This window comes from Opitutaceae bacterium TAV5 (assembly GCA_000242935.3).
Classification (GTDB): Bacteria; Verrucomicrobiota; Verrucomicrobiia; order Opitutales; family Opitutaceae; genus Geminisphaera.
The window spans coordinates 5,957,637-6,072,979 of the sequence record CP007053.1 but is presented as its reverse complement, the minus strand read 5'-3'; the positions used below and the strand labels follow the sequence as shown (position 1 = coordinate 6,072,979).

Genomic DNA, 115,343 nt, shown 5'->3' with positions numbered 1-115,343 from the left:
CTCAAGTGGGCGATGGACCTGAAGAACAACCGCCGCGGCCGCATCGAGGCGTTCGCGCAGCACTTCAAGCTTCCGTACCACGCCGACAAGCGCCCGTGGCACATCGCCTGCGACATCGCGCTGCCCTGCGCCACGCAGAACGAGGTCGACGGCGAGGATGCGAAGGTGCTCGTCAGGAACGGCTGCAAGTGCGTCGCCGAAGGCGCCAACATGCCCTCGACGCTCGAGGCCGTGGACGTGTTCGTCGGGAACCGGATTCTCTATGGACCGGGCAAGGCGGCCAACGCCGGCGGCGTGGCCACCAGCGGTCTCGAGATGAGCCAGAATGCGATGCGCCTCTCGTGGTCGCGCGGCGAGGTCGACGACCGCCTGCACGCGATCATGCAGAACATCCACCACGTCTGCGTGGAGCACGGTACGGAGCAGGACGGTTTTGTGAATTACGTCAACGGCGCCAACATCGGCGGCTTCGTCAAGGTGGCCGACGCGATGCTCGCGCAGGGCATCGTCTGATCGACGTCCCCCCGGTTCACTCGCCGGTTTTCTCCTGTATTTGTGGCAAGGCGCCGTCCGCGAGGACGGCGCTTTTTTGCGTAGCCGCGAACGTGAGTCCGGTATCCGTTGAGCGACGGAGCGGCGGCATTCCTGCCGCTGCGACGAGGCGCGTCAGCGCCTCGCCCGGTGCCTCGCCGTCCGAACCGGCGACGCGTTGCGTCGTCAGCAGCGGCAGGAATGCCGCCGCTCCGTCAAACGCCGTAGTCGCTATACAGTTACCAGGTTCGCAGGCAGTTCGCCACGGCTTCCGTTTCGGGATCGGCCTACTGCTGCACGCGCGGCGGCTCCATTTCGAAAACGAGCACCGGCGTGTCGCCCGCGGAGAGAACAAGTTGCCGGTCCCGGATCGCCCAGGCGGTGACGGAGGTCAGCGCGGCGGTGTAGCGGTTTTCCAGTTGCATCAGTTCGGCGGGACCGCCGCGCCGCGTCATGGCAAGCGGACCGAATTTCAGCTTGTTGCCGTCGAAGTTCGTGCGGCCGAGAAATCCGTTGAGCCCCGAGTAGCCGGTGGCGCTCAGGCCGTCGGCGCCGAATTGCAGCCGGAGCGGCCGGGCGTTGTCGGCGGGCAGCGTCACGGGATCGCCGCCGATGGAGGCGAGCGTCCAGCCATAACCGACGGGAGAGTCCGGGGCGGGCAGCCCGGTGGTCTTGCTGGCGCAACCGGCCAGCAACACAGCCAGAAACAGAGGGAGCAAGGATTTCATAAACGAAAACGATGCACTTTCCCGGCTTCATTTCCAGCACGCAGATATACGGATAACCGGAACCTGTTCCTGTCATCCGATGTTACGCAGTTGTGCCGTAGCGGCAGGAAGGGACGCCTCGCGTCGTCCCACCCGCAAGGACGCGTGTGGCCACGTCGGAGTGCGTAACATCCGTCGGCATTTCTTTTTTTGCAGATGATTCCCCGCGGCGACGGACGTTGCGTGATTTTTACCGAAGGGGGTTGCAGCGCCATGCGCCACCCTCAAGCGTGCAGGATTCACCATATTCGCGCGCGTCGTCACCAGCTTCCCGTCTCCTTCCCATGCTAGAAACCCTTCTGGATCATTTCCAAGGCACCTCCCTTTCGCTTTGGGGACCCTTTATCGTTCTGTTGCTGTGCGGGCTCGGGTTGCCGCTGCCGGAGGATATCGTGCTGGTGACGGCGGGCATCCTCGGCGAGATGGACGGGCGGCCATGGTGGGCGACCACGCTCTTCATGTACATCGGCGTGGTCGGCGGGGATTCGATGATTTTCCTCGGCGGGAAGTACCTCGGCATGCGGTTGCTGGCGACGAAGTGGTCGCAGCGCATTCTCTCTCCCGCCAAGCTGGCGAAGGTGGAACAGCTCTTCGAGCGCTACGGTTCGTGGGTGCTGTTCGTCGGGCGCTTTTTGCCGGGATTGCGGATGCCGATCTTTTTCACGGCGGGCTCGGTGAAGGTGCGGTACCTGAAATTCCTCGCGCTCGACGGACTCGCGGCGCTCATCAGCGTGCCGGTTTTCGTCTGGCTCGGCCACTGGCTGTGGGCGCATTTTCACAATGACATCGAGGAGCTGCACCGCGCCCTGAAGCGCACCCATTCGTTCACCCTGTGGGGCACGATCATCCTCGCCGTGGTCGTGCTGGCGGCGTTCCTGCTGTGGCTGCGGTCGCGGCGGAAAGCACGCGCACGGGCGAAACAGGATCCGGCGGCCGACTGAGCGGGGCGCGGATACCGTTGCGGTTTGCCCCGTTCTCTCCAGGTTTCAGCCGATTCCATCATGCCGATCTACGAGTATTACTGTCCCGATAATCACACGGTCTACCAGTTCTACGCGAAGACGCTCGCGCAGGGGCAGACCGTGCCGAAGTGCCCGGCCAATCCGGCCTGGCGTATGGAAAAGATCGTCTCGCGTTTCGCCGTCGCATCCGGCTCCGCCGCCGGGGAGCGCGGGCCGGAAAACGCCGATGGCAACACCGCGGGCGGGACGGGAGGCGAGGGGAACGGACCGGTGTCGTCCAACGACGCCCGCATGGATGCAGCCATGCAGGCAATGGAACGCGAGTTTTCGCATGTCGACGAAAACGATCCGCGCGCCATGGGCCGCATGATGCGCCGGATGGCGGAGCTGACGGGCGAAAAAATCGACGGCGAGATGGAGGAAGTCGTCCGCAAGCTCGAAGAGGGCCAGGACCCCGAATCGCTGGAGGAGCAGTTCGGGGATGCCGGCGGCGAGGACGCCGCGGGTGGCGGATATGGCGACGATGACGAAGGCGGCTTGGCGCCGGAAAACGCAGCCGCCGGGTCCGCGCCGGTGGACAGGGATGGAAAACCGAAGGCCCCGCGACCGGCCCGCCGGCCGCGGACCCTTGCTCCGCGGCGCGATCCGGGGCTTTACGATTACGAGTGAGCGCTCCGTTCCGTCCTTGATCCTGTTCGCAGGGCCTGCGAAGTTTCGCGGCTTATGTTAAAAGCTGGCATCGTCGGTCTGCCCAACGTCGGCAAGTCCACCCTCTTCAACGCGCTCACCCGCTCCCGCAAGGCGGAGGCGGCCAATTATCCGTTTTGTACGATCGACCCCAATGTCGGCGTCGTCACCGTACCCGACGACCGCGCTTATGTTCTCCAGAAAATCGCCAAAACCCAGGTCGTAATTCCTGCGGCCATCGAGATGGTGGACATCGCCGGCCTCGTCAAAGGCGCGAGCAAGGGCGAAGGTCTCGGCAACCAGTTCCTCGCCAACATCCGCGAGGTCGACGCCATCGTGCAGGTCGTCCGCTGCTTCGAGGACAGCGACATCATCCACACCATGGGCTCGATCGATCCGGTGCGCGACATCGAGGTCATCACCACCGAGCTCGTGCTCGCCGATCTGGATTCCGTCCAGAAGCGCCTCGAAAAAACGCAGAAAAAGGCGAAGAGCGGTGACAAGGAAGCCCAGGCCGAAGCCGCCCTCTGCGAACGCCTCATCCCGCACCTCGACCAGAACAAACCGGCCAATATCCTCGAAACGAACGAGGAGGAGGCGAAGCTGCTGAAACTTTTCCAGCTCCTCAGCGCCAAGCCGGTGCTCTATGCGTGCAACGTCGCCGAGGGCGACCTCGCCACGGCGGAGCAAAACCCGTTTGTGCAAAAGGTGGCTGCGTTCGTGAAGGAGCACCACGACGCCGCCTATGTGCCGATCAGCGCGCGCATCGAGGCCGAGCTGATCGAGCTGAGCCCGGAAGAGGCGAAGGATTTTCTGAAAGATCTCGGTGTGGACGACTCCGGCGTGTCGTCGCTGATCCGCGCCACCTACGCGTTGCTCGGCCTGCAAACCTATTTCACGGCGGGCGAAAAGGAGGTGCGCGCCTGGACGATCAGGAAGGGCTGGAAGGCCCCGCAGGCGGCGGGCGTCATCCACTCGGATTTCGAGAAGGGATTCATCAAGGCCGAGGTGGTTTCATACGATGACCTCGTGCGCCTCGGCAGCACCGCCGCCGCCCGCGAAGCCGGCAAGTACCGCCTCGAGGGCAAGGAGTACGTGTTCCAGGACGGCGACGTGGCCCTGTTCCGGTTCAACAACTGAGCGCGGCTGTTTGCGGACGGGCCGCTCGCCATTCCCCGGGCTTGCGCCCGGCGCGGGAAGCACCAGCCTGATCCTCATGAGCTCCCCTCCCGCCGCAGCCTCTCGCGCCCGCTCGTTCTGGGAAAGAGCTGCCCTGCGACTGGCGGTGCGGATCAACCTTGTGGCCTGGTTCGACCGGTTTGCCCCGCTCGCCTTCGGCGTCGCCACTGCCGCCGCGCTCGCCGCCTTCGCCCTTCGCCGGCTCGGGCAACCGTTGTCGTGGCTGTGGCTCGGCCTCGCCGCCGGGTTGCTGGCCGCGGCGGGGTTTGCCGGATGGCGTGCGCGGCAGGCGGGCAACTTTTTCCGGCGCGGCGACGCCCGCGCCCTGCTCGAGTACCGGCTTCAGCTTGATTCCACGCTCAGCGCCGCCGCCGCCGGCATGGCCGCCTGGCCCGCGCCGCGCGCCGTGCCGGCCTGTGTCCGCTGGCGCTCGCCGGCCCGCTTCGGCTGGGGCGCGGCGGCGTTCGCCCTGCTTGCCGCCGGACTCTGGCTGCCCGTGCCCGCTCCGGATTCCGGTGTGCGTTTCACGCCTGAAAAACCGCCCGCGCTCGCCCGGACCGAGGCATGGCTGGAGGAACTCGCCAAACTCGACGTGGCCGAGCCGAAAGCCGTCGAGGAGCTCGCCGAACGCGCGCGCGAACTCGCCCGGCGTTCGCCCGACCGGCAGTATTCGCACTCCGCGCTCGAAGCCGCCGACACGCTCCGCGAGCAGACCGCCGAGGCGATCGGCTCCTTCGGACGCGATCTGGAAAATTTTGCCGCCGCGCTGGCGCCCTTCGAACAAAACGCGCTGGCCCCGCTCGACTCCGCGCAACTGGCCGCCGCCGAATCCCGGCTCGACACCGCGCTCCGCGGTCTCCGGGAAGGCGCGCTCACCCCCAACGCCGAACTGCTCGGCCAGCTCGCCTCGCTCGATCTCTCAAAAATCCGCCAGCTCACGCCCGAGGAACTCGCCAGGCTCCGCAAACGTCTCGCCGAGGCGGGCGACAAGGTGTGCGGTGTGTGCATGAACCCCGGCGGCGGGGAAGGCGACAAGGAGGGCGACGCGCTGCTGCTGCTCGTCTCCGCGCAAGGTTCGGGAACGGGCGATGTTTCCCGCGGCCCGGGCGAGGTGCCGCTGTCCTTCAGCTACGACGAAAGCGCCGCCGGTCCCGGCCGGATGGAAACGGTAAAAAACACCGACATGGAACGCGCCGCGCTCGGCGACCGGCTCGGCGTGGAAACCGGCGAGCACGCCGTCGATCCCGCCAGGGCGGCCGGCCCTACGTCGGCCGGCGCCGTCGCCGGTCCCGCCGCCGGCGGCGACGTGGTCTGGATCGACACGCTCACGCCCGCCGAACGCGCCGCGCTCGCAGAGTTTTTCAAATAAGCGAAGTCTTCTATAAGTCTCATAACTCCCATCTCTCCCATAACTCCCATCCCCCCCCCCGCCCCCGCCCGCTGTCACCACTTTCTCATGACACTCACGCCTGCCGAACTCTCCTCCGCCACCGCCGCTCTCGAAAAACTGCTGACCACGCTCGACGGCGTGCTCTTCGGCCAGCGGCCGCTGATCGAGCTGGTGGTCACGGGCGTGCTCGCTCGCGGCCACATTCTCCTCGAAGGCCTGCCCGGCCTCGGCAAGACGGAGCTTGTCAAGGGCCTCGCCCGCGCGCTCGGCCTCGAAGCCCGCCGCGTGCAGTTCACGCCCGACCTGCTCCCCGGCGACATCACCGGCAACCCGATTCTCCAGGAGGTGGACGGCCAGCGGCGCTTCGTTTTCCAGCGCGGCCCCATTTTCGCCAACATCCTGCTGGCCGACGAGATCAACCGCGCCTCCCCCAAAACCCAGTCCGCCCTGCTCGAAGCCATGCAGGAGCGCCGTGTCACCGCCGGCTGCGAGACGCACGGGCTGCCCGATCCGTTTTTCGTCCTCGCCACGCAAAACCCCATCGAACTCGAAGGCACCTACCCGTTGCCCGAGGCGCAGCTCGACCGCTTTCTCTTCAAGATCGACGTGAAGCGCAATCCGCCGGCCGTGCTTCAACGCATCGTGCTCAACCGCGAAATGGGCATCGAGCCCGACGTCGCCCCGGCGCTCGACGCCGCGGAGTTCGCCGGCCTCGTCGCACTCGCCCGCCGCGTGCACGTGCCCGAAGTCGTGGCCGACTACATCGCCCGGCTCGTCAACGCCTCGCATCCCGGCGAGTCCGCCGCTTCGGCCGGCGTCCGCTACGGCGCCAGCCCGCGCGCGGCCCTCGGGCTCGCCGCCGCCGCCAAGGCCCGCGGACTCCGCCAGGGCCGCGGCCACGCCAGTTTCGAGGATGTGCAGGCCGTGGCGCTCCCGGTGCTCGGACACCGCATCCTGCTCGACCACTCGGCACGGCTCGACGGCGCGACCAGCGCCGGCGTGGTCGAAAAACTCCTCACCGAAATCCCGGTGCAGCCGAAGCCGCTGCCCGATTCCCTCGCCGCCGCCAAGATCCGCTGACACCGCCGCGCCATGCCTCAACCGAAAAATCCCTCCCGCTGCCTGTCCGGCAATGTGGCGCGGGTGTCCCGCCCGCCGTGGGAGCGGCGGCATGGCAAGCTGTCGGCCTTCGGCCTCGGTACCTGCCGCTGCGACGAGGCGCAACGCGCCTCGCCTCCGAACCGTGCGAACCGTGCGACGCTACGCGTCATCCAGCGGTCTGGAGACCGCCGCGCCCGCGCCACATCCTGTCTCCGGCACTTCACGCAGCTCGCTTTTTTCGTCCTCGCGCTTGTCGCCTTCGCCACGCCTTTCGCCGCCCGCGCCGATGTCACCCGCAATGTATCCATGCAGGACAACGCCCTCGCCGCCGTCTCGCTGCGCGCGCCGATCAGCGAGTGGGACGGACGCGGTTTTGTGCCGGTCGAAATCAACATCGAAAACCGCTCCGGCAAACCCCGCCGCTTCGAATTCGATCTCGCCGCGCAATACGATTACCGCCACGCCACCCTCTCGCAGGTCGCTCTCGAGGTGCCCGCGCACGGCGTGCGCGCGCAGGTCGTGTACGTTGGCAGCGGCCTGGTTTCGCTCCACAACCGGTACAGCCGCGTGCAGGCAACGGTGACCGTGCGCGGCATCGGCATCCAGTCCGGCCGGCAGGAGGAATCGCTGGCCACCCACAACAGCAACTCCGCGCCGAAGGTCGCCGTATCGCCCGCGCTCGAGCGCGAGGTCGGCGCGGCACGGGCGACGGCAGGCGACGATTTTTACCTCGAACCCGTCAACGCCGCCACCTGGCCGGCGGACTGGCGCGTGTTCTCGGCCTTCGACTGCGTCCTCTTGACGAAACGCGAACACGACGCGCTCGATGCCGCCCGCCGCGCCGCCCTGCGCGAATGGGCCGCCCTCGGCGGACAGCTCCTCGTGTATCCTGAAAAAAACGACGCCTCCGCTCGCCCCGTCGCTCCGGACGATGAACCGGTCGGGCTCGGCCACATCCGGCATCCCGGCGCGCCTTTCGCCACCGACACCGCGAAAGGGCTCGAACTCGTCAAGCGCTCCACCGTCGCGCCGCCGCCCGATCTCTGGAGCGCGAACGGTCTGGAAGACACGAGCGCCGCGTATCGCCTGGAGCGGCCTCTCCAAGGCGGCTGGCTTTCGCTCGTGCTCCTCGCTTTCGGCGTCGTCGTCGGGCCGGTCAACCTCTGGGTGTTCGCGCCGGCGGGGAAACGCCAGCGGCTGTTTCTCACCGTGCCGCTCATCTCGCTGGCGGCGGCGTTGCTGCTTTCGGTTTTCATCGTGGTGCGCGACGGTTTCGGCGGCCACGGCGCGCGCCGCGCGCTGGTGCGACTCCTGCCCGGCGTCCACCGGGCGACGGTCTACCAGGAACAGTTCGCGCGCACCGGCGTGCTGGCGGGCGGCGATTTTCCGCTGGCCGATGACGTGGCGATGATCCGCGAATCCGCCGGCTCGGGTGATGTGGTCGACTCCATCACCGCGCTCTCGTTTCGGCGGACGGGCGGGCGCGGCGGCGGCGACTGGTTTGCGAGCCGTTCCGACCTGCGCCACACGCTGACGACCGTCGTGCCGACCCGTGCGCGTATCGAGCAGGTCGATACCGCCGGTTCCGGCGGGGCGCCGGTGGTGCAATCGACCGTGCCCGTCACCTTGCGCGATTTTCGCTACCGTGATGACAGGGAGCAGCTCTGGCTCGCGGCCGAGTTGCCGCCGGGCCAGCGGATCAGCCTGCAGCGCGCACCGGCGCGCGGTGACAGCAACCTGAAGCGAGGCGAATTCACGGCCATCGGCGGCGCGAGCGATTTCGCCCCGGTGCCGACGCTCGACTCGATCCGCTGGCAGAGCGACGACGTGATCTATACCGGAAAAATTGAAAAACCCGAACCGCTGAAAAACTGAAGGGGACTTCCGGAAATTGAACAGAAGGCAACGAAGAGAACGAAGAACAACGGAGGATGCTTGCCCTTCGTTCCTGTTTAACTTTTTTAAAATAAATGACTTATACTAGCGTCCCGAATGTTTTTGATTTTACACCAAGGCCGCAAAGGACGCGAAGAAGGCAACTGGCAATCCTTTGCGCTCTTTGCGGCCTTGGTGTAAAAATCCGAAGGCTTTGGTATTATTATTCGGAGCCTTCTTTGTTTTTACCTTCGTTTCCTTTGTTTCCTTCTGTTCAAAAATGAATTTTCAGAACCTCCCTGAAAAATGACGGCGTCCACTCCTCTTGTTGAAGTCCGCAACCTGTACCGCCACTTCGGGGCGGTGCGCGCGGTCAATGGCGTGTCCTTCACGCTCGGGCGCGGTGAAGTCGTGGGCCTGATCGGCGCCAACGGCGCGGGCAAGACGACCACCATGCGCATCCTCGCCTCGCTGGATCTGCCCGATCACGGCGGGGTGCGGATCGCCGGCATCGATGTCATCAACCAGCCCGCCCGGGTGCGCTCGCGCCTCGGCTGGATGCCGGATCATTTCACGCCGTATCCGGACACCACCGTGTGGGGTTACCTCGACTTTTTCGCGCGCGCCCAGGGCCTGCGCGGACACGATCTCGTGAAACGGGTGACGGAGATCATGGATTTCACGGACCTCACGCCGCTCGCCGACCGGCTCTCGAACAAACTCTCCAAGGGCCAGATGCAGCGGCTCTGCCTCGGGCGCACGCTGTTGAGCGATCCGGAGTTTCTCATCCTCGACGAACCGGCGGCCGGACTCGATCCGAAGGCGCGGCTGGAGTTCAAGAACCTCGTGCGCATCCTGCGCGACCGCGGCAAGACGCTGCTCATCAGTTCGCACATTCTCTCCGAACTGGGCGAGATGTGCGACACGCTGATCTTCATGGACGGCGGCCGCGTGGTGCACCACGGCGACAAGGACAGCCTGCTCAACCGGGGCGCGCCGCCGCCGCTCCCCGGCGGAGGAAATGCCGGTGGCGGAGCCGCCCCGGTGAATACCGCCTGGGACATCTCCGTGCATGGCGGCGCGGACGGGGTGGAGGCGCTGACGCAATGGTTGCAGGTGCGCCCCGGCTGGCGACTCGCCGAAACGCGGCGCGACGGGGTGCGCGCGGAGTTCGCCGCTCCGGTGGCCGAAAACGGCACGACCGGCGGCGCGATCGCGGCGGAGCTGCGGCAACTGTGCGCCGACCTGCCCGTGGTGGAGTTTCGCCGGCACGAGCGGCGGCTGGAGGAAGCCTTCGTGGATATGCTGCGGGAAGGAGGCGGGCGATGAAGATGGCAGCGATATCAGGACGTGGCACGGGCATCCTTGCCCGTGTGCGTTGCCTCTCCGCAGCAACCGGAAACAAACCGGCGGCGCTTCGCGCCGTCCACGGCCAGGATGGCCGTGCCACTTCGATGGGCACAGTCGCTCCCTCAATCGTTTCGAGCGAAGCGACAGTCTGCCAAATCGGGAATCGAGAATCGAAAATTCATGAGTGACTCTTCCTCCACACTCGCCGCATCGCTGCCCCCGCCTCCTCCGGAGCGCACCGATTTCCCCGGCTGGCTGCCGCCGATGCTCGTCAAGGAGCTGCGGCAGGGGCTGCGCACGCGCGGGTTTGTCACCACGCTGGTGGTGTTCCAGGTCGCGCTGGTGCTGCTCTTCATCTGGTCGCTCAACGCCGGGGCGATGGGCGACCGGCTTGCGATGCGCAGCGGCAGCGGGATTTTCTGGACGGTGCTCTGCTGCCTGCTTCTCGGCATCACGCCGCTGCGCGGCATGGCAAGCCTGCGCGAGGAACTGGACGCGCGCACCATCGACCTGCTGATCCTCACGCGGCTGACGCCGTGGCGCATCGTTTCGGGCAAATGGGTGTCGCTGATGGCGCAGGCGGCGTTGCTCACGGTGTCGATGCTGCCGTATGCGGTGGTGCGATACTTTTTCGGCGCGGTCGACATCGTCTCCGATCTCGTGCTGATCGCGATCCTCTACGGGAGTTGCGGCGTGCTGACGGCGGCAAGCCTGTGCCTGGCGGGGCTGCCGAAATTGCTGCGCGGGCTGGTGATCCCGGGCGCGATCATCCTCGTGATCACCTTCATGAACGTGATGTCGTTTGCCGGGAGATCGTCCCTGGCGGACTCGGCATGGTGGACGACCGCGCAAGTGGTGTTCAATGGCGGCCTGCTCGTGTGGTTGCTGCTGTTGCTGGCGATGCGCTGGTTTGCCCCGCCCTCGCTGAGCACATCGGGGCGCGTGCGCGGCATCGGCCTGTTGACGGTCGCGGGGACGCCGCTGTTTGCCTTCGCCAATGAACACCAGGCGGTGCTGCAGCTCGGCGTCGGCGTATGGACGTTTGCCGTCGTGTGTCTGGTGGAGTTGAGCGACATGCGCCTGCCGATGCCGGCGCACGTGCGGCCCTGGTGGCGACGGGGATTTTTCGGCAAGGCGGCCGGTGTGTTCGCGCTGCCGGGCTGGCCCAGCGGCGTGTGTTTTGCCGCCATCGGGCTGGCGCTGATCGCGGGGATGATGCTCGTCGTGAGCGCGGTGACGCGAGAGACCACCCCTTTTGTCTGGTTCTATCCGTTCTGGCTGGCGGTGCTCGGATGGTGCGGCCTGGTGTTTCCGGTGCTGCTGATGTCGTTTGTGCCGCTGCCGCGCGCGGCGGCGATGGTGGTTTATCTGCTGGTGCAGGGCGTCATCGGATTCTTCGCCGCGATCTCCGGGGCAAACTGGATATTGCAAGGCAACCGTTCGCTGGAGGCGGTGCTGGAATCGGTTGCGCTGGCCCTCCCGGGAGCGAGCTTCTGGCTGACGCTGGCCGACGGCAAATCCTGGAGCAGCTGGGAGGGTCCCCGGGTGGCGCAGATCATCGTGCTCTGCCTGCTGGTCGCGGCGGTGGTGTGGCGTTCGCGCCGTTACTGGCGCGCGGTGCGGGCGGCCGGTGTGGCGGAGAATGAAACATGAGCCCCACGGCCCGCACTCTTCCCGGCGATGCCGGACGCGGACGCGATGGACACCGCGAGGGCTTGCAGGCGGCGCGGCGCTACCGGTTGCCCTTCGGACGACGGGCATGGCGCGGGTTGCAGGGCAACTGGCTCGGCGCGGGGATTGGCAGCTCGATCGACTTTCAGGATCACCGCGCCTACCAGCCGGGGGACGATCCGCGCTACATTCACTGGGCGGCGTATGCGCGCACGGGGCAACTTTCGATGAAACTCTACCGCGCCGAGGTGTCGCCGCTGGTGGATCTGGTGGTGGACGAATCGGAATCGATGCGCCTGACGCCGGCCAAGGCCGCGCGGGTGGATGCGCTGGTGGCGTTTTGCGTGGAGAGCGCGGCGCTGGCGGGAGCGCCGGTGCGGATGCACACGGTAAACGGCCGCAGAGTCCGCACCGTGCCGGTGGAACTGGCCCGCGCCGGCCGCTGGCGCGACAGCGGAGGGCCGGAGAGCCGGAAGACCGGAAAGCAGGAAGAAACGAAGCCCGGCAGTCCGGCTTTCCGCTCGGGCTCCGTGGATATCCGGCCCTCCGGCCCCGGTGCGCTGCCGTGGCGTCCGTCGGCGTTGAAGGTGCTGGTTTCGGATTTGCTGTATCCGTCCGATCCCTTGCCGCTGGTCTCGGCGATGGCGGCGGGCGGCGGGGTGCCGTTGATTCTCGCGCCGGCGCTGGCGGAGGAAGCGGAGCCGCCGGGCCGGGGCAATATGGAGCTGGTCGATTGCGAGACCGGCGAGCGGCGTCGTCAGCGAATCGACGACGCGCTGGCAACCCGTTACCGCGCCGCGTATGCGCGGCACTTCGGCCTGTGGGAAGACGCCTGCCGCCGGCGCGGGGTGGCGTTCGCCCGCGTGGGCTGCGAAGCGGCGCTGGCGGACGTGCTCGCGCGCGAGCCGCTGACGCAGGGTGTGGTGGAGCTGCTGGTGGCGGGGTGAGGGGGCGACCATGGACAGGGAAACCCGGAGTGATGTCGCCGCCAATGCGATCCGCCGGGATTTTCCCGACTGGCTGCCGCCGATGGTGGTCAAAGAGCTGCGGGCGGGTCTGCGCGGACGGGCGTTTACTGCGGCGATGGTGCTGTTTCACGCCGGGATGTGCGTCGGGTTCATGTACGCGCTGGCCACAGGGTCAGCGGAAGCGGCCACGACCGTTTTCTGGCTGGGCATGGGAGGCGGGCTGATGCTGGTGTTGTCGGGAAGCGGCTTTCAGCAGGAGTTGAAGACAAAAAATTCCGAGTTGCTGCTCACCGGAGGGATGACGCCGTGGGAGATCGTGTGCGGCAAGTGGCAGGCATCGATGGCCATGGCGATCCTCATCATCGTATCGCTGCTCCCGTATCTGGTAATCCGGTACTTCTTCGGAGGTGTGGATGTTGTCCGGGATCTGATGCTACTCGTCTGTCTCGTCTTCGGGGCAGGTTTGCTGGCGGCGGTGACGATGTGGATGTCCGGATTGTCGCGGGTGGCCCGGATTGTCCTTGTGATCGCTTTTTTCATGTTCGGGCAGCCGCTCCTTGTCGGTGTTGCGATTGCTTTTTTTTCGATCGGAATGGCCGGAACCGGCAATATCGGCGGCTGGTTCTGGATGGTGCTGGCGTGTCTGGACGCCACGCTGGTGACGTTGATTTTCCTGCGTCTCGCCATGATGTGGATCGGCCGCCAGGAGCCGCAACGGCGCCCGGTTGTCCTGGCAGGCCTCGGAATAGCGTTCGCGATGGTTTTGGTGACGGGGTTTTGCGGGGCCTATGGAGTTTCGGCGGCGCAGCTTGTTGTCTTCCTGATTTCCCTGGTCGCGCTGGGCGAGTTCTCCTGATTTCCTTGGTCATACCGGGCGAGTTCGCGTTTCGGACATCCCGCACCGTCCGCCGCGCCCCCGATGACGATAATGCGTTCGCAACTACGGGAGGCAACGGTCCTTCACTCGGGCACGGCGGCCGGGTTGATGCCAGAATCGACGATTTTTTTCAGGTCGGCGGCCTTGATGTTTTTTACGTGCGCATCGGCATGGAGATAATTTGCCGAACCGTTGAGGCGCTCCATCGCATTGCCGCCACGCGGGCCCAAACGATGACGGTTGGGTTCGATGTCCGAACAAACCGAATACCAGTTGGTCCAGCCATCGGCATGCGTATGATCGCTGCCTTTGCCGATCGAATAGTCGTCGGATGCCGAAAACAGGATCATGGTACGCGACGGGATGGGGATTCGCTCGATGTTGTTGTACGGTTTGCCCTCATCCCCGGGGTCGAAGACCAGATTGTTGAGCAGATAGCTGGTGTAGCCTTTGGTGGAACGGATTATTTCCTGACGTTTTTCATTGTCAGCGGGGCACACACGAACCTCGTCCACGTCGCTCAGGTAGGGTGCGAGTGTGAATATCCAGGCATTCTGGATGTTGATCCCGTCGCTGTGAGTGGACTGGGGCAACATCCCCCTGTGATCGCCGGCATACATGATCAGCGCAGTGCCGATCTGGCGCATGTTGGAAGCGCATTTGATCCGCTTCGCCACCATTCGCACGCCAGCGACAGCAGGTATGAGAATCCCCGCAAGCACGCCAAGGATGGCAATGACCACCAATAGCTCCACCAGCGTGAATCCACGCTGATGGAGCCGGTGAGTTGTGTTCACGTGCGTGCGCAAGGCACTCATGAACGATGGCGACGCCGCCAGGCGACGAGGCCGAGAACGGCGATACCCGACATCGCCGCCCAGGTCGCAGACTCGGGGATCGCGGGAGGGAGGTCGCCGGCGATAAACGTGAACGTTCCGGTGCCGGTGACCTCCTGTGGCGTATCGCCGCCAAGGTACGTCCCGGCCCAGTTGAAGGTCAGTTCGTAGGTGCCGGCGACGGAGAAATACCAGACGAGGTGGATGTGACCGACGCTCATATCGAACGCCCAGGTATTGTTGTCCAGCGTGCTCGCCGGATCATAGGTGGAGAAGAGCGTCGAGGCAGTCGAACTGGCTCCGGATCGAAGAGCGACTTCGCCACCTTCCGGAGTATTCCAGCCGGTCAACGTAATGGCGAGCGTGGTATCGAACCAGAGTTCCGGGTCGCCTGCTCCGGAGGCGTTGAAGCCGAGGTCAGGTGGGTAAGCGCCACTCCCCAGGCGCCAGACCGGACCGGAGGCGACACCGAGCCAGGTTTCCGAAGACGAGGGAAGCGGGGTCGTGGCTGTGGTCCACGCGATGACCTCGTTTTCTGCATATTCGGTATGCGTGGTGAGCGTGGCGCCATCGACGGTCGCTCCCGCATCAAGCCCCCAGTGGATTCCGAAGGTCGTGTCTCCCGGATGATACGAAACCCCGAGATCGCCGTGACCGGCGGTGTAATAGATGGCTTGCGCCGAAAGTTGTACTGCGGCGAACGCGCAGGCCAACGCTGCCGCGATGGCAGCCGGTAGTTTTGTTTTCATTACGGATGCTCCGAAAAAATGAACAGACCGGATTGACGACGGGTTCATGCCTGCCGCAAGGCGCGGCGGCGGTGGACGATCGCAAACAGGCCGAGGCCGGCTCCGGCGATCAGCGCCCAGGTGCCGGGTTCGGGCACAACAGAGAAGCCGAATGTGCCGGTGCCGGTGACGGGAATGGACGCGGTGCCATCTTCACCGATGTAGGTCCCGGACCAGGTGAAGATAAGCTGGTAATCGCCGGGATTGGTAAAATACCACGCGAGATGGGCGTGCCCGGCTGCGAGATCGAAGGCCCAGTCATTGGTGACGGACGAGCCGGCGACCGTCGAGAACCGGAGTGTGTTACCGGCATCGACGAGAATGACATCTCCCGGATTGCCCAACGCCCATCCGCTCAGGCTGATCGTGATGGTCGAATCGAGCCACTCGCTGTCCGTGAGTTCTTCCGTGCCGAAACCGAGTTCCGGCTGATGAATCTCCGTGCCGAGTGTCCAGAGAGTGGCACCAGTCGATATTCCGAGCCAGGACGCAATGGTCGAAGTGGCGGTGCTCGTGGACGAGGTTTGCGCGACGAGATCGCTAGGTGCATACTCGCCCTCTTCGGTCAGGGCGGAGCCATCCACGATGGCCCCTTCGTGCAGATGCCAGTGCGGCTCGAACTCCGTTTCGCCGGGTGTGTATTCGATTCCGAGATCGCCGTGTTCTCCGGTGTAGACGGATTGGGCGCGGAGTTGCGGAGTTCCGAAAGCGAGCAGCGAAAGGACAAACGAGAGTGTGGTGAGTTTTGAGACGAAGTCTGTTTTCATAAAAATGCAGTTATTCTGATGGATGACTGATGGATGATTTTTTCCCGGGTGACCGGCCGGATAAGGGCAGGCAAATGGGCATGCATCCGGCATCTCGTTCCCGGGGGAGAGGCCATGATGGCACGTTGCTTCCTGACGGTGTCAGGCGCGGACGCGGCATGCCAATGGTCACGCCAGCCGGAACGGGTCCGGAATGGAGACCATGCAAAAAGCCCGTGAAGGCGCGTTTGGGGAAAGCCCGCTCAGACTGCGGGCGGAGCGTGTGTCCGCAACCAGGTATAGCGCGGTGCGATGGGGGCAATCCGGTCGCCGGCGATCCGGTGCGCAGGCTTGATGACATCGATCTCGGCGAGCAGGGCGAGGGCCGTGCTCAGGCTCACGATGCCGTGAGAGAAAATGGTGATCACGCAGCCGTCGTCATCGTCGGGAACGGAAGGCGTGCCACCGGGCAGGGCAGGGGAATTGACGGGGATCGCCGTACGGTGGTGCGCGTGGCCATGTGTCTGTGGGTGCCCCGGATCTGCCTGGACGGTATGTTTCGCGGCATGGAACCAGGCGTGGAACTGCGGGTTCGCCGCGCCCAACACCAGCATGAGCATCAGGGCAACGCCCAGCCATGCGCCCACGCGCTGAAGGCGCGCAGACTGGTGACGGAGCGTGTGGTAGCGACGGCTCATGGATAGAGGAGCTTTACTTGGGTACCAAGCTGGCAGACTCGTCAAGGGGGAGGAGTGACAAAAGGGTGACTTTTTTGCGATGGACCAGAATGATTTCAAAAAAAATGTAGCCGGTTGCAGCAACGGCCGTATCGGCCGTTCCCTTCTGTTATTGGCGGGTCGCACGCTTATGCGGTGACACGATCGCGGATACAGCGTTCATGAAGACGCGTCAGGAGATGCTCCTGATTGTTTCCCGGATACGCATCCAGAGTGAAGCCTGGAGTCGACCGATCATGGTTCCGGACAGCAGAAGCGCGCCGGCAATGGCCGCCCAGGAGGCGGGCTCGGGGACGACATTCCCGACATGGAACGTAACCGTGAAGATGTCGCTCTGCGTGAGCACGCCGTCAATCGTGGCGCCGAGTTGAAGGAGCACGGTGTAGATGCCTTCCTCGCTGAATCCCCAGTTGTAGTGCGTGTGCTGCCCGCGGGTGATTACCAGCGAGTCGGGAGCGCCGGTACCCGCCACGCTGCTGAAAACGGGAGCGCCGCCCACCAGCCCTCCCGTCGCGTTGGTTTGCCAGAGGGCAAAATCGGCGCCTTCCGGGCCTTCGATTCCGACGAAGCTGACAAGAACCGCCGGCAGGGTGGGATGGATCGAGGGAATCGGATCGAAAAGGCTGAAGTCATCCGTGAGGCCCCCCTCGACGCCGCCGTAGCCATAGCCGCCGAAGCCGACCCAGGGCACGCCGCTGATCTGGTTTTGCGGGATGACCCAGATGTCCGAGCCCGGCGATCCCAGCCAGGAGTAAAATCCCCCCACGCCATCGAAGCGACCGGCCTCCGAAATCTTGTAGGTGACCTCTCCGACCGGCGTGTCGGTTGCGTAGGAATCATCAGGTGCCCGGTATTGCGAATACAGGCCCCATTCGCCCGTGGAGATGTCATAACCGATGTTGAGATCGATATGGCCCTCCGTGATGATCATGGTCTGCGCGGTTGCCGGCGTGACAGCCGGGAGAAACAGGGAGAGAAGGAAAGCCGACAGCAGGGAAAGGCGCCGGAATGACTTTGGATTTTGCATTGATTGAAAAGGAGAAGGGGGAGGCAGGCCGCACGGCGCGCGGCCTGCGACAGGATGGCCGAATCGGTTGGACAAAGAGGGCGCAGGTTACGCGCCGTGCCGGAATCGCCGACGTGTGGAAAATGCGAGCAGGAGAGACACACCGCCAACCAAGGTGGCGACCGTGGCGGGCTCGGGAACGACGGCAGGCCGCTCGCTGATTGCCAGCTTGAGGGTGAATACCTCGCTGGTTTGCTGAACGCCCCCGATGAGAGCGCTCAGGGTGACATCGACCTCGTAAAGACCCGGCCGGGTAAATCCCCAGTTGTAGTGGGTGTGGGTGGTGGTCGCCACGGTGAGGCTGTTGGGAGCGGGCTGGATGCCGGTGTCGCTGCTGACCAGCCATGTCGGGGCTCCGAAGGAGCCGGTGGTCCAAAGAGCCAGCATACCGTCCTCCGGGCCGCGGAAATCGACGAAGTTGATCGTGAAGTCGAAGCCCGAGGCATCGTAGCCACCGGTGCCAAGCCATGGCACTCCGAAATCCTGGACCTGGGGAATGATCCAGAGGGGATCACCGGCTTGGGTGCCGAGGAATCCGCCGGGCGAGGTGATTTTCCCGCCACCCTGCGTACTCTCCGAATTGTCGGAGACGAAGTAGATGACGTCGGCGACGTTGTGGTGCAGATAGCCACCGCCGGGAGTCTGGGAACCTCCGCTATATTCGGAAGTGAAGCTCCAGGTGCCGGATGCGGCGTCGTAACCGGGGACGAGGTCGATGTGCCCGTCCTCGATGATCGTTTGGGCGTGGGCGGCAGTGAAGAGCGCCGCCGGAAGCAGGGCGGCAAGGGCCGCGCGTTGCAGGTTGCTGAACATGATATTTTTGTATCTAACTATTAAATACGTTTTTATTGATGGACTGATTGCCGGCTCCGGGGGGGGGCCGGTTGCGTCAGGGCGGATCGGCGGGGTTTTCCCCGGAATCGATCCGTTTTTTGAAATCCGCGGCCGGGATCACGGTCACGTGGCCGTCCGCGAAGAGATAGGGAGAACGACCGTTGGTGCGGTCGGTGTTTCTTGATCCGCTGCGAAAACGGTCGGGCGCGATGTCGTCCAGAACCTTGCTCCAGTTGCCTCCCCATTCCGCGGCGTGCGTGTGGTCGTTGCTCGCGCTGAAATCCAGTTCGTCCCGGGCAACGAACACCGTGTGGGTTCGCGTTGGAGCGGACAACCGGTGAAGGCTAGGCGGAGGCGCTGTCAGACGCCCGAAAGGGTCGTAATAGACACCGCTGTCCAGCCGGTCATTGAGCAGGTAGCTGGAAAGTTTCTGGCCGTATTCATTGTGCAACCGCTTCTCCCTGTTGGGATCGAGCGGACAGATGCAGACCTCGTCGGAAACCGTACCGTTTTCCGACGATCCAAACCAGGGAGACAGTTTATGTATCCACGAATTGGCCGTTTCTCCGCTGTGAGCCGTGTTCGGAAACGAGCCGTTGTGATCATGGCAATAGCCGGTAATCGCCACTCCGATTTGTCTCAGATTGGAGATGCACCTGGCCTGCCTGGCCGTGGTGCGGACCGAACTGACGACAGGAATGGTGATTCCCGCGAGAACGCCAATGATCGCAATGACTGCGAGGAGCTCGACGAGAGTAAACCCGTTCGGCGAAACGCGGAAAGACGATTGCCGACGGACAACGGATTCCGGATGCGGATACGCTCCGGCAAGGATGATCATGATGAAATTTGCCTGAAAGTTTTCTGTAGCTGCGTGCGATCGTTGCAGCCGCAAACACCCCTTCACGTGTCTTGAATCGGGATCGAGAGGGATATTATGCGGGCATGACCGGGTGAACCCTGTCCGCATGCCGGCCGGGATTGTCATCCGGTTACGGATACCGGGAGACAGGGAGTGTCCTGACGTTCAGGCAGCCGGAGGGGCGTGTGTTCGCAGCCAGGCGTAGCGTGGCGCGGCGGGAGTGATCCAGTCGCGGGCGATCCGGTGGGCGGGCTTGAGGACATCGACCCCGGCGAGCAGGACGAGGGCCGCGCTCAGGCTCACAATGCCATGAGCGAAAACGGTAATCACGCAGCCGTCGTCATCGTCGGGGACGGCAGGCGCGTCGTCGGCAGTGCCGACGGGCAGGGCAGGGAAATTGAAGGGGATCGCCGTACGGTGGTGCGCATGGCCATGCGTGTGCGGGTGTGCCGGATCTGCCTGGACGGCATGCTCCGCGGCATGGAACCACGCATGGAATTGCGGGTTCGCCGCTCCCACCACCAGCATGACCATCAGGGCGACACCCGCCCACGCGGCCACGCGCAACAGGCGCGGAGTCTGGCGGCAAAGCGGGTGACGGTGAAAATTCATGGGCGCGTGATGGCGTTAATCGGGTGCGATGCTAGCAAAGTCGTCAAGTGGGGCCGGGTGACAAATGGGTGATATTTTTGCTCACCGGCTGACGGAGGTGGCATCCATGGAATAAAACTGGGTCCAGTAACCGTTGTCGTAAACGTCGCCGACCTTGAGCGTGCCTTCGAAGACAAGTGGCACGTCCATCAGGCTCGGGACGGGTTTGTCGGCCATCCTCACGGAAACGAACTCCCAGAAATTGGGCGAGGCGCCGTAGCAGCATGTCATCTGTCCCGCCATGAGCAGGCATTCGCGCACTTTGCCTTCCTCCATCTTCACGGGGAGCATGTAGCCGCGCAGCCGCACGGTGCGGCCGTTGTACGACTTGATCCGCTCGGGCGTGTAGCTGTCGTGGTTCGGCTGGCCCTCCTTCGGGCGGGCCGCTTCGGGCGGGACCTCGAACTCGAGTTTCGAAAAACTCAGGTCGACGACGTCGCCGTCGTGGCCGCCCCAGAGGCTGCGCTTCGATTCGGGCACCTGTTCGAGGACGGCCTGGCGCGCGGCGAGTTCCTGTTGGGCGGCAGCGTCGCGCGCGGCGCGGTCCTCGCGCTGCGGATCGAGCAAGGCGGCGAGCGCGATGAACGGCACGGCCACCGCCGTCCACATCAGCAGGCGCTTGATCAGTTTGTTGCGGTGGGCGGCCTTGCGGGCGATTTTCTGGTCGGCGGCTTTCATGGAATATCGGGACTCATGGAAATGTAGCTGTCGACAAACTTCAGTCAAAAGGAAGGCGGGAATTGGTCTCGAATGAGCGTTGTCGATTCAGGGCGGCACCCCCGCCGCAGGGTTCAGTGTTTGTGGTCGTGATCGCCGTCTTCGTCGTGGTCGTTGCCTTTCGGGAAGTTGAACTTCACGTCATTGAAGGCTGCGCCCTTGACGGTGATCGTCTCCAGGGTGGCGTCGAAGTCGGCGGTGGTCTTGATCCAGTCGGCCTCCGCCTCGAAAAGCGATGTGTCGCCGACTGTCTCGCCGGTGGCCTCGTTCGCCACGGGCCGGAAGACAAGCGTCTGCGGCTCGCCGTTGACGGTTGCCGTCAGGTTGATCGAGGCGGCGGGGATGCGGATGAAGTTTTCCAGTTCCCCGTCCATGACGTAGAGCTGGAGCCTGCCGGCCTCGACGTCGCGGACGAGTTCGAGGTGAAACGCTTCGTCGCCGAGGACGACGGGCGTGCCGCCGTGGGGGGGCTTGTGCTCGTGGTGATGGCCGCCGGATTCGGCGGCGTGATTGTGACCGGCATGGTCATCGTGCCGGTGGCAACCGGCGGCGAAGGCGAGCACGCCGGCGGCCGCGAGCGCATGGAAGGAAGTGCGGATGGATGTTTTCATATGTTTTTGTTTGGTTGGTTGACGGGAGATTTTTACGATGTCGGCGCGAGATTGGTGGCGACGTCGTTGCGGTAAGCCTTGATCGCCGGGACGACTCCGCCGAGGGCGCAAAGCGAGATCATGGCGAGGGGGGCCCAGAGCATGACGGGCGACCAGGTCCAGATGTCGAGGACGACACCGGCCTGGGCGCGGATGATGGAGGAGACACCGCCGCCGATGATGGCGAGGACGGCAAAGGCGGCGATCATGCCGAAGAAACCGATGGCGGCGGCCTCGAGCACGATGGCGCCGAAAAGGGTGCGGCGGCGGGCGCCGAGCGCGCGCAGGATGGCGAGATCGCGGCGCCGGGCGGCCATGGAGTTGTAGATCGCCACCAGCACGCCGGCGGCGGATACGAGGCCGACGAGCCAGGCGATGAGCGCAAGCACGCGATCGAACCAGCCGATCTTCTGGAACAGCCCCGCCATGATCGCACCGATCGGGTAGGCGAACGTCAGCCGGTCGCCCTGCTTGTTGTACATCATGTCGAGCTGGAAACCGGCGGCGGGCGAGCGGAGTTGCACGAGCACGGCGCTGACCTGGTCGGCCGCGGCGGCCGCGTGGCCGGACATGGTTTGCAGGCCGTGAAGAGGAATCCACACGACCTTGTCGGCCGGCGTGCCGGAGGAGGCGAGGATGCCGGTCACCACGTAGGTTTCGGCATGCTGGTGGTTCTCGTCGAACGTGAGGCCGTGGTACGGGTGGAACGTGTCGCCTGTTTTCAGTCCGAGCCTGGCGGCGGCGAAACTGCCGACGACGGCCTCCTTGGCGGCGGGATCGAACATCCGCCCGGAGGCGAGCAGGAATGCCTTTCCGGACGTGTACTCGGTCTCGAAATACGCCGGCTCGGTGCCGACGATCCGGTAGCCGCGGAGGTTGTCGCCGACGGCGATGGGGATGGCGCGTTTGACGGCCGGATGTTTTTTGATGAATTCGAAATCGGCGCGCGAGACATTGCCGGGCGAAGCCTCGAGATGGAAAATGGCGTTGAGCACGAGCTGGAGCGGAGACCCGCGCGCGCCGAGCACGGCATCGAAGCCGGTGTCCACGCGGGTGAAGGCCAGTTGCGACTGCTCCTTGACGATCCAGACCGTGAGCAGCAGGCCGCCGGAGAGGGCGACGGAGAGCGTTGTCACCCAGGTGGCGAGCGCGTGCTGGCGAAGGCTGCGGAGAGCGAGAAAGAGGATGGTTTTCATGGGAAAAGCTGAAACGCTGAAAACTGAAAAGCTGAAAGTCGGACTGCGGCGGATGGAGATGGAGTGGTGTCTGGTGGCCTGATTTCAGTTTTTCAATTTTTCAGGTTTCAGCGTTTCCGACTTCGTGGCGGCGTTGAGGGTGGCGAAGTCGCTGACATCCTCGAAGGCGGAGAGGACTTCGGGGTCGTGGCTGACGAGCAGGAGCGCGGCCTCGGCCTCGCGGCAGGTTTCACGGATGAGGACGAGCGCCTCGCGGGCGTTGGCGCGGTCGAGGTTGCCCGTGGGTTCGTCGGCGAGAACGAGCCGGGGACGATTGGCGAGGGCGCGGGCGATGGCGACGCGTTGCTGTTGCCCGGTGGAAAGCTGGCGCGGGCGGTGGTGCAGCCGATCGCCGAGCCCGACCCGGCGCAGCAGCGCGGTGGCGCGGGCGCGGTCAGGCCCTGGACCAAAAGTCATGCCGAGCAGGACGTTTTCCAGGCAGGTGTAACCCTGGAGAAGGTTGAAGGTCTGGAAAATGTAGCCGAACGAGGAAGCGCGCAGGCGGTCGCGGCCGGATTCGGGCAGGGCGGCGACGTTTTCGCTTTCGAAGCGGATCTCGCCTTCGTCGGCGGCGAGGATGCCGGCGATGAGATTGAGGAAGGTCGTCTTGCCGGAGCCGCTTTCGCCGCGCAAGGCGAGCTGCCGGCCGGCGGCGAGGGCGAAATCCGGCACATCGACGATCAGGCGGCGTTCGCCGTCGGGAGAGACGAAGGATTTTTTCAGGTGTGAAATGGTGAGCAGTTGCATGTCGGGACGATCGGCCGGGAGGCCGGAGGGCAAACGGCAGGGAGAGAGAAGAGGGAGCGGCGGCATTCCTGCCGCTGCGACGACGCAGAGCGTCGCCAGTCCGGACGGCGAGGGCACGGGGCGAGGCGCTGACGCGCCTCGTCGCAGCGGCAGGAATGCCGCCGCTCCGTCGCTATTTACGCCAGCGCGGACGCCGGGGGGCCGCAGGGCGGCGGCAGAAGGCGGATACTCTTTTCCCGGACAACCGGCCGGGGCATCGTGGCGATGTCCCCGACAAGGATTGCGTCCGGAGCGACGGGAAGCGGGCCGGTCAGGGTGAAACCCTGTCCCTGGCCGAAAGCGGTGATGACGCACTGGTGCGCGACGCTGGCGACTTGGTTGCCGTGGTCCTGCGAACAGCAGGCGGCGTGGAGCGAGGGGCGGACTTCGGCGACGAGCAGGAAGAGAACGAGGGCGGCGGCGAGCCAGCTCACGACCCGGTTGAGTCGCGAAAGTCCGGTCTTCACCTTGCCTGACCTTCCACGCATGGCGGAGAACATTCCCTGCATGCTCGCGGAGCGCAAGCGCCGAGTAGGGGAAAGGAGGCGACAGATTGAAATCATGAAAATGCCCGCCACTCCGCCGTGCGCCAGCGTTTCAATCTTGCGGTTCGCTCACAACGAAAACAGGGTCCGCGCCTTGTATGCCGCCGTTGATACCGGGACCGGTTGCGATGGCCGGGCGGCGGCCGACAGAATCATAACCCCGTTCAATGACAGAGAAAGATTCATCGCATCACATTTCCATCCGCGACCTGGCCAAAATTGCCGGAGTCAGCCGCACCACGGTCTCGCTGGCTTTGCGCGGGAGCCACGAAATCGGAGCCGGAACCCGCGAGCGGATCGTGGCTCTGGCCAGGCAGCACGACTACCGCAGCCATCCCGCCGTCAACGCCCTGATGCAGCAGGTCGGGCGAAAGCGCCGGGTGCATGATGAGGAAATCATCGCGTTTATCCGCACCGGCCAGACTCCCGAAGAAACCGCGCCCGGGCCCCTGGAGATTCTCGAAGGCGCCGCACAGGAAGCCCATCGGCTCGGTTTCCGCGTGGAGGTCTTTTGGGCCGGGTATTGCGGACAGCACTCCGAGCGGCTGGCGCGAGTGCTGTTCCAGCGAGGCATCCGCGGGGTGATCTGGGGTCCCATGCCTTATCCGCATCCGCCACTTCGTTTCCCTTGGCATCAGTTTGTTCCGATCGCCTGCACGCCGTCCACGGAGGTGCCGAATCTTCCCGCCGTGCTCATCAACCACTCGAAGGGCATGGCTCTGGCTCTGGAGGAACTCCGGCGCATGGGGGCCGGAAACACCGGCGTCGTGTTGAATTATGACATGGATCACCGGCAGGATTTTGGCTGGCTGCTGGGAACCGATCTTTACCGTCACCGCACCGGCCAGGAGAACGTCCACAGCCTGATCCTGAAGGACAACCCCGACGAAAAACGTCTCCGCCGGTGGATCAGGCAAAAGGGACTCGATGCGTTGATCATGATGCACGATCTCTACCACGCCACCCGCTATCTGGAAAACGACATCGCCCGCGCGTCGCTGGATGTGGCGCGCGCCGAGCTCGGAAAAGTGGGCGGCCTTTACCAGAACATGCGGCTCATCGGGGAGCATGCCGTGCGTTCGCTGGCCAGTCGTCTTTACAGCGATATCCCCGGCCTGCCCGAACAGGCTTTCCACATGGTGGTGCAGGCTTCCTTCGTCCAGGGCGAATCCCTGCGCAATCTCGAAAAGGCGGCAGGACGGAAAGCCTGAAGGTCGGAAAAACGACAGCCGCACCGGTATCCGGTTTCAGTCCTTCGGTCCTTTACTTGACGTGTCAAGAAAACGCTCCCTCGTGTTCCGCGAACGAGCGGGGCAATCGTCGTCCCGTATGAAAACCCCCACACTCTCCATGCATGTGACAGCAGGCATTCTGCACGGTCTTCTTGTTCTCGCAGCAACCGCCGTATCCGCACAGGGAGCGGATGTAACGCTCGGGGTTGATGGCTGGACTCCGTATTTTCACTCCGGCACCACCGACACCAGCGCGACGGTCGTCGGCAACGACTACAAAGTCTCTTACGATACCGAAGCGTCTGCCTCCATAGGGCGGGCGTACCGGAACTGGGACATTGCGGCGATTCCGCTCACCAGCCCTTTCACCGTGGAGTTTGACTTCCGCTCGAACACGAATGTCGCGAGTGCCCTCCAGACATTTGTCATCTTTGGCAGCTCGGCACAAAGCCAGAGTACCGGTCCGAATGACAGCTGGAAGATCACCGCCGATGGCGGCGGCTGGGGGGTCTACAACAACAACACGTATGCCTCTCTCGGAACGGGTTCGATCCTTGCCGATGTGACCTGGCGCTTCACGCTCACCATCGATCCGGTGGCCGACACCTACCGTGTTGACGTGACAAACCTCTCGACCAGTAACACCTGGAGCCTGGCCGGCCTGGCCTTGCGAAACGGTTCGGACACCTCCCTGTCCTTCCTCAACTTTGTTTCCAATGGCGCGGCCTCGCAAACCGGCCTCGGGTTTTCGGTTGGTGAAATCTCCATCACCACCACTGCCGTGCCGGAGCCTCACGCCGCAGCGCTTGTCCTGGGTGGCATCCTGCTGGCCGGTGTGCTCGCCCGTCGTTGCCGGTTGAAAGCCTGATTTTCCGAATACACGAAGCATCGACCGGAAGGCCGGCCGGTGCTTCATATCCCCCGGTTTCTTTTGCCTCCTTTCCTCCTCCCCGAACTGACCAACGAATGAAAAAAATCGCCCCCCTGCTTACCCTGTTGTTGTGCATGTGCTCCGCTCTGTTTGCCGCCGCTGACAATCGGCAGCGTGTGATCATTGCCGATTTCGAGGACGTGGGAACCTGGCGCGCCGCGCACCATACCGGCCAGAAACCGGGCGTGTGGTTTTCCGGTGGCACATGGATGGGAACCTCGCTCGCCGCGCCCGCCTTTGCCGACGATCGTTCCGGGGAGTTGCGTTTCGCATTCGCCGAACACACGGACAAACCCCGCGTGGTCGTTTACCGAAGAGAAAAAATGAGCCGCATGAGCGGATTTCTCGACGGGATCGAGTTCGATGCCGATTCGCGAGGGCATCCCGTGCGGCTGCGTTTTGTGTTGCTCGACAGCACCCGGAAAAGTCACTGGACACCGGCCGTGCGCCTCGGTGAAGCCGGCTGGCGCCGTTACCGTGTGACGCTCGACGCCGCGAACTGGCCCGACGTTTCCAAAGTCAAATTCCCCGCATCTGTGGAACAGGTCATCCTCGAGGCGGAGGCTGCCTGCGAAGGCAGCGTCTTCATGGACGACCTCGCCCTCACCGGCACGTTTCCCCGCAAAAACCAGCTTTCCGTCACCCCTGTGTATTCGACGATAAACTACGATCCGGACCGGCCCGTGACGATCGGGTATCGCGTGCGCAACGCTCGTCCCGAACCGCTGACCGTCACCTTCTCCGCCTCCCTGCGCACCGCTGCTGACGCCGCCGGCGACACCGGCTTCCCCGCAGCCTCGGCGCCCGGCGTTCCGTCCGGCGCCACCCTGACGCGCACCCTCGACCTGCCCGCGCACGGACAGACGCGCGTGAGCCTCGACTTCGGCATCCTCCCTCTTGGCGCTTACTCTGTCCGGCTCCAGGCGGAGGCAAGCAACGACAAACGCATCGCCGCCGACTACGACGACTCCTTCGGCGTGTTCGTGCCCAACGGCTCCCGCCTCAACACCCGCCCCATGTGGTTTGGCGTCCAGGACACCACCCCCTGGAACAACCCCGCCGAAAACGCTCTCCACCTCGACTGGATGCGCGCCATCGGCATCGACATCAACCGCCTCGGCATCTCCGGCCACCGCTTCATGCCCGAAGCCCCTGCCAGCATCGAAGCCTGGCGTCCCCTCATCGAACCGTTTGAAAAAGCCGGCATCTACTCCGTCGTCCTTTTCGGCGACACCCCTCCCTCCCTCATTCGCAACGGCGACTACCGCCAGCCCCCCGGCGACCTTGCCGCCTTCCAGGACTACGCCGCCGGCCTCGGACGTTTCCTCGGCGAGTATCCGCACATTCGATACCTGGAATTCTGGAACGAGCCCGACATCGATTTTTACCACGGCACCCTCGACGAATACTGGGCCATGTTGGCCGCCTTCTCGCGCGGTTTTCGCTCCACCGCTCCGCAAATCAGAATCACCACCGGCGGCGCTACCGTCAGCCATCCGCGCGAAAAACCCGGCTTCAACCAAGGTCTCTATTCGCAACATGGCGACCTCTACGATCTCGCCGCCTTCCACTCGCACGGTCCCTTGTCCAATTACACCACGCGGCACCGGCAAGTGGAAACCTGGCTCGCCGGAGCCGGTCTCGAAAAACGCCTCGCCAACACCGAGTCCGGCGAACGCAGCGCCTACGAGCCGCGCGGCTACTTCGAGCAGGCCGTCACGCTCGTCAAAAAACTCGCATGGTCCAAATCGCGTCCGAACAGTGAATTCCACATCTGGTTCACTCTCCAGGATTATTGGGACATGGACACCGAGGCGGACGACTCCTTCGGCCTCATCACCTCCGACAACCGCGCCAAACCCTCGCTCGTCGCCTACAACGAACTCATCCGCCAGCTTGCCAACACGACCCCCGCCTCGCAGCCCTCGTTCAGGCAGCCCGGCATCGACGCCTGCGAATTCCTGCGCGACGATGGCAAGCGCGTCCTCGTCTGCTGGGCCTCCGACGGCGGCAGCGGCGGCGCGCTCTGGATACGGCCCGGCGGACAACCCGTGCAAAAAATCGACATCTTCGGCGGCGGCGAAACGCTCCCCGGCGACACCGATCACGTTGTCGCCGTCGGAAAGACACCGCTCTACCTCGTCTCCACCGGCCCGGCTCCGCTCGCCTTTCTCACTCCGGACCAGCGCGAACTGGACGCGCCGGCGGAGATTTTCCGCGATGCCGCCGCCCCCGCATCCCTCGCTGTCACCGTGCGCAACACCGCCGCCGCCGACAGTGCCGCCGCGCCCCGCCTCCTCACGCTGCGCGATGCAGCAGGCGCCGTGGTCGCAACCGGCAAACGGGTTGTCGCTCCCGGCGCGACGGAACGCATGACGCTCACCCTTCCCGTGCCGCCTGCCGCCCCTGCGTCATCCGGTCCGGATACATTGCAAACCCGCCGCTACACGCTCGAACTCGCCGACGTCGCCACGAACAAGACCCTCGCCGTCCTGCCCGTCGTGGCGCACGACAGCTATCCCGTGGCCCGCGCCTCCGCCACGGCCGGGGCGAACGCGCCCGTTCTCGTGCTGCGCATGGCCGGGGACGTCACCGAACTGACCTTCGATCCCACGATTCCCGCATGGCGCGGTCCGGACGATCTTTCCGCCGAAGCCCGCATCATCCGCGACGCCGACGCCGTTGTTTTCCTTGTCGACGTCACCGACGACAAGCACGTGCAGTCCGGCCATCCCGACTCCGAAGTCTGGCGAGCCGACAGCGTACAGATCGCCTTCTACAACCCGGCCAACGCCGCACACACCCTGTTCGACGCTGCGCTCGTTGACGGCAACCGTCCCGTTGTCTGGTGCCATCGCAATGCCGACCCCGCCCGTCGGGGACTCTGGGCTCCCGCCGACGTCCCGCGCACCGTTCGTCGGGAAGGCAACCACACCCGCTACGAAATCCGCGTACCCTTCGCCCTGCTCGGCCTCGCCGCCGCCGACATCCCGCCCGAAGGGCTGCCCGTGCGCTTCTCCTTCCTCGTCAACGAAGACGACGGACAAGGCCGCGTGCGCTGGATACGCTGGCGCGGCGGCCTCGGCGACAACGAGGACATCTCCCGCCTCGGCCACGCCATCCTGAAATAAACCACCGCCACCGCCACCAGCCCGTTTTCATGAAAACAGCATCCCCCCTGCATCGCCTTGCCTCCGTCGCCACGTCCCTGCTGGCGCTCCTCTGCGTCACCGCCGGCGCCGTCGTCCGCGCCGACGGCCTCGACCCGTACCTCGTCGCCCGCTGGACCTTCAACGACGGCACGCTCAAAGCCGACCAGGGCGGTTACATTCTGGAGCGGAAAGACTGGGGGTCCTCGCCCGCCCTCGATCTCGCCAACGGGCAGGCCAGAATCGGCTCCGGCACGTTCCTCACCTGCAAAAAAATCAACTCCGCCGACCAGCCCGACCTCGCCCGCACCGTCACGCTCTGGGTGCGCCTGCGTATCGAATCTCCCCTTGCCAACGACGCCTTCCTCTTCGGCCTGCGCGACCAGGTGGATCCCGGCGAGTGGCGCAACATCGTCCTGTGCGCACTCGGCCAGCCAACGCAGCCCGGCCACACCAGCTTCTATTCCCGCCTCTCCAACAAGGAAATTTGCAGCCGCAGCTCGAATCTGCCCGAACTCCTCCCCGGAGACTTCCGCACCCTCGCTCTCGTCTTCGACGGCAACGCCAGAACCGTCACCTGGTACGTTGACGGCCAGCAGCTCGAAGGCCGCCACCGCGACGCCACCGCGCTCGACGCCTTCAACAACTTTGCCATCGGCCGCCTCAAGGCATCCGCCTCGGCGCCGCCCATGAGCGTCGATGAAATCCGCATCTACGGCATCGCGCTCACCTCCGAATGGATCGCCGAAATCGATCCCGTTTCGTCACCGACCAAATAACCACCCCCTGTCCTTACCATCATGAACACCCAAAATCTCCCTTCCCCCCGCCGTTCCGATCGGGGGTTCACACTCATCGAACTCCTCACCGTCATTGCCATCATCGGCATCCTGGCGGCGATCCTGATTCCGACCGTTGGCGCCGTCCGCGATTCAGCGAACGGTGCCAAGTGCGTCAGCAACCTCCGTCAAATCGGCATTGCCATGCAAGCACACGCCAGCGATTTTAAAGGTAACTTGCCTGTCCCCCAGGACGATAACTGGATAAGCAATCCGGAGACAAGAGATTGGTGGACAAAATGCTGGTCTTACCAGCTGCAACCCTACACGGAGAAACTTCTTGTCCAGGAGGCGCGTTTTCAGGCGAATTTCGGTGGCATCTTCCGTTGCCCAGGCAAAAAAGAATGGGATCTTGGCGGCGCAAACGATGGCTATAAAATTTCCTACGAAATGAGCACCTTTGACAGAGACTGGGAAGGGGATGCTTCGCGGAGATACCAGCGCAACCTGTCGCAGTTTCAGCTGCCAACCAAAACTGCGCTCGTCGTGGATGCCGCAGCCAAAAATGCAGCCACCGGTGCGATTGAGGGCATCAACGCGTATATCCAGAACAACCGGTTATTATATCGGGACCGCCTTGATCTGCGTCATAAAAACAAGGCCAACGTCCTTTTTGTGGACGGCCATGTTGAAGCGATGCCGCGGTGGGGTCTGAATGCCTATTTGATGAAAGAAAACGGACTGGAAAGTGACAGCACGCTGCGTCCCTGGTAAACCCGATTCCTTTCCGGCTCCCGGTCCCTGATGGCGGCATGTGGCTTGCCGGTCGGGAAAATTTCGGGCAAAAAGCCGTATGCTTTCCGGAACGCTCCCTCGAGCCAGGCCATTTTTCGTCTCCGCCGCGGTGGCCGTGCAGGCGGGGTTCCTGGCCTTGTCGCCGGCCGGGGGATACGCCCAGCAGATTCCGGCCGACTGGCAGCGCAAGCCGCCGTCCGCCGAACAGGCGGCTGCGCTGGTGCAGGGGGCGGAAAAATACGGCTGGCCCGCGATGGCCTCCGCGTTGCGCGACGTGGCGTTCGCCGCGTATGGCCAGGGCAGCGCGGCGCGGCTGGACCTGGCGGAGGCCTGGCTCTATCCGGCGTTGTGGGCGGCGCAGTTTGGCGAGGGCGAGGATGTGTTTCTCGCCCGCTGGCAAAAGGCCCTGGAAGACGAAGGACTCGCCCACGCCAACATGCCGGATCGTTACGAGGCGGCGCCGGACGCGGTGCTCGGCACGCGGTTGCCGGCGGAGTTGCAACAGCGGCTGATCGGGGACCGCGGATTGTCGGCCGCGTATTTCGACCTGCTGACGCCGTGCGATTACCTGCCGGGTGTTTTCGATATTCTGGCGGAACTGGCTGCGGCGGAGCCAAAGCGGTTTGGCACCTATGCGCAACTCGCGCTCGCCATCGCGCTCGTCCATGACGTGCCTCCGCCGCCGGACTGGCCGCACGGGCAGGTGCCGGCAAGCGCGCTGCCACGCACGCTGATGCCGGCCCCGGACGTGTTCCGTTTTCTGGCGGACTCGCAGGAAACCGGGAAAACGCTGCACCGGCTCGACCAGCTTCCGGCCGGCGAACTGAAATTTTTGTCCGACATCGTGGCCCCGCTCTCCGACCTGCGCTGGGCGCAGGCCAATGTGAAGCTGCCGCTTTCGCGACTGGAAGCGACCTACGGCATGGTGCCGTACGCGACCGCGCGGGTGAATGCCAACCAGCTCGACTGGGCGCGGCCGACCTACCACCTCGACGAGATGCGCGGCGAAGGCGGGATCTGCGTGGACCAGGCGTATTTCGCCACGCAGGCCGGCAAGGCGCGCGGCGTGCCGACGTTGCTGTTTCGCGGCGCCGGGCTCGACGGGCGGCACGCGTGGTTCGGGTTTCTCGACGGCGCGCGCAAGTGGCAACTGGATGCGGGGCGGTACGAGGAGCAGCGCTACATCTCCGGCGTCGCCCACGACCCGCAAACATGGGAAGACATCTCCGACCACGAGCTGCAGTTTTTGTCGGAAGGGTTTCGCAAGTTGCCCGGCTGGCGGACGTCCCGTGTGCATGCGCTGTTCGCGGTGGCGTTGCGCGACGCGGGGCGACCGGCCGAGGCCATGCGGGCGGCGCGGATGGCCGTCACCGCGGAGCGGCGCAACGTGGAGGCGTGGGAAATCATGCTGGCGTTGCAGGCGACCCGGGACGGCGCCGGTGATGCGAAGGCGGCGGGTTCGCGGGAGCGCGAGGCGTTGCTGCGGGAGGCGGCGACAGCCCTGCAACGTTATCCGGACCTCAATGTCCGGTACCTGCGCGAGGCGGTGGCCTGCGTGCGGGCGCGGGGCGACGAGACGGCGGCCGACCAGGAGGAACGGATGCTGGCGCGCAAATTCCGCTCGGGCCGCGCCGACCTGACGATCGAGCAGGCGGGAGCGATGATGGCGCGGGCAATGAAAGAGGCATCGGTCGCCGAAGCGGTCCGCACGCACAACCTCGCGCTGAAGCGGTTCGGCCGCGGGCAGGGAATCGATTTTTATGACAAGGTGACGAGACCTTTTGTCGTCTTTCTCGCGCTGAAAGGCGAAAAGGATGAAGCGCTGCGGGCGCTGGACCGGGCGCGCGACGCGCTCGCCGTACAGCGGGGCTCGCAGATGGACCGGGAGATGGCGATGCTCCGCCGGCGGATCGAGGCCGGACCGCCGGCGGCAGGCGGTTCGTAGCCGCCGGTCCACGGCCGGAAAAAGCCCCGGCGTGCGACAGCCGGGGCTTGGCAGTGAGTGATGTTACGCAATGCGCTGTGGCGCGGGCTTTTTCTCCCAAACGCCCGCTGACGGCGCGAAGCGCCGCCCGGGAGTGCGGGCGAGACGCCCGCAGAACACGGGCTGGAAGCCCGTGCCACGTTTTTTCCGCCAAGCCGGCGGCTTCGCCGTCTGCGGGCGAGACGCCCGCGCCACTATCAAGGCCGCCTGCCGTTTTTACGCGACGCGCTCGACGACGAGCGGCGGCGGGGTGGGGCGCTTGGGCGCGAGACGGTACGCTTCCTTGAAGTGGTTGAGCGCGGCCTCGAGCTTCGACTCGTCGTTGTAGTGGATCATCATGAGCGGCTCGCCCTGCTTGACCTGGGTGCCGACCTTCTTGATTTCCGAAACGCCGACCGCGTGATCGACCTTGCCGCTCTTTTCCGCCCCGATGCCGAGGAGATTGACGCCGCGGGCGACGAGCGAGGCATTGATCGTGTGGACGTAGCCGCGCTTGGGAGCGGGGAGCTTGCGGATGTACTTCGCCTTCGGGAACTTGTCGGGAGCGTCGATATAGGACGGATCGCCGCCTTGCGCCTTGACCAGCTCCTTGAGCTTGGCGAGGGCGCTGCCGTCGGTGAGGTGGCGCTCCACGGTCTGCTTGGCGGAGAGGGTCGAACCGGCCACGCCGGCCAGGCGGACGATCTCCATGCCGAGCTTGAGAACGAGTTCCTTCATGTCTTCCGGTCCCTCGCCCTTGAGAAGCTGGATGGCCTCCTTGAGCTCGAGCGCGGTGCCGACGGAATCGCCGAGCGGCTGATTCATGTCGGTGACGAGGGCGACGCAGCGGCGCTTCATCGAACGGCCGACGCGGGTCATCGAGCGGGCGAGCTGTTTGGCCTGCTCCAGGTCCTTGATAAAGGAGCCGTTGCCCCACTTCACGTCGATCACGAGACCTTCGCTGCCCTCGGCGAGTTTTTTGGAAAGAACGCTGCCGGTGATCAGCGGAAGGCTCGGGATGGTGCCGGTTTCCTTACGGATTTCGAGGAACTTGGCGTCGGCGGGCGCGAGATCGTCGGACTGCGCGCAGATGGCGCCGTTGATTTTGGAGAGCTGGCTGATAAAGGCTTCGATCGTGATCTTGCTCTTGAAGCCGGGGACGGCGGAGAGCTTCTCGAGCGGGCTGATGATGCAGTCGTGCTCCGGACCGCACATCATCGGGACGACCACGCCCGCCGCCATGGCGAGGGGCACGAGCACCAGCGAAGTCTTGTCGCCGACACCGCCGGTAGTGTACTTGTCGATCTTGGGTTTGGCAATCTCCGACAGGTCAATGACTTCGCCGGAAAGCATCATTTCCTCGGTCAGGATCGCCGTTTCCTGCGCCGACATTTGCTGGAAGTAGATAGCCATCAGCAGCGCCGAGAGCTGGTGCTGCGGCATCTCTCCGTCGAGCGTGGAATCGATGATATAGCGAATCTCTTCCTGGGTGAACTCCTGGCCATCGCGTTTCTTCTCGATCAGCGAGCTGAACGACGGCTTGATGAACCTCCGTTGAGGAATGGTGCGTTTTGTCATGTAGTGTGAAATAACAATCCGGTTAACAGGCCCTTTGGCTGTAAAAGTTTAAAAAAGAACATCGACAGGGGAAAAGTCGAGCCAATTTTGGGCCGGTTGCCTGCTTCCGAAAGAAAAATGGGGCGATCCGGGATTTTTGTCGCCGGATCGTCACATCGGCAAAAAGCCACCCGCTGACGACCCGGCGGGGGGGAGGGGGGGCAAATGCAGGCCACGCCGGGAGGAAGTGCTTTTTGTTGATCTCTGCACTCGCCAGCGAAGGACATCCGCATTTTTTCGGGTGTATGACTTCCCGCAATTCCCGGAAAAGCTACGCCGGCTCGCTCCTGGTTGCGCATCCGGTGCTGCGCGATCCGAATTTCCGGCGCACGGTGGTGCTGCTTTCGGGCCACGACGGCGAGGGCGCGCTGGGTATCGTGCTGAACCGGCCGTTGCGCAAGTCGTTGGGATCTCTGGGCGGAGAGTTTGCGCTGGGGCCGCTGGCCCATGTGCCGCTGTTCAACGGCGGGCCGGTCGCCGGCCGGCAGGTGCTGCTGTGCGCCTGGCGCTCGCAACTGGGCGGCGACGCGGAGGGGTTCCAGCTCATGTTCGGCATCGATCCGGAAAAGGCGGCGGAGCTGGCCGGCCAGCCCGGCGTCGGCCTGCGGGCCTTTCTCGGCTATGCCGGATGGTCGGCCGGGCAACTGGAGCAGGAACTGAAGCAGGATACCTGGGTGGTGAGCAACCTGCCGGCGTCGCTGATGGAAACCGAGCCCGACGTCCGCCTCTGGCGCGTGGTGCTCGACGGCGTGGACGAGCGCTGGCGCCTCGACACCGGCGAGCCGGATGATCCTTCGGTAAACTGATGCAGCCGGACGCGAAAAAGCGTTTGCGCCGCGGGCCGTTTGCCATCGGCATCGCGGGTTTCCATGACCATTTATCCCGCTATCGACATCAAAGGAGGCCGGTGCGTGCGACTCACCCAAGGCCGCGCCGATCAGGAAACCGTGTATTTTGAAAACCCGGCGGAAGTCGCCGGCCAGTTCAGGGCAGCCGGCAGCCCCTGGGTGCACGTGGTCGATCTCGACGGCGCGTTTGCCGGCGAGCCGCAAAACCTGGCCCAGGTGCAGGCCATCGCCGCTCTCGGGATGAAGGTCCAGCTCGGCGGCGGGCTCCGCACCCGCGCCTCCGTGGAACGCGCGCTCGGGCTGGGCGCAAGCCGGGTGGTCATCGGCACGCGCGCGGCCGAGAGCGAGGAATTTGTCGGCGAACTCGTGCAAGCCTTCGGAGAAAAAATCGCCGTCGGCATCGACGCCAAAAACGGCCAGGTCGCCGTCCGCGGCTGGGTGAGCACCACCGGCACCGGCGCACTCGATCTCGCCCGGCGCATGAGCGCGCTCGGCGTGCGCACGATCATCTACACCGATATCGGCACCGACGGCATGCTGACCGGCCCCAACCTCGCGGCCCAGCAGGCCATGTGCGAGGCCGTCGCACCGGGCAAGACCGGCGTGATCGCCTCCGGAGGCGTCAGTCGCCGCGAAGACGTGGCCGGCCTCGCCGACCTCGCCCGCCGCCACGCCAACCTCGACGGCGTGATCGTCGGCAAGGCGCTCTATGAAAAACGGGTGGAATTACCCGACCTGCTCGCGATCGCCGCCGCCGCGTGAGCGGCGCGCCGGAGCGGCGGTTTATTCCTGCGACTGCCGGCGCCGCTTCACGCTGACGAGCGCGATCAGGGTGGCGATGGCAAATACCGCCCCGACGGCCGGCCCGATCCGGTGATCGAGGGTCCCGGCCTCGCCGGCAGCGAACTTGAGCGCGGCATTGGTCGCCCCGTAAAAGAAGAAAAAGCTCACGAACACGATCGCGGCCACCACACGGCGCGGCATCTCGTCGATGATGTGAACAACGAATTTTCTGAGTGACTCCGATTCCGGAGCCTCGAACCTGGATTTGGTTTGCATTTGCGAATCAACAGTGACCCCTCCCGAACCCGGCAAAACCCGGGTCCGGAACAGGCTAACCGGACATGAAACCGAAAGGACGCCGCAACGTCCATCATCAAATCGCATCACATTGGCAACTGAATGCGATCCAGACTGATGCCGATTGTTCAGGATTCTGCCCGCGGCAACGTAATTCCGGAATCGCCCGGCGCTCGACGGATATCCGAACAGCACAGCCTTACGGCTGGCCCACCGGAAGATGGGTGTTCCCGCGCGAGAGGCCTCCGGAAAAAGGAAGGGCCGCAGAGCGACCAAACTCTGCGGCCCGGACGACTTGTTGACCTTAACCATTGCGGCCACCCGCTTGGCGGGCTGAAGCTCACTGGTGAAAACAAGCGTGCAAAGGCGGCATGGCAGCGTCAACAAAAAATTGAGAAAGAGTCTCATTATCTTTAAATCTTCCGGGTTCGTGCTGTTGACCCCTTGAGGGACAACAAGTTTTAATCAGTTTTTTAACGTCCCATTTCTGCATGTCCGATTCTCTTCTCATTCAACTGGGCGAGCGCAGCTACCCGATCACCTTCGGAGCCGATCTCCGGTTTCAGGTCCGCTCCGCGCTGGCGGCTCTCCGGGCGGAGGGGCGCCGGTACGCCGTCGTCACCGACCGTCACATCGATCGCCAGCAGGCCGAGGCGTTGCAGGCGATGACCGGCGACGCGCCCGTGCGGGTGCTGGAACCGGGCGAACAGACAAAATCGCTCGCCGAACTGGGCAACGTGCTCGATTTCCTCGCGGAAAACCGGCTGGACCGCTCCTCGGTGCTCGTGGCGGTGGGCGGCGGGGTGATCGGCGATCTCGCCGGTTTTGCCGCGGCCAGCTACCTGCGCGGCATCGGGTTTTACCAGATCCCCACCACGCTGCTCGCGATGGTGGACAGTTCGGTGGGCGGCAAAACAGGCATCAATCTGCGCGCGGGCAAAAACCTCGTCGGCGCGTTCCACCAGCCGAAGGCGGTTTTTATCTCCACCGACCTGCTCTCGACGCTGCCTCCGCGCGAGTTCGCAGCGGGCATGGCCGAGGTGATCAAATACGGCCTGCTCGGCGACCGGGAGCTTTTCGAGGAGCTCGAGGCGACACCCCTGCTCCCCGGCGCGCCCCGGCTGGCCGACGTGATCCGCCGGTGCTGCGCGATCAAGGCGGCGATCGTCGAGGCCGATGAACGCGAGACGGCGAAGGACGGCGGCCGCGCGCTGCTCAATCTCGGCCACACCTTCGGCCACGCCATCGAACAGGTGACCGGCTATGGCGCGTACCTGCATGGCGAGGCGGTGGCGATCGGGCTGTGCGCGGCGGCGCGGCTGTCGCGCCACCTCGGCTATCTCGACGATGCCGCCGTGGCCCGCGTGGAAAAAGTCGTCGACGCCCATGCGCTGCCGGTGCGGCTGCGCGAACCGCTGCCGGTCGATGCGCTGGCGGCGGCCATGGCCCGCGACAAGAAAGTGCGCGCCGGCGCGCTGCGCTTCGTCGTGTTGCGCGCCCTCGGCACGGCGGCGACGCAGGGCGACATCGATCCGGTGCTCGCCGGGACCAGTTTTGTGGAAGTCGGCGCGGCGCTGGCTTCGTAACCGTTTTTCCGATACCCGGACGCCTGCATCTTTCGCTTCCGGCCCGTTTCAAAAATTTCCCACCCATGTCCGCCATCGACGAAGGCATTGTCCGCGAGTTTTTCGAGCAGAACGGGTTTCTGGTCCGCCAGGTGCGCAAGTACCAGGTGATGGCGCGGCGGAAGACGACGGACGAGGAGGTCGATCTGGTCGTTTACAATCCGGCCTGGCAGCGCGACCTGCGGAAGCCTGATTTTTTCCTGTTCTCCTCGGAGCTTCCCTTCCTGCACCGGGCGGTGGTGGCGATCAAGCCGTGGCACACGGATGTGTTCACGCCGACGATGCTGCGCAACTCGCCCGAGATCCTGCGGTTCCTCGAGGAGAATGTGACGCGCGAGGCGGCGCGGCTGTTCCCCGGCGCGGAGGACGACGGCGGCTCGCCGGATCTGGCGCGGGTGCTCGTCCTGCCGAGCCTGCCGACCCAGGAACCGTACCGGACGCAGAGCGTGGAATTGCTCAAGGAGCGCGGCGTGGACGGCATCGTTTCGTTCCGGTCGATGCTGCTCGACCTGATCGACAAGGTGGAAGCCAACCGCAACTACGGGAAAAGCGACACGCTCCAGGTGCTGCGCATTCTGAAAAACTACGACCTGCTGCGCGACGCGCAACTCGACCTGCCGGTGAGCCGGCCCGCATCGCGGCGGTAGAGGAAAAGACGTCCTGTCAGCGCGAACATTTTCCTTTCAGCCACCGCCAGGCGCGGCTGAGCGGATAACCGCGCAGGATCCAGAGTTTCCTCACGCGATTGACACGTTCGAGGAATGCCTGCCTGTCGGCGTCGAGCGGCTCTTTGCCCCGGCGGTGCCAGGCCTTGTAGATGCCGGATGTGTCTGCATTGCAGAGAATCCTTCGCATCCAGCGAGGCGTCCTCCGCGGCAGATGAAAGGCTGACTGGAAATCGATCACCCAGGGATGCCCGTCGTCGCCGCGCAGGATGTTGCCGAGGTTGCGCAGGTCCAGATGCACGACCGCCCGCGCGTGCATGGCCGCAACGAGTGTTTCCATTTGCAGGAAAAACACCGTGGGCACGCTGTGCGGCGGCAGCACGGCAAGGGGCGCGCCCTTGATAAACGGATACGCGATCGTCCACGGAGAAAGCCGGTGGACCTCGGTGGCCACGCCCTTCACGCCGCGCAGGCGGACCAGCGCCTTGTACTCCTGGCTCACGAAAAACCGCGCCGCCGTCCAGCGAACCGGCCAGGGAGAGTGGTGGAAATCCTTGATGATCCAGTCACCGTGTTCGTCGTGATAGCGGAACACGCGGGCATTCCCGAACCGTCCCGTTTTCAGGATCGTCAGGTTGGGCGGCTCGAAGACCCGGTCGCGAAAATACGCGGACAGGAGCCGGAGAATCATGGTGGTTTCGGCCATGGATGACTGGTGGGATTGGTCTGTTGACTGGTTTCGGAGACACCCTTGCTGAAGGGGTGAGGCGGGGGATGAACAACAACTTTGACCGACGATGGCAATCCCCGGGAATGCCCCGGCCGTTCCTCAGGCCAGCAACTCGCGCAGGTCGCCGAGGCCGAGGCGGGCGTTGGCCGCGTCGCTGGCCTCGAACACGTCCGCCAGCAGCGCGCGTTTCTGTTCCTGCAGGGCGAGCACCTTTTCTTCCACCGTGCCGGAGCAGATGAGTTTGTAGCTGGTGACGACACGGGTTTGCCCGATGCGGTGAGCGCGATCCGTCGCCTGCGCCTCGGCGGCGGGATTCCACCACGGGTCGAAATGCACCACGGTGTCCGCGCCGGTGAGGTTGAGGCCCGTGCCGCCGGCCTTGAGCGAGATGAGAAAAACCGGCACCTCGTCGCTCGCGTTGAACCGGTCCACCTCGGCCTGGCGCTGCCGGGGGGACATCGAGCCGTCGAGGTAGCAATACGCGATCCCCTGCGCATCGAGCCCGGCCCGGAGCAGGCCGAGCAGCGACGTGAACTGCGAAAACACGAGCAGCCGGTGCCCGTCGTCGACGGCTTCCTCCAGCAATTCGAAAAAAGCGCCCAGCTTGGCCGAATCGGCGGCCGCAGCCGCCTCGGCGACCAGCCGGGGATCGCAGCAGATCTGCCGCAGGCGCAGGAGTTGCGTGAGCGTGGCCAGGCGCAAGGCCGAGTCGCTGGCGCCGCCCGACTCCAGATCGAACAGCTCGCGTTCGGAGCGTTCCTGCCATTCGCGATAAAGCGCGGCCTGGGCCGGCGTCGGTTCGCACCAGATGATTTGCTCGATTTTTTCCGGAAGCTCGGGCGCCACGGCCTGCTTGGTGCGGCGCAGGATGTACGGAGCGGTCTGCTTGCGCAGGCGTTCGTCGAACCAGGCGCGTTCCTCGGGCCGGAATCCGGCGGCGGCGGACGGCTTTTGCTCCAGAAAGCCGGGCAACAGGATTTCGAACAGCGCGCGCAGGTCGTCGAGCGAGTTTTCGATCGGCGTGCCGGTGAGCAGGAAGCGGGCGCGGGCATCCAGCGAACGGAGAGCGCGTGCGTTTTGCGTGCGCCGGTTTTTCACATGCTGCGCCTCGTCGGCCACCAGCACGGCGAGCGGCATGTCGGCAAACCGCTCCGCATCGCGGGCCAGCGTGCCGTAGGACGTGACGACGACGTCAAACGCCGACGCCACCGCAGCCGCGCCGGTGTTGTTGGCAGCGGGGAAGGGGAGGCGGCTGGCGCCATGGTGCACAAACACGCGCAATTGCGGCGCGAACCGCGCGGCCTCGCGCCGCCAGTTTTCCACCAGTGACGCCGGGCAAACCACCAGCGAGAGCAAGGGCAGGGCAGGGGAGCGGCGCCCCGCGGCGGCCGGTTGCTCCGGCTTGCCGCCGGCGTGGAGAGCGGAGAGCAGGGCGAGAGCCTGGGCGGTTTTTCCGAGACCCATTTCGTCGGCGAGGATGCCGCCGAGTTCGTGCCGGTACAGGTGCCACAGCCAGGCGGCGCCGAGTTGCTGGTACGGGCGCAAGGCGGCGGCAAACCAGGCCGGCACGGGCGCGGGCGGGAGCGTCGCAAGCTGGCGGAGCGCCTCGGCGCGCCGGCGCCAGGCGGCGGGCGGCTGGTAACCCGGGACGAGCTCCTCGACAAGTTCCTGCACCTCGGCGGCGCGGGCGGGGCTGATCCGGTGCGTGCGGCGACCGGCGACGGCCGCGCCCGCGCCGCCTGCGAGAATCCGCTGGGCTTGCGCGAGCTTTTCCATGCGGGCCGGCGTCAGCAGGTAAATGCGGCCTCCCGGCGCATCAAGGTAACCGCGCCCGGCGGCGACGGCGCTGCGAAGCTGTTCTTCGGATACGCCGTCGGCATCGAGGCCGAGCGTCACCGCAAAATCGCTTCCGCTTCCCGTGATCTCGATGCCGATTTTCGCCTCGCTGATGGCGGAAGCGTGCTTCTCGAAGTTGTCCGTGAAATCGGCGTGGAATCCGGTGCGCAGCGCCTCGCCGTGGAGCGCGAGGAAGTTGAGCGTCTTGTGCCGGTCGCGGAGCCACCATTTGCGGTTGGAGGGCTCGAGCCGAAAGCCGTGCGTCTTGACGAGATCGAGTGCGGCCGCATAGGCCGAGTGCTCGCGGGAGGGCAGGGCGATGGCGAGGTAATGCTCGCTGCCATCGACGAGCATCGGCGTGGCGGCGGCGCGTCGGTGCGACTCATTCGCGGGAGCATACTTCGTGTGTGCCCGTTCGCCGGATGGAGTGACAGGCGTTGCCCGCGGACGCACGGGAAGCGCTGCGCCCCTGCCGTCGGATAGTCCGTCGGTCGCGATGTGCTCGCTGACGCCGCGCAGGTGTGAGCCGACCCAGAGCAGCGTCCGCGCGGGTTCGTTGAGCCAGACAAAAACCGGTTGTCCGGCGAGCGCGGCGACCAGTTGCGCAAGTTGCTGTCGGGTAAGCTGAAGAAAGGGCGGCAGCGCGGCGGCCCCGCCGCACCAGCGCTGCAGCATCGCGAGGGCAGGCAGGATCTCCGGCGCCGGCGGCGTGGAGAAATCGAGCTCCACTTTCAGCGCAACAGCGTCGCGCCGGGCCGCATCGGGAAGGTTGGGCGGAAGGTAGATCCGGAACATGAGTCCCGCCAAAAGGTTTTTCGGAGGCAAAACTGGCGAGCATTATCGCAGGGAATGCGCATATTTCAGGAGGGGATTTTTGAATAGAAATGGCAATAGTGCGTGCTGTCACCACGCCATCCCCGTCATCGCCATGTTCTCCTTTATCCTTCTGTCGCTGTCCCGACGTCGTCATTTTTTCCCCGTTATCGCCATCCTGCTGGGGCTTGGGGGCAGCCTTCGGGCGGCCGCCGCCGAACCCGGCGGAGAGCTTGTCGCGGGCGAACTGAGAGCCGCGGCCGTAGCGGGCAGCGTGGTCTGGACCGGGCCGGGAAAGGACGGCACGGTTACGACCGTGACCGAGGGAATGGCCTTGCCGGTCGGCGCCCGCCTCGTCACCGGACCGGAATCGAGTGTGGTCGTGGTGCTGGCCAGCGGCGCTTCGTTCCGGCTCGGCGAGAACACCGAGGTGCAGCTTGCGAAATTCGTCCAGACGCCGTTCCCCGGAGTCCTCCGCAAGGGAGAGGAAGAGCCGTCGGAATCACAGACGGCGATCAGGCTGCGCCGGGGCGAGTTGACCAGCCGTGTGCGCAAGCTGCAGACTGGCTCGACCTGGGAGGTGCAAACGCCGCTCGGCGTGGCCGGCGTGCGTGGCACGGTTTTCCGGATCACGATCGACCCGGCGACGGGGACGTTCGGGCTTGTCGTCACCGAAGGCGAAGTCGGGTTCGTTTCCGTGTGGTCGGAAGAGTGGGACGTGGTCGAGGCGAGGTCGCTGCAAATCGCCCGTGTCGTTTCGGCCGGCGCACCGGGGCGAGCGGATTTTCAAGGCAGCACGCAAGACGCATCGCCTGCGGCAATCGCCCGGATCAACGCTGCCGCCCGGGAAATGGCGGCGGCGAGCGACGCGTATTCTGCTCCGGCGGCGTCCGGAAGCGAAGCGAGGAAACGTGCCGAACAGGGCGCGGAGCGATTCCCGTCCATGATCGTGCCGCCGGATCCCGGATTGCTGCTGGTCAGCCCGTCGTCCTGAAGGATCAGACCGCGTCGGACGGCGTGTCGTCGTCGGGCGCGAGCCGTCCGTACAGCCCGCCGAGTTCGCGCAGGTACGCAGCCGACTGGCGGTGCAGGGCGGCAAGCTGGTCGTGGCGGTAACGCCATTGCCAGTTGCCGTCCGGCTTGCCCGGCGTGTTGAAGCGGGCGGAGGAGCCGAGGCTGAACAGATCCTGGACGGGGACGACGGCGAGATTGCTGACGGCCGCCCACGCCGCCCGCACGAAATCCCAGCCCGCTTCGCTGCCGCTGACGCGAAAATAGCGGCGCACATGATCCTGCTCCTTCGGCGTCGCGGAGGCGTACCAGCCGAGCGTGGTGTCGTTGTCATGTGTTCCCGGATATACGACGCTGTTGGCCTTGAGATTGTGCGGCAGGTAGAGATTGGTGGCGTCATCCGCGAACGCGAACTGGAGGATCGTCATGCCGGGCAGGCCGGTGGTGTCGCGCAGGTCGCGCACGCTCCGGAACAGCTCGCCGAGATCTTCGGCGATGAGGCGGGCATCGGGCATCTCGCGCCGGAGCACCTCGAAAAAGTGCAGGCCCGGGCCGGTTTTCCATTCACCGGTCCTGGCGGTTTTGGCCGAGGCGGGAATCGACCAGTAAGTGTCGAACGCGCGGAAATGGTCGATCCGGACGACATCGCAGAGGGCAAAATTCGCGCGCAGCCGTTCACGCCACCAGGAGTAATCGTCGGCCTTGTGGGCCTCCCAGTTGTAGAGCGGATTGCCCCAGAGTTGTCCGTCTGCCGAAAAATAGTCGGGCGGCACGCCGGCGACCGCCAGCAACGCGCCGGAGCGCGGATCGATCTGGAAAAGCTCCGGCCGCGCCCAGACGTCGGCGCTGTCCCGGGCGACGAAAATCGGGGCATCGCCGATGATCTCGATGCCGTGGTCGCGCGCCTTGCCGCGGACCTGCGCCCACTGGCCCAAAAAAAGGTACTGGAAAAAGGCGTGGGCTTCGGCGCGGTGCGCCACCTTGCGGGCGAGGGCGGAGGCGCGGGCGTTTTCGAAAAACCGGGCTTCCTCCGGCCACAGCCACCAGGGTTGTCCGCCGAAGTGATCCTTGAGCGCGAGGAAGAGTGCGAACGGCTCGAGCCACGCGCGATGCTGCTGGCGAAACGCGGAGAAATCGCCGTAAAGCGCGTGATCCGGGCGAGGGGACGCGCCGGAAAACGTTTCGAACGCCTTGAACAGGACCGGCCAGCGCGCCGCGTAGAGCCAGCCATAATCGACGTGATCGCGGGGAAGGCGGCGGAGTTCGCCGAGGTCGCTGTCCTCGAGCAGTCCGGCGCGGACGAGCGCCTGGAGGTCGACGAGGTAAGGATTGCCGGCGAACGCCGAGAAACACTGATAGGGTGAATCGCCGTAGCCGGTCGGTCCGAGGGGGCAGACTTGCCAGTAACGGATGCCGGCGTCGCGGAGAAAGCCCAGCCAGGCATCGATCGACTGATCGAGCACACCGCAGCCCTGGTCGCCGGGCAACGAAGTCGGATGCATGAGCACGCCTGCCGCCCGGTGAGTGAGCCAGTTGAAAAGCGGTGTCCGGAAGGATGGGGGAATCATGTGAAAGCGCCCATGCTGTCGGAGCATGCCGGCACGTTAAGAACAATCGCCGGGAATCGTCGGGGGAACCATCGTATTCTTGATTAGACATAATGTTTATTGTGCGTTAATCATGCCGGATAGCCGGAAGGGGCTGCGAACCGGAAAATATGCCGGAAATGAATCGTGAGGGTTTGACACGCCAGCGGCATCCAAACCAAGTGACGGCGATTCCGGCCTGTACCCAGAGAAACGCGCAACCTCCTGGCGCGAGTCCTGCAAAAAGCCGGAGGTCCGTCTGTCCTGCCCGTCATGCTTCCGATTCTGATCATCGCCGTTTTTGCGCCTTTCGCCTGGCTTCCGGTCACCGCCTTCGCGGGACGCTGGCTCGGGCCGCGCACCGCATGGGTGGCGCTCGTCGCCCCCGTGATCGCGACCGCGCTTCTGGCCGTCCTGGCCTCGGATGCCCGGACCGGCGGACAGACCGTCGTCGAATTGCCCTGGATTCCTTCGCTCGGCCTGAACCTGACGTTTCTGGTCGACGGCCTTTCCCTGTTTTTCGCCCTCGTGGTCAGCGGCATGGGCGTGCTCGTGGTGCTCTACGCCGCCTCGTATCTTGACGACCATTACGAATCGCACGGGCGGTTCTACGCGTACCTGCTGCTGTTCATGGGCGCGATGCTGGGCACGGTGCTCGCGGGCAATCTTTTGCTGATGTTCGTCTTCTGGGAACTCACCGGCATCGCCTCGTTTCTGCTGATCGGCTTTCTGCACGACAAGGAAGAGTCGCGCAACGGAGCGCGGATGGCGCTGCTGGTCACGGCAGCGACGGGTCTCGTGATGCTGGCCGGCGTGGTTCTGACGGGGCTGGCGGCCGGGACCTGGGACCTGGCCACCCTGCTGGCGGAAGGCGCCCCGGCCTTCGGGCCGGATTCCCGCGGCATGCTGTCGGCGGCGTTCGTGTTGATGGCGGTCGGCGCAATGGGCAAATCGGCGCAGTTTCCGTTTCACTTCTGGCTGCCCAACGCAATGGCCGCGCCGACTCCGGTCAGCGCCTACCTGCACTCGGCGACCATGGTCAAGCTGGGCGTCTTTTTTGTGGCGCGGGTTTTCCCGGTTTTCCGCGACGCCGATCTCATGATGCCCCTGCTGGTGACGGCGGGTTTCGGAACGATGGCGCTGGCATCGGTGCTCGCCCTGCTCTCGCATGACCTGAAAGCCATTCTCGCCTGGTCCACCGTGACGACGCTGGGCATGCTGATCGGATTTTACGGAATGGGCTCCCACACCGGCGGGGACGGCGTCCGGGGCGATCTGCTGCACATCGCCAGCCATGTGTTTTTCAAAGGGGCGCTGTTCATGTGCGCGGGCATCGTCGACCACGCCACCGGCACGCGCGATGTGCGGGCGCTCGGCGGGTTGCGGCGCCAGATGCCGTGGCTGGCGGTTATCGTGACAATCTGCGCGGCGTCGATGGCGGGCATCCCCGGGACGCTAGGGTTCGTCAGCAAGGAATATTTCCTGAAAGCCCAGATGGCGTTTCTTGCCGATGGAGGAGGCAGCCTGGCGGTTTGCGCGCTGGCCCTCGCCTGGCTGGCGCTGGCGCTCAAGGTGGCGTTTTCGGCGCGCCTGGTGGCGCACGTTTTTGGCGGACCGCCGACGCCGGAATCGACCGCGCACTTCCATGCGCCGGCCCGGCTGATGCTCGTGCCGCCGACGATTCTGGCCGTGGCCTGCGTGCTGTTCGGCATCTGGCCGGAGTGGCTCGGCGCGGGGCTGGACCGGCTGGCGGTGACGGGGTTGCACGCGACGGAAACGCTGTCGCTGCATGCGCTGCCGGCCCGCTGGGCTCCGGAAGTCGGGCTGAGTCTGGCTGCCTTTGCAGTCGGCGGCGCGGTGTTCGCCGTGCTCGGCCGGAGGCGCTGGGCGCGGTTGTCGATCCCACATTGGCTGCGCTTCGACCTGGCGTTCGAGGCAGGCGTGGAAGGTCTTTCGAAGGCGGCCAAGCGCTTCACGGTGCTGCTGCGCTCGGACCGGCCGTTCGATTATCTGCCGATTGTCATGGTGTTTGTGGTCGTGCTGATCGGCACATTTGTGGCGGTGAGGCACGACGAGTTGTGGCCGGCGCTTCCCTCGACAGCGGATTTCGATCCGCTGCGGACCTACGTGGCCGGGCTGATCGGCGTGGCGGCGCTGCTGGTGCTCGCGCTGCGAAGCTGGTCGGGACAACTGATCGCCATGTCGATCGTGGGATTTCTCGTCACGTTCTATTTCGTGCTCTTCCAGGCTCCCGACCTGGCGATGACGCAGATTCTGGTCGAGTCGGCCTCGCTGCTGCTGGTGCTGCTGTTGCTGTCGCGCTTCCCGAAGTCGGCGGAGGCGGGCGAGAGCGCGTGGCGAAAATCCCGGCAACGGTGGCCGCGCATGGCATTCCGCGGGGCGCTGGCGACGGGCATGGGCCTGATCGCCACCCTGGTAACGCTGCTGGCACTACAACCGAAACACCCGGAATTCGCCGGGAACTATTATCTCGAAAACACAAAGGAACTCGCGCACGGCACCAACGCGGTGAACACGATCCTCGTGGATTTTCGCGGCCTGGACACGATGTTCGAGATCACCGTGCTGGTGATCGCCTGCCTGAGCGCGCTCGGCCTGCTGATGCGCTACCGGCGCACGCGCGACGAATACGCCGCCGGCTCGCTGGGCCTGCCCGGCTACAGCTATGGCACGCGGTTCGAAAAACACCGGACGAGAAAGGAGGACGTGTCATGACAGCCCCCCGACTGACTGGCAGCGGAAACAACGTGATCCTGCGGGCGGTGGTCTCGTTCCTGTTTTACCTGATCAACGTGTTTGCGTTCTACCTGTTCCTGCGCGGGCACAATCTCCCGGGCGGCGGTTTCATCGGCGGGCTGGGCTCGGCGCTGTCGGTTATCCTGCTGAGCCTGGCGGTCGGCGTGGAGGCGGCGCAGCGGGTGCTCCGGGTCGATCCCGTGCGCATCGCCGTGGCCGGGCTGATCGTCGCGCTGGTCTCGGCGAGCCTGCCGCTGGCGTTCGGAGCGCCGTTCCTGACCCAGTACAACGTGACGCTGGATCGCGTGCCCCTGGTCGGCGAACTGCCGCTGGGCACGCCGCTGGTGTTCGACGCCGGCGTGTTCCTCGTCGTCGTCGGAGTGACGACCAAGCTCATCTTCGTGCTGGCGCGGGCGCTGTCCGGATTGCCGGCTCTGGAAAAAAGCGAGCAGCGACGCTACGCCGCGTTTCTGGAATCGCCGATCGAGGACCGCGGCGAACGCGTGGACGAGGGCGCCGCTCCCCTGCCCTCCCCGCCGGCGGCCGAAGGCAACGGGCCGGCGAACGGCGGAGAATCCTCCGGCGCGCCGCAGCGTCCGGAAGGAGGTGCGGCATGATCTGGGAAACGGCCCTGCTCGTCGGTCTCCTGTTCGGAATCGCCTGCTACCAGATCCTGCGGGCGAGCTTCGTGCGCATCCTGTTCGGTTTCATGCTGCTCTCGCACGCGGCCAACCTGCTGGTGCTGGCGATGTCGTCCAACCCGACCGGACGCGAACCTCCCGTTGTGCTCCGGGAAGGCGAGCGGCTCGTCGATCCGTTGCCGCAGGCGCTCATCCTCACGGCCATCGTGATCGGATTCGGCGTCATCTCGTATCTCGTGATCCTTCTCTACCGCATCTTCCTCGACCAGAAAACGACCAACCTGTTTGACCTCTTCGAGGGCGACCGCGCCGACCGCGAGCGTGGCGACGATCCCGAGGGGCCGGTGCCGATTCCGGGCCGCGAAAACGTCGAGGCCGATGTCACCCGCGCCGATGCGGCGGCCGCGGAAACCGGAAAGGAGGCGGCGTCATGACCGTGGCACTACCGTCGCACTACAACGATCCGCTGGTGATGGTCCCGCTGCTGCTGCCGCTGGTGACGGCGATCGTCCTGCTGCTGGCGGGCCGCGTGGGCGTGTGGAGGCGCTGGTTTGTGCTCGCCTCGGCCACGGTGCAGCTCGGCGTCGCGCTGGCGCTGGTCGCCTCGGCCTACGGCACGCCGCCGCGCGTGATGGCCGCGGGCGGCTGGATGGCGCCTTTCGGCATCGTGCTGGTGATCGACATGCTCACGGCGATCATGCTGACACTCGGCGCGATCACGGCGCTCACGTCCATCCTTTTCGGATACGCCGAGATGCCGGCCCGGCGCACGCATCCGCTGCGGCTGCCGCTCGTGCAGTTCCTGATGCTGGGCATCAACCTGTCGTTCTGCACCGGCGACCTGTTCAATCTTTTCGTCGGGTTCGAGGTGATGCTGATCTCGTCCTACGGCCTGCTCACGCTCGAGGCGGACGACTGGGATATCCGGCAGGCGTTCCCCTACCTGGCGCTGAATCTTTTCGGAAGCACGCTGTTTCTCGTCGCGGCGGGCGTGGCCTACGCGATTTTCGGTTCGCTCAATTTTGCGCAGATCGCGGCGCTCGGGCCGGAGTTTGCCGGCGACGCGCGCGTGACGGTGCTCGGGTTGCTGCTGCTGATCGTGTTCGGGCTGAAGGCCGGTCTTTTCCCGCTCTACTACTGGCTGCCCAACAGCTACCCGATCCTGCCCACGCCGGTCGCCGCCCTCTACGCGGGCATGCTGACCAAGGTGGGCGTCTACGTGCTGCTGCGGATCTTCGGCCAGGTGCTGCCGACCGATCTGACGGTGGTGCACACGACGCTCGCCTGGCTGGCCGGCATCACGATGCTCTTCGGCGTGATCGGGGCGGTGTCGCGCAATTTCATCCGGGGCATCCTGTCCTTCCACATCCTCAGCCAGATCGGCTACATGGCGCTGGCCGTGGGGGTTTTTACGGAATACGCATTCACGGCCGCCATTTTTTATATCATCCACCACATCGTCGTGAAGTCGTCGCTCTTCATGGTCGGCGGCGCGGTGGCGGTGCTCAACGGCACGGACAACCTCGAGCGCACCGGCGGACTCTGGAAAGCGACGCCGTTGCTCGGCGTGGTTTTCCTGCTCCAGGCGCTTTCGCTTGCCGGCATCCCTCCCCTGAGCGGTTTCTGGGGCAAGTACATGGTGATCGTCGAGGGCCTGCGGTTGCACGAGCGGGTGCTGGTCGCGTTTGCCCTGATTGCGGGCATCCTCACGCTGTTCAGCATGCTGAAAATCTGGATGGGCGCCTTCTGGCGCGATGCTTCGGAGTGCGGGGCGACGGTGGCGCTGGAAGACCGGCGCTGGAAGCAGATGACGGCGGTGATCACGGGCATGACGGTTTTCTCGCTCGGCGTCGGCCTCGGCGCGGAAGGCGTGCTGAAAATCTCGAAGGAAGCCGCGCGCCAGATCGTCGACCGTGCCTCGTACGTCGACTACATGCTCGGCACCGGCTCCTCCGCCGCACCGGCGATGACGGAAACCCTCACCCCGGCGGAGAAAGGAGAGCCGGAGCCGTGAAATCCTGCCTCCTGATCCCGCCGGTCGCCGGAGCGCCCGGCATCGACTTCACTTCCGCCGGACGTCCGGTGCCCGTCACCTTCACCCGATGAAATGCCTTGTCCTCAATCTTCTCATCGCCTCGGTCTGGCTGCTGTTGCAGGAGAGTCCGTCGTTCCCCGGTTTTACGCTCGGGTTTCTTATCGGATTCGGGCTGATCCGGTTGTTCCGGAGCGTGCTCGACAGCCGCGACTACACGCGGCGGGTGACCGCGGCGGCGGCATTTTTCTGGATTTTCCAGATCCAGTTTCTTTCCGCCTGCCTGCAACTCATCCGCATCGTGCTTTTCACGCCGACGCGCAAGCTCCGCCCGCGCATCATCACCTACGATATCACGGGCCTCACCCGGACCGAGGCCCTTGTCCTCACCCACTGCATCGCGCTCACGCCCGGCTCCAGCGCGGTGGCCTTTGCCGACGACATGAACACGCTCGTGCTGCACATTCTCGATACGGCCGACCCCGACGCCGTCCGCGCCCAGATCGACAACACCCTGCGGCGGGGTCTCCTCGCCATCACCCGCTCCGCCTGAATCCCGCCCAAGCCGCTGCTCCCGCAACCCGATGAACGCCCTCCTGCTCCAGATCGCTTTTTACGTGCTCGTTGTCGCCACGCTGGTCGGTTTTTTCCGGCTGGTCAAAGGCCCCGCCGTCGTGGACCGGATCATGGCCTTCGATGCCGTCGTGCTGTGCGCGGTGGGGCTGATCGTGCTGCTTTCCCGTTCCTGGGAAACGCCGCTGTTTCTCGAACTGATCCTGATCGTATCGTCCCTGGGCTTTTTCGGGACGGTGGCCTTTGTCTCGTACCTGCAACGCACCTTGCCGGAACCGGAGGACGGGGCGACCGGAGACGACGACAACAGAAACGGCAGCGCTGCCGCGGGGGACTCCGCCTCGCCTGCGCCCGATGCCGGAAAGGACGAACGGCCATGATGACGCAGGTCCTGCACACGCTCTCGGCCATCATCACGCTCCTCGGCGCCCTCGTCATTCTGGTGGCGATCATCGGGCTGGCCCGGTTGCCCGATGTCTTTTGCCGCGCGCACGCGCTGGGCAAGGGCATGACGCTCGGCCTGGTCCTGCTCCTGACCGGGCTGTGGATGGACCTGGGTTCGGAAGCCGCCGGCCTGAAAATCCCCGCGGCGATCTTTTTCCAGTTTCTCACGCTGCCGGTGGCGGGCCACCTCGCGGCCAACCTTTCCTTCCGCAAAAAACTGCCGCGTTTCGGAGATCCCCGCGTGGACAGAGACCGGCGCAGCGCCGGACCCCGCCGGTAGAAACTAGCGCAGGAGAAACCCGGAGCGGCGGCATTCCTGCCGCTGCTGGCGGAGAACGCGAAGCATCGCCGGTCCGGGACGCGCGCGTGATTGAGGGCGAGGTCCGTTGCACCTCGTCGCAGCGGCAGGAATGCCGCCGCTCCGCCGGAAACTACCGCTGAAACTGATAGGAAGTCAGTTCCGCCTTGAAATCTCCGCCGGTGTTGAGCGCTGCCGTATGCCCCCGCAGGCCGGCGGCGGACACGGGCTCGTAAGCGACGGCACGCTGGATGGAACGATCGTAGTTATTATCGAGATCGGAGGCGTTGATCGCCGGTTCCGGAAGATCAACCACCGGTTCGGCAACGGCCCAGACCATGCGGCGGGCGTCCACTCCGAACTCCGAACCGCGGCGGCTGTTTTCATAGGCGGCCATCTGCACCCAGCCAGGGACCGACAAACCGCTGCGTATTGCCGGGCGGCCCGTCACACCGGCCGACGCCGGCTGACTGGCGGCGACCGCCACCGGCGCGGCCGCCGACGGATTTTCACCGCTGCCTCCCGGGGCCGCAGCCCAGGGCGTTTCGTTGCCGGACGGGCTGGCGTCATCCCCGGTGGCATCGGCCAGCCCGGGCGATTGCACGCGGGCCACCACGAGGGCCAGCGATGCGGCGACCGCAGTGGCGCTGCCGCAGGCCGCCCACCAGGAGGGGCGCTGCCAGAAGGCGGCGACGGCAGGGCGTTCGATGCGGCGCTCGGCATCGCGCAGCGCGCGGGCGAGTGCGAAGGAAGCCGGCGCATGCGAGCAGGTTTTTTCGAAAAGGACGGAGCAACCGCGGTGCAGCGTGCAGTAACTGTGATAAATCTGCCGGCGCTGTGCGTCGTGCGTGATCGCTTCCTCCAGCTCGGCGGCTTCGTCGGGCGTGATCTCGTTGTCGAGATAGAGGTTGAGCAGTTGTTTGAATCGGGTGTCGTTCATTTGAAATCTCCTCCCATGAGCGTGCGCAGGTTTTCGCGCGCACGGGCGATGCGACTTTTCACAGTGCCCACGGAAATGCCGAGAATCGTGCCGATCTCTTCGTATGAGAGATTCTTGACGTTGCGCAGGATCAGGATCTCGCGGTGCTTGGCCCCCAGCTTCTCCATGCCTTCCGCCACGCGATCGACAAATTCCTGGGTGACGGTGATGTCGCCGGGAGTCTCGACGGGGGCGGCAAAGATCTCGGAGAGCGGAGTGTCGTTGTCGGAGCTGACGGGCTGGTCGAAGGAGATGGTCTTGTCGCGCTTGCGCCGCCACCAGTACCAGTACCGGTTGCGGGCCAGATTGGTGGCAATCTGGTAAAGCCACGTGGAAAAGGCGGAGTCCCCGCGGAAATCGACGAGCCCGCGATGCGCACGCACAAAGGCATCCTGGGTGACTTCCTCGGCATCCTCGCGGTTGCGGAGGAGCTGGTGCACGACGGCATAAATGCGGTCCCAGTAGCGGGAAACCATTTCGTCGAACGCGGAGGTATCCCCCCCTTTGAATCGGTCCACCAGTATCCGGTCGAGAGCAACTTCCTGCGCTTTTGATGACATAATCTGTTCGGCGTTATGACGCGCCTGCTCGCGGATTGTTCCCTTCTTTTCACGGCCATGCTCTCCTGGAGCAGGGTCGGGAACGGGATACAGATCGGCGGTCATGGTTGCAGTGGACACGGTTCGGGGAATGAAACGCAAAAGCGATGCGGCCACGCCATCAAAAACGGCGCCGGAGCCTGTTTTCGGGTGCGATGGCGGCGGCGCGGGCAGATTTCTCTTTGCGCCCTGCCGCAGGTGCGTGCGAGATTCCACGCCATGTCGTCGAAATCCTTCGAGGTCCCGGTTTTTCTTTCGGAATTGCTGTCCGCGCGTTCGCCTTCCGGCGCGGAGGCCCAGGCCCAGGCCGTGTATGACCGGCATGTCAAGGCATCCGCCGACGACTATGCGAAAGACGCGCTCGGCAACCGCATCGCCACCCTCAACCCCGGCGGCGACCCGGTGGTGATGTTTGCCGGCCACATGGACGAACTCGGCCTCCAGATCACCTACATCAACAAGGAGGGTTTTGTCTATTTCGACACCATCGGCGGCCACGACCGCATCATGATTCCCGGCCGGCGTGTCATCATCCAGTCGGCCGGCGGTCCGGTTTTCGGCGTCACCGGCAAGCGCGCCGTCCACCTGATGAGCCCCGAGGACCGGAAAAAGGTCCCGGAAATTCACGAGATGTGGATCGATATCGGCGCGAGTTCGAAAAAGGAAGCGCTCGCCCGCGTGGCCATCGGCGACGTGGCGACGTATGACCAGGGGTTCGAGCTGATCCACGGCTCCGTCGGCACGGCCCGCGCGTTCGACAACAAGGTCGGCGCGTACATCGTCGGCGAGACGCTCCGCCGCCTCGCGGCAAAACAGCATCGCAAGAAACTCGCGGCCCGCGTCGTTTCGGTGGCCACGGCCCAGGAGGAAATCGGCACGCGCGGAGCCATCACCGCTTCCTACGCCGTCGATCCGCACGTGGCCGTCGCCGTCGATGTCGGCCACGCGACGGATCATCCCGATTGCGACAACCGCAAGTACGGCGAGACCAAGCTCGGCGGCGGCCCGATCATCTGCCGCGGACCCAACATCAACCCGCTCGTTTACGAGCGCCTCGTGAAGGCCGCGAAGAAGCTCGACCTCCCGCACCAGTTCGAGGCCGACCCGCGCCCCACCGGCACCGATGCCCGCGCCATCCAGATGGGACGCCGGGGCGTCGCCACCGGCCTGATCAGCGTGCCGCTCCGCTACATGCACACGCCGAGCGAGGTCGTCGATCTGCTCGATGTGGAACGCTGTGTGCAACTGCTCGTGGAATTCACGCTCGGCCTGAAAAAGGGCGACCACCTGCACTGGTAAAAAGCTGAAATGCCGAAAGCTGAAACGCTGTACCGAGCGAAGCGACAGTCTGCCAATAAAACCTTCAAACATCCAAAACCATCAAGTCTGCCGAAGTCCTGATTTTCAGCTTTTCAGTTTTTCAGCATTTTCCCGCCTTCTCCCTCCGTGTCCGACCTCCTCAACACCCTTCATACCACCTTCGGTTATTCCGGATTTCGTCCCCTCCAGCGCGAGATCATCGAGGCGTCACTTGCCGGCCGGGATGTCTTCGCGCTCCTGCCGACCGGCGGCGGCAAGTCGATGTGTTTCCAGCTCCCCGCGCTCCATCGCACCGGCCTGACCGTCGTCGTGTCACCTCTGATCGCGCTGATGAAGGACCAAGTCGACCAGCTCCAGGCCGCCGGCGTCGCCGCCACCTACCTGAACTCCTCGCTCACCTCCGGTGAAGCCCGTTCGCGCCTCGCCGGCCTGCACCGCAGCGAATGGCGGCTGCTCTACGTCGCTCCCGAGCGCCTCATGCTCGACAACTGGCAGGAAAACCTGCGCGCTTGGAACGTCGCCGCCCTCGCCATCGACGAGGCCCACTGCATCTCCGAATGGGGGCACGATTTCCGTCCCGAATACCGGCAGATTGCCCGTCTGCGCGAGTTTCTGCCCGAGGTTCCCGTCATGGCCCTGACGGCCACCGCAACCGGCCGCGTGCGCGAGGACATCGTCAAGCACCTCCAGCTCCGCGAACCCGCCGTTTACGTCGCTTCCTTCAACCGCCCCAACCTCTCCTACCGCGTCCTCCCCAAGGACCAGCCCCTCAAGCAGATCATCGACTTCGTCAAAAAACGCGAGGACGAGTCCGGCATCATCTACTGCGCCACCCGCGCCACCGCCGAAAAGACCGCCGAGTCGCTCGCCTCGCGCGGCTACGCCGCCCGCCCCTACCACGCCGGCCTCTCCGCCGACGACCGCTCCGCCAACCAGGAACTCTTCCTGCGTGACGACGTGAAAATCATCTGCGCGACGATCGCCTTCGGCATGGGCATCAACAAACCCAACGTCCGCTGGGTCATCCACCACGACCTCCCCAAAAACATCGAAGGCTACTACCAGGAAACCGGCCGCGCCGGCCGCGACGGGCTCCCCGCCGACTGCCTGCTCCTCTACAGCGCCGGCGACATCGTCAAGCAGACGCACTTCATCGACGAGATCACCGACGCGCACGAACAGCAGGTCGCCCGCCGCCAACTCCGCCTCATGTCACACTACGCGGAGGACACCACCTGCCGCCGCCGCACGCTCCTCGACTATTTCGGCGAGGCGTTTGCGGTCGACAACTGTGGCGCCTGCGACAATTGCCAGGAACCCCGCGAGACCTACGACGGCACCCTCGTCGCGCAAAAATTCCTCTCCTGCGTCTACCGCTGCCGCCAGGCCAGCCGCTTCGGCGTCGGCATGATGCACATCACCGAAGTGCTCACCGGATCGGGGTCCGAAAAGATCACGAAATGGGGCCACGATCGCCTTTCGACCTACGGCATCGGCAAAGAGCTCTCGCGCCCGCAATGGATGGCCATCGGCCGCGAACTCATGCGCCTCGGCTACGTCGCCACCGGCGGTGGCGAATACCCGACGCTCGAACTCACCGACGCCGGCGCCGCCATCCTGCGCAGCCGTGAACCGGTTACGCTCACCAAGCTCCCCGATCTCCCGGCCGGCGGCCGCGCTGCCCGCCGCACCACGCCCCGCCGCCAGGGTGACATCGCGTGCGACGAGATCCTCTTCGCCCGCCTGCGCGAACTGCGCAAGCGCCTCGCCGACGAGCGCAAGGTTCCCGCCTATGTCATCTTCGGCGACGCCACCCTCCGCCAGATGGCCCGCGAATACCCGGCCACCGCCGCCTCCATGGAAGGCATTTTCGGCATGGGCGAAAAAAAGCGCGCCGAATTCGGCGAGACATTTGCCGGGGCCATCGCCGCATTTCTCGAAACCAACCCGCGCATGACATTCGACAATGAAGCCATCGCGGCCACATAAGGGAAGAGGCCTTCCCGCCGCATCGCCACCCGATCCGTCCGGCAACGTCAGGAATCGGGATTGCTTCCCTTCTGTCGTTGCAACTTATTTGCCATCTCCCATGACGCCCGAAAGCGCCTCCATCACCGAAACCGGCCTTTTTCGCCATACGAACGAAGATCGTTTTATCAACGATTCCTCCCTGGCGCTTTTTGGCGTGGCCGACGGGATCGGGGGGCTTCCGTTCGGTGACAGGGCGGCCGAATGCGCAATCCGGGCGGTGCATGCCTGCGCCTTTGCCAACCCCGGCTCCGGCGACGCGGCCCGGCTCATCTGGGCGGCGCAGGACGCCGTCTCCGCGTTGTCCGAAAAACTCAGCCCCGACCAGGGCATCGGCACCACCCTCACGCTCGGCCTCATCCGCGACGACCGGCTTCATCTCGCCCATCTCGGCGATTCGCGCTGCTACCGGCTGCGCGGCGACATGCTGAAATGCCTGACCGAGGATGACACCGTGGAGGCCGAGGTCCGCCGCCGCCGGGCGCTCGGCGAGCAGGTCTGCCTCTATGAATCCGACCGCCACACGCTCACCCGCTGCATCGGTCAGCCGGGCGGCATCTCCCCTGCCCTGCGCTCGCTGCCCGTGATGCCCGGCGACCTCTATCTTTTCGCGACCGACGGCATCACCCGTCTGGTCAACGACACCGAGCTCGAAACCATGATGCAGATCGCCGGCGGTTCGCTGCAAGTGATGCTCAAACACCTCATCGCCGAAGTGCTCGATCGCGGCGCGCCCGACAACGCCACGGCCGTGCTCGTGCGCATCCCTTCCCTGTGAGCACCGATCGCATCGCCCATTTCACCGCGCTGGTCGAGCGCCAGCCCGGCAACGTCCTTTTCCGCTTCAGCCTCGCCCAGGCGCTCGAAGCCGCCGGACGCGATGCCGACGCCGTCGCCCATTACGGACAGTGCGTGTCTGCCCGCGACGACTGGATGATGCCGCGCATCCTTCTCGGCAAACTTCTCCTCCGGCTCGGCCGTCCCGCCGAGGCGAAGCCCCATCTGGAAACGGCTCTCCGCCTCGCCATCGACCAGCATCACGACGATCCCGCCGCCGAACTCGAGGCCATCCTCGCCGACCTGGCAGGGTAACGGCGGAGATTTCTCCGTTACGCTCTGTAAAAACGCCGGGGTTTCCCGGCTTCTGGTACCGGCACGGGAGACCGGATCGCCTGCCGCCATGAGCCATGCCCGCCGCTGGCGCGGCCTTGTCCGGCACCGACAATGTCCTCCTCCCCCCCCGCGCAGCCGACGCCGGACACCGTGAACAGCGCGGAGGGCGCATGACCGGACAACTGCTTGCCCTGCCCATCCATGCCCTTGCCCGTAAATGGCGGTTGATTTCAGGAAAACATTTCGCTAGCAATTAACAGCCTGCTTTGCCTTCTGCCGGTTCCGTTTCTGTTTTCGGCCTGCCTCCCTCGCTTCGCGTCCCGTCCGTCACCCTCAGTCCTCCTCCATAAAACGATGAATACGTCCCCCGTATCTTCCTGTGTGTCTGCCCGCCGGCGTTGTCCGGCTTTTGCGCGCCGCCTTGTGGGCGGCGCTCTGGTTTTGTTGACCACCGGTCTTGCCGCCAGCCTCAGTTTTGCCGATACGCCGGGCATCACCATCGGTCCCGGCCAGATCCAAACGCTCGCCGACCTCGACGCCGCCGGCATCACCGACGCCAGCCAGATTCATTTCCGTGGCAACCCTGCGACCGATGCAAACGCCCCTGCACGGCTTCTCTGGGATGATTCCAGACGGCTTCCCGGCGAGGGAATCCTCACCATCGGCGAATACGAAGGCTCCGGCTTGCCTTCCGATTCCGCAACCTGGACCAACGCCTGGGCTGGCGGACTTGTCATCACCTCCGCCGACCCCGTCGCCGCAAACAGAATCTACGTCGGCGCAGGGTCGCGTTTCACCGTTTCCGGCGGCGGCACGCTCCGGACAAACAGCGTCTCCCTTTTCGCCAACGCCACCGCCGATCTCACCAACGTCCAATTCACCGCGCCTGCCACCAACTACGGCGGCAACCTCACGCTGCGTTACACGAAGGACATGGACCTCAGGTGGCAGGGAGATCCCTCCGCCCCCTTCTTGCTCGTCGCCCCTGCCGGCAACCGCGACCTCGCCTCCACCACCACGATAGACGTCTCCAACGGCGTCACTGCCACGATCAGCGCCGGCACCCTGTTCGGCCCCACCCACACCCCCAACGCCACTTTTACCAAGACCGGCACGGGCATCCTCGACATCGGCACCACCAGCCTGACCACCACCAGCGCGGCCAACCTCGCCGCCTTCAACATCGACGCCGGCGTCGTCCGTATCAACGCGGCCAATACCCTCGGCGTGCCCCTTTCCAGCGTCGTTTTCCGGGGCGATGCCGCCGCGCCCGACGCCGCCGCGCCACGCATCGAGGTCAGGGATGCCGACATCACCTTCAGCGGCTCCGGCATCAGCAATTCCAACCGCCTCGTCATCGGCGCCCGGGACGCCGACGCCCACACCCCAGTCTGGACGGCTTCCGCCTCCGGCGGCTTCACCATTGCCGAGGGCAAAACCCTCACGCTCCGCGGAGCCAGCGTCCCCACTCCGGAGCAAGGCGGCGCGATCGCCGTTGGCAACGGCTCGCGCTTCGTCGCCGACGGCGGCGGGAGTTTTGTCCTCGACACCAACAGCGCACGCGACGGCGGCGCGCTCTACGCCGGCCCCGGCTCCACCGTCACCCTCACCAACGCCACCTTCACCAACAACACCGCCACCGGCGGCAGCGGCGGCGCGATCTACAACGACCGCGCCCACATCACCCTCAACTACACGCAGGACGCCGCCATCACCGGCAATACCACCGACCGGATCAACGGCGGCGGTTTCATTTACCTCGACAGCGACGCCACCACCTCCGCCCGCCTCACCCTCAACGTCGCCAGCGGCAAACAACTCACCATCGGGGACGCCACCTTTGCCTCACGCGATACATTCAACGTCTCCAGCCAAGCCACCGCCATCATCAACAAAACCGGACGTGGCACCGTGCTCATCAACTCCAGCATCGAATTCCTCGAAAGTACCCTCAACATCAACGAAGGCACCCTGCTCGTCCGGGACTTCATCACCACTCCCACCGCCCGCCTCGCCATCAATCTCGCCTCCGGTGCGACACTCGGCGGCGCCAGCATCTACCCGCAGACACACGGCACCGGCGCCTCTGCCGTCGCCGCGCACGGCAGCCGCCTCCAGGTCGGGTTTGCCGGAGACACCGCGCCTGCCCGGCTGATGTTCGACACCCTCGACCTCCGGGCGGGCGGCGTCGTGCTCGACCTCGACCTCTTCGGTTCCACTCCTGACTCCGCCGACCGCATTTCTGCCAACCGTATCCAGTTCGACCCTCATGGCCTCACCTCTCCCCACCTCGTCAATCTCGGCGGCACCCTCGCCGAAGGCACCTGGACGATCCTCGAAGCCGGCACCCTGCAAGGCGCGGTGTCGACAAACATCAACGAGCTCTTCACCACGCAACCCCTCGGCCGATACCTCGCCACCTTCAGCCTCGGCGAAACCGGTTCAGGAAGCACCAGCCTCTACACGAACCAGGTGCTCCTCACCCTCGCCGCCGACCCCGCCACCGCCACCACGCTCACCTGGACGGGCAACACCAGCAACCGCTGGGAAAACAGCACGCTCGCCAACTGGACCGGCCAGACAGCGGAAGGCCAGCCCGCCAACCATTTCGTGACCGGCGACCGCGTGCTCTTCGACGGCTCCGACACCGCCGGCCAACGCAGCATCGCCGTCGAAGAGCCGCACGTCACCGTGTCCGACCTCCTCGTCGCCGGCCCCGCCAACTACACGTTCACCGGAGGCGGCATCGTGGCTGAAGCCGACGCCGCCAACCCGGTCATCGCAAGCGCGGCGGGCAAACTCGTCAAAAGCGGCTCCGGCACGCTGACGTTGACCAACGGTTACTCGCCGACCCACCAGGTCACGCCCAATACCTTCACCGGCGGCATCGACCTGCACGGCGGCAGCATCGCGATCGGACGCGCCGAACACCTCGGCGCGAAACTCGGTCAGGTGCGTTTCCTTGGCGCGGCGGGGGCGGACGCCACCCTGCCCGCCCGCATCGCCATCCTCGGCAACGAACCCACGCACTCAACCTACCCGGACAACATCGTTTTCGACGCCGCCGGCACCTACGACCAACGCCTCACCATCGGCGAATATACCGCTGGCAAAACCCAGGCCTGGACCGCCGCGCATTCCGGCGGTTTCACCATCGCGGAAGGCAAGACCCTGACGATCAGAAACAACTCTGCCCTCATCACCGACGGCATCAACGGCGGCGCGATCCAGGTCGGAGACGGCTCCACCTTCACCGTCGAAGGCGAAGGCACGCTCGTGCTCGACTCCAACAAGGCCGAGAAAGGCGGCGCGGTCTACGCCGGACGCGGCGCCACCGTCTCGCTCCGCAACGTGCAATTCACCAACAACACCGTTGCCAATGGCCGCGGCGACTACGCAGGCGGCGCAATCTACAACAACGCCGCGACACTCAATCTGACCTACACCCGCGACGTGCAGCACACCGGCAACATATCCTTATCGGGAAGTGATTCCGGCGACTTTCTCTACATGAACGGTAACGCTACCGATGGCGCGGCCCGCACCACCTTTAACGTTACCGGCAACGCCACCGTTACCCTTGGAACATTCATGCCCGGGAGCGGGGGGCCCGATTCCATCGCCAGCAACAAAGAGCCGGATGCGCACGATTACAACACGCTGGTTAAAACCGGCAGTGGCAGTCTCGTTATCAACAGCTTCAGTTTCGGCTATGGTGGACACACCTCGCATGAAGAAGGCACGCTTGTTGTCAACGGCACCCTTGGCTACTGGACGCACACACTCGACATCGCCTCCGGGGCGCTCCTCAAAGGCGAGGGCCGTATTTATGGCAGCACCACACTCCATGCTGGAGCCACCCTCGCCCCCGGCAACAGCCCCGGCGAAATCTCCTTCCAAAACCTCGTGCTCGAAGGCGGCTCAATCCTCCAGTTCGAGGCGGGCGACACGATCCTTGTCAACGGCGACCTCACGTTTTCCAACATCGCTGCCGACAACCGAATCATCCTCGACCTGACCGGCTACAGCCTCGACACCCCTGCCCCCTTGCTCGACTTGCTGACCATCTCCGGTGATGTGGGCATCATCGGCTCCACCCTGGATGTCAGCGATGCCTTCCGCGTAACCGGTCTTGCCGACGGGTTGACTGCCTCGTTTGATGTCGTGAACGGCGGGGTGTTTCATCTCACCCTCGCCGCCGCGTCCGTGCCCGAGTCGGTTTCCACGGTGCTCTTCCTCGGCGGCATGGCGGCTGGCGCCGCCTTGGCCCTGCGCCGCAAGGCAATCCGAGAGAGGCAACTCTGAAGGGAGATTCCGGATACCGGCGACCGCGCCCCTGCCCGCCGCCTTGGTTTTCGAGCCGACCATGATCTCGCAACCCGCCAACGAGGGAGACACGGAGATGGTCGCTTATTCTGGCAGCGGCAGTCGCTGGTTTCGCCACTCCGCGCGGTCACCCGGTATCCGTTCTGAAGAACCGGCATTACAGATCGATGATCTGCGTATCTGCCAGGGTGGTCGCGAAGGTCCAGCCGAACACCGTCGCAGGCGTCTGAAACCCGGCCTTGTGCTCGCCTGCCAGGACACGCGCCGCCGCCTGCACCGCCGACAACGGGGTGTAGGAGTAGCCGTTGACCGTGTCGATGATCGCTCTCGCCACGGAACCATCTGCGCCGGTCACTTCGGCTGCCACCCTGGCCCGGTTCGCGCTTCGCTCTTCAGCGCTCGGCCCGTCAGGAAGCTTCGACAAATCGCCCGTGGGAAATGCCGCGCCCGTCACGTGCACGAACATCTCGATATCGGGAGCGCCGGTGGAGTGCCACGCGGTCACGAGATCGCCAAAGGAAAAGGGGACGCATTCGACGGGTCCCTCTCCGAAATCAAATCCTGCCGGCTTCGCGTCGGGGACGGCAACGATCCGCCCGTCCCGGCGCGCAAGCAGCCCCACCGACATGATCTCCGCAGCGCTGGCCGCAGACCCGCGCGACATGGAGCCAGCGACCTGAAGGGCGAACCGGAGGCGGCGGGGCCTCTCCACCCGGGCGGCAAGGCAGGCGGCAAGGCAGTCGCTGGGCACAACGTCCCACCCGACCCCGGGCAGCAACATGACCCCGGCTGCCTTTGCCGATTCGGACAACGATTCCGCGAAAGCGTAGATGCCAAACTCCGCCGTTATATCCAGATAATGGATACCCATGGCAATGCACGCCGCCATGATCCCGGGAGCGGTCCGCGCGAACGGGCCGGCGCAGTTGAGGACCGTCGCACAGCCTTTCAATCCCGCGTGGAGCCCGGCCCGGTCGTCCACGGAGAAGACGCGGCAGGGCACATCGAGCGTCTCGGCCAGTTCCCGCACCTTGCCGGCTTCGCGCCCGGCCACGATGAAATCCAGCCCTGCCTGCCTGGCCTCCGCGCACACGAGTCGCCCCGTGTAGCCGGTGGCTCCATAAATGATAAGTGATTTGTTCATGTCGTGTTCCTGGTTGTAGTGTGGCGCAGCGTGGAGGTGGCGGGCGATCCGGCGGCACGGCTCAGCGCCGCGGGTGCTGCCAGCTCTTGTAGACCGCCTCGAGGCTGTAGCCGTCGGGATCCAGGACGTTGGCCGCGTAGTAGCGCGGGTCGTAGTGGAGCCGTGCGCCCGGCTTGCCGTTGTCGATCGCCCCCGCGGCCATGGCGGCCTTGTAGAAGGCGTCGACCTCCGCCGTGCTGCCGGCAACAAACCCCACGTGGACCGCCCGGGAATCCGCATCGCCCTTGCGCAACCAGAAGAACACCCGGTTGTCGCGTCCGAAGCCCTTGAGGTCGGGATGCCCCTCGGGGCCGTCCTTGCCATCGTAGTCGACGGCGTGCTCTATCCCGAGCGGTGCCAATGCCTTTTCATAAAAGGCGATGGAGCGCTCCAGGTCTGCGACCGTCAGAAACAGGTGATCCAGCATCGGGTTTCCTTTCAGGTTGTGAAGCCATGCAGCTTCTGGTCGAGAATACGATCACGCAGGCCGCTGCGTCCCAACAATCGATAAGTTCAGTTGTCTCATGCGGCGAATGATAGCCGGGTCCTGCCCGAATGCGGTAGACCACGCCGCCCAAATTCTTGCCTGAAACTCCCATGCCGGTTACGCTGCGGGAGCTTTTGTTCAGCGCACTGCCCGCGGCTGCGCCTGACACGACATGAACGAACTCTGCGAATTGATCCGACGACACTGCCCTGCCGGGATGGTGGTGACAAACGTTCCACGGCTGACGCTGACGAACATGAACCGCTGCGTGAGCGCCACGCCCGCCATCTACTATCCCTTGCTCGGAGTCGTCGGCGCGGGGCAAAAGCGGGCCTGGATCGGCAACGAGGCCGTCGACTACCACGCGGATACTTACCTGATCAATACGCAGAGCATGCCAGTCATGACCGAGGTCGTCTCGGCCCCTTTTCTTGGCGTGACTCTGGAGCTCGATCGCCAGGTGATCGCGTCGGTGCTCGTGGACATGGTTCCTCCGGGGTTTCGACCGCCGCCGTGTCGCTCGCTCTCGGTCAGTCTGGCGGACGATGGTCTGCGCGAACCCGTGCTGCGACTCCTGCGCCTGCTCGACAAACCGCAGCACATTCCCGCGCTCGCGCCGGCAATCGAGCGCGAGATCATTTATTGGCTTTTGCACAGTCCGCACGGGGAACTGATCTGCCAACTCGCCACCCCGACCAGCCAGCTCTCCCGTTTGGGATCGGCCATCGACTACATCCGCCATCACTATGCGCAGCGGCTGAGTGTGGAGCCCCTCGCCAGGCTGGCCGGGATGAGCGAGTCCACGTTTCACCGCCAGTTCCAACTGCTGACCAACCTGAGTCCCATCCAATACCAGAAACGTCTGCGGCTCCACGAGGCCCGGCGCCGGCTGGTAACCGAGGACACGGACGCCGCCGGCGTCGCGTTTGAGGTGGGCTACGAGAGCCCGTCGCAATTCAGCAGGGAGTATCGGCGGCTCTTCGGCGAGCCCCCGGGACGGGACCGGCTGCGCATCTCGGGCAGGCGTTAGGTGCAGCGGCTTGTTCGGCTTTGTGGATGCAGCGTGCTCAGGAAGGCGTCACTCGCACCGCCAGGGTCTGGGTCGTATCGGCGGCAATTCCGGGCGCCTCCGGAGACACTGTTGCCAAGCCCGTCCCCCACTCTGCCGGACTGCGCTGACCGGAGATCGGAGAATATGGGGAGACGGCAGAGTGGCCCGCGTGCGGTTGCCACCGGGCGCTTTCCTCTCTGCCGCAGACTTGTCCTCCCCGTCCGCCCCCGGCAAGGTCTCGCCTGTGCTTGCCTGTCACCACCTCGACGTTTTTCCGAAGCCCGGCGCTCCTCTTCTTGTCCGCGATGCCTCGGCCCGCTGGGCCGGCGGGCAACTCCACGCCCTGATCGGTCCCTCCGGCTGCGGCAAGACCACGCTCCTCAAGGGCATGCTCGGCATCCTCCCCGCCCGGGGCGAGGTCAGCCTGCGCGGCCGGACCGTGGCCGGACCTCATGAACTCCTCCGCGCCGTTGCCTTCGCCCCCCAGTTCAGCATCGCCCACGGCAAACTCACGGTCGGCGAAACCATCGACGCCGCCCTCCGGCTCTACCAGACCCGCGCCGCTCCCACCCGCCGCACCGATCTCCTCCAACTCGTCGGCCTCGAAGAGCGCGCCGACACACTCGTCGAAAAACTCAGCGGTGGACAACTCCGCCGGCTCGGCCTCGCGCTCGAACTCACCACCGACCCCGCCTGCCTCCTCTGCGACGAAGTCACCAGCGGCCTCGATCCCCGCTCGGAAGACCAGATCCTCGCCCTGCTCCGCTCCCTCGTCGCCGGCCAAGGCCGCACCGTCATCTGTGTCATCCACAATCTGGCCAAGCTCACGCAGTTCGACACCGTGACCGTCGTCTACGAAGGCGCCGTCGTCTTCCAGGGCACGCTCGCCGCCATGCTCGCCCATTTCGCGATCGACGACGCCCTCCTCCTTTACGACCGCCTCGCCGAACACCCGCTCGATTACTGGCTCGGGCGCGCCCCGGCAGCCCTCGCCCCCTCCGGATCCGCAATCCCCCCCTCCCCCCCTCCCTCGCTCTCCCTCTCCGCATCCTCCGCGACGCCCGGCCTTCTCCGCCAGACAGCCACGCTCCTTCGCCGCCGCTGGCGTCTCTTCATGCGCGACCGCGGTTACCTCGCGCTCACGCTCGCCATCACCTTCGGCTTTCCCTGCCTCGTCGTCATCTTCGCTCTCGGCGGCCTGCCGCAGATGAAAAGCCTCTCGCTCGAACAGACCGGCAGCCTGCTCGACGCGCTTCAGGAGCGGGCCCAGTTTCGCCAGCAGGCGGCCGACACCGCCATGCTCGTTTCCGGGCTGATCGTGTTCCAGGTCATTCTCCTCAGCCTCATGGGCAGCAACAACGGCGCCCGCGAGATCGCCGGCGAACGCGCCCTCTACGAGAAAGAACGCATGGCCGGCCTGCGCCCCGCCGCCTATGCCATCTCGAAACTGCTCTTCGCCATCTTCATCGGCGCAGCCCAGGGGGCGTGGATGACCGTCTTCGTCAAGACGCTCTGCGATTTTCCCGGCCACTGGCTGCCGCAACTCGGCGTGCTCTCCGCGGTCGGCGCATCGATGAGCGTCGTCTGCCTCGGCCTCTCCGCCGTGCTCACCTCGCCGGACAAGGCCTCGCTGCTCTCGATCTACCTCGTCGGCTTCCAGCTTCCGCTCTCCGGCGTTGTCCTCGCCCTGCCCTCCGCCCTCGTCTGGGCGGTGCGTCCCTTCATTGCCACGTACTGGGGCTGGTCCGGCTACCTCACCGCGATGAACGAGACCCGCTTCTACGATGCCGTCGTCATGCTCGACAAGGGCTGGCTCGCTCCGCCGCCCGTCGCCGTCGGTGTGCTCGGCATCCACGCGGTAGTCGGTGCGGCGCTGGTGTTTTGGGGTTGCTCGACGCAACGCTGGCCCTGACCCTGAACGTACGATTTTCCCCATGCGACCACCCGTCCTTCGCTGCCCGCTCCGCCTTCCGGTATTCATTTCCGGTATCGCCGCCCTCGCCGGCCTTTTCCTGACCGGTTGCTCGGAACGGGGCGAACCCCTCCCCGTCGACACCTACCTGCGCTCGACGGACAATCTTCTCGGCAACCGCTACACCCTTGATGCCGAGATCGATGCACAGCTCAACTGGAAGGAAGGCACCGGCCGCCTCATTGCCGTGCGTCCGCTCAACGGCACCCGTAACGCAGCCACCCGTGTGCCCGTCTTTATTGCCGACGCTCTCAACGCCAATCTGATGGTCGCCCAGCGTTACCGTTTCGAAATCACCGTGCAAAAAGGAGGACTCCTCTATGTTACCTCTCTCAAAAAACTCTGAACCCGACCGCGTTCCCTCCCGGTCGCGCCCCCGCCTCCCGCTCCTCCGTGCCTGCGCGCTGGCGCTCGTTGCCATCCCGGCCATCGGTTTCCTCCCGTCGGGTTTTTCCCAGGACGCGCCCGCCGCTCCCGCCACGCCGGCGGCACCGGCCGCCCCCGCGGCTCCTGCCGCGCGCAACACCGCCGACGATGCGATGAAGGTCCTCGGCACCGGCAACTTCGAGAGCAACACCCTGCTCCAGATCATCAACAAGGCCTTCGACACCAACAGCGACTCCATCAACCCCGAAGACGGCACCATCCAGTGGAAAGGCCACACCTGGAACCTCGGCCAGTTCCGGGTCTTCCGCGCCCGCTTCGAGCGTTACCTCGCTCTCCCCACCTCGACCGACTCCGATATCTACCGCGCCATCGTCAACGAAGTCCTCGCGCTCCTCTCCACCCGCTCCGGCAACAACGCGCAGGACAACATCACCAAGGCCTGGCAGCTCCTGTACCGGGCGGCCGAATATGACGACGACGGCAGCGCCAGCCTCACCGTCGCCAACCAGGTCTTCAACGCCTGGCGCATCCGCGACGAGAAAGAAGCCTTCCGCATCACCCAGGTCGAGCTCGACCGCATGCGCCGCCAGCAGCGCGGCGACGTTGTCTATGGCGGAGACACCCTGGCCCGCGTGACCGGCGAGCGCGTCAGGGGCGCCACCCCCGGCGACAGCCCCTCCGTCAACGTCAACACGGGCGACAACAACAAGGGAACCAACAAGGGCAAGGGCAAGACCTCCGACACTCCGAAACAGGATGCGCCCTCCGCCGCCGGCCCCGTCGGGCTCGGTTTCCGCATGCGCGACCTCACCGAGACCGAAGCCAAGATCAAGTCCGCCGAAGCCAGCGAGCTCCTCACCGGCGCCCAGGCCAAACTCCAGTTCCAGACCGCGCTGGTAAATCTCTTTCTCCAGCGCCGGTTCCAGCACTGTCTCATCGCCGCCAGCTTCTACCGCTATATTTTCAAAGGCACCGCCCAGGAACTCGAAGTCGGCAAGAAGGAGATCTCCAGCTTCCTGCCCTCCACCGATCTGGCCATCTCCATCGAGACGCTCGAATACCTTTCCCGCGAGGCCATCAACGACGTCGAATCCTCCATGCAGGCCGTCCGTGCCAGTTACGACGAGGGCCAGCACATCCTCGCCCTCGAGCGTCTCCAGGAAACCTTTTTCCTCGGCGAGTACGTCCCCGCCGTCACCCAGTTCGAACGCGATAAAAAGCAAAAACTCCTCGAACTGTACCGCAAGGTCGACCAGGCCCGGAAGCTCGCCGACCTGAAAGACTACGATGCCGTGGACAAGATCACCGGCGACATCGGTTCTCTCGCCAGCGATTTCCGCTCGGCCGAAGTCACCTCCGCCATCCGCGCCGCCCAGCGCATGAGCACGCTCGCGCTCAATGCCGCGCAGCAGGCCGCCTTCGCCGAAGATTACATCAAGGCCCAGGAGTACGTGGAAAAAGCCGCCATGCTCTGGCCGCTCAATCCCGCGATCAAGGCGTACACCGACAGCATGACGCAGAAGGTGGACATCGGCTCGCAGGGCGCGCTCGCGTTTGACGAAGCCGAAAAGCGCCAGGATTTCCGCAGCATCTACGACCGGCGGGCCGAACTGAGCGTCGCCCTGATGAGCGACTCCCGGCGCGCCCCGCTGCTCAAGGACATCATCGAGCGGATGAGTCGTATCGAGATTTACCTGACACAGGCCCGCGAACTGCTCGCGCAAAACAACCCCTTCGCCGCCTGGGAGGCCTTGCAGACGGCGACGTCGCTCGCTCCCTCCGACGTGGTGCTCAACCAGCGCAAGGCCGAACTCGCTCCGCGCGTGGCCGACTTTGCCGGCCGCCTCGACGCCGCCCGCCGCCACGAGGAAGGTGGCCGCTATGCCGACGCGCTCACGCAGTATCTTTCCGCCCAGGATATTTATCCGGCCAGCACGATTGCCCGGCTCGGGGTCGAGCGTGTCTCCGGTCTCCTGCTGGAAAACCTCTCCCCGGCCGGCACCGCGTCGGCGTTCTCCCCGCCCGCTTCCGCCGAACCGTGACCGGAGCGGCGGCGCGGGTGTCCTGCCCGCATTCGTTGCCTCTCCGACCGGGAGCGCCGGCATCCTTGCCGGGCACCGTGCTGATGGCGCCGGGAGGCAACGACAGCCGGCAGGATGCCGGCGCTCCCGGTACCGCGGGCGTCCCGCCCGCATCCGACGTGGCACGGCCATCCTGGCCGTGGACGGCGCGAAGCGCCGCCGGGCTTGTCACCCGCCGCCGGCTTGCCGGATCAGCTCGACCGAGGCGATCTGCAAGGTCGCGTTGACCATGCCGGGGGCGCTGCGATCCTGCTGCAACGTGAGCTGCTCGAGCGCGAGATAGGGCGCGCGCTGGGCCAGCTCGGCATAAAAACGGATGACCGCGGACATGTCGGCGCGCCGGCTGGTGATGCGCACGGAATGAAAGGCGAACTGGTTCGTGCGCTGGGTGGTCGGCGAATCGCTGTTGACCTGCAGGCCGGCGTTGCCGGCCAGGACCTGTATCTCGGCAACGAGCTTGGTCGCGTTGTACGTGCGGTCGGCATCGAGGTTGCTGACTGCCGTGGCGGCGGCGGATTCGATCGCCAGCCGGTTATCCAGCAGCACCTGTTGCGTGGCCAGATCGGCGCCGGCGCTGCGCCAGGATTGGTACTGGAGACGCGCACGCTTCGTCGCCCCGCTCAGCCAGATGAGGGCGGCGATGACAATGAGGGCGAGCACGAGCAGTTTTTCGCGGGTTTGACGGGTAAAAAACCAGGTTTTCATCGATGGCGGGCAGGGTGAATCGGCGGCGTGGCGGTGGTGGAGATGATTTCAGGGAGCACCGGGCGGGGGCGGCGGGGGCGCCTCCTCGTCTTCTTCCCGGGCAGCGGGCGGGGTGGCCGGTGTTTTTTCGGAAACGGGGGTAGCCGGAGCGGCGGGCGTGAGTCCGACAATCGTCGGCGGCGTGGCGGGCGCGGCGGGCGTTACCCGGGAGGCCGGTTCTTCCGCGGGCTCCGTCTCCGCCTCCTCCGGCGCGGCGGCCGGCGCAGGTCTGGAGGCGGCTCTCGCGTCGTCGCCTTCTTCCTTGCCGGGAGCGTCGGCGGGCTTGACCGCGCCGGGCGGCACGACCGGCGGGCCGTCGGAGGCGCGCAGGGCCTCGGGATGAAACGTGAGCGTGAGAATGAAGGACGTGGTGCCCTCCCGCGCGCGGATGTCGCGCGTCTGCACCTTTTCGATGGCAGGCAGTTCCTTCAAAATGCCTTCGTAGGCGTTGACGTCGGCGGCGCTGGCGGTCTGCGCCTCGATTTCCAGTTCGCGGGTGCCGTGCGTCACGGTGCGCAGGAAGGTGATCGAGCGGGGTCGCTGCGGGTTGATCAGCGCCAGCATTTCGAGAGGCATGAGCCGGCGGTCGGAGAGTTCGCCGATGCGCTCGGCGAGCGTCTGCGCGGTCATGAGCCGGTTGACGTCCGCCGACTGGGCGTCGATGCGTTTGCTGCGGCTGGCGGTGTGCGCGCGGAAGACGCTGGCGGCGATTTCGACCAGCGCCGTGAACAGCAGCAGGCAGATCGCGAGCTGGACACCGCGCCACAGCCAGTGGTCGCGCCGGGCGGCGCGTTCGCGGGCGGCGAGAAAATCGGGATCGCGGACGTCCGCCGCATCGAGCGCCGCAGTCGGCAGCACCCAGGGCGTGCCGACGTGGCCGACGCGCAGCTCCAGCGCGCCTTCGCCGGTCGTGCTGGCGTTGATCTCGCCGGCGGGAATGCGGACGGTCACATCGGCGGCGAGGCCGGCCCGCTCGCGAAGAGCGGCGGCGAGAGGTTCCTGATCGTTTTCCGAGGTGGATTCCCTGACGAGGACAGCAGCCGGCAACGCCTCGCCTTCGCGCCAGGCCATGCCGACGAGCCGTTCGGGGCCCTGGCAGAGCACGATCCCCGCCGCGCCGCGTTCGGGGCGGTGGGCGAGGAGCGGGAGAAATTCCGGGAGAACCTGGCGGGCGGCGTCCCACACCTCCGCGTCCACATCGGCAAACCGGCGGCGCCAGGCGGCGTAGGCGAGAGCGGATTTCTTGTCGGGAGCGACGACATAACCCGAATAAAGCTGCGCGGGGCCAAACGGAGACAGGCCCTCGATGGCGAGCGCAACCTGTTCATCGACCGGAGCGCCTTCGGCGAGGGCGACCGTGCGCACGAAAAAACGGTCTCCCGGCAGGAACAGGACGGGAGAGGAAACCGCCGGGGCGGCGATATCGGCGGCGGCAACGGCGGGAGGAGCTGAAAGTGGCGGAGGCATGAGTGAGGTTCTAGAAATACATTTTTAACCGCGAATGAACGCGGTTGGTTTGTCGGATCGGGAAAAACGGGTTTCAGGTGCGGCGGACGGAATTGACGGTTTCGGTCGCTTCGTCGTCGGACGAGGCGGGCGGCGGGCCGCTGTCTTCGTGGATTTCGAGGAGGGTGAAAGGATAGTTCAAGGCTTGCTGTTGCGTGGTCGGTCCGGGAATGACGGCGGTGGATGATACGCTGGTGCCGGAGGAAGTGCTGCCCGAGGTCTGCCGCGAGCCGGAGTTGCCGCTGCGTGACCCGGAGGACGAACCGGTCCGGTTGCCGCTCCCGGAAGTGTTTCCGGTACTGTTGTTATTGCTGGTGTTGCCGGTTGATGACGACGTGGACGCCGTACCGGTTCCCCAATATCCGATGGTTGTCGAGGAAACGGATGAAGAGGGAGCGGAAAAGGCGGCCGGCAGGCTCACGTCGCTGTCCAGGGCGACGAGCACCTGGAGACGGGTGGACGAAACGCCTTCGTGCACCGTCACCGTGATGCGGAGGCAGTGCATGGTGGCGCCAAAATACTGATAGTCGGCTACTCCCTGGACGATGGCGCCGGCTTCCTTCACGTCGCGAAAAAACGGCAGGTTCCCGGAGGCGATGCGGGTTTCGCCGGCGTTGAATTGTTGTAGCCGCGCGATCTGGGAATCATCCATGCCCGCCATGAGGAGCGAGGCGGGGCAGGCGGCGTTGATGTTGGTGTCGGAAAAACTGTAGAGCGACACGTTTTGCCGGAACGCCTCGGCGAAGGGCGTGAGCTGGCCGTTCTCGTCGTAGAGAAAATCGCGCACCACCGCGATGGCCGCAAATTCCTCCCAGGAACGCGGCGAACGTTGCGGCACCTTGTGCGGGAGTTGTTCCCGTTCGTAGACGGAGGGGACGGAGTCGAAATTGACGCCGGTGTAGTCGGCCTTCGACCAGGAAAGAAACGCGTCGGCGAAGCGCTGCGCATCGTTCTGGCGCATGTCGAGTTTCTCGCAGAGGAGGATCAGCTTGTTCTGGTCCATCTGCGGGAGCGACAGCTTGCCGCTTTCGTCCTCGAAGGTGAATTCGACCGTGACGCCCTCGCGCGGCGTCATGCCGGCATAGGTGTAAGGGTCGCCCCAGCCTTGCGCCGGCGAGTTGAGCGTGTCGCCATCGATGGCCTTGACTTCGGCGATGACGGCGAGGGCGAGTTCGAGCGCGGCGTACGCGTCGTCGCGCAGATGGAAGCGGTCGGCCTTGCGCGCGGCGAGCAGGAGATCGAGCGAACTGGATTCGATGAACTTCAGGATCATGAACGACGCCAGCAGCAGGGTGACGAGCACCACGATGATGACGGAGCCGCGCTGAGGCGGGCGCAAGCGCCCGCCAATGAAGAATGACGAATGACGAATGAAGAAGGGTCCGGCAGGCCGTGTTGAGGACACAGGCCGCGGTAGCCGGTCTTTATTCTTAATTCCTGATTCTTCGTTCTTAATTAATACCATGTGGCGCCCTCCCCTTTTGATGGCAGCGTGATCGCCGTTTCCATCTCCATCGCGTCGCGCTTGAAACGCAGGCGGATGCGCGCCGGCAATTCCCAGGCGCTGGTCGTGGTGTCTTTCCTGATCTCCTCCACGGTTTCCCAGCGTTTGAAGGTGTCGTCGTAATAATCGTAACCGATCGAAACGACGAAGGGAGACACCACCGCCTCGCGCGGAGGGTCCTCGTCGTAGCGGTCCTCCAGGCGGGATTGCCAGAGCAGGACGAGCCCGCGCCGTTCAATGACGCCGAGCGAGCAATCGACATCGGGCAGCGGACGCGCGGGCCAGCTGGCGAGACGGCCGGCGTCGCGGACGTTGTAGAGCAAACGCACGGCGGTGCCGCCGTCGGGCAACCGCACTTCGTCCACGCGCAAGCCGCTCGCGCCCGGTCCGTAAAGGGTGCCGTACAACGTCTCATCGACAAACCGCGTGACGGCCCGCGCGTGCTGGCGGAAAAGCCGTTCGTCGCTCCCCTGCCCCCAGGCCTCGGCCATGGAAAACACAAAGACATTGAGCGCCACCATCAGCGAGCCGAGCAGGGCGAGCGCCAGGACCATCTCGATGAGCGTGAAGGCGGCAATGTGGCACGGGCTTCCAGCCCGTGATGTGGCACGGGCTGGAAGCCCGTGATCCGGGAGGGACCTGCGGCGCGGAGCGCCGTCCACGGGCAGGATGCCCGTGCCACTTGGCGGGCGAGCCCTCACATCGCCCCCCTCGCCCGCTCGAGGCGCTGTTTGGCGTCGTCGCGGAGTTTTTTGCGGTCGGCTTCCTCCGACCAGGAGGGACGCAGCAGGGTGAAGGTTTCCGTCAGCTTGAGGGTTTCGTTGCTGTCGGCTTTTGGCAGTTCGGCTTCGAGGGTGGCGACAAACAGGTCGCTCACGGGAGTCGGCTCGACCGTGGCCGTCCAGCGCGCGATGCGGTCGCCGGGCAGTCTCACCTCGTCGCCCTTTTCCGCGTCATCGCGGCTGGAAACGCGCAGGAAGGCGAGGCGCACCCAGCGCATGTCGTCATCGGTCGGGTCCTCCTCGTTGATGGCGGCATTGGCCGAGATGAGATTGACGTAGGCAGCCCCGAGCGCGACGGCCGCGATGGCAAAAATCGCCAGCGCCACGAGCACCTCGATCAGCGTGAAACCGCGACGCCCGCGATACCTGGCGGACCGCGCGCCGAACATCCGGCAGCCAACATCCAGCGTCCGGCGTCGGAGACGCGGGGGGGGGAGGGAGACTGGAGATTCGATGTTCACGCGATGATACCGTTCCCGCCGGGGAGCGGGAACGGTGTTGAATGTTAATTGTTCAATGTTAAATGTTCAACGTTCGGTGTCGGGAATCCGGATACAGTAATCAGCGAGCCCCCGATGTCTCGGGGAGCGCCGCGCAGGTCCAGGGGTCGATCACGAGGACGCGGCGCTCCCGGCCGCGCTGGATCTGGACCCGGACCGGATCGCAGGTGCCGTCCGGATAAAAACGGAGGGTGGTGACGGGAGTCTCTTCCATGATGCCGCCGAGCAGGATGGCGTTCGCACCCTCGGCCTTGATCAGGCCCACCTTGACGCCATCGACGACCGGCATCGTCATTTCGTGGTTATCGCCGTAAAACCAGGTCTGGCCCTCGTCCACCGTCACAAGATCCAGCGGGGTGCTGTCCTCCACAGCTTGCATCCGCACCTTCTGGAGCAGGGAGAGCATCGCTTCCTCGGGATCCTCGTTTTGCGACGAGTTGAACAGGGCGTTGCTGCCGGTGATCATCACGCTGGTTACCAGGGCCATCAGCATGATGACCAGGAGAATCTCGATCAGCGTGAAACCGCCCGCAGGGCCGACCCGGGCGGGTGCCCTCCGGGCAACCGAGGGAGCAATCCCGCAGGATCGGAAGGCGCGCTGACGCGCGTCCGGCGGCGGGGACGCCGTCGCTCCCATGCTGCGGGGCTTGCCCCGAGGTTCTTCATTCCCGCGCAACATGCAGCCCGGTTATTCCTCCCAGTTGCCGATGTCGTCGGCCGTGTCCGGCTGCCCGTCCGGCCCCATGGAAAACACATCGTAACCCCGCGGATTTTTCGTGCCGGGATAGCGGTACTGGTAGGGACGTTTCCAGGGATCGACCGGCAGCTTGGTCGATTCGAGATAAGGTCCTTTCCAGCGCCCGGGTTTCGAGCCCGGGTCGGTAATCAGAGCCTGAAGACCTTCCTCGGTAGTCGGATAGGTGCCCATGGCAATGCGGTACTGGGTCAGCGGCGTCTTGATGGACGAGTTGACGAAGATTTTTGCCGTGGACTCGTTGGCGTCGTCAAGCGACCCGGTGATGTTGGTCAGCACCACGCCGACCAGCAGGCCGATGATGGCGATCACCACCAGAATTTCCACGAGTGTGAAACCGCGGCGCGACGCGCGGGCGGTGTTGTCGAGCGATGTGCGGAAGGACATCAGGGAGGAGGTTGGTGTTGTCATGAAGGGGAAAGAGGATCCGGGAGAGGGAGGGTGGCGTCAGGGAAAAAGCGAACGGGGAAAGAAATATCGCAGCGGGAACAGGGGATCCAGGTTCTAGTTGGCGGCGGCGGGTGTGGTCGTCGCGGGCGCCGCCTGGCCGCCACCGGCGGCGGACTGGCGGGCGGCGCGCCGTTTGGCCACTTCTTCACGGATTTTCTGGAGACGCTCGTTATCGATCTGCGGACGGGCGGTGCCAGCGGCGGCATCGTTCCCGAACGGAGGACGATTGCCCCGCGGCCGGAGGCCGGCCTGGGCGGCCGGCACCGGCGTGTTCACGATATTGGCGCGCTTCAGGGCGAGACGCACCGTGCGGCCTGCCTGCTCGACGGTGAGCGAATCGTCGTCGATATTAAATTCCTTGATGGTGATCGGGCCGGCTTCCTTTTCGTTGACCCAGCTCGATTTCTGGGTGCCCGGATCGTAGAGGCTGAAATAGCGCACGCCCTTGTCCAGGACGTAGCCCCGAAATTCCAAGGCATTGGGATCCTGGGCGGTCGGAGTGGCGGCAGGGTCCGGGGCCTTCCCGAAGGGGGAATCGTCGACGAGCGTTTGCAGGTCGATCGGCGCGCCGGGCACGATGGTCGCCGGCCCGGCGACGAACGCGAGCAGAAGAATGAAAAGCGGGCGTTGGAAGAGCGAAACAGTCACGGGAGGATTGGATGCAAAAGACCGGTAAAGTGGGTCACTGGTCGGCGACTCTGGCAATAGCAACGATTGACGCCGGCCAGGCGAGACCGGTTTCCGCAAGGTTTGCAAATCGGGGAGGAAGCATTCCCGGCCGCCCCCGCCATATGCCTTTGCCTCCGCCGGCGCCATCCGCTGCGCTGGGGCGCGTGCTTCTCGCATTCAACAAACCGTACGGTGTCCTCTCGCAATTCACCCCCGAACCGGGCTCGGCATGGCGGACGCTGGCGGAATTTGGCCTGCCGCCGGGCGTTTATCCGCTCGGGCGGCTCGATGCCGATTCCGAAGGGCTTTTGTTGCTTTCCGACGAACGTGGGCTCAACACCCGGCTGCTCGATCCCCGGCACGGTCACGATCGCGAGTACCTGGCACAGGTGGAGCGCATTCCCGACGACGCCGCGCTCGCCCGGCTGGCGGGCGGCGTCCTCATCGGCGGCGGCAAGGCCGGCGGGTACCGCACGCAGCCATGCCGGGTCCGCCGTCTGCCGGAGCCGTCCGCCCTGCCGCCGCGCGATCCGCCGGTGAGGTTTCGCAAGAATGTGCCCGATTGCTGGCTCGCGCTCGAACTGGCCGAAGGCAAAAATCGCCAGGTTCGCCGGATGACCGCCGCCATCGGCCACCCGACCTTGCGCCTCGTCCGCTGGCGGATCGGGCAACTGCGGCTCGACGATTTTATCCCCGCGCTCGCGCCGGGCGCCTGGCGCGAACTCGGACCGGAAGAGCGGCGGCGGGTATTGGCCTGACCGGAGCGGCGGCATTCCTGCCGCTGCGACGAGGCGCAACGCGCCTCGCCCTCGAGCGCCCTCGAACCGGCGACGCTTCGCGTCGTCAGCAGCGGCAGGTACCGAGGCCAAAGGCCGACAGCTTGCCATGCCGCCGCTCCCCGGGTCAACCGCGCTCCCCTGCCCCGGCCTCGTAACGCTCCACCCACGTGCGGTGCCAGGTCGCGTAGTCGCCGGCCTCGATGTGGGCCCGCGCCTGCGCGACGAGGTCGAGATAGAAATGGAGGTTGTGCAGCGTGAGCAGCGTGCAGCTCAGGATTTCGCCGGCCACGGTCAGGTGGCGCAGGTAGGCGCGCGAGAAACGCGAGGTGTAGTTGTTGACCTCCTCGCTGACCGGACGCGGGTCGGCGCGGAAACGCTCGTTGCGCAGGTTGATCGGGCCGTCGGGCGTGAAGACGAGACCGTTGCGGGCCACGCGCGAAGGCAGCACGCAGTCGAACATGTCCACGCCCAGCGCGATCATCTTCAGGATCTGCGGCGGCGTGCCGAGGCCCATCGTGTAGCGCGGTTTTTCCATCGGCAGCCAGGGCGTGGTCGCGGCGACCTGTTTCAGCATCTCCGGCTCCGGCTCGCCCACGCTGACGCCGCCGACCGCGTAGCCGGGGAAATCCAGCGCGGCCAGCGATTCCGCCGCCTCGCGCCGCAGGTCGTCGTACGTCGAACCCTGGGCGATGGCGAACACGTGGTGGCCGGCCGCGAGGAAACCGTTGTCCGTGGCGATCTGCCGGCATTGCTTCGCCCAGCGATAACTGCGCGCCACCGCTTCCGCGCACGCGGCGCGCTCGCAGGGCCAGGGCGGGCACTCGTCGATGACCATGGCGATGTCGCTGCCGAGGTTTTGCTGGATCGCCATGACCTCGCGCGGGCCGAGAAAACAGCGCGCCCCGTCGAGGTGCGACTGGAACTCCACACCGTCGTCGCGCATCTTGCGGAGCTTGGCCAGGGAGAACACCTGGAAGCCGCCGCTGTCGGTGAGGATCGGGCCGTCCCAGCCCATGAACGCGTGCAGCCCGCCGAGGTCGCGGACCAATTCGCTGCCGGGACGGAGGTTGAGGTGGTAGGTATTGCCGAGGATGATCTGCGCGCCGATCTCGTGCAGATGCGCGGGCGTGAGGGCCTTGACCGTGCCCTGCGTGCCGACGGGCATGAAGATCGGCGTCTCGATCACGCCATGACGCGTGCGCAACCGCCCGCGCCGGGCGGCGGTGGCGGCGTCGGTCTTGAGCAGGTTGAAATGCGGGACGACAGCGGCAGGAGTGGCGGAAACGGCGGACATGGCGGCGGAGCGAAAGCGAAAAAGCGCGGCGGCGGAATCCTGAAATCCGGCTTCCAAACCGCGCGACATCGTTCAGAATCCGGTTCACTCCTGCCGAGATGACGACCCCTCGCGTACGTTTCCTTTATCCGGTTTCACTCCTTGCCAACATCGGGCTTGCGGCGGTCCTCGTCTTTCTGCTTGTGGCTCGCCATTCGGCCGCCCGCCACCCGCGACACCAACCGGCACAATCGCCGGCGCCCGCCCATGCGCCCTCCCGTCCGCTCTGGCCGGAACTGTCGCCCGCCACCCTCGACGCCCTGCGCGCGCACGACCCCGCGGCCGAACGCGAGGCGCTGACGCTGGCCGGATTCCCGTCCGCCCAAATTCGCAAACACATCGCAAGCCAGGTGCGCAAAGATTACGAAAAGCGCATCGCCGCTCTCCACCCCTACGATCCGCAAGCCTGGTGGCAACAACCCCCGTGGAAACCGGAAAACTACCTCGAAGGCGACGCCCGCGACCAGGCGCGCCGCCTGAAAAAAGAAATGCGCGAGCAGATCGCGCGCGCTCTCGGCCCGCTCGGCGCGGACCCCAACCTGTTCCGGAAAAGTGAACTCGCGGCCATCCCCGAAGCCAAACGCCAAGCCGTGGCCAACCTCGAAGCCGATTACGGTGACCTGCTCGAAGACCTCGAGACCGACATGCGCGACTTCGCGCTCCCCGGCGACGCCGAACAACGCGCCCTCCTCCAGTCCGAACGCCGCCGCGAACTCGCCGCCCTCCTCACTCCCGAAGAACTGCGCGACTACGACCGCGCCAACACGACCACCGCCCTGTTCATCCACGCCGGCGCGGCCCGCATCGCCGCCACCGCCGAAGAGTTCAACCGCATCTACGAACTCTCCCGACCCTACTACGAAGAAACCCTCCGCCCCGGCGCGATTTTCGACGACAAAAAGGCCCGCGAACGCCTCAAGGAAAAGCGCGACGGCATGATCGAATTGCTCGGCGACGAACGCTACCGCCTCTTCGCCCGCGAAGAAAACTACGACTACAAGGGACTCGTCCAACTCGCCACGCGCCTCAACCTGCCCGCCGGCACGGCCGACCGCGTTTACGAACTGCGCGAACAACTCGCCGCCGCCTGCGCCCGCATCGACCAGGACACCGCGCTCGATCGCGACCGGAAACGCGCCGCCCTCGCCCGCGCCGCCGACGATCTTCGCGCCCAGGCCAAAACCCTTCTCGGCAACGAAGCCGGCCAGGCCTGGCTCGACAGCGACAGCGCATACTGGGTCAACAACGTGGCCAAGGGAGACATTCTCACCTGCGACCCCGTCACCGGCGAGATCGACGACGTGAAACGCAAATACCGATAACTCCTCCCCCCATGCCGTCACGCCCTGTCACATCTTCCCGCTCTCCGGTCACGCGCCCGCTACGCGCCATCTGCCTTTCGCTGCTTCTCAATCTCGCGCTCGCCGCCGGCTGCGTCTACCTGTATTCCAAATGGCATGACATACCGGAAAATGACCGCGCCCGCGCCGCCGCGAACGCCGTCACCGGAGCGTCCGGTCACGGAAAGGAGGATACGACTGACGCCACCGCGCCCGCGCCACCGGAACATCTGGTCGCCGCCCTCGCGCAACCCGATTCCGCCATCCTGCGCGACTACCTGCTGAAAGAAAATTTTCCGCCGGAAACGATCTGGTCGCTGGTGACTGCGCACGTGAACCGCCGTCACTCCGACCGGCTGGAAAACTACACGCTGCGTGAACCGCCCCGAACCGGGAACTGGTGGCTGACGCCACCGCAGGATCGGCTCGCCAGAAATATCGACCAGACCAGCGACCGCCTCGCCCTCGACAACGAAATCGAAGACGAACTCGACACCCTGCTCGCCGGCATCCCGCGCCCCCCTTCCCCTCCCCCCTCCCCTCAGGACCCCGCCGCCTGGCTTTCCCCCGAAAAAGCCCGGCTCGTGAAACGCATCAACGCCGACTACTCGACACCGATCGCCCGGCTCAGACTTGCAAGCGGCGGCCCCGGTGAAATCCGTTTGCCCGGCGACGACGAAAAACTCGCCCTCCTTCGCGAAGAGCAAAAACGCGACCTCGCCGCCGTTCTCACTCCCGACGAACTCGCCGAGTACGAACGCCGTTCCTCGTTCCGGACCCAACTCCACCTGTGGCATCACCTTCAGGGATTCACCGCGAGCGAGGAGGAGTTTCGCCGGATTTTTGATCTGCAAAAAACCTGCGACGACGCCTTCCCGACCTACAACTCCGGGACGCAGGCCGAACGTCAGGCCGCCGAAAAACAACTGAAGACCGATCTGCGCGCCGCGCTCGGCGACGAACGCTACGAACTCTACCAGCGCGCCGCGACCATGGACTACACACTCGCCCAGGCTGCCGCGCGCCGCCTCGCCCTTCCGGCCGGCACCGCCGAAACGCTCTACGCCTTGCGCGAACCCACCGCTGCCACCGCCCGTGCCGTGGACCGGATGGAAGGCCTCACCCTCGAAGAGAAAAAAGACGCCGTGCGCCAGATCGCCCGGGAAACCCGGCAGAAAGTGGCCGACCTCCTTGGCGAAGACGGCGCGAAAACCTATTTCGAAAAAGGCGGCATGCGCTGGCTGAAACACCTCGAAAGCGGCGGCATTCTCCGGTTCGACCAGGAAGGCGACGGCTACCGGAAAGCCAGCCTGAACGCGAAATAGCACAGCCCCGGGTGCGCCGTCCGGCCGGTTTGTCCTCGCCCCCGGCGTGCACATCCGCAAATTCTCCGCACATGAAGGACTTTGCCCCGGAAGACATTCAGGGAATTTTCCAGAAAATCCGCGACGAACTCGCCAGGGTGATCGTCGGCCAGGACCAGATCGTGCAACTCCTGCTCGTCAGCCTCTTCGCCCGCGGCCATTGCCTGCTCGTCGGCGTGCCCGGCCTCGCCAAGACGCTGCTCGTCAAGTCGCTCGCCGAATCCCTGCACCTCGCGTTCCGCCGCATCCAGTTCACGCCCGACCTCATGCCGAGCGACATCATCGGCTCCGAACTCTTGCAGGAGAAGGACCGCCGCCTGGAATTCGAGTATCAGGCCGGACCCATCTTCACCCACCTCCTCCTCGCCGACGAAATCAACCGCACCCCGCCCAAAACCCAGTCCGCCCTGCTCGAGGCCATGCAGGAACGCCGCGTCACCGTCGGCCACGAAACCCGCCAGCTTCCCGATCCCTTCCTCGTCATCGCCACGCAAAACCCCATCGAGCAGGAAGGCACCTACCCGCTTCCCGAAGCGCAGCTCGACCGCTTCATGTTTTCGCTCGCGCTCGATTACCCGACACCGGCCGAGGAAATCGAGATCGTCCGCCGCACCACGCTGGCCGCCCCCGTCGCCATCTCCCCGGTCGTCACCCGCGAACAGATCCTCGCCGCGCAACACTTCGTGCTCGCCGCGCCGGTTTCCGATCACGTCATCGACTACGCCGTGCGCCTCGCCTCCGCCACCCGTCCCCGCTCCGAAGGCGCGCCGCAGGTCACGCGCGATTTTGTCGAATGGGGCGCCGGTCCGCGCGCCTCGCAATACCTCGTCCTCGGCGCCAAGGCGCTCGCACTGCTCAAGGGCAACCTCGCCCCCGAAACCGCCGACGTCCGCGACGTCGCCACCGCCGTGCTCCCGCACCGCGTCATCACCAATTACCGCGCCACCGGGGCCGGAAAAAAATCCGTCGACATTGTCGCCGAGCTTCTGCGGACGGTTCGGGAAAACGCCTACTGATCCGTTCCCGCCAGCCGCCGCGTGCCGTCTCCCCGATGTCGTTCCCCGATCCACATCAACAGCCGCCCCCGCTGCCGCCCTCCGGCCCGCCCCCGCTGCCCGAATCGCCCGCGAACCGGCCGCAACCGCCGGCACCACCATCGCCGCCTCCCGTCCCCATGCGGCTGAAACTCCGGCCGCCGCCCGCCTTCCTCGGCGGCGTGCCCGTCGTCGCCGACAGGCCCGCCTCCGCCACCCCGCCCCCGCTGCCCCCGTCGCGCCCGCCCGACCACGGTTCCCGCCTCCGCGCCACGCCGCCCCCGCTCCCGCGCCAGTCGTCCGCCTCCGGCGCCCCGCGTTCCCTGCACCTGCGCACCCGCGCCACGATCCGGCTCAACCCCGAACCGCCCGAATCGAAGCTCCTCCGCGTCGCCGAGCTCGAACGCTTCAAAAACCTGCTCCTCTTCGCCAAGGCCACGGTCGACGGTTTTTTTGCGGGCAAACACCGTTCGCCGCACCCCGGCGCCTCGGCCGAGTTTCGCGATTATAAAAACTACGTCGCGGGCGATTCCGTCGAGCATCTCGACTGGCGCGCCTGGGGCCGCACCCGGCGTCTCTTCGTCCGCCGTTACGAGGACGAGACCGACATGGCCGCCTGGCTCCTCGTGGACACCAGCGCCTCGATGAACTACGCCGGCCCCGGCCGCCCGCCCAAATACGAACACGCCGCCCGCATCGCCGCCGCCCTCGCCTGGCTCATGCTCAGGCAGGGCGACAAGGCCGCGCTCGGTCTTTTTTCCGACCACCTCGGGACCTTTATTCCGCCCGGCGGCACCCGCCGCCACCTCCACGAAATCGTCTCCACGCTCGAACGCGTGCTCCCGGCCTCCACCACCGGCCTCGCGCCCTCGCTCGAACAGGCCGCCTCCGTATTCAAAAAACGGGGACGCCTCGTCGTGCTCTCCGATTTCCTCGCCGAGCCCGCCCCCGTGTTCGACGCGCTCGGCCAGTTTCTGCACCGCGGTTTCCAGGTGCTCCTCCTGCAAATCCTCGATCCCGACGAACTCGACCTGCCCGACCACAGCGCCGCCCGCTACGTGGACATGGAGAACGGCCAGGCGCTCGAAATCGACACCGCCGACATCCGCGCCGATTACCGGATAAAAATCCGGTCCGCGATCGACACGCTCGCCGCCGAAGCCGCCGCCCGCGGCATCGAACACCAGCTCGTCAACACCCGCGATCCCTACACCGGCGCGCTCGAAGCCTGGCTCGGTTTCCGCGCCCGCACCGCCGCCCCCGCCTCCGGCCGCCGCCGCTGAGTTTCCCCGATGCACTTCCTCAACACCGCCCTCCTCGCCGCGCTCGTCCCGCTGCTCGCGCTGCCGGTGCTGATCCATTTTCTCAACAAGCGCTTCCCGCAACGTTTCCTCTTCCCGACCCTCGAGCACCTCCGCAAGACCGCCGCCGAACGCTCCCGCATCCACCGCTGGCGGCACCGTCTCCTCACCCTCGTCCGCACGCTGTTCCTGCTGCTCCTCCTCGCCGCCTTCCTGAAGCCCGTCCTCGACCGCTTCGGCGGCGGCGCCGGCGCGGATGCCGGCGACTCCCGCCGCGTCCTCATCCTCGTTGACCACTCCCTCAGCATGGAGCACAGCCGGGCCGGCGCCACCGCCCGCCAGCGCGCCGCCATCGAAGCCGGCAAGATCATCTCCACGCTCGGCCCCGACGACGAACTCAACGTCATCGCCGTCGGCCAGGCCCCCGCCATGTGCTTCAGCGTGTTCTCGCGCAACCATCCCGACGCCCTCCGCTTTCTCAACGCTCTCCCGCCCGGCTACACCCGCGCCGATTTCACCGCGGCCAACCTCCTCGCCGCGCGCCTCGTCGACACCTCGCCCGCCACCGCCGCCCCCCCCTCTCCTTCGGCTGCCTCCGCCCGGGCCGAAATCTACTACCTCTCCGACTTCCGCCGCCGCGACTGGGCGCAGGTCGATTTCCTCCCGCTTGCGGGACGCGCCCGCCTGTACTTCACCGACGTGGGCGCCCCCGACGCCGCCAACCGCGCCATCCTCGACGTCTCCCTCCCGCAGGTCCGCGCCCTCGCCGGCGACATCGTGCCGCTCGAAATCACCGTCGGCAACTTCTCCGACGCCCCGCTCCGCGACACCCTCACGATCCGCATCGACAACAACCAGCTCCTCCAGCACGAGGTCGAAGCCGCCCCCTGGTCGTCCGCCCGCGTCAGCGTTCCCGTCCCCGCCACCTCGCCCGGCCTCCACCTCTGCGAAGTCTCGCTCCCGCCCGATGCCCTCGCCGCCGACGACCGCCACGTCGTCACCCTTTCCGTCCTCGAAAAAGAGGAAATCCTCACCCTCTCCGCCAACGCCGACCCCGCCGCCGATCCCGTCCGTTTTCTCCACGCCGCGCTCAACCCCTGGCCCGGCCAGGCCGGCTCGCTCCTCCCCCGGCATCACGACACCTTCTCGCTCGATGCCGCCGCCCTCGCCGGCGCCAGAAAAATCTTCATCACCCGCGCCGGCCCTCTCTCCGACACCGCCGCCGCCGCGCTCGCGAAGCTTCTCTTTCACGGCAGCGGCATCGTCTGGTTTCTCGATGCCGACTCCGATGCCGACAACCTCGCCCGCCTCGGGCAACACCTCGACGGCGTCACCCTCCCCATCACGCTCGGCCCGCTCCGCAAACTGGAATCCATCGGCGAAGACGCGCAACAGGTCGCCACCGGCGATTTCAAATCCCCCTTCCTCCACCTCTTCCGCGGCACGCTCCGCCAGGACCTGGCGCTTCTCGAATTTTACGATTTCCACACGGCCAGCGCCACCGGCTCCGGCCGCATCCTGCTGCGCTTTGCCGACGAAACCCCGGCCATGGCTTCCCTCGAATACGGCCTCGGCACACTCGTGCTGATGAATTTTTCCGTCAGCGAATTTTCCGGCAACCTCGCCCGCCAGCGCATCTTTCCCGCGTGGGTGCAGGATCTCGTCAGGCAACTCGACACCGCCGAGCCGCCTCCCCTGTCCTTCACCGCCGGCCAGCCCGTGCAGGGCGAGATCTGGCGCGCCGACCTCCGCGCCGGTCCGGTCAAGGATCCGTCCGGCCGCACCGTCGAGGTCCGCCAGGAACCGCTCGGCGAACGCTCCGCCATCACCTTCACCGCCACCGAACCCGGTTTCTACACACTCGCCGCTGCCGGCAGCACCCGCCTCCGCACCGCCTTCGCCGTCAACCCCGACACCGCCGAATCCGACCTGCGCCCCGTGGACAAGGCCCACCTCCCCGCCCAGCTCGCCGAAGGCCAGCAGGCCGCCCTGATCGAAGGCCAGAGCGACTACGACGAAGTCGCCCGCGGCCGCCCCGTCTGGCAGTGGTTCCTCCTCACCGCGCTCGCCTTCCTCGTCATCGAGATGGCGCTGCAACTGTTCGTCGCCCGGAGGCCCGCCCGATGAACGCTTCCGTTTTTCCCCTCGCCCTCGCCGCGGCCTCCCCCGTCTCCGGCATTGTCCTCGACCCGCTCTTCCCGGTCCCGTTCGTGCTCCTGCTCGCGCTCATCCTCGGCGCCCTCGCGCTCTGGACGTGGTGGCGCACCGCCCGCCGGCTCGCCCGGCGGCACCGCGCCGCCCTCGCCCTCCTGCGCCTCGCCGCCATCGCGCTCGTGCTCGTGCTCCTGTTGCAGCCCTCGCGCATCGAAACGCTCCCCGCCGCCGCCCGCGAGCGCGTCACGCTCATCGCCATCGACGACTCCCGCAGCATGCGCCAGCGCGATGCCGGCCGGCTCGCCCGCCTCGACGCCGCCCGCAACCTTCTCGCCGACGCCGGCCTCCTCCCCCCTGCCGCCGTCTCGCCCGATATCCGCTTCTTCCGCTTCGGCGACTCCGCCAGCCCGCTCTCGCCCGCCGACATCGCCGACCTCCGCCCTGACTCGCCCGACACCCGTTTTCACGAATCCATCCGCCATATCCTCGACACCCTCGCCCCCGGCGAAGGCGCGCACGCCCTCTTCCTCCTCACCGACGGCCACGACCACGAACTCGTCAACCCCGCGCAGACCGCCCTCCTCGCCCGCAACCGCCAGGTGCCCGTCCACGCCGTGCCCTTCGGCAGCGACGGCATCGTGCGCGACGTCTCCGTCCGCGTCGTTTCGTATCAACCCTATCATTACATCCGCCAGAGCGTCCGCCTCACCGCCTCCGTCCGCCCGCTCGGCTGCCCTTACGAAACGCTCGACGTCGCCCTCCTGCGCGAAGGCGTCGAGGTCGAGCGCCGCGAGGTCGTCGTGCGCGACGAGGCGCAGGTGCCCGTCACCTTCGAGTTCAGCGAACCCGAGGCCGGCCAGTTCGAGTACGAAATCCGCATCGCCCCGCTCCCCGGCGAGGCCAATCCGGGCAACAACTCCGCCGTCAGCTACGTCAATATCATCGACAAGAAAATCCGCGTCCTTCTCCTCGAAGGCCAGCCGTACTGGGACACCACCTTCCTGCTCCGCTCCCTGCGCCGCAACGACAAGCTCGATGTCGACAGCGCCGTCGCCTACGCCCCCGGCCGTATCCGCGTCAATCGCACGACCGAAGACTCCCCGCGCTTCGAAATGCCCCGCACCGCGTCCGACTGGAACGGATACGATCTCGTCATCCTCGGCCGCGCCGTGGACAAGATCCTTTCGCCCGACCAGATCGGCGAACTCGCCAGGTGCGTGCAGGATCTCGGCGGCGCCGTCGTCTTTGCCCGGGCCGATGCCTTTGCCGGCGGCGATGCCGACCGCAACCTGCAACCCGTGTCCTGGGGCGACCTCGTCCGCCAGCCGGCCCCGCTCAGGGTGGGCCGCGAAGGGCAAAACCTCGCCCCCTTCCGCCTCCTCGCCGACGCCTCCTCCCGCGCCGAGGAGCTTCCCGATCTCATCGGCGGTTATGCGGCCGGCGAAAAAAAATCTCTCGCCACCACGCTCGCCGGCCTCGACGAACCCGGCGCCTTCCCCGCCATGATCCACCGCCGCCAGGGGGTCGGCCAGGTGCTCGCCATCGGCGTGGACGGACTCTGGCGCTGGGCCTTCAACGCCAAGGTCGAGAGCGCCAACACCGTCTTCGACCGTTTCTGGGACCAGACCGTGCTCTGGCTCATGGGTGGCCGCGACGCCCTGCCCAACTCGCCATACACCTTCCGGGGCGACACCGCCAACGTCCTTCTCGGCGAAAAGATCCGTTTCCGCGTCATCCCCCGCGATTCGCTGCGCCCGCTTCCGGCGGTGCCGGTCATCATCCGGCGCGACGGCAGCGAAGTCGCCCGCCTTACCGCCACGCCGCCCGCCGCCGCTTCTGTGTCCGGCGCAGGCATCGCCGATATTGCCGAGACCGCCGGCATCAATCTCCGCCTCGCCGCCGACTACGTCCCCGTGGCGACCGGCCGTCACACCGCCGAGGCCACGCTGCCCGACGGCTCCACGCAGACCGTGCGATTCATCGTGTTCGACGACAACCTGGAGGAAACCGAAGTCGCCGCCGACCTCGCCTGGCTGCGCCGCCTCTGCGAAGGCAGCGGTGGCCGCCTCCTCCGGCCCGAGGAATTTGCCAAAACCCTCGCCGCCGTCTCCGCGCCCGCGACTGACGCCGACACGCCGCGCACCCGCACCGTCACGATCTGGGACCGCGCCTGGCTGGCCTGGCTCATCGCCGCCCTCTTCGCCCTCGAATGGTGGCTCCGCCGCCGCCTCGGTCTTTGCTGACTTTTTCCCGAACTGCCCGATCATCCCTCCACCTGCCGCCGATGCCTGCCTCCCGCGAAGTCCAGTCCCTCCTCGACCGCCTCTCCGCGGCCGATCGCGCGTGGCAGATCGAGAAAGCCCGCACCTGGTGGTGGCGCGCCTGCCCGTGGCTCCTCGTCGCCGCACTCGCCGGCGTGGCGGCCGACGCCTTTTTCCAGCTCGGCTCCGCCGCCCGTCTCGCCTGCGACCTCGCCGGCCTTGCCGCGCTCGCCGCCCTCGTCCTCCTCCGCCACCACATCGGCCGCGTCCGCCGCAATCCCCCCGAGCGCACCGCCCGCCACCTCGAACAGCGCGACCCCGCCCTCGGCTCCCGCCTCATCAACGCCCTCCAGCTCGCCGACACTGCCCGCGACCCCGCGCTCCCGCCCCTCACCCGTGACCTCTCCTCCGCCGCTGTCGGCCGCTACGATGCCGAACTCGCCGGGATCGACCTCCCCGCCCTCGCGCCCACCGGCGAACCGCTCCGCCACCGCCGCCGCGCCCTCTTCGCGCTCGCCGGCTTCATCGTCCTGGTCATCGCCTTTTTCCCGGTCACCCGCATGGTGCTGCCACGCTTCCTCGCCCCCTGGAGCGACCACCCGCCCTATGCCTTCACCCGCCTCGAACTCGCCGAGCCGGGCGAGACCGGCGCCGAAGTCGTCTATGGCGGCAAACTTCCCGTCACCGTCACCTGGTCCGGACACGAACCGCGCGAACTCTTCCTCACCGCGCACCCGCCCGGCCGCCCCGATGCCGCCGTCACGCTCCCGATGATCCGCCACGGCGCGAGCTTCACCCAGGACGTCGCCGACATCCGCACCGACCTCGTGCTCCTCGCCCACGACAAACGCCGCCTCGCCCGCAGCCGCGAACGCCAGGTGCGCGTCATCCTCACCCCGCGCTTCGACAAGGCCTTTCTCAAAATCACCCCGCCCGCCTACACCGGCCTGAAAAGCCGGGAAACCCCCTTCGCCTTCAAGTCCACCAGCGCCCTCGCCGGCAGCGAACTCGCCTTCCGTATCGTATCCAACCGACCGCTACACCATGCCGCTGTCGGGATTCTCCGCGACACGCCCCTCGCCCCCGGAGCGGAAGCGTCCCCGGTCGAAAATCCGGAACCGGAAATCGAAAATTCACCGACCCTCACCCTCGCCGCCGACGGCAATACCGCCGCCGGCTCGCTCGTCCTCGATGGCGACATGCGTCTCCGCTTCCGCCTGTACGACATCGACGGCATCCCTTCCGACGCGCAGCCCGAAGTCATTTTCAACGTCACCCACGACCTTCCCCCGCAGGTCCGCGTCGTCGCGCCCGACCGCGACGGCTACGTCAGCATCGCCTACCGGCTCATCGCCAAATTCGAGGCCGCCGACGACTACGGCGTCCGCTCCCTTCGCATCCACCGCGGGCTCAACGGCGTTTTTTCCTCTCCGCTCGCCACCCGCTACGACGACATCCGCCGCGAGGCCGCCGAAAATTTCCCGATCGATTTCGCCACCCTCGGCGTCCGCCCCGGCGACCGCGTCAGTTTCTTCGCCGAAGCCATCGACACCGCCCCCGATCCCCACCTCGCCACCAGCCGCACCGTCACGCTCACCGTCATCAGCGAAGAGGATTACAACGACATCCTCCGCGAGCAGACCGATATCCGCGACCTCGCCGACAAATACCAGGCCCTCGTCAACGAGTTCAAGGACCTGCGCCAGGAACAGCTCGCCCTCGCCGCCGCCATGGAGCAGCTCCGCGAAAAGGCCGCCGGCATGGACCCCGCCGCCCGCGCCGCCGCCTTCGACGAACTCGCCGCCCGGCAAAACGCCCTCAACCAGCGCCTCGAACAACTCGCCGCGCGCATGGAAAAATTCGTCCGCGACAAACCTCTCTACGACTTCGAGCACGAACTCCAGGAAGAACTCGACCGGCAGGCCGCCGCCATCCGCGAATCCACCCGCCTGAACCGCACCGCGCTCGACGCGCTCTCCTCCGCGTCTTCGGAATCCGGCGATGCCGCCGCCGCCTCCGCTCCCGATGCCGCCACCTTCGAAAAGATGCAAACGGAAGCGCTGGCCCAAGCCGAACGCCTCGGCGCCGGTTCCGAAAAAATGGAGCAGCAGGTGCGCCGCCCCCTCGCCGATCTCGCCCGCCTCCACGATCTGGTCAAGGACATCGGCCTGTTCGAGCGCGCCCACGCCGCCCAGGCCGAACTCGCCGAACTGGCCCGCGCCTACGAGAAACGCGGTCCCCTCAGCCGCGAGGACCAGCTCGCCCTCAAGAACATCGCCGCGAAGCAGCAGGCCGTCGCCGAAGTCCTCGACCTGCTCCCCGACCGGCTCCGCCGCCACGCCGACGCCGCTTCGGAAAAATTCCCCAAAGCCTCCGGAAGCGCCCGCGCCCTCGCCGACGCCATCGAACAGAACCGCCTCTCCACCCTCGGCCAGACGTCCACCAGCCGCATGCTCGCCGGCGACGGCGAGGGCAGCGCCCTCCTCTCGCGCCGCCTCGAAGAGGAGATGGCCGCACTCATGGGCCAGTGCAACGCGTGCGGCGGCGACGCGGCCGACGCCCTCGACCAGTACCTGCGCCCCACGTTCGGCTCCGGCCGGACCGCCCGCGCCTCGTTCGAACAGATGCGCAAGAGCCGCAAACTCACCATGCCCGGCGGCGCCTTCGCCGGCCTCGGCAACGCGCAGGCGCAGGGCGACGGCAGCGGCGGCGGTTACTCCATCGCGGCTGACAACACGCTTCCGCCCGTCCTCGGCAACGAACCCGCCGCCACCGGCGACGCCGCCAGGGAATCCCCGTACTCCGGCGACGGCAACCACCCCGCCCCGCCCGGCGCCGGCGCATCCCCGGCATTGCCAACCGGCGACGCCAGCATCATGAAGAACCTCAACCCGACCGACCGCCAGTCCGACGCCATCCCCTCCGAAAGCACCGTCGAGGAATACCGCGAACTGGTGGAAGAATATTTCCGCGCCATCACCACCACACCCGAACCCGCCTCCGCACCATGAACCGTTCCCGCACCGTTTTCCCCTTTCGCCCGGTTCTCCTCCTGACCGGCCTCGCCGTCGCCCTGTTCTCCGCCACTCCCCCGCTTCGCGCGGCAAAAACCGAGGAAATCCACACGCCCACCGTCGCCCCGCTCGAACCCGGCCGCATCGCCTGCGGCAACCTCATCTACGCCGGCAACCGCAGCTCCGTGTGCTTCGCCGACAAGTTTCTCGGCGACGTCGCCAAGGAAACCACGCTCGAAACCGAAAAAAAATTCCGCTTCGTCCGCCTCGATTCCGACACCGTGTTCGACCTCCCCTTCTGCGTGTTCTCCGGCGAAGGCTCGTTCACCCTCACCGACCGCGAGCGCCGGAACCTCCGCCAGTATCTCCTCAACGGCGGCTTCCTCCTCTCCAGCCCGAGCTGTTCCAACGCCGACTGGGACGCCTCCCTGCGCAAGGAGATCGCCCTCGCCATGCCCGAATACCCCTTCACGAAAATCCCGATGACGCACCCCGTCTTCGGCGTCCTCAACCAGATCACCGCGCTCACCTGCAAGGAGGGCAACACCGCCATGCTCGAAGGCATGGAAGTCAACGGCCGCCTCGTCATGATCCACTCGAAGGAAGGCCTCAACGACGTCGGCAACGCCAAGGGCTGCTGCTGTTGCGGCGGCAACGAGATCCGCCAGTCCGCCGCCGTCAACGTCAACATCCTCGTCTACGCGCTGCTCTACTGATGCGCCCGCCGGTTTTCCCCGTATTCCTGATGGCCCTGCTGGCCGCCGCGCTCCTGCCGGCCTGCCGTCGCGATACGTTGACCGGCACCCGCGCCGTGCCCGCCGCCTCCCCGTCCGACGCCGCCGCTCCCGCCCGCCCGAAAGGCCGGACGGCCTTCACCCTCTTTTTCACTTCGCAAAACCACGGCCGCCTCACGCCCTGCGGCTGCTTCACCGGCCAGTTCGGCGGCATCTCCCGGCTCAGGACCGCCCTCGGCGACACCGGCTGGCTCGCCGGCGCCCGCCCTTTCGGCCTCGATGCCGGCGACGCGCTCGAAGGCCCCGAGGACTATCACCTGCTCAAGTACAAACAGGTCGTCGCCGCGTATTCGGAAATGGGTTACGCCGCCCTCAACGCCGGCTCCACCGAAGCCGCGCTTCCCGCTTCCACCCTCCAGTGGCTCGCCCGCCAGTCGCCGGTTCCCCTCGTCAGCGCCAACCTCCTCGACGCCGCCACCCGCCGGCCCGCTCTGCCCCCCTTCACCGTCATCCGGCGCAACGGCTACCGCATCGGCATCGCCGGCGTCGTCGATCCCCGGCTCGTGCGCGACACCCTCGGCGAGGGACTCGAGGCCGAGCCTGTCGACACCGCGCTCGCCCGCATCCTCCCCGACCTGAAAAAAGACGCCGACGTTCTCATCCTCCTCGCCTTCACCGACGAGGTGACGCTCGCCGCGCTCGCGCGCCGGTTTTACGAATTCCGCGTCATCCTCGGCGGCAAGGTCAGCCAGCCCGCGCAGGAACTCGTCGAGGAAAACCGCAGCCTCGTCTACTACACCGGCAACGAGTCCAAATCCTTCGGCGCCCTCGAACTCGTGGCCGCCGCCGGCTCCGCCGACCTGCTTCCCGGCCGCCACGAGATGGCCCTCCTCCACGACCGCTACGAACAACACCCCTCCATCCTCCTCCTCGACGCCGCCTACCGCCGCGAAGTCCGCGCGGCTCATCTCCGGCTCGACAGCCACGCCCACAACGAGGAGAGCCAGATTCCCGGCGTGCGCGCCGCCGCCACCTACACCGGCAGCGCCGCCTGCATCACCTGCCACCCCTCGGCCGGAGAAGCCTGGAAACGCAGCCTGCACGCGCACGCCTTCGAGACGCTCGTCCGCCGCGATGCCGACGCCGATCCCTCCTGCATCGGCTGCCACACCGTCGGTTTCGGCACACCTTCCGGCTACAACCGCCTCCTCCGCCAGCCCGAATTCACCGCGGTCGGCTGCGAAAGCTGCCACGGCCCCGGCAGCCGCCACGTTGCCCAGCGCCAGTTCGGCGGCCCCGCCACCTTCCGCTTCCGTCCGCTCGCCACCGGCGATTGCATGAAATGCCACCACGGGGAATTCAGCCGGCCCTTCGACTGGGACACGTTCTGGCCTCTCGTCCGCCACGGCAAGGAACCGCAGACATGAAACACCTCCTCTCCGCCGCCCTCCTCCTTGTCGCCGTCGCCGCTCCGGCCGCTCTCCGCGCCGGCGACTGGCTGACCGTGCCGCCGGCCTTTTCCGGCGACGCTCCACTTTCCGGCCGGCCCCTGCTGCTCTACTTCACCGCCGACTGGTGCGGTTTCTGCAAGCAGATGGACCGCACCACCCTCGCCGACGTCGCCATCGAAAAACGCCTCGCCGCCCTCACCCGTCACAAACTCGACTTCGACACCCGGCGCGCGCTCGCCACCCGTTTCCAGGTCAGCGGCATCCCCGCCTTTCTCCTCGTCAACGAACGCGGCGAGGTGCTCGCCACGCTTTCCGGCGCGCAACCCGCCGAGCCTTTTTCCCGTTTTCTGGAAAAAGGCGAAAAGCTCGCCGCCGAGGCCGTCAAGATCGCGCAGCGCCAGCAAGAGGAACTCGCCTGGCTGGCCGAAACCCTGACGAAAAACCCCGACGCGCAACTCCGCCACGCCGCCCGCGAACGCCTCCTCGAAATCGCCGCCCGCGCCACCGGCCGGCCGGCCACGTTTGCCCGGGAAAAACTCTCCGCGCTTCTCGACGCCGATCCCGCCGCATTCGACGACGCCCTGCACCATCCCGACCTCGCCATCCGCATCACCATCGGAAACCTCCTCCGCGAAAAACGCGGCGGGCATTTCAGCTACGATCCCTGGCGACCGGCCGCCGCGTCACCGGGCGACGACGCCCGGTGATTTTCCGCGACCGCCAGCCCGGCGTCGCTATTCCCCGCCGGCTGGCGTCCAGCGCAGCGTCCGGATTTCGAACCCGGCAAATGCCAGCGCCAGGCGCCCGCCGGCCGACGTCAGCGGCACGGCTTCCGTCAGCGGCGCCTCGCGCAGGTCGCATGCTTCCCATGCGCCGGCGCCGGGAGCATCCGGCGCGGCCAGCCAGGTCGTCACGTCGTCACTGGTCACATTGACCAACCGCAACACCCAACCGCGGCCATCCTCGGCCCGCTTGATCGCCGCCAGCTCGATGGCCGGCGAATCGCAGACAAGTGGCGCGGACGTCCCGCCCGCGTAGCCGGAGCGGCGGCATGGCAAGCTGTCGGCCTTTGGCCTCGGTACCTGCCGCTGCGACGAGGCGCCACGCGCCTCGCCCTTTGCCGTTGCGAGCCGCGAATCTCCCGAACCTAGCGACGCTTCGCGTCGTCGCAGCGGTCCGGAGACCGCCGCTCCTTCCTCGCCTCCGATCACCGCCAGCGGCGTGTTGAACGCGCGGGCCGCCGCCGTCAGCGCCGCCGCGTCGCAACCGCCCGCATGCGGACGCAACGCATAACGGAAGACGTGCGTCTCCAGATCCGTGTAATCCATCCCGTCGCCGCCGTCCGCGGAAACGTCGTCCTTGCCGATCAGCGCCGTGCCCGGATGCGGCACGCTGCGCAGCAGGCACATGTCGATCGTGTGTCCCTTGACGCGGAACCCGTGCTTGCAGTCGTTGAGCAGCGCCACGCCGTAATCGGTCTCCGAAAGATCGACCCATTGCAACGCCGCCACCTCGATCTGCGCGCGCTGCGCCAGCGTGTCCTCGCGCGTGCTGCGGCGGATGTGGCCGAAGGGAATCTCGAAACTCGCCTCGTCCGCCGTCACCGCCACGGGGAAACGCACGCGCAGCATCGTCGCCTTGTCCCGCCAGTCGGCTTCGGTCTCGAACACGATCTGCTCCGCGCCGGCAAACAGCCGGATCGTCTGGCGAATCTCCGATTTCCCGACCGTCCACACCTGCGTGCGCACGGCGCAGGGTCCGTCGGTGAAGGTCGCCGATTCGCGCAACACCGGCCGCGCCAGGTGCCGGCGCAGGTAGCCCCACACGTCTTTTTTCTCGTGGTCGGTCTCGAAGTCCCATGCGTCGCCCGTGTCGGCGATCACCACAAAATCGTTGCCTGCCTCGCCCGCCGCCAGCACCTCGCGCCCGCCCGCCCGCTTGTCGCGGATCGAGGCGAGGGCGCCGTCGGCAGCGAACGTGACGGCAAAGTTTTCGTTTTCCAGCCGGTTGCCGTCGGCGATGACCGGGGCCGCAGGCTCTTCCGCTCCGGCCGCCGGCGCGGTATCGACCACCGCCATGCCGAGCGCCGGCACGCGGACGCGCCGCCATTCGCCGCCGAGCGACAGCCATTCGTCGCGCGGCCAGGAAAGCGAATTGAATGCCACCACCCGCGTTTCGCCGGCAGCCTGCGCCGCCGCGACGGCCGCGTAATGGCGCCGCGTCATCTCCGCCAGTTCGCCGAGAATCGCCTCGTAGCGGGCGTTGCACTCCGTATAAACGCGCCGGATCGACGAACCGGGCAGGATGTCGTGAAACTGGTACAGCAGCACTTCCTTCCAGAGCCGGTCGAGCGCCGCCGCCGGCCACGCCGCGCCCGCGTAACGGCTCGCCAGATACGCCGCCCATTCGGCTTCGCGGAGGGCGATCTCGGCGCGGCGGTTGTTGCGCTTCACCTGGGCCTGCGTCGTGAGCGTGCCCTGGTGGCGCTCCAGATAAAGCTCGCCGCGCCACACCGGGAATTTTTCCGCATCGCGGCTCCACGTTTCGAAAAACGCCTCCGCCTTTTCGATCCGCACTGCCGGCAATCCCGGCAATGCCGGCGCGCGCCGCAGGCGCTCCAGGTGCTCCGCATCCGGTCCGCCGCCGCCGTCGCCGATACCGAAGGCCATCAGCGCGTGGTCCGAAACGGCGCGCTCCGCGTACTCGTCGGCGATCTTCCGCAACGAACGCGGCGCGGCGGGGCCGTTGTAGGTTTCCTCCGGCAGCATGTGCGTGAGGAGGCGCGTGCCGTCGATGCCCTCCCAGTGAAACGAGTGGTGGCCGAAACGGTTGACCACGTTCCACGAGAGCTTCTGTGTCATGAAATAGCGGTGACCGCTTTTTTTCAGGATCTGCGGCAGTTGTCCGTGATAGCCGAATACGTCAGGCTCCCAGCAGACGTCCGACTCCGTGCCGAACTCCTCGCGGAAAAACCGCGCCCCGACCAGAATCTGGCGGACGAACGCCTCGCCCGACGGCATGTTGCAATCCGGCTCCACCCAGAACGTGCCCTGCGCCTCGATCCGCCCGGCGCGAACGGCATCACGGATTTTCGAATACAGCTCGGGGTAATGCTCCTTCAGCCACGCGTAGAGCTGCGGCTGGCTGAATCCGAAAACGTACTCCGGGTAACGTTCCTGGTTGTAGAGTGCGGTGGCGAACGTCCGGGCGCCCTTGCGGATCGTCTCGCGGATCGGCCAGAGCCATGCGAGGTCGAGGTGCGCGTGCCCGATGCCATGGACGACAAGCGCCGGTTTTGTGTTCGCGTTCGCCGCCGCATCGAACCACGGCCGCAGCCGCGCCCGCGCGCGCTCCACGCCGTCCGCATCGGGTGTTTCGCCGCCCGCGGGCCAGTCGGCCGCCAGCACCGCGAAATCGCCGCGCAGCCGCCGCGCCTCGTCGCTCGCGGCCGGCAACGTGAACAGCCAGTCGCGCAGCGTCTCCAGATCGTAATAAAGCTGGCGCACGTCCTCGCGGCAGGTGGCCAGTTCGGCCAGCGCGATGCGGCCGCCGTCCTTCACTGCTCCGAAAAGATCGTTGAACGCGGCGTCGCCCCAAAATTCGACCGCGCCGCCAGCGCGAACGACGCCGGGCGGCAGCCGCCACGCCGTCTTGCCGGGGCCGCCCAGCCTGGGGTCGAAGGTGGATTTCACGCAGGTGAGGCCGCGCACCGGCGTGCCGGCTTCATCGACGAGGCACAGTTCGCCGTTGATGTCGATGCGCGCCACGAGCTCCGCGCCCGCGTGCTCCGGCAGCACGACGGCCCGGAAACGCATCCAGGCGCAGTCGAAAAGGTTTTTTCCCCATCCCCGGCAATCGCCGGGACGCAGGGCCAGTTGCGTGCCCGACTCGCGGTTGGCAAACGCCACCGGCTCGGCCGTGCGCCAGGCGGTTATTTCCAGCGGCGCCACCGTCCGGTAAACGGCGTCGCGCACCCGGAGCACCAGGTCGGCAATCAGGTCGTCGGTGATTTCGTCGAAGTCCACGCTCATGGATTGGGATCGGATATAAAAGGCGGGACACTCGCCCGCCGTCACGATGGCGGCAAACCGGATTATTTCCCGCCCGGCGAAAAGATTTTTGATGCAGGACACGTCCAGCAGGCCGGATGCCGGCGCAAGCCTGCCCTTGGCAAACAGGCCGTTATCGCCCTCGCTTTCGGCGCTTGCAACGGGTCTTGTCGCCAGCGTGGCCGGCCTAGAACCGCGGCCACTCCCACTCGCATTCACCATTCACGCCATTATGAAGGATGCCTCCGCGTGGCGTCAGTTTTACATGGCCATCCACATACAGCGTCGATCGTTTGGTTTTACCGTCATGCGGATACCAGTGCGCATCAGGAGCGTTCGCCGACTGGGAAGCAGTGATGGCATTTCCCAGTGAGGCATACCATTCTTCCACCATGATCACATCGCGCGTCGGCTTCCGGGAGCGAGATACATTGACCGGCGCGCCAACCGGAGTCGTCAACCTCGCCGAGACATAGGGATTGTACATGGGATTCACCGGCACCCGCGCATCCACCTGTTTCGTCTGATTTTCCGGGCAGGTAAACAAAGCCCGGTTGTCCACATACGGAAAAAGCGCGTACGTCCAGCTCCCCTCCGCATCCCATTGCGCCGTAGGCGTGCTCTGCACGGGAAGGTAGCCGCGATTGTCGTTCACATACATCAGGAACGCACTGCCAACCTGCCTCATCTGCGCCAGGCAACGGGTGGTCCTTGCCTGCTCCCGCACCCGGGCAGTCACGGGAATGATGATGATGGCCGCAAGGATGCCGATGATGGCGATTACCGTGAGCAGTTCGACAAGGGTGAAGGCACGATTTTTCATGATCCTGGGAATGAAGGGAGAAAGCGGAGGGGGTATTTATTTTCCGGATCGGCGGGAGACAAACGCAGCCAACAGTGCGACTCCGCCAAACAGCGTCGCCAGCACGGCAGGTTCGGGCACCGCCTGCGGCGCCACCGAGGCAAAATCCGTGCCCAGGCGCAATTCGTCCAGGGCTATGCCGGTGAAGCTGCCCGAGGCGCCAATGCGCAGGAGATTGAGGGAAAATACATCCCAAAAGTTGCCGGTGATGGAACTGGCTGCAGTGGAAGCCAGAGGTGCCTCGTCACCGATGTCCGGATTGAGCCAGAGATGGATGGAGTCCGCTCCACCCGCAGTCGTGTCAACATCGATACGAATCACGACAAATGCCTCCGATGTTGATGCCGCGACATTGGTGGAACTGTAGGTTGCGTTGCTGCTCACGCGCCATGCATTCGACCCGCCGATCGCTCCAACCGAAAGCAATTCCGTATTGGCATCACGCAATGAGAGCACCGCGTTATTGGCGGCTCCGCCTGCCGGCGTGCCACTGGTGCTGCCAATGAATGAAAGCCACCAGGTCGTCGTTGTATTGGCTGCCGCGGTTATGGGATCAAGCGTGCGATAAATTCCGCTGTTCGCCGCTGAAACGACAAGTTTGCCGCCTTTCACGAAGAGATCGTTGCCGCCGGCATCGGTATATGACGATCCGCTCGCAATGACGTCATTAGCCGTAGACGCGCCTGAATTCGTCCACGCGGTTTTGAAGCCCTCGCCACCGTTTTTCCCGGCAAGCGAACCTGCCTCATAATCGAATCCGTCGTAAAGCAGGACGGACGCCGCGGCAGAGAGCGGCAGGAGCAGTGCCGCGAACAAACCGGCGGCAAAACGCCGGGAGGAAGATATGATGTCTGGTTTCATAAAACAGAAGTATTATTGGAATTTTATGTGTTGTTGGTGAGCCATCCGGTTGCCCGAACGGGAAAATGATCGTGGTTCTCAATCGCCCGGCGTCCGCGCTGCCGGAGCCACATCGGCAAAGCTCCGTCCCAGCCTGATCTCGTCCCAGGCAAGATGTTTTTCCGGGCCACCCTTGGCTGTGCCAATGGTTCCGATTCGCAAACGCACCGGCTGGAACGGATGCTCCGCTCCCCACAGATCCTGCCCGACGATGCGGGCATTGGCCAAGGAGACGGATGGCTCGCGCGGACCGCGAGGATTTACCCAGAGATGCACTGCATCGGACACGCCAGGCGCATTGTCCACGTCCACCCGAATCACGATCCAGGAGAGCATTTCGGGCGGACGTTTGGCCGCTCCCCGGGAAAAAACTTTCGTGATGCCTTCCGCCCGGATGCGCCACTCGTTCAGACGTCCCATCACGCCAACAGTCAGCAGCGGCAGGTCCTTGGCCGCGCGTAATTGAAACGAGATCTCGTCACCGCTATTCTCAAAAGGGCCGCCCTCAATCTGTGCCAGGAACGACATCCAGAGAACCCCCTTTCCACCGCCCTCTTCGCCGCCGGGAATCAAGCCGGCGCTGCTGGCATCGAAATCACGATACGCGCCCGCCGTGACATTGCTGCTGAGCTGCGCACGCCGGCCATAGACCGCCAGTTGCCAACCGTCTCCGTCTTTGTATTCAAATCCCGGAGCCAGCAGCGCCACTCCACCAGCCGCGCTCTTCCGCCATTCCGTTTTCCACGGCCCTTTTCCCCCGTCGGAACCATCGAGCGCCTGCGTGCGATAATCAAAGCCATCATAAATAGCCCAGCCAGAGCCTGAAGCGACATCCCCGAAAGCGCAGCTTGTCACTGACATCATGATACAAGCGAGCATGGGAAGCGCTCGCGTTGGCCGGAGGCGTGTAGATTGTTCGTTCATTGTGGGTTCGTCTCAAAAAAAGGAAGCTGCCTGGCGACGCGGTGGAGATCCTTGACGACAGATTCGGGCAGGCTTCGTCCGTAAATGGTCAACCTGGCGAGGCGCCCGGTAAAAAAACCCTCGGATGGCATTTCGTCCACCGCGGTGGCTGCGGTGCGCCCGCCGGAATTGCCGCCGATGGAAAATCCTTCCGTGGAACGCGTGCCGACACACGGTTGGCGCTCCTGCAACTCGCCGTCGATCCAAAGCTCCAAAGCCGATCCCGTGAACTGCGCCACCGCATGACAAAACCGTCCGGTCTCCAGCGGACGTCTGCTGCGCACCTCCACAAACGGCCTCGGATGCTTGCGAAGCTCAGGCAACCGCGACGCCACCAGATGTCCTGCTGCATCGACGACAAGCCCCGCCTGTGCTCCCCGCTGCCAGCAAACCGTTTCGTGGCGTCCGGCTTGGCCGGGACTGAACAGCACCTCGATGGCAACAGGCCCGTTGCCCGCCGTATCCGGCTCGGCCCTCAACACCGTGTTCCCGTCAAACTGGCAGGCGCGCCCGCTGCCGGACAGTGTGACGAAGCGCAGTCCGTTCTTTTCGGGCAACGTAAGATCCTGCCGGTAAATCGAGCGGTCTTCGATGATGTTGCGCGGCTTGTTGAGCCCGGCGACGTTGCCCATCAGCGCGGGTTTCGGCCCGGAAAACACCCAATCGGCCAGCACCGCAGTCGCAGGGACCGGCGGCGCGGCAAGCACCGTTGGCGACCAGGCCCAGGAACCATCCTCGAAGCGCGCGAGAGCCGAAAAATAATCCGCCCCACGCTCCGACAGCGTCCAGCGGCCCGATGACTCCGCGACCAGACGCGACCCACGGCCGTTCGCCCTGGCCGTTGTTGCCTGCGGTCTCCGGATCGCCAGGCGCACCGGTTGATCAAGTTCCACGACTTCCGCGCCGTCGCATGAAAGCGGAGCGAGAAACCGCATCAGATGCCCACGCTTCATCCCGGCGACAAGCGTATCTGCCGCACCCGGTCCGGAGACTTCATAGCGCACGCCATACAGGCCCGAGCCCGTGACGGTGCTTGTAGTCACGTCGCCATTCGCATCGCCACGGCCATCGCGTCCATTGATTTCCAGCCGCACCCGCCTCTCCGGTCCGGCAAGGCGGTGAAGCGGCACCGAATAAAACAGCTGGTCATTGCTCCCTTCCGGCTCGCTGACGACAACGTCGGGCAGGTGGTGGTAGCGGATTTCGCGGCCATCCACCCATGCCCGTGCCGCCACCCGCAGCACGCCCGGAGCCTGTAGCGCGTTTTCGCTCTTCTCATCCTCGATCCCTGCATACCAAGGGCGCATCGCTCCGCGCGCCGCGCTTGCATCCATGACCAGCGCCGGGCTCGTAGCGCGCAGGACCACGCGCCCGGATGCCGCCTCCGTGACCATCACCTCGCACCTCACCTCGCGCAGTCGCTCCGAATTTTGCGTCGGCAATGGCAACACCTCCAGCCTCAGCGGCTCTCCGGGATAGACCGACTTGCGGTAAGAGAGAACCAGTTCGGGAACTCCCGGTTTCCCCTCAGGCAGCGGTTTCCCCAAAAAACCGGCAAGAAGCCGTCCCATGATTTCCAAGCGGCTGCCTGCATCGCCAAACGACGGGCAGAACGTCGTCGCCTCGTTCCAGTCATTCCACGTGGTCAGGTGGATGAAATCGGGGCGCCCCTCCTCTGCCAGAGCCCACATCTCGCGCAATTCCTCGGTGTGGCGCGGTGAAATCAAGTTCCGGCTGTAGGTGCGCGCCGCGTAGTAGCCGACATGCACGGACGCTCCGACCGCGACCTTGGGGTATTTTTGGGAGAACTGTTCCCGGATAAACTTCGTGAACCCCGCGCTGTCCCGCAGCGAAGCTCCTCCAAAATGGAAAACCGCGTCCGACACAGGCATGATTTTATCCGCTTCACTCCTGTCCACGCGACCGGTCAGGGCAGGCGTGAGCCCGTCGAAGTTGTAAACCCAATACGCATCGCGTCCGCCCTCCCTGACTCCTTCGAGCAACGACTTCCATAGTTCCGGCGTCATCTTCAAATGCACGGGATGGTGATACGTCAGGAAAACCGGAAGCCCACCCGTCTCCCCTCGCCTTCCGGTGCGCAGCCACGCCGGATCGTCGCCCATGCGCTCCATCATGTAGAGTGCGGCGGCGACCGCCATCGGGATATTTTTCAGCTCGACGAACGGCGCCACCCTGAACTCGCCCAATCCGGCGGACCGTGCCGTTTTCAAAAATCGCTTGAACGTCACGATGCCCGCCCTCACCCGGTCCGGCGTAAAAAACACAATGTCCGCACTCACCGCCGTGACTCCGCCCGCCGCCATGAGTCGAAACTCCTCCGCCAGCACATCGTAACCCGCTTCCGCCCGCAGCGGCACCACCGGGAAATCATTCTGTCGTTGATACCCGAGCGCGGTGAAATCCGCCGGGAACCACGGAATGTAACACGCGATCGCCTCCCGCTGCAACGGAGGCGCATCCGGAGCCCTTTTCACCTGCGGCCTGCTTCCTTTCGCAAACGCAATATCCACGATACGCGGCTTCACTCCGGCGGCGCTTGTTCCCGCACGCACCGTCCAGTCGATCTCGCCTGGAGCAGGCGTGCCCGCCGGTGTGCCCGCCTCAAAAACCTTGCCCGTGCTCGGATCAATGTCGCCCTGAACGGCCACATCCGGCGGCGGCACCACATGACGAACGTCGCCCGGCTCGCCCACCTCGATGAAAAGGTAGCCGTTGAAACAGAATACACCGACGCCCTCCGTGCGACGCGCGGCGTCGAGCCCGCTTCCCGTGATGGCCTCATCGGCCGGAGGCTCGCCAGTCCAAAGCCGTTTCCATGCGCCAGCCTGCCACTGCTCCAGCCGGCTGCGTCCACCCGCGACTCCCGCGCGATAAAGTCTGCCGCCGGTGGCATCGCGCAATTCCACCCATGCCGCATCATCCGCGCCCACGTTTTCCAACCGGCACGAAAACCGCCAGTTGCCGCCCGCCGGACGCGGCCTGTCCTTCCCCCATTCCTCCGAGGCCGCGAACATGCCCTTTGTCAGCAAGCCACCGGCGAGCAAGCACGCCGCGAAGCGGACAGCCGAAAAACAGATGGCTCGCAACCGGCGGGGCAACAGGGAGGTTTTTTCGTTTCGGGCAACAACCATGACGCCAGCCTGCTTCCGCCGGCGCCGGAATTACGATGGGAAAAACCCGATGATACTTGCACGTATTTGATCTGGTCGCCAGATCTCACGAACCTCCAATCGCCATCATGCCTCATTTTCTCGAACTCATTTCCCCGCACATTCACAGCATCGGCGTCGAGGCGACACGCGGCTGGATCGGCCCCACGCGCATCATCTACAATCAAGCCCTCGTGCTCGTGGAACAGGGAGCCTGCGAAACACGTTTCGAGGGAGCGGCGCCCATCGTTAATGAACCGGGATCGTTCATCATAAAACCGTGCAACTGGCGGCACTCTGCCAACCAGACTTCGCGAGGGAAGATCGTCCTGCGCTGGATGCACTTTGACTGGGCTTACCAGGAACCGCCGCTCCTGCCATCAATGCCGGTGAACTGCTACTTTCCAGGAAAACCCCGTTCAGAACTCGTGAGACACGCGCCGGAATTTATCCCGGCGGACAGGATTTTTCACGGTCCGATTCCGGCCCCCGCCAGCACGCTCCAGGCCTTTGACCGCTTGGGCGAGCGATGGAACAACGGCACCGCGCGAGAACGTGCTTCGTGCCGCGCACTGCTGCTCGAAATTCTTGTCGATCTGCTCGGCGAACAGACGGGGTATCTGCCAAAATCCGACAACAGCCGCAACGAGACCGGCGACGCGCAACGGCACCTCGCCTCCCGTATCCGCGAGAGACTCAACCGGATGCTGGACGACGTGAAAACCGCCCGGCTTCCGCTCGAAGAGGAACTGACGAAGCTGGGCTTCAGCTACCCGCATCTCTGCCGCGTGTTCACCCACGCCTATGGGATCAGCCCGCTCACCTACTACAACAGCATGCGCATGGAGCGCGCCCAACTCCTGCTGCGCGACACGTTGCATCCAGTCAACGAAATCGCCCTCAAGACAGGTTTTGCGTCACCCGCCTATTTCACGCGTCTTTTCACGAAATACACCGGACGGAGCCCTCGCGATTACCGAAACGCATCCTAGCGACGGCAGGCAGTGGAATCAATTTCGTGTAATATTTCGCGCGAATCTCCTACTCATGCACGGCGGCGTATGGCGGCATGCATTCGTGACCATGCGCGGAATCAACAGAACACGCTCCGAAACAATCTCTGAACACCTCAACACACCACTTGCCGGTCACTGCGATGTTTTCGTGTGCGGAGGCGGCCCCGCCGGGATCGCCGCCGCCGTCTCCGCCGCGCGTGAAGGCGCGCGCGTCACTCTCGTGGAAGCGCACGGCTGCCTCGGTGGAGTGTGGACCAGCGGCTGCCTGAGCTGGCTGATCGACCACGAAAACAAGACCGGCCTCATGGCGGAAATCAAAGAACGCCTCATGCGTATCGGTGGCATGGCTACCTCATCCGCGTATGATTGCGAGTGCATGAAACTCGTCCTCGACGAGATGGCGGCCGAGGCGGGTGTGCGCGTGCTCCTGCACAGTCACGTCGTCGCCGCGCGCATTGATTCGCACATCGGCATGCGGGCCGGGGCACAGGGCCGGCTTACTCACGCCATCGTCGAATCCAGGAGCGGGCGCCAAGCATGGTCGGCCAATGTGTTCATCGACGCCAGCGGCGACGGCGATCTGGCCGCCCGGGCGGGCTGTCGCTTCGAGATCGGTCATCCGGAAACCGGCGAGACGCAGCCGATGAGCCTCATGGCGCTTGTTACCGGAGTGAACGCCGGCGCCATCGGCGAATATCACGACACCCGGGATCCCCGCAAACAGGAGGCAGCCAAGCACGCGCTGCGCGCGCATCTTGAGGCGCACGGCCACAGCCCGTCCTACGCATCGCCAACACTGTTCCACATTCGCAATGACCTCTTTGCCTTGATGGCCACGCACCAATACGGACGCTCGGCGCTCGACGCCGGCGATCTCACGCAAGCGACCATCGGGGCGCGCGCCGAACTCCATGCGATCATCGCCGCGCTGCGGCACTCCGGCGGCGCATGGGCAGGAGTGCAACTCGTGGCCACCGCCGCGCAAATCGGCGTGCGCGAGGCACGGCGTATCCGTGGACTCTATACAGTCACGGCCGCCGACATCGCCGGCGGACGGCGGCATGACGACGCGATTTGCGACGTGACGTTCTGCGTGGACATCCACAGCACCAGCCCCGCGAAGGGGAAGAGTTATCACAACGGCAACATTCAGGTGCGACCCTATCAGATCCCGCTACGCGCCGCCATAGCGGCCGACGTGGATGGATTGATGCTGGCAGGGCGTTGCATCAGCGGAGATTTTTTCGCGCACGCCAGTTACCGGGTCACCGGCAATGCTGTGCAAATGGGCGAATCCGTCGGCCGCGCCGCCGCGCTGGCGAGCTCTCTGAATCTTCTTCCCCACAAGATACCTGGCGGACTGTCCATCATGAGCGTCCCCTCCTCGTCATAAAGCTTGTGTATCCGCTCCTGAAAACCGCAGACGCCCCCGGCATCCGATCTGCGAATGCCTGACGTTGCCTATCACCAGACGTCCGGGCAGGTAATCGCCGATTACCGCAAAATTGCCCGGGCAATACGAACCACAAGGCGACCATGTCTCTCATGTCCGCCCCGGCCGCAGCGGCGGCAGCGGCGGAGCGGGCGGGTATTTGGGCGGACGGCCCGCGCCCTCGATGCGCTCCTGCGGCGGCACGGCGAAGACGGAGTTGCGGGCGGCCACGCAACCGGCGCGGCCGGGCACACAGAGATTGCGAACGCGTTCGCAGTGTTCGGTGGCAGGGACAAAATGCGGGCAGAAGAAACTCATACCGGCTGCGCATGCGTGCCCGTGCGGCGCCAGGCGTCGAAACGCTGCGCGACCACACGCAGGAGAGGCATGCCGGTTTCCGTCACGCGCAGGCCGTGGTCATCGATCTCCACCACGCCATCGGCCTCGAGGTCGGCCAGCGAGGCGAGTTCCGCGGCGTAGGCCGTCGAAAAATCCTTCCCGAACGCGCTGGTGAGTTTTCCGAAATCGAGATGCCGGTCGCACATGATGCCCATGATGATCGCACGGCGGCGCTGGTCCTCGGGCGTGAGCCGCCAGCCGCGTTCGGCCGGCAGGCGGTGCGCGGCGATGGCTTCGCGCCAGGCGAAGAGGTCCTTGCTGTTTTGCCAGTAACCTTCCGGCGTCGAGGAAATCGCCGAGATGCCGAATGCGTAGAGCGAGGCGCCGGCGCGCGTGCTGTAACCCTGGAAATTGCGGTGCAGCGCCCCTTCCTGCGTGGCGCGGGCAAGTTCGTCGCAGGGGCGGGCGTAATGATCGAGCCCTACATCGACATAACCGGCGGCGAGGAGGCGTTCGTGGGCGAGCTGTTGCAGGGCGAGGCGCCCCTCGAAGCCGGGCAGGTTTTCCTGCTGTTCGAGGATGCGCTGGGCGGGCTTGAGCGAGGGGATGTGGGCGTAGCCGAAAACGGAGAGCCGGTCGGGGTCGAGCGCGATCACGTCGTCCAGGGTGTGGCTGAACGTCTTCATCGTCTGGCGCGGCAGGCCGTAGATGAGGTCCACGTTGATCGAGGTGAAACCGGCTTCGCGCAGGAGGTCCACGGCGCGGCGGTTGACGGACTGGGGCTGCACGCGGTGGATGGCGGCCTGCACGGCCGGGTCGGTGTCCTGCACGCCGAGCGAGGCGCGGCGGGCGCCGAGCACGCGGAAGGCCAGCACCTGGGGCGCGTCGAGGTGGCGCGGGTCGATCTCGACGCTGATCTCGGCATCGGGCGCGAAACGGAAAAGCCGGTGCGCGGCTTCGGCGAAACGCGTGAGCTGGTCGGCCGGGAAAAACGTGGGCGTGCCGCCGCCGAGGTGGAGCTGCGTGACGGGCCGGGAGCGATCGATGAGGCGGCCGGTCAGGCACATCTCCGCGATGAGGTCGTCGAGATATTCGGCCGCGGCGTCGATGCGCGTAGTGATGACGTTGTTACAGCCGCAGAACCAGCAGCGCGCCTGGCAGAACGGCAGGTGAAAGTACAGCGAGAGCGGTTCGGAGGCGGCGGCCGAACCGGGGGCGTTGTCGTCGGCGATGAGCCGGCGCACGTCGATGGCGGCGAGGTCGTCGGTAAAATGGTTGGCGCTGGGGTACGAGGTGTAGCGGGGCACCGGCTGCGCATATTTTCGCAGCAGGTCGGCGACGACGGAGCGAGACGAGGCAAAGGGGGAGGCAGTGGCAACGTGGGACTCGCGGATCATCATGCCGGAATATACGCCCGCCCCGCCTCCCGTCCTCAGCGAGGGTTGGCGGGGATTGCGCATTTCTTGCGGCGGTATCGAGGGGAAGGCGGTGACACACGGACCGGAAGCCCGTAGCTGCGAACGCAAGTTCGCAGGCCGCCGGCGTGACAAAGAGCATTCGGCCTGCCGACTTGCGTCGGCAGCTACGGGACGAGGGAAAAGATCCGCGCTTCCCGCTCCACTCCAGCTATTTCAGACCGAGGCTGTTCCTCAGCCAGGCGTTGGCCGCGGCGCTTTCCTCGGGCACGGGCGAGTGGCCGGCCTCGAGCGCGAGCGTGAGGGTCTTTTGTGCGGTGATCACATTGTAGGCCGAATACATCGAGGTGGGCGGGCAGGTTTCGTCGTTGTAGCCCCAGGTGTAGTGACCGGGCACCTTGATCCGCCGGGCGAAATTCACCGCATCGTAGTAGGCCGTGGTCGCGATCTTTTCGGGGGTGGCGTTATCGCTCCGGCTGCCGTCCGCCTTCGGGGCGAACATGTGCGGCCAGCCGCCGGCGCGGCCGTGCAGGTAACCGGTGACATCGCTGTAGGCCGGGTAGTGTGCGGCCACGAACCGGACGCGCGGATCGAGCGCGGTGGTGACGATCGCAAGCAGCCCGCCCTGGCTGCCGCCGTTGACGGCGAGGGTTTTCCCGTCCCACTCGGGCTGCGAGGTGAGGAAGTTGTTCGCCTGCACGCAGCTCAGGAAAACGCGCCGGTAGTAATAGCGGTCGCGATTATCGAGATTGTAGGTCGGATAACCGTCGAGCGCGCCGGTGCGGAGCTGGTCGTAGAGTTCGCCGGGCAGGTTGACCGGGATGCCGTGGATGCCGATCTGCAAGGTGATCGCTCCCGCTGCCGGCGCGCCGCCGTACGGGCGCACACCGGCGCCGGGCACGTGCAGGATGGCCGGATACTTGCCGGCGGCTTTCGGCACGGAGAGCATGCCGTAGATGCGCGAATAATACTGCGGTCCCTGCGGCCCGACGGTGCGGAAGCTCACATGATAAACGTTGAAGGCGCCGGTGCTTTTTTCCGGCACGAGTTGCATCGTCGGATCGAGCGGCACCGTCCTGAGCTGGTCGAGCCCGGCCTGCCAGAACGCGTCAAAATCCTCCGGCTCGGTCTGGGTGGGCTTGATCTTTTCGGGTTCGTAACCGGCCGTGGCGAGCCCGCGATAGGTGCGGCCGCCGGCCTGCACGGTCACGATGCAGCGCAGGAAACCGGGTTCCGTCAGCGTGCCGCCGTCGATGACGAGCCCGGCGGCAGGAAGGGCGGCGGTTTTTGCCACGGAGGGAAACTTTTCCGGTCCGACCTGGTAGCTGACGACAATGCCCTCGAGCGGTTCGTTATCGGCCGTGACGTTGACGGTAAACCGGACCGGTTCGCCAATCCGGTAGGTCCAGTCGCGGTGGTCGGGCGCCACGCGCACCTGCACGGTGGCCACGCGGGCGGAGGCGTGGGCGGGCACAGGACCGACGACGAAGGCCGGATCGGCCGCCGGCCCGGCGGCGGATTCGGGTGCAGCCACCGGTTGCGCCGGCAAGGCGGCAAACAGTGTCGCGAGTGCGACAAGACCGAACAGGGAGAGAAGGCGCGGAAGGCGCAGCAGGGTTGGTTTCATTGGCGTGAAGCACAGCAACCCTGGAACGCCGGAAGCGGCGAAACAAGACCTCACTGCAACGTTCGCAGGTACGCTTCCAGCGTCCGCACGAACTCCTGGCGGCCCAGCCAGCGTGCCGGATCGTTGCGCGAGGAAGACGTGGTTTCGGAAGACACGCCCGCCTGCGCCCCGGGGTTGCCGTCAAGGCGGGCGGCCGAGGCCTTGAGCGGCCAGAGGGTGGCGGGGATGGCCACCGTTGCCCGGCGACGTTCGTTTTTGTCGAGCTGCTTCCACAGCCGCTCCTGATCGGACACCCGGGACAGGTCGGGCCGGAAATAACGGCCGGCCGGATCCAGTTCCAGGATATTGAAAAACACCTCGTCGCGATCCTTCGCGGACAGGTCCGTGCGGTCGAGGAGTCCGGCCAGCCGGCCCCACGCGCCGAGCTGGAACGGATCGATCTGCACCGCGCGCTGATAAAACTTCACCGCCTCCGTCGTCCGGCCCTGCTCCTCGCGCAGGATGCCCATCAGGAAAGCGAATTGCGGACGGCCGGGCTGGCGCCGCGAAAGTTTGTCAAACGTTTCCTCGGCGATCGCCTGCGTCGCCGGACCGCCGAACCAGCGGATACCCGGGGCGTCCACGAAGGGGCTGCCGAGGCGGTTGATGCTGTCCGCCATGAATTCGCAGGCGCGGCGAAACGCGGTGATCGCCTCGTCGTGCCGTCCCTGGCGCTCGAAGGCGAAGGTCGCCCGCCAGAGCGCGGCGCTGGCATTCGGGAAAAACTTCAGGGCCTCCTGGTAACGCTCCAGCCCCCGGGGCGTGAGGCCGGCCTGGCTCCACCGGTCGCCTTCGGCCGTGAGGCGGACGGCCTTCAGGACATTGGCAAAAAACTCCGCCGTCTCCAGGTCGCCCTTCTTTTTCAGGGCCTCGGAAACGAATTCGTACACGCGCATCCGGTCGGCGGGCGGACTGGCGTTGTCGGTCGGATCGACGCCGGCGGCGATCCGCAGCGTGGCCAGCGCCGCCTCGGTGTTGCCGAGCATCGTCTCGACCCGGGATTTCCAGATCAGCGGACGCGGCTCGTACCGGTCCTGCTGCACGAGCCGGTCGAGCAGCGACAGCGCGTCGATGCCCGCGATGTCGAGCCATATCCGGTAAGCGCCGTCGAAAGACGGGGTGGCGAAAATCTGGGCTTCGAGGATCTGGCGGGCGGCGGATTTGTCGCCGGTTTCCAGGAGCGCCCGCGCCGCGAGATAACCGGCAGGGGTATCGCCGGAGCGGATTCCGGAGCGTATCAGGTCGGCCAGATCGGCCGCGCCCCAGCCGGGGTTGTCGCGCAGGAGCGCAACGGCGTCGCTCCACTTTTCGAGGGCGACGAGCGCCGCGAGGTGGTCGGCAAGGAGCTGCTGCCGGGCGGCGGGGGACCAGGAGCCACCGGCGGCGGGATCGGCGACGATCGCCGTGATGGCGAGCGCCTCGGCCGGGCGATTCAGCGCCAGCAGGTGCCGGGCGAACGCGCCGGCGGCCTCCGGCCAGAGAGCCGGCTGGCTCGTCCGGCGCGCCTCGAGCAGGCCGCGGCCGGCCGCGAGGGTTTCATCAAAAAGGGCGGCATCGCCGCGCAGGTCGGCGATCTCCAGAAGCTGGCGGGCCACAAACGCCTGCTCGTCGCGGATGGCGGGCAACACCTGTTTTTCCGCGAGCAGCTTCCGGAGGCGGGCGATGCCGGCGTCGGGATTGGCGGCGGCGAGCTCGGCGGCGGCCAGGGATCGGGCGGCCCGGAAGCGGACCGCCGGCGTGCGTGCCCGGTCATCGGCGATCTCCTGCGCCAGCGAGGCGAAGGCGGACAGCCGGCCCAGATGTTGCGACAGCCGGAAAAAGGAATCCCAGGCCGCGCCCGAAGGCGCGCGCCGGGTCACGCCCTGGAGCACGAGCCAGAGTGTTTCCCCGCGGTTGCGACGGACGATCTCGTCACGGATTGCGTCAGGAATCGTCACCACCGCTGCCGGCGGCAGGCCGGCCACCAGGCCGAGCGCGGCGTCCACCCGGTTGGCGAGCACGAGGGCGCCCAGATAATAATTGCGGGCCAGCGCATAGCCGGCCTGTTGTTCGTTCCCTTCGCGGAAGCGGTCGGCCAGCGCCTCGAACAGGTCGGCCCCCTGGCTGTCGGCGGCCAGCAGCCATTGCGGAGCCTGCAAGGTGGCGATGTTGGCGAGCGCGAGCTTGCGGGCGAGCGCGGCGGTTTCCGCGCCGGCGCTGCGCAGGTCGAGCACCACGGGCAACCGCAACGCCCGGGTGAGGACGGCCTCCGCCGTGGCCGGCGTCAGCGAGGCCGCGATGTCGGGCGTCGGCACCAGCGGCGGCACGGAGGGCCGCTGGGAGGAACTCTCGATATCGGCCAGCACCTGGTTGAACCGCCGCACGCGATCGCGGGGGGAAAGTTCGGCCGCCGGGATGGCGGCGCGCTGCAGGGCTTGCAAGGCCGGGGCCGACGCGAGCGGCTCGCCGGAAAGTTTTTCGCCGATTTCGCGGGCAAGGGTCTCGCGGTCGCCGTTGAGCCAGGCCAGCAGCCAGACTCCGGCCTGGAGCCGGCGCTGTTGGTCCGAACCGGGGGTCGCGCGGGATTTTTCCTCGGCGAGGGTCTGCCAGAGCACCGGCCAGCGGACGGGCTCGGGGAGCGCATGCAGCAAGGCGTCGAATCCGGCAGAAATCCCGCCGCCCGCCGGCGCGGCCGGGATCGGAGCGCTCACATACTGTTCGAACTGTCTGGACCAGGGTGTGTTGCTGTCAACAGGTTGTGACCATGCCCCGCTGACAGGAAGCAGCGGAACGAGAAGAGCGATAACCAGGGGAACCCTTTTCATGAATCGGTTGAGGCAGAACGTGACGACTGAGCCCGCGGCCAACAAGGAGAAGTTTTGTCATTTGTTAAAACCCGTCAGCGACCGGTTTATTAAAAATTACATGAACAAAGGGATAAGGTGTCCGTATCCCGGGCCGTTTTGATCCCGCGCGAGGACGGGAAGGAATACGAAGGACATGTGTTTCAAATCTTCTCATTCTTTTCGGCCCTCGCGCAGGAATCTGAACCTCAAAACTGCAGCAGAGGGAACCGCATCACTGCCAAAATCGGGGGCTTTTTTAACCACGGATTTCACCGATTATCACGGATTCAAACCATGCCTTGCCGCTTCATTCTTATCCGTGAAAATCCGTGCAATCCGTGGTTCTGTTTTCAGTATCCTGTACGGCTGCAATTTTTTAAAAAAATGCTCCAGCGTCCTTGAGCAGTTTCAGCTTTCCGGGTCAATCAGCCGCGCGCGGCGACCCAGAAGCGGCATTCGTCGGAAAAGTTGCGGACGGCGCGGGTTTCCTTCGCCACCTCGCGGCGAAGCGCGTCCCAGGTGTGCCGCCAGCCGGTGGCTTTCAGGTCTTCGAGGATTTCCGCGCGGTCGGGCAGGTGCATGAAGGTGCGGCCGAGGTCGTCCTCGAAATAGCGGTCGCCGAACTCGCGCAGGATCGGGTCCTGCCGCCCCTCGAGCCAGCGTTTCAGTTCCAGCCGCCAGAGGAGTTGCTCGGCCGGCGAGTTGTCGCGGTCGTGCGTGGTGAACATCAGCGGCGCGTCCGGCCGGCAGACGGCGTGGAGCTGGCGCAGCGCCTTGCGGCGATTGCGGCGGCCGGGGATCTGCATGAGGCCGTTGAACATGAAAAACACGCCATCGAACGGCGCCCGCTCCTCCGCCAGCGGGTGCGCGGCGAGGTGGCGCGCGTCGGCATGGAAAAACGTGATGCGCGCCCGGCGTTCGTCGGCGAGCGACTGGGCCTGGGCGAGCAACTCCTCGGCGAAATCGAATGCCGTGAGCTTCCGGTAGCCGAGCGCCTGGAGCGCGATGCTCACCCGCCCGGCCCCGCAACCGGCTTCGAGCAGGCTGGCGGCGCGGTCCGGGAAAAACCGTTCGAAAAGCAGGCGTTCCGATTGCCAGAGCCCGAGTTCGTGCGCGGCCTTCGTGTAGTGGACGACCGCCCGCACGTCGTTAAAATCCTCGCGCACGATGGCGGAGGAGATTCTGGAGGGAGTGGTCGCGGAAGATGCAGATGCAGCGGAAGCCATCGGGACAGAAGCAAACCAAAGGCCGGAGCCCTTTCCGTTTCAACCCTCAACACCTCTCTGCCAGCGTAGCCGACCAAGGTGTCCTGCTACGGCTGCTTCCGCGGAATCAGGCGGAAGGTTTCCGTGATGTCCCTCTGGCTGCCTTCATAAGTCGGCGTGCGTAGGGGTTCGTAGCCGTCCGCTTCGAGGAGAAAAATCCATTTCTCCCCAAGCCAGCCGTTCTGCCATGTCACGCGTCCTCCGTCATGGGTTTTGGCCGAACGCCGGTCCCAGGATGGCTCGCGATCGTCCCACACCTGCCCCGGAACAAGCTTTACCTTCAAAACAGGCTGCCCCGTTTTTGCGTCCACCACGGCACAATCGAGACGCAGCGCCGGTTTCATGATAAAAGTCTGTTCTTCCGGTTTTGCCGTAAGCATGACGTTGGTCAAAATCTCCTGATTCCGGCATCCACCGAATACAAACTCGACTTCGTCATCGGGCGCGCCTCTCCATATGAAACGACCTTCAGCATCGGTCTGTGTGCTGTAGTCCAAAACGTGCCTCTTGCCCCGCCATGTTTCCGGATGCACGTCGAGCCCCGCCCTCGGTTTGCCATCTTCACCGACCACGCGACCCTTCACTACATTTCCCGGCTCCAGCCTGACGTGTACCGGAGTTTCGGAGGGAATCGAAATTTCCACCATGACCGGTTTGTGAAGCGGTTCGTCCACAATGATCCGTCCTGTGCCATGCGGAAGCTGTCCGAAAGAGAACTCACCTTGCTGTCCGGCTTTGACCGTTCCCCGATTCACCGTGCCCCGTGTATCGACATCTTCAGTAAACAACGTGACGCTGGCACCTTTGGCCGGTTCTCCTTGCGCGTCCAGAACTCTTCCGTTCACTACGACTTCCGGCCGGAGGTGAATAACGCTGCTGCCGTCGCGCAGGCTTTCGTAGGGTTGGCCGGTGAGCATCCGGACGGCCGTCCCGGACAACGCACTTGTCTGCCGATAACCGGAAGCAATGACGATCAAGCCCAACCCCATAAGATTTTCGGGAAAACCTTCCGCTTTCCAACGGCCGGCGGCATCGGTTTTCACGGCGATATCGCTCAGGTCAAAGCGGTCACGGTAAACAGGCATGGGACCTGAACCACCGTTCCAGAGCCAGATTTTCACTTCGGCTCCCGCCACCGGTTTGTCGTCCGGATCCAGGACACGGCCCGCAATCGGAGAGGCCGGCCAGAGGTGTGCTACGTAGATTTCGGGCAACTGAAGCGGATCTCCGGTTTTCGTCCACTCGACGACCTGCGGAGCATATCCCGGAGCCTTCATCTTTACGTTCAGAGCGATGATTTCGGGTCCCGTCTTACCCGGCAGGGAAATGACGACACGTCCGCGAACATCGGGTGCCATTTCACCGATCTCATGCCAACGGTCATCATGATAGATTCTGGCCGTAACACTTCCTGTCGCTACGGACCGACCGGTTACGGCATCCTCGTAGCGGATTTCGATCCGCCCGTGACGCACCGCCGTGCCTCCCTTCGCCACGAATTCCGATTCACGCGAGCGAAAAGGCGTCACAATATCCGCCGGCAGTTCCGACAACACCTCCAGTTGCGTCACATGGAACGCCTCGGTTCCGATCTCCGTTTCCGTCGGGAAAACCGTCCTCCACCGTTTCGGATAGATTACGCCTGACGCTGTGCGTCCCGTCTCCTCAAGTATCCAGCGCCTCGGGATCGTTCCTCTCTCATTCCAGGCCGAGAAGGACTCATAATAGCACAGGATATCCGCTTGTTGTGGATCCAGGCGAAAAATCGTCTGCTGCGTCAGCTTTCCGGTCTCTTTTGCCTCATATATGTTTTGCTGAAGCTCTGTCACCATTCGTCCTTCGTATTCCACTTCGACGAGTGACTTGCCGAGCGGATATCCCCAGTCCAGCAAGCGCCGGACCAAGCGCAATAGCTCCTGCGTTTCCGCTATCCCCAGATAACGTTCAAGCCCTCCCGGACCGGATTTTGTAAACTGATCGGAAGGCATCAGGGCATCATCGTACGTGTAGCTGTTTTCACCATTGTTGATGCTTGTCCGGTCCCAGGCATCGAAGGGTCTGGTGCTGTTAACGAAGAGCGGGATGTACGGCCGAAATTCCGCGCGGTGAACCCCCGTCCACTCATCCACCCACGCTTCCATTTTCTCCGGAATCGGCGAGCGCGTGACGGTGCCATCGGGCGCGAGGCGCGAAGGTTCCTTCTCCAGCCTGAAATGCAGATACCGCAGCGCCGTCAGCCGGCGCGTAGTGTTATCAAAAATACGTTGCAGGGTCGCCCGTTCTTCGGCGCTCATCCGTTTTGCCGGCGACGATTTCACGCGTACATTGGCAGAGCTTTTTTCCCCGGTCGCCACACCGACATACGTCGACGCGATCACGCCCGCCCCGACGGCCAGCAGCACGATGAAACCTGCGGCGAGCTTCCCGACGCGGCCGCGCCAGGGATTGGCCGCGAGCAGAGCCCGGATGCGTTTTTCGAGCGCAGTGCGGCCAACCATCGACACCCCTCCGGCCGGCGCGCCACGGGCGCCCGCGCCGGCCACCCGCGCAATCTCGACCAGCGAGCGCGCGTAGGCCGCCACCCCGGTTTCATGCAACACCGCCACATCGTCCGCTGCCGCCTCGGCCTCCGCTCCCATGCGGCGCGCAGCCCACGCCACGAGCGGCTGCCACCAGAGTGCGCAGGCGATGAGGCGCCCGGCAAGTTGCCAGAGCGGATCGCGCCGCTGCCAGTGCGCGAGTTCGTGCAGGAAGACGGCGCGGAGTTTTTCGCCGCTCCATCCACGGGCTGTTTCCGGCAGATAAATCACGGGCACAAAAAATCCGACGAGCAACGGCGAAGGCACGCGTGGCGTCAGGCGGATGCGCAGGCGTCTGCCGGTGCGGAGTGACGCGGCGACACGGCGGGCGGCGCCGGCAAGCCCGTCGTCAGCCGGACCCGACGAGCGTCGCAACCACCAGCGACCGGCGGCCACGCGAAGCAAGGTCACGGCCGCAAAGAGTCCGGCGCCGAAGCCCCACACGC

96 protein-coding genes (2 of these 96 cut by a window edge) are annotated in these 115,343 nt (G+C 65.5%); 52 read left to right on the top strand and 44 right to left on the bottom strand.

Going from position 1 to position 115,343, the window contains the following annotated elements; genetic code table 11:
- Nucleotides 1-513: the end of a glutamate dehydrogenase gene (locus tag OPIT5_25725; protein AHF93108.1), read on the top strand. Its footprint begins 831 nt before the window's first position; the window shows 513 of its 1,344 coding nt (coding positions 832-1,344); the start codon falls outside the window, past its left edge; the stop codon is at nt 511-513.
- Nucleotides 514-818: 305 nt separating this feature from the next.
- Here OPIT5_25725 and OPIT5_25720 read toward each other — a convergent pair whose 3' ends face one another.
- Nucleotides 819-1,259 carry a hypothetical protein gene (locus OPIT5_25720; GenBank protein ID AHF93107.1) on the bottom strand — a complete coding sequence of 147 codons (441 nt, stop codon included), beginning with the start codon at nt 1,257-1,259 and terminating at the stop codon, nt 819-821.
- Nucleotides 1,260-1,582: 323 nt separating this feature from the next.
- Here OPIT5_25720 and OPIT5_25715 point away from each other — a divergent pair, with 323 nt between their 5' ends.
- The 10 genes from OPIT5_25715 (at nt 1,583) to OPIT5_25665 (ending at nt 13,337) form a co-directional block, all read left to right on the top strand.
- Nucleotides 1,583-2,239: a membrane protein gene (locus OPIT5_25715; GenBank protein AHF93106.1), complete on the top strand. Its 657-nt coding sequence runs from the start codon at nt 1,583-1,585 to the stop codon at nt 2,237-2,239.
- Nucleotides 2,240-2,299: 60 nt separating this feature from the next.
- A complete protein-coding gene (locus OPIT5_25710) occupies nt 2,300-2,929 on the top strand; it encodes an FmdB family transcriptional regulator (GenBank protein AHF93105.1) in 630 nt (209 codons plus the stop codon).
- A 54-nt stretch (nt 2,930-2,983) separates the two neighbouring features.
- The gene (locus tag OPIT5_25705; GenBank protein AHF93104.1) at nt 2,984-4,087 is read left to right on the top strand and encodes a GTP-binding protein YchF; all 1,104 of its coding nucleotides are present in this window, start codon (nt 2,984-2,986) and stop codon (nt 4,085-4,087) included.
- Between the two features lie 76 nt (nt 4,088-4,163).
- A complete protein-coding gene (locus OPIT5_25700) occupies nt 4,164-5,495 on the top strand; it encodes a hypothetical protein (GenBank protein AHF93103.1) in 1,332 nt (443 codons plus the stop codon).
- A gap of 87 nt (nt 5,496-5,582) precedes the next feature.
- Complete coding sequence (locus OPIT5_25695; GenBank protein AHF93102.1) at nt 5,583-6,596, top strand: ATPase AAA; 1,014 nt, start codon at nt 5,583-5,585, stop codon at nt 6,594-6,596.
- 12 nt (nt 6,597-6,608) lie between these two features.
- On the top strand, nt 6,609-8,492 hold the full coding sequence (locus OPIT5_25690) for a hypothetical protein (protein AHF93101.1): 1,884 nt from the start codon (nt 6,609-6,611) through the stop codon (nt 8,490-8,492).
- A 306-nt stretch (nt 8,493-8,798) separates the two neighbouring features.
- A complete protein-coding gene (locus OPIT5_25680) occupies nt 8,799-9,821 on the top strand; it encodes an ABC transporter ATP-binding protein (protein ID AHF93100.1) in 1,023 nt (340 codons plus the stop codon).
- Nucleotides 9,822-10,022: 201 nt separating this feature from the next.
- Entirely contained in the window at nt 10,023-11,495 is a 1,473-nt protein-coding gene (locus OPIT5_25675) for a hypothetical protein (GenBank protein ID AHF93099.1), read from the top strand.
- Entirely contained in the window at nt 11,492-12,460 is a 969-nt protein-coding gene (locus OPIT5_25670) for a hypothetical protein (protein AHF93098.1), read from the top strand. Before OPIT5_25675 ends, OPIT5_25670 begins: the two co-directional genes overlap by 4 nt.
- A 10-nt stretch (nt 12,461-12,470) precedes the next feature.
- Nucleotides 12,471-13,337 (top strand): hypothetical protein, encoded by an 867-nt coding sequence (locus OPIT5_25665; protein ID AHF93097.1) that lies wholly within the window; start codon nt 12,471-12,473, stop codon nt 13,335-13,337.
- A gap of 104 nt (nt 13,338-13,441) precedes the next feature.
- Here OPIT5_25665 and OPIT5_25660 read toward each other — a convergent pair whose 3' ends face one another.
- The 13 genes from OPIT5_25660 to OPIT5_25595 form a co-directional block, all read right to left on the bottom strand.
- Nucleotides 13,442-14,176, bottom strand: a complete 735-nt coding sequence (locus OPIT5_25660) for an N-terminal cleavage protein (protein ID AHF93096.1) — start codon at nt 14,174-14,176, stop codon at nt 13,442-13,444.
- Nucleotides 14,173-14,943 (bottom strand): anchor protein, encoded by a 771-nt coding sequence (locus tag OPIT5_25655; protein ID AHF93095.1) that lies wholly within the window; start codon nt 14,941-14,943, stop codon nt 14,173-14,175. Before OPIT5_25655 ends, OPIT5_25660 begins: the two co-directional genes overlap by 4 nt.
- A gap of 44 nt (nt 14,944-14,987) precedes the next feature.
- Nucleotides 14,988-15,749, bottom strand: coding sequence for an anchor protein (locus tag OPIT5_25650; GenBank protein ID AHF93094.1), 762 nt, complete (start codon nt 15,747-15,749; stop codon nt 14,988-14,990).
- Between the two features lie 242 nt (nt 15,750-15,991).
- Nucleotides 15,992-16,426 (bottom strand): hypothetical protein, encoded by a 435-nt coding sequence (locus tag OPIT5_25645; GenBank protein ID AHF93093.1) that lies wholly within the window; start codon nt 16,424-16,426, stop codon nt 15,992-15,994.
- A 211-nt stretch (nt 16,427-16,637) separates the two neighbouring features.
- Entirely contained in the window at nt 16,638-17,492 is an 855-nt protein-coding gene (locus tag OPIT5_25640; protein ID AHF93092.1) for a surface-anchored protein domain-containing, read from the bottom strand.
- 87 nt (nt 17,493-17,579) lie between these two features.
- Nucleotides 17,580-18,344 (bottom strand): glycosyltransferase family 1, encoded by a 765-nt coding sequence (locus tag OPIT5_25635; protein AHF93091.1) that lies wholly within the window; start codon nt 18,342-18,344, stop codon nt 17,580-17,582.
- A gap of 76 nt (nt 18,345-18,420) precedes the next feature.
- Complete coding sequence (locus tag OPIT5_25630; GenBank protein AHF93090.1) at nt 18,421-19,206, bottom strand: N-terminal cleavage protein; 786 nt, start codon at nt 19,204-19,206, stop codon at nt 18,421-18,423.
- 186 nt (nt 19,207-19,392) lie between these two features.
- Nucleotides 19,393-19,839: a hypothetical protein gene (locus OPIT5_25625; protein ID AHF93089.1), complete on the bottom strand. Its 447-nt coding sequence runs from the start codon at nt 19,837-19,839 to the stop codon at nt 19,393-19,395.
- Nucleotides 19,840-19,920: 81 nt separating this feature from the next.
- Nucleotides 19,921-20,556, bottom strand: coding sequence for a hypothetical protein (locus OPIT5_25620; protein ID AHF93088.1), 636 nt, complete (start codon nt 20,554-20,556; stop codon nt 19,921-19,923).
- Nucleotides 20,557-20,669: 113 nt separating this feature from the next.
- Nucleotides 20,670-21,206, bottom strand: a complete 537-nt coding sequence (locus OPIT5_25615; protein AHF93087.1) for a hypothetical protein — start codon at nt 21,204-21,206, stop codon at nt 20,670-20,672.
- A gap of 32 nt (nt 21,207-21,238) precedes the next feature.
- Entirely contained in the window at nt 21,239-22,441 is a 1,203-nt protein-coding gene (locus OPIT5_25610) for a hypothetical protein (protein ID AHF93086.1), read from the bottom strand.
- Nucleotides 22,442-22,525: 84 nt separating this feature from the next.
- Nucleotides 22,526-23,221 carry an ABC transporter ATP-binding protein gene (locus OPIT5_25600; GenBank protein AHF93085.1) on the bottom strand — a complete coding sequence of 232 codons (696 nt, stop codon included), beginning with the start codon at nt 23,219-23,221 and terminating at the stop codon, nt 22,526-22,528.
- A gap of 182 nt (nt 23,222-23,403) precedes the next feature.
- A complete protein-coding gene (locus OPIT5_25595; protein AHF93084.1) occupies nt 23,404-23,775 on the bottom strand; it encodes a hypothetical protein in 372 nt (123 codons plus the stop codon).
- A gap of 203 nt (nt 23,776-23,978) precedes the next feature.
- On the opposite strand from OPIT5_25595, the gene OPIT5_25590 reads away from it, so the two are divergent.
- The 6 genes from OPIT5_25590 to OPIT5_25565 all read left to right on the top strand — a co-directional run bounded on the left by OPIT5_25590 (nt 23,979) and on the right by OPIT5_25565 (nt 32,642).
- On the top strand, nt 23,979-25,022 hold the full coding sequence (locus OPIT5_25590; protein AHF93083.1) for a transcriptional regulator: 1,044 nt from the start codon (nt 23,979-23,981) through the stop codon (nt 25,020-25,022).
- Between the two features lie 118 nt (nt 25,023-25,140).
- Nucleotides 25,141-25,911 (top strand): hypothetical protein, encoded by a 771-nt coding sequence (locus OPIT5_25585; GenBank protein ID AHF94753.1) that lies wholly within the window; start codon nt 25,141-25,143, stop codon nt 25,909-25,911.
- A gap of 98 nt (nt 25,912-26,009) precedes the next feature.
- Nucleotides 26,010-29,105 (top strand): hypothetical protein, encoded by a 3,096-nt coding sequence (locus tag OPIT5_25580; GenBank protein ID AHF93082.1) that lies wholly within the window; start codon nt 26,010-26,012, stop codon nt 29,103-29,105.
- Nucleotides 29,106-29,134: 29 nt separating this feature from the next.
- Nucleotides 29,135-29,902 (top strand): hypothetical protein, encoded by a 768-nt coding sequence (locus tag OPIT5_25575; protein AHF94752.1) that lies wholly within the window; start codon nt 29,135-29,137, stop codon nt 29,900-29,902.
- Nucleotides 29,903-29,923: 21 nt separating this feature from the next.
- Nucleotides 29,924-30,676: a hypothetical protein gene (locus OPIT5_25570; protein ID AHF93081.1), complete on the top strand. Its 753-nt coding sequence runs from the start codon at nt 29,924-29,926 to the stop codon at nt 30,674-30,676.
- Between the two features lie 274 nt (nt 30,677-30,950).
- Nucleotides 30,951-32,642 carry a hypothetical protein gene (locus OPIT5_25565; GenBank protein ID AHF93080.1) on the top strand — a complete coding sequence of 564 codons (1,692 nt, stop codon included), beginning with the start codon at nt 30,951-30,953 and terminating at the stop codon, nt 32,640-32,642.
- Between the two features lie 255 nt (nt 32,643-32,897).
- On the opposite strand, the gene OPIT5_25560 is transcribed toward OPIT5_25565, so the two are convergent.
- Nucleotides 32,898-34,238 carry a pyrimidine-nucleoside phosphorylase gene (locus OPIT5_25560; GenBank protein AHF93079.1) on the bottom strand — a complete coding sequence of 447 codons (1,341 nt, stop codon included), beginning with the start codon at nt 34,236-34,238 and terminating at the stop codon, nt 32,898-32,900.
- A gap of 284 nt (nt 34,239-34,522) precedes the next feature.
- Here OPIT5_25560 and OPIT5_25555 point away from each other — a divergent pair, with 284 nt between their 5' ends.
- Nucleotides 34,523-35,083, top strand: coding sequence for a hypothetical protein (locus OPIT5_25555; GenBank protein ID AHF93078.1), 561 nt, complete (start codon nt 34,523-34,525; stop codon nt 35,081-35,083).
- A gap of 63 nt (nt 35,084-35,146) precedes the next feature.
- On the top strand, nt 35,147-35,887 hold the full coding sequence (locus tag OPIT5_25550) for a 1-(5-phosphoribosyl)-5-[(5-phosphoribosylamino)methylideneamino] imidazole-4-carboxamide isomerase (GenBank protein AHF93077.1): 741 nt from the start codon (nt 35,147-35,149) through the stop codon (nt 35,885-35,887).
- Nucleotides 35,888-35,908: 21 nt separating this feature from the next.
- Here OPIT5_25550 and OPIT5_25545 read toward each other — a convergent pair whose 3' ends face one another.
- Nucleotides 35,909-36,184 carry a hypothetical protein gene (locus tag OPIT5_25545; GenBank protein ID AHF93076.1) on the bottom strand — a complete coding sequence of 92 codons (276 nt, stop codon included), beginning with the start codon at nt 36,182-36,184 and terminating at the stop codon, nt 35,909-35,911.
- Nucleotides 36,185-36,696: 512 nt separating this feature from the next.
- Between OPIT5_25545 and OPIT5_25540 the strand changes: the two genes are divergently transcribed.
- Entirely contained in the window at nt 36,697-37,791 is a 1,095-nt protein-coding gene (locus tag OPIT5_25540; GenBank protein ID AHF93075.1) for a 3-dehydroquinate synthase, read from the top strand.
- Nucleotides 37,792-37,856: 65 nt separating this feature from the next.
- The gene (locus OPIT5_25535; protein AHF93074.1) at nt 37,857-38,477 is read left to right on the top strand and encodes a hypothetical protein; all 621 of its coding nucleotides are present in this window, start codon (nt 37,857-37,859) and stop codon (nt 38,475-38,477) included.
- A gap of 16 nt (nt 38,478-38,493) precedes the next feature.
- Here the strand turns inward: OPIT5_25535 and OPIT5_25530 are convergent, their stop codons facing one another.
- A complete protein-coding gene (locus OPIT5_25530) occupies nt 38,494-39,201 on the bottom strand; it encodes a serine/threonine protein kinase (GenBank protein ID AHF93073.1) in 708 nt (235 codons plus the stop codon).
- A gap of 123 nt (nt 39,202-39,324) precedes the next feature.
- Complete coding sequence (locus tag OPIT5_25525; GenBank protein ID AHF93072.1) at nt 39,325-41,856, bottom strand: serine/threonine protein kinase; 2,532 nt, start codon at nt 41,854-41,856, stop codon at nt 39,325-39,327.
- A 133-nt stretch (nt 41,857-41,989) separates the two neighbouring features.
- Here OPIT5_25525 and OPIT5_25520 point away from each other — a divergent pair, with 133 nt between their 5' ends.
- Entirely contained in the window at nt 41,990-42,868 is an 879-nt protein-coding gene (locus OPIT5_25520) for a hypothetical protein (protein AHF93071.1), read from the top strand.
- A gap of 4 nt (nt 42,869-42,872) precedes the next feature.
- Here the strand turns inward: OPIT5_25520 and OPIT5_25515 are convergent, their stop codons facing one another.
- A complete protein-coding gene (locus OPIT5_25515; protein AHF93070.1) occupies nt 42,873-44,453 on the bottom strand; it encodes a 4-alpha-glucanotransferase in 1,581 nt (526 codons plus the stop codon).
- Between the two features lie 291 nt (nt 44,454-44,744).
- Between OPIT5_25515 and OPIT5_25510 the strand changes: the two genes are divergently transcribed.
- From OPIT5_25510 to OPIT5_25475, 8 genes are read left to right on the top strand one after another with little or no spacing between them, the layout of a single operon-like run.
- Nucleotides 44,745-47,207: an NADH dehydrogenase gene (locus OPIT5_25510; GenBank protein AHF93069.1), complete on the top strand. Its 2,463-nt coding sequence runs from the start codon at nt 44,745-44,747 to the stop codon at nt 47,205-47,207.
- Nucleotides 47,204-47,845 carry a sodium:proton antiporter gene (locus tag OPIT5_25505; protein AHF93068.1) on the top strand — a complete coding sequence of 214 codons (642 nt, stop codon included), beginning with the start codon at nt 47,204-47,206 and terminating at the stop codon, nt 47,843-47,845. Before OPIT5_25510 ends, OPIT5_25505 begins: the two co-directional genes overlap by 4 nt.
- Nucleotides 47,842-48,303 (top strand): sodium:proton antiporter, encoded by a 462-nt coding sequence (locus OPIT5_25500; protein ID AHF93067.1) that lies wholly within the window; start codon nt 47,842-47,844, stop codon nt 48,301-48,303. The genes OPIT5_25505 and OPIT5_25500 overlap by 4 nt, the downstream gene beginning before the upstream one ends.
- Entirely contained in the window at nt 48,300-49,883 is a 1,584-nt protein-coding gene (locus OPIT5_25495) for an NADH dehydrogenase (GenBank protein AHF93066.1), read from the top strand. Before OPIT5_25500 ends, OPIT5_25495 begins: the two co-directional genes overlap by 4 nt.
- Entirely contained in the window at nt 49,880-49,975 is a 96-nt protein-coding gene (locus OPIT5_25490) for a hypothetical protein (protein ID AHF94751.1), read from the top strand. Before OPIT5_25495 ends, OPIT5_25490 begins: the two co-directional genes overlap by 4 nt.
- Nucleotides 49,972-50,454, top strand: coding sequence for a cation:proton antiporter (locus OPIT5_25485; protein AHF93065.1), 483 nt, complete (start codon nt 49,972-49,974; stop codon nt 50,452-50,454). Before OPIT5_25490 ends, OPIT5_25485 begins: the two co-directional genes overlap by 4 nt.
- A 31-nt stretch (nt 50,455-50,485) precedes the next feature.
- Entirely contained in the window at nt 50,486-50,854 is a 369-nt protein-coding gene (locus OPIT5_25480; GenBank protein AHF93064.1) for a sodium:proton antiporter, read from the top strand.
- Nucleotides 50,851-51,198: a cation:proton antiporter gene (locus tag OPIT5_25475; GenBank protein ID AHF93063.1), complete on the top strand. Its 348-nt coding sequence runs from the start codon at nt 50,851-50,853 to the stop codon at nt 51,196-51,198. The genes OPIT5_25480 and OPIT5_25475 overlap by 4 nt, the downstream gene beginning before the upstream one ends.
- Nucleotides 51,199-51,349: 151 nt before the next feature.
- On the opposite strand, the gene OPIT5_25470 is transcribed toward OPIT5_25475, so the two are convergent.
- Together OPIT5_25470 and OPIT5_25465 are read right to left on the bottom strand one after the other, a co-directional pair.
- Nucleotides 51,350-52,156 carry a hypothetical protein gene (locus OPIT5_25470; GenBank protein AHF93062.1) on the bottom strand — a complete coding sequence of 269 codons (807 nt, stop codon included), beginning with the start codon at nt 52,154-52,156 and terminating at the stop codon, nt 51,350-51,352.
- A complete protein-coding gene (locus tag OPIT5_25465) occupies nt 52,153-52,755 on the bottom strand; it encodes an RNA polymerase subunit sigma-24 (GenBank protein AHF93061.1) in 603 nt (200 codons plus the stop codon). The genes OPIT5_25470 and OPIT5_25465 overlap by 4 nt, the downstream gene beginning before the upstream one ends.
- A 258-nt stretch (nt 52,756-53,013) precedes the next feature.
- Here OPIT5_25465 and OPIT5_25460 point away from each other — a divergent pair, with 258 nt between their 5' ends.
- The 4 genes from OPIT5_25460 to OPIT5_25445 all read left to right on the top strand — a co-directional run bounded on the left by OPIT5_25460 (nt 53,014) and on the right by OPIT5_25445 (nt 57,234).
- Nucleotides 53,014-54,093 carry a peptidase M42 gene (locus OPIT5_25460; GenBank protein ID AHF93060.1) on the top strand — a complete coding sequence of 360 codons (1,080 nt, stop codon included), beginning with the start codon at nt 53,014-53,016 and terminating at the stop codon, nt 54,091-54,093.
- A 147-nt stretch (nt 54,094-54,240) separates the two neighbouring features.
- Nucleotides 54,241-56,103: an ATP-dependent DNA helicase RecQ gene (locus OPIT5_25455; GenBank protein ID AHF93059.1), complete on the top strand. Its 1,863-nt coding sequence runs from the start codon at nt 54,241-54,243 to the stop codon at nt 56,101-56,103.
- A 100-nt stretch (nt 56,104-56,203) separates the two neighbouring features.
- Nucleotides 56,204-56,920, top strand: coding sequence for a serine/threonine phosphatase (locus OPIT5_25450; GenBank protein AHF93058.1), 717 nt, complete (start codon nt 56,204-56,206; stop codon nt 56,918-56,920).
- Nucleotides 56,917-57,234: a molecular chaperone DnaJ gene (locus OPIT5_25445; protein AHF93057.1), complete on the top strand. Its 318-nt coding sequence runs from the start codon at nt 56,917-56,919 to the stop codon at nt 57,232-57,234. Before OPIT5_25450 ends, OPIT5_25445 begins: the two co-directional genes overlap by 4 nt.
- 17 nt (nt 57,235-57,251) lie before the next feature.
- Here the strand turns inward: OPIT5_25445 and OPIT5_25440 are convergent, their stop codons facing one another.
- Nucleotides 57,252-57,458 (bottom strand): hypothetical protein, encoded by a 207-nt coding sequence (locus OPIT5_25440; protein AHF94750.1) that lies wholly within the window; start codon nt 57,456-57,458, stop codon nt 57,252-57,254.
- A gap of 151 nt (nt 57,459-57,609) precedes the next feature.
- Here OPIT5_25440 and OPIT5_25435 point away from each other — a divergent pair, with 151 nt between their 5' ends.
- Complete coding sequence (locus OPIT5_25435; protein AHF93056.1) at nt 57,610-61,560, top strand: autotransporter; 3,951 nt, start codon at nt 57,610-57,612, stop codon at nt 61,558-61,560.
- Nucleotides 61,561-61,738: 178 nt separating this feature from the next.
- On the opposite strand, the gene OPIT5_25430 is transcribed toward OPIT5_25435, so the two are convergent.
- Nucleotides 61,739-62,725, bottom strand: coding sequence for a membrane protein (locus OPIT5_25430; protein AHF93055.1), 987 nt, complete (start codon nt 62,723-62,725; stop codon nt 61,739-61,741).
- A 61-nt stretch (nt 62,726-62,786) separates the two neighbouring features.
- Nucleotides 62,787-63,191: an extradiol dioxygenase gene (locus OPIT5_25425; GenBank protein AHF93054.1), complete on the bottom strand. Its 405-nt coding sequence runs from the start codon at nt 63,189-63,191 to the stop codon at nt 62,787-62,789.
- A gap of 232 nt (nt 63,192-63,423) precedes the next feature.
- Here OPIT5_25425 and OPIT5_25420 point away from each other — a divergent pair, with 232 nt between their 5' ends.
- The 4 genes from OPIT5_25420 (at nt 63,424) to OPIT5_25405 (ending at nt 68,703) form a co-directional block, all read left to right on the top strand.
- Nucleotides 63,424-64,281, top strand: a complete 858-nt coding sequence (locus OPIT5_25420) for an AraC family transcriptional regulator (GenBank protein AHF93053.1) — start codon at nt 63,424-63,426, stop codon at nt 64,279-64,281.
- A gap of 265 nt (nt 64,282-64,546) precedes the next feature.
- Nucleotides 64,547-66,214 (top strand): ABC transporter, encoded by a 1,668-nt coding sequence (locus OPIT5_25415; GenBank protein AHF93052.1) that lies wholly within the window; start codon nt 64,547-64,549, stop codon nt 66,212-66,214.
- A 22-nt stretch (nt 66,215-66,236) separates the two neighbouring features.
- Entirely contained in the window at nt 66,237-66,620 is a 384-nt protein-coding gene (locus OPIT5_25410) for a hypothetical protein (GenBank protein ID AHF93051.1), read from the top strand.
- The gene (locus OPIT5_25405; GenBank protein AHF93050.1) at nt 66,595-68,703 is read left to right on the top strand and encodes a hypothetical protein; all 2,109 of its coding nucleotides are present in this window, start codon (nt 66,595-66,597) and stop codon (nt 68,701-68,703) included. The genes OPIT5_25410 and OPIT5_25405 overlap by 26 nt, the downstream gene beginning before the upstream one ends.
- Nucleotides 68,704-68,910: 207 nt before the next feature.
- Here OPIT5_25405 and OPIT5_25400 read toward each other — a convergent pair whose 3' ends face one another.
- The 8 genes from OPIT5_25400 to OPIT5_25365 form a co-directional block, all read right to left on the bottom strand.
- Nucleotides 68,911-69,447 carry a general secretion pathway protein M gene (locus tag OPIT5_25400; GenBank protein AHF93049.1) on the bottom strand — a complete coding sequence of 179 codons (537 nt, stop codon included), beginning with the start codon at nt 69,445-69,447 and terminating at the stop codon, nt 68,911-68,913.
- Between the two features lie 48 nt (nt 69,448-69,495).
- A complete protein-coding gene (locus OPIT5_25395; GenBank protein ID AHF93048.1) occupies nt 69,496-70,953 on the bottom strand; it encodes a hypothetical protein in 1,458 nt (485 codons plus the stop codon).
- 73 nt (nt 70,954-71,026) lie between these two features.
- Nucleotides 71,027-72,457 (bottom strand): type II secretory pathway, component PulK, encoded by a 1,431-nt coding sequence (locus OPIT5_25390; protein ID AHF93047.1) that lies wholly within the window; start codon nt 72,455-72,457, stop codon nt 71,027-71,029.
- The gene (locus tag OPIT5_25385) at nt 72,448-73,158 is read right to left on the bottom strand and encodes a hypothetical protein (GenBank protein ID AHF93046.1); all 711 of its coding nucleotides are present in this window, start codon (nt 73,156-73,158) and stop codon (nt 72,448-72,450) included. Before OPIT5_25385 ends, OPIT5_25390 begins: the two co-directional genes overlap by 10 nt.
- 35 nt (nt 73,159-73,193) lie before the next feature.
- Nucleotides 73,194-73,667, bottom strand: a complete 474-nt coding sequence (locus OPIT5_25380; GenBank protein ID AHF93045.1) for an N-terminal cleavage protein — start codon at nt 73,665-73,667, stop codon at nt 73,194-73,196.
- Nucleotides 73,668-73,839: 172 nt separating this feature from the next.
- Nucleotides 73,840-74,415 (bottom strand): hypothetical protein, encoded by a 576-nt coding sequence (locus OPIT5_25375; protein AHF93044.1) that lies wholly within the window; start codon nt 74,413-74,415, stop codon nt 73,840-73,842.
- A 51-nt stretch (nt 74,416-74,466) separates the two neighbouring features.
- A complete protein-coding gene (locus tag OPIT5_25370; GenBank protein AHF93043.1) occupies nt 74,467-74,943 on the bottom strand; it encodes a general secretion pathway protein G in 477 nt (158 codons plus the stop codon).
- A 93-nt stretch (nt 74,944-75,036) separates the two neighbouring features.
- Nucleotides 75,037-75,630, bottom strand: a complete 594-nt coding sequence (locus OPIT5_25365; protein ID AHF93042.1) for a hypothetical protein — start codon at nt 75,628-75,630, stop codon at nt 75,037-75,039.
- Nucleotides 75,631-75,815: 185 nt separating this feature from the next.
- Here OPIT5_25365 and OPIT5_25360 point away from each other — a divergent pair, with 185 nt between their 5' ends.
- Nucleotides 75,816-76,409, top strand: coding sequence for a pseudouridine synthase (locus tag OPIT5_25360; protein AHF93041.1), 594 nt, complete (start codon nt 75,816-75,818; stop codon nt 76,407-76,409).
- Between the two features lie 145 nt (nt 76,410-76,554).
- Here the strand turns inward: OPIT5_25360 and tgt are convergent, their stop codons facing one another.
- Complete coding sequence (gene tgt / locus OPIT5_25355; GenBank protein AHF93040.1) at nt 76,555-77,793, bottom strand: queuine tRNA-ribosyltransferase; 1,239 nt, start codon at nt 77,791-77,793, stop codon at nt 76,555-76,557.
- Between the two features lie 29 nt (nt 77,794-77,822).
- On the opposite strand from tgt, the gene OPIT5_25350 reads away from it, so the two are divergent.
- From OPIT5_25350 to OPIT5_25305, 10 genes are all read left to right on the top strand, one after another.
- Nucleotides 77,823-79,085 carry a hypothetical protein gene (locus OPIT5_25350; protein ID AHF93039.1) on the top strand — a complete coding sequence of 421 codons (1,263 nt, stop codon included), beginning with the start codon at nt 77,823-77,825 and terminating at the stop codon, nt 79,083-79,085.
- A gap of 11 nt (nt 79,086-79,096) precedes the next feature.
- Nucleotides 79,097-80,428, top strand: a complete 1,332-nt coding sequence (locus OPIT5_25345; protein ID AHF93038.1) for a hypothetical protein — start codon at nt 79,097-79,099, stop codon at nt 80,426-80,428.
- A gap of 71 nt (nt 80,429-80,499) precedes the next feature.
- Complete coding sequence (locus OPIT5_25340; protein AHF93037.1) at nt 80,500-81,483, top strand: ATPase AAA; 984 nt, start codon at nt 80,500-80,502, stop codon at nt 81,481-81,483.
- Between the two features lie 158 nt (nt 81,484-81,641).
- Nucleotides 81,642-82,784 carry a hypothetical protein gene (locus OPIT5_25335; GenBank protein AHF93036.1) on the top strand — a complete coding sequence of 381 codons (1,143 nt, stop codon included), beginning with the start codon at nt 81,642-81,644 and terminating at the stop codon, nt 82,782-82,784.
- A gap of 9 nt (nt 82,785-82,793) precedes the next feature.
- Complete coding sequence (locus OPIT5_25330) at nt 82,794-84,929, top strand: membrane protein (protein ID AHF93035.1); 2,136 nt, start codon at nt 82,794-82,796, stop codon at nt 84,927-84,929.
- On the top strand, nt 84,926-87,199 hold the full coding sequence (locus OPIT5_25325; protein ID AHF94749.1) for a hypothetical protein: 2,274 nt from the start codon (nt 84,926-84,928) through the stop codon (nt 87,197-87,199). The genes OPIT5_25330 and OPIT5_25325 overlap by 4 nt, the downstream gene beginning before the upstream one ends.
- Before the next feature lie 41 nt (nt 87,200-87,240).
- Complete coding sequence (locus OPIT5_25320; GenBank protein AHF94748.1) at nt 87,241-90,228, top strand: hypothetical protein; 2,988 nt, start codon at nt 87,241-87,243, stop codon at nt 90,226-90,228.
- Nucleotides 90,225-90,947, top strand: a complete 723-nt coding sequence (locus OPIT5_25315) for a hypothetical protein (protein ID AHF93034.1) — start codon at nt 90,225-90,227, stop codon at nt 90,945-90,947. The genes OPIT5_25320 and OPIT5_25315 overlap by 4 nt, the downstream gene beginning before the upstream one ends.
- Nucleotides 90,947-92,392, top strand: a complete 1,446-nt coding sequence (locus OPIT5_25310) for a cytochrome C (protein AHF93033.1) — start codon at nt 90,947-90,949, stop codon at nt 92,390-92,392. The genes OPIT5_25315 and OPIT5_25310 overlap by 1 nt, the downstream gene beginning before the upstream one ends.
- Nucleotides 92,389-93,123: a thioredoxin gene (locus OPIT5_25305; GenBank protein AHF93032.1), complete on the top strand. Its 735-nt coding sequence runs from the start codon at nt 92,389-92,391 to the stop codon at nt 93,121-93,123. Before OPIT5_25310 ends, OPIT5_25305 begins: the two co-directional genes overlap by 4 nt.
- Before the next feature lie 27 nt (nt 93,124-93,150).
- On the opposite strand, the gene OPIT5_25300 is transcribed toward OPIT5_25305, so the two are convergent.
- The 5 genes from OPIT5_25300 to OPIT5_25280 form a co-directional block, all read right to left on the bottom strand.
- The gene (locus OPIT5_25300; GenBank protein AHF93031.1) at nt 93,151-96,441 is read right to left on the bottom strand and encodes an alpha-mannosidase; all 3,291 of its coding nucleotides are present in this window, start codon (nt 96,439-96,441) and stop codon (nt 93,151-93,153) included.
- A gap of 211 nt (nt 96,442-96,652) precedes the next feature.
- Nucleotides 96,653-97,288, bottom strand: coding sequence for an N-terminal cleavage protein (locus OPIT5_25295; protein ID AHF93030.1), 636 nt, complete (start codon nt 97,286-97,288; stop codon nt 96,653-96,655).
- A 36-nt stretch (nt 97,289-97,324) separates the two neighbouring features.
- Nucleotides 97,325-98,188 carry an anchor protein gene (locus OPIT5_25290; GenBank protein ID AHF93029.1) on the bottom strand — a complete coding sequence of 288 codons (864 nt, stop codon included), beginning with the start codon at nt 98,186-98,188 and terminating at the stop codon, nt 97,325-97,327.
- A gap of 78 nt (nt 98,189-98,266) precedes the next feature.
- On the bottom strand, nt 98,267-99,106 hold the full coding sequence (locus OPIT5_25285; protein AHF93028.1) for a hypothetical protein: 840 nt from the start codon (nt 99,104-99,106) through the stop codon (nt 98,267-98,269).
- A 41-nt stretch (nt 99,107-99,147) separates the two neighbouring features.
- Nucleotides 99,148-102,342: a hypothetical protein gene (locus tag OPIT5_25280; protein ID AHF93027.1), complete on the bottom strand. Its 3,195-nt coding sequence runs from the start codon at nt 102,340-102,342 to the stop codon at nt 99,148-99,150.
- A 107-nt stretch (nt 102,343-102,449) separates the two neighbouring features.
- Here OPIT5_25280 and OPIT5_25275 point away from each other — a divergent pair, with 107 nt between their 5' ends.
- Complete coding sequence (locus OPIT5_25275) at nt 102,450-103,352, top strand: AraC family transcriptional regulator (GenBank protein AHF93026.1); 903 nt, start codon at nt 102,450-102,452, stop codon at nt 103,350-103,352.
- A gap of 55 nt (nt 103,353-103,407) precedes the next feature.
- Entirely contained in the window at nt 103,408-104,769 is a 1,362-nt protein-coding gene (locus OPIT5_25270; GenBank protein AHF93025.1) for a glucose-inhibited division protein A, read from the top strand.
- 150 nt (nt 104,770-104,919) lie between these two features.
- Here OPIT5_25270 and OPIT5_25265 read toward each other — a convergent pair whose 3' ends face one another.
- The 6 genes from OPIT5_25265 to OPIT5_25240 all read right to left on the bottom strand — a co-directional run.
- Nucleotides 104,920-105,126 (bottom strand): hypothetical protein, encoded by a 207-nt coding sequence (locus OPIT5_25265; protein AHF93024.1) that lies wholly within the window; start codon nt 105,124-105,126, stop codon nt 104,920-104,922.
- The gene (locus tag OPIT5_25260) at nt 105,123-106,607 is read right to left on the bottom strand and encodes a coproporphyrinogen III oxidase (protein ID AHF93023.1); all 1,485 of its coding nucleotides are present in this window, start codon (nt 106,605-106,607) and stop codon (nt 105,123-105,125) included. Before OPIT5_25260 ends, OPIT5_25265 begins: the two co-directional genes overlap by 4 nt.
- Before the next feature lie 166 nt (nt 106,608-106,773).
- Nucleotides 106,774-108,003, bottom strand: coding sequence for a cephalosporin-C deacetylase (locus OPIT5_25255; protein ID AHF93022.1), 1,230 nt, complete (start codon nt 108,001-108,003; stop codon nt 106,774-106,776).
- Between the two features lie 236 nt (nt 108,004-108,239).
- Nucleotides 108,240-111,032 (bottom strand): hypothetical protein, encoded by a 2,793-nt coding sequence (locus tag OPIT5_25250; GenBank protein ID AHF93021.1) that lies wholly within the window; start codon nt 111,030-111,032, stop codon nt 108,240-108,242.
- Nucleotides 111,033-111,478: 446 nt separating this feature from the next.
- Entirely contained in the window at nt 111,479-112,279 is an 801-nt protein-coding gene (locus OPIT5_25245; protein ID AHF93020.1) for a methylase, read from the bottom strand.
- Between the two features lie 86 nt (nt 112,280-112,365).
- Nucleotides 112,366-115,343 carry the 3' portion of a hypothetical protein gene (locus OPIT5_25240; GenBank protein AHF94747.1) on the bottom strand. 484 nt of this gene lie beyond the right edge of the window, so only the last 2,978 of its 3,462 coding nucleotides appear in the window; its start codon lies off the right edge, out of view — the gene reads right to left on this strand; its stop codon occupies nt 112,366-112,368.

Excerpts from the sequence above, each read along its gene's own strand:
- OPIT5_25675 (AHF93099.1), top strand. The coding sequence starts at position 10,023 with ATGAGTGACTCTTCCTCCACACTCGCCGCATCGCTGCCCCCGCCTCCT.
- OPIT5_25690 (AHF93101.1), top strand. The coding sequence starts at position 6,609 with ATGCCTCAACCGAAAAATCCCTCCCGCTGCCTGTCCGGCAATGTGGCG.
- OPIT5_25460 (AHF93060.1), top strand. The coding sequence starts at position 53,014 with ATGTCGTCGAAATCCTTCGAGGTCCCGGTTTTTCTTTCGGAATTGCTG.
- OPIT5_25260 (AHF93023.1), bottom strand. The coding sequence starts at position 106,607 with ATGCGCAATCCCCGCCAACCCTCGCTGAGGACGGGAGGCGGGGCGGGC.
- OPIT5_25615 (AHF93087.1), bottom strand. The coding sequence starts at position 21,206 with ATGAAAACATCCATCCGCACTTCCTTCCATGCGCTCGCGGCCGCCGGC.
- OPIT5_25485 (AHF93065.1), top strand. The coding sequence starts at position 49,972 with ATGAAATGCCTTGTCCTCAATCTTCTCATCGCCTCGGTCTGGCTGCTG.
- OPIT5_25630 (AHF93090.1), bottom strand. The coding sequence starts at position 19,206 with ATGATCATCCTTGCCGGAGCGTATCCGCATCCGGAATCCGTTGTCCGT.
- OPIT5_25710 (AHF93105.1), top strand. The coding sequence starts at position 2,300 with ATGCCGATCTACGAGTATTACTGTCCCGATAATCACACGGTCTACCAG.
- OPIT5_25475 (AHF93063.1), top strand. The coding sequence starts at position 50,851 with ATGATGACGCAGGTCCTGCACACGCTCTCGGCCATCATCACGCTCCTC.
- tgt (AHF93040.1), bottom strand. The coding sequence starts at position 77,793 with ATGTCGCGCGGTTTGGAAGCCGGATTTCAGGATTCCGCCGCCGCGCTT.
- OPIT5_25370 (AHF93043.1), bottom strand. The coding sequence starts at position 74,943 with ATGACAACACCAACCTCCTCCCTGATGTCCTTCCGCACATCGCTCGAC.
- OPIT5_25280 (AHF93027.1), bottom strand. The coding sequence starts at position 102,342 with ATGGTTGTTGCCCGAAACGAAAAAACCTCCCTGTTGCCCCGCCGGTTG.
- OPIT5_25305 (AHF93032.1), top strand. The coding sequence starts at position 92,389 with ATGAAACACCTCCTCTCCGCCGCCCTCCTCCTTGTCGCCGTCGCCGCT.
- OPIT5_25570 (AHF93081.1), top strand. The coding sequence starts at position 29,924 with ATGAACACCCAAAATCTCCCTTCCCCCCGCCGTTCCGATCGGGGGTTC.
- OPIT5_25390 (AHF93047.1), bottom strand. The coding sequence starts at position 72,457 with ATGGTATTAATTAAGAACGAAGAATCAGGAATTAAGAATAAAGACCGG.
- OPIT5_25420 (AHF93053.1), top strand. The coding sequence starts at position 63,424 with ATGAACGAACTCTGCGAATTGATCCGACGACACTGCCCTGCCGGGATG.
- OPIT5_25645 (AHF93093.1), bottom strand. The coding sequence starts at position 16,426 with ATGAGCCGTCGCTACCACACGCTCCGTCACCAGTCTGCGCGCCTTCAG.
- OPIT5_25350 (AHF93039.1), top strand. The coding sequence starts at position 77,823 with ATGACGACCCCTCGCGTACGTTTCCTTTATCCGGTTTCACTCCTTGCC.
- OPIT5_25505 (AHF93068.1), top strand. The coding sequence starts at position 47,204 with ATGACAGCCCCCCGACTGACTGGCAGCGGAAACAACGTGATCCTGCGG.
- OPIT5_25330 (AHF93035.1), top strand. The coding sequence starts at position 82,794 with ATGCACTTCCTCAACACCGCCCTCCTCGCCGCGCTCGTCCCGCTGCTC.
- OPIT5_25320 (AHF94748.1), top strand. The coding sequence starts at position 87,241 with ATGCCTGCCTCCCGCGAAGTCCAGTCCCTCCTCGACCGCCTCTCCGCG.
- OPIT5_25715 (AHF93106.1), top strand. The coding sequence starts at position 1,583 with ATGCTAGAAACCCTTCTGGATCATTTCCAAGGCACCTCCCTTTCGCTT.
- OPIT5_25510 (AHF93069.1), top strand. The coding sequence starts at position 44,745 with ATGCTTCCGATTCTGATCATCGCCGTTTTTGCGCCTTTCGCCTGGCTT.
- OPIT5_25310 (AHF93033.1), top strand. The coding sequence starts at position 90,947 with ATGCGCCCGCCGGTTTTCCCCGTATTCCTGATGGCCCTGCTGGCCGCC.
- OPIT5_25595 (AHF93084.1), bottom strand. The coding sequence starts at position 23,775 with ATGCAGGGAATGTTCTCCGCCATGCGTGGAAGGTCAGGCAAGGTGAAG.
- OPIT5_25340 (AHF93037.1), top strand. The coding sequence starts at position 80,500 with ATGAAGGACTTTGCCCCGGAAGACATTCAGGGAATTTTCCAGAAAATC.
- OPIT5_25515 (AHF93070.1), bottom strand. The coding sequence starts at position 44,453 with ATGATTCCCCCATCCTTCCGGACACCGCTTTTCAACTGGCTCACTCAC.
- OPIT5_25535 (AHF93074.1), top strand. The coding sequence starts at position 37,857 with ATGTCCGCCATCGACGAAGGCATTGTCCGCGAGTTTTTCGAGCAGAAC.
- OPIT5_25270 (AHF93025.1), top strand. The coding sequence starts at position 103,408 with ATGCACGGCGGCGTATGGCGGCATGCATTCGTGACCATGCGCGGAATC.
- OPIT5_25275 (AHF93026.1), top strand. The coding sequence starts at position 102,450 with ATGCCTCATTTTCTCGAACTCATTTCCCCGCACATTCACAGCATCGGC.
- OPIT5_25435 (AHF93056.1), top strand. The coding sequence starts at position 57,610 with ATGAATACGTCCCCCGTATCTTCCTGTGTGTCTGCCCGCCGGCGTTGT.
- OPIT5_25335 (AHF93036.1), top strand. The coding sequence starts at position 81,642 with ATGCGGCTGAAACTCCGGCCGCCGCCCGCCTTCCTCGGCGGCGTGCCC.
- OPIT5_25625 (AHF93089.1), bottom strand. The coding sequence starts at position 19,839 with ATGAATTTTCACCGTCACCCGCTTTGCCGCCAGACTCCGCGCCTGTTG.
- OPIT5_25380 (AHF93045.1), bottom strand. The coding sequence starts at position 73,667 with ATGTTCGGCGCGCGGTCCGCCAGGTATCGCGGGCGTCGCGGTTTCACG.
- OPIT5_25265 (AHF93024.1), bottom strand. The coding sequence starts at position 105,126 with ATGAGTTTCTTCTGCCCGCATTTTGTCCCTGCCACCGAACACTGCGAA.
- OPIT5_25670 (AHF93098.1), top strand. The coding sequence starts at position 11,492 with ATGAGCCCCACGGCCCGCACTCTTCCCGGCGATGCCGGACGCGGACGC.
- OPIT5_25635 (AHF93091.1), bottom strand. The coding sequence starts at position 18,344 with ATGTTCAGCAACCTGCAACGCGCGGCCCTTGCCGCCCTGCTTCCGGCG.
- OPIT5_25550 (AHF93077.1), top strand. The coding sequence starts at position 35,147 with ATGACCATTTATCCCGCTATCGACATCAAAGGAGGCCGGTGCGTGCGA.
- OPIT5_25405 (AHF93050.1), top strand. The coding sequence starts at position 66,595 with ATGTTACCTCTCTCAAAAAACTCTGAACCCGACCGCGTTCCCTCCCGG.
- OPIT5_25540 (AHF93075.1), top strand. The coding sequence starts at position 36,697 with ATGTCCGATTCTCTTCTCATTCAACTGGGCGAGCGCAGCTACCCGATC.
- OPIT5_25560 (AHF93079.1), bottom strand. The coding sequence starts at position 34,238 with ATGACAAAACGCACCATTCCTCAACGGAGGTTCATCAAGCCGTCGTTC.
- OPIT5_25250 (AHF93021.1), bottom strand. The coding sequence starts at position 111,032 with ATGAAAAGGGTTCCCCTGGTTATCGCTCTTCTCGTTCCGCTGCTTCCT.
- OPIT5_25450 (AHF93058.1), top strand. The coding sequence starts at position 56,204 with ATGACGCCCGAAAGCGCCTCCATCACCGAAACCGGCCTTTTTCGCCAT.
- OPIT5_25345 (AHF93038.1), top strand. The coding sequence starts at position 79,097 with ATGCCGTCACGCCCTGTCACATCTTCCCGCTCTCCGGTCACGCGCCCG.
- OPIT5_25565 (AHF93080.1), top strand. The coding sequence starts at position 30,951 with ATGGCCTCCGCGTTGCGCGACGTGGCGTTCGCCGCGTATGGCCAGGGC.
- OPIT5_25525 (AHF93072.1), bottom strand. The coding sequence starts at position 41,856 with ATGTTCCGGATCTACCTTCCGCCCAACCTTCCCGATGCGGCCCGGCGC.
- OPIT5_25315 (AHF93034.1), top strand. The coding sequence starts at position 90,225 with ATGAACCGTTCCCGCACCGTTTTCCCCTTTCGCCCGGTTCTCCTCCTG.
- OPIT5_25655 (AHF93095.1), bottom strand. The coding sequence starts at position 14,943 with ATGAAAACAAAACTACCGGCTGCCATCGCGGCAGCGTTGGCCTGCGCG.
- OPIT5_25395 (AHF93048.1), bottom strand. The coding sequence starts at position 70,953 with ATGCCTCCGCCACTTTCAGCTCCTCCCGCCGTTGCCGCCGCCGATATC.
- OPIT5_25500 (AHF93067.1), top strand. The coding sequence starts at position 47,842 with ATGATCTGGGAAACGGCCCTGCTCGTCGGTCTCCTGTTCGGAATCGCC.
- OPIT5_25430 (AHF93055.1), bottom strand. The coding sequence starts at position 62,725 with ATGAACAAATCACTTATCATTTATGGAGCCACCGGCTACACGGGGCGA.
- OPIT5_25440 (AHF94750.1), bottom strand. The coding sequence starts at position 57,458 with ATGGATGGGCAGGGCAAGCAGTTGTCCGGTCATGCGCCCTCCGCGCTG.
- OPIT5_25705 (AHF93104.1), top strand. The coding sequence starts at position 2,984 with ATGTTAAAAGCTGGCATCGTCGGTCTGCCCAACGTCGGCAAGTCCACC.
- OPIT5_25285 (AHF93028.1), bottom strand. The coding sequence starts at position 99,106 with ATGCTCGCTTGTATCATGATGTCAGTGACAAGCTGCGCTTTCGGGGAT.
- OPIT5_25290 (AHF93029.1), bottom strand. The coding sequence starts at position 98,188 with ATGAAACCAGACATCATATCTTCCTCCCGGCGTTTTGCCGCCGGTTTG.
- OPIT5_25620 (AHF93088.1), bottom strand. The coding sequence starts at position 20,556 with ATGAAAGCCGCCGACCAGAAAATCGCCCGCAAGGCCGCCCACCGCAAC.
- OPIT5_25410 (AHF93051.1), top strand. The coding sequence starts at position 66,237 with ATGCGACCACCCGTCCTTCGCTGCCCGCTCCGCCTTCCGGTATTCATT.
- OPIT5_25640 (AHF93092.1), bottom strand. The coding sequence starts at position 17,492 with ATGCAAAATCCAAAGTCATTCCGGCGCCTTTCCCTGCTGTCGGCTTTC.
- OPIT5_25520 (AHF93071.1), top strand. The coding sequence starts at position 41,990 with ATGTTCTCCTTTATCCTTCTGTCGCTGTCCCGACGTCGTCATTTTTTC.
- OPIT5_25425 (AHF93054.1), bottom strand. The coding sequence starts at position 63,191 with ATGCTGGATCACCTGTTTCTGACGGTCGCAGACCTGGAGCGCTCCATC.
- OPIT5_25580 (AHF93082.1), top strand. The coding sequence starts at position 26,010 with ATGAAAAAAATCGCCCCCCTGCTTACCCTGTTGTTGTGCATGTGCTCC.
- OPIT5_25470 (AHF93062.1), bottom strand. The coding sequence starts at position 52,156 with ATGAACGACACCCGATTCAAACAACTGCTCAACCTCTATCTCGACAAC.
- OPIT5_25555 (AHF93078.1), top strand. The coding sequence starts at position 34,523 with ATGACTTCCCGCAATTCCCGGAAAAGCTACGCCGGCTCGCTCCTGGTT.
- OPIT5_25610 (AHF93086.1), bottom strand. The coding sequence starts at position 22,441 with ATGAAAACCATCCTCTTTCTCGCTCTCCGCAGCCTTCGCCAGCACGCG.
- OPIT5_25650 (AHF93094.1), bottom strand. The coding sequence starts at position 15,749 with ATGAAAACAGACTTCGTCTCAAAACTCACCACACTCTCGTTTGTCCTT.
- OPIT5_25530 (AHF93073.1), bottom strand. The coding sequence starts at position 39,201 with ATGGCCGAAACCACCATGATTCTCCGGCTCCTGTCCGCGTATTTTCGC.
- OPIT5_25295 (AHF93030.1), bottom strand. The coding sequence starts at position 97,288 with ATGAAAAATCGTGCCTTCACCCTTGTCGAACTGCTCACGGTAATCGCC.
- OPIT5_25375 (AHF93044.1), bottom strand. The coding sequence starts at position 74,415 with ATGGGAGCGACGGCGTCCCCGCCGCCGGACGCGCGTCAGCGCGCCTTC.
- OPIT5_25495 (AHF93066.1), top strand. The coding sequence starts at position 48,300 with ATGACCGTGGCACTACCGTCGCACTACAACGATCCGCTGGTGATGGTC.
- OPIT5_25585 (AHF94753.1), top strand. The coding sequence starts at position 25,141 with ATGAAAACCCCCACACTCTCCATGCATGTGACAGCAGGCATTCTGCAC.
- OPIT5_25660 (AHF93096.1), bottom strand. The coding sequence starts at position 14,176 with ATGAGTGCCTTGCGCACGCACGTGAACACAACTCACCGGCTCCATCAG.
- OPIT5_25680 (AHF93100.1), top strand. The coding sequence starts at position 8,799 with ATGACGGCGTCCACTCCTCTTGTTGAAGTCCGCAACCTGTACCGCCAC.
- OPIT5_25400 (AHF93049.1), bottom strand. The coding sequence starts at position 69,447 with ATGAAAACCTGGTTTTTTACCCGTCAAACCCGCGAAAAACTGCTCGTG.
- OPIT5_25575 (AHF94752.1), top strand. The coding sequence starts at position 29,135 with ATGAAAACAGCATCCCCCCTGCATCGCCTTGCCTCCGTCGCCACGTCC.
- OPIT5_25720 (AHF93107.1), bottom strand. The coding sequence starts at position 1,259 with ATGAAATCCTTGCTCCCTCTGTTTCTGGCTGTGTTGCTGGCCGGTTGC.
- OPIT5_25695 (AHF93102.1), top strand. The coding sequence starts at position 5,583 with ATGACACTCACGCCTGCCGAACTCTCCTCCGCCACCGCCGCTCTCGAA.
- OPIT5_25545 (AHF93076.1), bottom strand. The coding sequence starts at position 36,184 with ATGCAAACCAAATCCAGGTTCGAGGCTCCGGAATCGGAGTCACTCAGA.
- OPIT5_25465 (AHF93061.1), bottom strand. The coding sequence starts at position 52,755 with ATGTCATCAAAAGCGCAGGAAGTTGCTCTCGACCGGATACTGGTGGAC.
- OPIT5_25245 (AHF93020.1), bottom strand. The coding sequence starts at position 112,279 with ATGGCTTCCGCTGCATCTGCATCTTCCGCGACCACTCCCTCCAGAATC.
- OPIT5_25480 (AHF93064.1), top strand. The coding sequence starts at position 50,486 with ATGAACGCCCTCCTGCTCCAGATCGCTTTTTACGTGCTCGTTGTCGCC.
- OPIT5_25700 (AHF93103.1), top strand. The coding sequence starts at position 4,164 with ATGAGCTCCCCTCCCGCCGCAGCCTCTCGCGCCCGCTCGTTCTGGGAA.
- OPIT5_25665 (AHF93097.1), top strand. The coding sequence starts at position 12,471 with ATGGACAGGGAAACCCGGAGTGATGTCGCCGCCAATGCGATCCGCCGG.
- OPIT5_25590 (AHF93083.1), top strand. The coding sequence starts at position 23,979 with ATGACAGAGAAAGATTCATCGCATCACATTTCCATCCGCGACCTGGCC.
- OPIT5_25325 (AHF94749.1), top strand. The coding sequence starts at position 84,926 with ATGAACGCTTCCGTTTTTCCCCTCGCCCTCGCCGCGGCCTCCCCCGTC.